The organism is Nocardiopsis sp. EMB25, from assembly GCF_026797795.1.
Lineage (GTDB): Bacteria > Actinomycetota > Actinomycetes > Streptosporangiales > Streptosporangiaceae > Nocardiopsis > Nocardiopsis lucentensis.
On the sequence record NZ_JAMTDN010000001.1, the window covers coordinates 4,425,842 to 4,537,728 of the forward strand.

The 111,887-nt window shown below is 71.9% G+C and carries 108 protein-coding genes, 1 tRNA gene and 1 riboswitch (2 of these 110 running past the window's edge); of the genes, 45 read left to right on the forward strand and 64 right to left on the reverse strand.

The genetic code is table 11. The annotated features are described in order from the left end of the window. On the reverse strand, positions 1-2,366 hold the 5' portion of the coding sequence (locus tag KIK06_RS19265) for a sacsin N-terminal ATP-binding-like domain-containing protein (protein WP_268644580.1). It extends 757 nt beyond the left edge of the window; 2,366 of the gene's 3,123 nt are visible here — the first part of the coding sequence; its start codon is at positions 2,364-2,366; its stop codon lies off the left edge, out of view. A gap of 276 nt (positions 2,367-2,642) precedes the next feature. Between KIK06_RS19265 and KIK06_RS19270 the strand changes: the two genes are divergently transcribed. Then, positions 2,643-3,038 carry a hypothetical protein gene (locus KIK06_RS19270; protein ID WP_268644581.1) on the forward strand — a complete coding sequence of 132 codons (396 nt, stop codon included), beginning with the start codon at positions 2,643-2,645 and terminating at the stop codon, positions 3,036-3,038. A gap of 82 nt (positions 3,039-3,120) precedes the next feature. Here KIK06_RS19270 and KIK06_RS19275 read toward each other — a convergent pair whose 3' ends face one another. From KIK06_RS19275 to KIK06_RS19285, 3 genes are all read right to left on the reverse strand, one after another. Then, positions 3,121-3,876 carry a DUF3027 domain-containing protein gene (locus tag KIK06_RS19275; RefSeq protein WP_017599333.1) on the reverse strand — a complete coding sequence of 252 codons (756 nt, stop codon included), beginning with the start codon at positions 3,874-3,876 and terminating at the stop codon, positions 3,121-3,123. 190 nt (positions 3,877-4,066) lie between these two features. Beyond that, positions 4,067-4,450: a cold-shock protein gene (locus KIK06_RS19280; protein ID WP_017599332.1), complete on the reverse strand. Its 384-nt coding sequence runs from the start codon at positions 4,448-4,450 to the stop codon at positions 4,067-4,069. A gap of 562 nt (positions 4,451-5,012) precedes the next feature. Further along, entirely contained in the window at positions 5,013-5,783 is a 771-nt protein-coding gene (locus KIK06_RS19285; protein ID WP_026127743.1) for an HAAS signaling domain-containing protein, read from the reverse strand. Positions 5,784-5,935: 152 nt separating this feature from the next. Between KIK06_RS19285 and KIK06_RS19290 the strand changes: the two genes are divergently transcribed. From KIK06_RS19290 to KIK06_RS19310, 5 genes are all read left to right on the forward strand, one after another. Continuing rightward, positions 5,936-8,401, forward strand: coding sequence for a helicase-associated domain-containing protein (locus KIK06_RS19290; protein WP_268644582.1), 2,466 nt, complete (start codon positions 5,936-5,938; stop codon positions 8,399-8,401). A gap of 104 nt (positions 8,402-8,505) precedes the next feature. Further along, positions 8,506-8,940 carry a hypothetical protein gene (locus KIK06_RS19295; RefSeq protein ID WP_268644583.1) on the forward strand — a complete coding sequence of 145 codons (435 nt, stop codon included), beginning with the start codon at positions 8,506-8,508 and terminating at the stop codon, positions 8,938-8,940. 256 nt (positions 8,941-9,196) lie between these two features. Then, positions 9,197-9,469 carry a hypothetical protein gene (locus tag KIK06_RS19300; RefSeq protein WP_017599329.1) on the forward strand — a complete coding sequence of 91 codons (273 nt, stop codon included), beginning with the start codon at positions 9,197-9,199 and terminating at the stop codon, positions 9,467-9,469. A 47-nt stretch (positions 9,470-9,516) separates the two neighbouring features. Continuing rightward, complete coding sequence (locus KIK06_RS19305; RefSeq protein ID WP_268644584.1) at positions 9,517-10,017, forward strand: hypothetical protein; 501 nt, start codon at positions 9,517-9,519, stop codon at positions 10,015-10,017. A 171-nt stretch (positions 10,018-10,188) separates the two neighbouring features. After that, the gene (locus KIK06_RS19310; protein ID WP_268646077.1) at positions 10,189-11,835 is read left to right on the forward strand and encodes a DNA repair helicase XPB; all 1,647 of its coding nucleotides are present in this window, start codon (positions 10,189-10,191) and stop codon (positions 11,833-11,835) included. A 79-nt stretch (positions 11,836-11,914) separates the two neighbouring features. On the opposite strand, the gene KIK06_RS19315 is transcribed toward KIK06_RS19310, so the two are convergent. Continuing rightward, the gene (locus tag KIK06_RS19315; protein ID WP_017599326.1) at positions 11,915-12,151 is read right to left on the reverse strand and encodes a hypothetical protein; all 237 of its coding nucleotides are present in this window, start codon (positions 12,149-12,151) and stop codon (positions 11,915-11,917) included. 226 nt (positions 12,152-12,377) lie between these two features. Between KIK06_RS19315 and KIK06_RS19320 the strand changes: the two genes are divergently transcribed. Together KIK06_RS19320 and KIK06_RS19325 are read left to right on the forward strand one after the other, a co-directional pair. Then, complete coding sequence (locus KIK06_RS19320) at positions 12,378-13,370, forward strand: R2-like ligand-binding oxidase (RefSeq protein WP_268644585.1); 993 nt, start codon at positions 12,378-12,380, stop codon at positions 13,368-13,370. A gap of 113 nt (positions 13,371-13,483) precedes the next feature. Next, on the forward strand, positions 13,484-13,765 hold the full coding sequence (locus KIK06_RS19325; RefSeq protein WP_268644586.1) for a peptidylprolyl isomerase: 282 nt from the start codon (positions 13,484-13,486) through the stop codon (positions 13,763-13,765). Positions 13,766-13,822: 57 nt separating this feature from the next. Here the strand turns inward: KIK06_RS19325 and KIK06_RS19330 are convergent, their stop codons facing one another. Together KIK06_RS19330 and KIK06_RS19335 are read right to left on the reverse strand one after the other, a co-directional pair. Beyond that, positions 13,823-14,374: a CAP family protein gene (locus tag KIK06_RS19330; RefSeq protein WP_268644587.1), complete on the reverse strand. Its 552-nt coding sequence runs from the start codon at positions 14,372-14,374 to the stop codon at positions 13,823-13,825. 113 nt (positions 14,375-14,487) lie between these two features. After that, positions 14,488-15,555, reverse strand: coding sequence for a zeta toxin family protein (locus KIK06_RS19335; protein ID WP_268644588.1), 1,068 nt, complete (start codon positions 15,553-15,555; stop codon positions 14,488-14,490). 135 nt (positions 15,556-15,690) lie between these two features. Here KIK06_RS19335 and KIK06_RS19340 point away from each other — a divergent pair, with 135 nt between their 5' ends. Beyond that, on the forward strand, positions 15,691-16,122 hold the full coding sequence (locus tag KIK06_RS19340; RefSeq protein WP_268644589.1) for an NUDIX hydrolase: 432 nt from the start codon (positions 15,691-15,693) through the stop codon (positions 16,120-16,122). Between the two features lie 35 nt (positions 16,123-16,157). Here KIK06_RS19340 and KIK06_RS19345 read toward each other — a convergent pair whose 3' ends face one another. Continuing rightward, positions 16,158-17,045, reverse strand: a complete 888-nt coding sequence (locus tag KIK06_RS19345; protein ID WP_268644590.1) for a CPBP family intramembrane glutamic endopeptidase — start codon at positions 17,043-17,045, stop codon at positions 16,158-16,160. 174 nt (positions 17,046-17,219) lie between these two features. Here KIK06_RS19345 and KIK06_RS19350 point away from each other — a divergent pair, with 174 nt between their 5' ends. The 3 genes from KIK06_RS19350 to KIK06_RS19360 are packed head-to-tail and all read left to right on the forward strand — an operon-like array spanning position 17,220 to position 21,569. Then, complete coding sequence (locus KIK06_RS19350) at positions 17,220-18,956, forward strand: ABC transporter ATP-binding protein (RefSeq protein WP_017599319.1); 1,737 nt, start codon at positions 17,220-17,222, stop codon at positions 18,954-18,956. Beyond that, a complete protein-coding gene (locus KIK06_RS19355; RefSeq protein ID WP_268644591.1) occupies positions 18,953-20,758 on the forward strand; it encodes an ABC transporter ATP-binding protein in 1,806 nt (601 codons plus the stop codon). Before KIK06_RS19350 ends, KIK06_RS19355 begins: the two co-directional genes overlap by 4 nt. 52 nt (positions 20,759-20,810) lie before the next feature. Next, the gene (locus tag KIK06_RS19360; RefSeq protein WP_268644592.1) at positions 20,811-21,569 is read left to right on the forward strand and encodes an SAM-dependent methyltransferase; all 759 of its coding nucleotides are present in this window, start codon (positions 20,811-20,813) and stop codon (positions 21,567-21,569) included. A gap of 18 nt (positions 21,570-21,587) precedes the next feature. On the opposite strand, the gene KIK06_RS19365 is transcribed toward KIK06_RS19360, so the two are convergent. From KIK06_RS19365 to thrC, 7 genes are all read right to left on the reverse strand, one after another. Then, a complete protein-coding gene (locus KIK06_RS19365) occupies positions 21,588-22,118 on the reverse strand; it encodes a Uma2 family endonuclease (RefSeq protein WP_327084653.1) in 531 nt (176 codons plus the stop codon). Positions 22,119-22,364: 246 nt separating this feature from the next. Further along, complete coding sequence (groL, locus tag KIK06_RS19370; protein WP_017599315.1) at positions 22,365-23,996, reverse strand: chaperonin GroEL; 1,632 nt, start codon at positions 23,994-23,996, stop codon at positions 22,365-22,367. 325 nt (positions 23,997-24,321) lie between these two features. After that, the gene (locus KIK06_RS19375) at positions 24,322-25,122 is read right to left on the reverse strand and encodes an ABC transporter permease (RefSeq protein WP_268644594.1); all 801 of its coding nucleotides are present in this window, start codon (positions 25,120-25,122) and stop codon (positions 24,322-24,324) included. Beyond that, the gene (locus KIK06_RS19380; protein WP_268644595.1) at positions 25,119-26,090 is read right to left on the reverse strand and encodes an ATP-binding cassette domain-containing protein; all 972 of its coding nucleotides are present in this window, start codon (positions 26,088-26,090) and stop codon (positions 25,119-25,121) included. The genes KIK06_RS19375 and KIK06_RS19380 overlap by 4 nt, the downstream gene beginning before the upstream one ends. A gap of 153 nt (positions 26,091-26,243) precedes the next feature. Next, positions 26,244-26,828, reverse strand: coding sequence for a PadR family transcriptional regulator (locus KIK06_RS19385; RefSeq protein WP_017599312.1), 585 nt, complete (start codon positions 26,826-26,828; stop codon positions 26,244-26,246). Positions 26,829-26,977: 149 nt separating this feature from the next. Continuing rightward, positions 26,978-27,256, reverse strand: coding sequence for a ubiquitin-like small modifier protein 1 (locus tag KIK06_RS19390; protein WP_017599311.1), 279 nt, complete (start codon positions 27,254-27,256; stop codon positions 26,978-26,980). Between the two features lie 88 nt (positions 27,257-27,344). Next, a complete protein-coding gene (thrC, locus tag KIK06_RS19395) occupies positions 27,345-28,604 on the reverse strand; it encodes a threonine synthase (protein WP_017599310.1) in 1,260 nt (419 codons plus the stop codon). Positions 28,605-28,617: 13 nt separating this feature from the next. Continuing rightward, positions 28,618-28,760, reverse strand: a riboswitch (SAM riboswitch). A gap of 296 nt (positions 28,761-29,056) precedes the next feature. Between thrC and KIK06_RS19400 the strand changes: the two genes are divergently transcribed. After that, positions 29,057-30,493: an alpha,alpha-trehalose-phosphate synthase (UDP-forming) gene (locus KIK06_RS19400; protein ID WP_017599309.1), complete on the forward strand. Its 1,437-nt coding sequence runs from the start codon at positions 29,057-29,059 to the stop codon at positions 30,491-30,493. Between the two features lie 47 nt (positions 30,494-30,540). On the opposite strand, the gene KIK06_RS19405 is transcribed toward KIK06_RS19400, so the two are convergent. The 3 genes from KIK06_RS19405 to KIK06_RS19415 form a co-directional block, all read right to left on the reverse strand. Beyond that, on the reverse strand, positions 30,541-30,780 hold the full coding sequence (locus tag KIK06_RS19405; RefSeq protein ID WP_268644596.1) for an SDR family oxidoreductase: 240 nt from the start codon (positions 30,778-30,780) through the stop codon (positions 30,541-30,543). A gap of 77 nt (positions 30,781-30,857) precedes the next feature. Continuing rightward, positions 30,858-31,493 carry a GrpB family protein gene (locus KIK06_RS19410; RefSeq protein WP_051059183.1) on the reverse strand — a complete coding sequence of 212 codons (636 nt, stop codon included), beginning with the start codon at positions 31,491-31,493 and terminating at the stop codon, positions 30,858-30,860. A 392-nt stretch (positions 31,494-31,885) separates the two neighbouring features. Beyond that, complete coding sequence (locus KIK06_RS19415; RefSeq protein WP_268644597.1) at positions 31,886-33,166, reverse strand: S8 family serine peptidase; 1,281 nt, start codon at positions 33,164-33,166, stop codon at positions 31,886-31,888. 229 nt (positions 33,167-33,395) lie between these two features. Between KIK06_RS19415 and KIK06_RS19420 the strand changes: the two genes are divergently transcribed. Both KIK06_RS19420 and otsB read left to right on the forward strand, forming a co-directional pair. After that, complete coding sequence (locus KIK06_RS19420; protein ID WP_017599306.1) at positions 33,396-33,680, forward strand: DUF3263 domain-containing protein; 285 nt, start codon at positions 33,396-33,398, stop codon at positions 33,678-33,680. Between the two features lie 211 nt (positions 33,681-33,891). Continuing rightward, positions 33,892-34,719, forward strand: coding sequence for a trehalose-phosphatase (gene otsB, locus KIK06_RS19425; protein ID WP_268644598.1), 828 nt, complete (start codon positions 33,892-33,894; stop codon positions 34,717-34,719). Here the strand turns inward: otsB and KIK06_RS19430 are convergent. Then, entirely contained in the window at positions 34,688-35,722 is a 1,035-nt protein-coding gene (locus KIK06_RS19430) for a serine hydrolase domain-containing protein (protein ID WP_017599304.1), read from the reverse strand. The genes otsB and KIK06_RS19430 overlap by 32 nt on opposite strands. 168 nt (positions 35,723-35,890) lie before the next feature. Here KIK06_RS19430 and argJ point away from each other — a divergent pair, with 168 nt between their 5' ends. The 4 genes from argJ to KIK06_RS19450 all read left to right on the forward strand — a co-directional run bounded on the left by argJ (position 35,891) and on the right by KIK06_RS19450 (position 38,881). Further along, positions 35,891-37,048: a bifunctional glutamate N-acetyltransferase/amino-acid acetyltransferase ArgJ gene (gene argJ, locus KIK06_RS19435; protein ID WP_268644599.1), complete on the forward strand. Its 1,158-nt coding sequence runs from the start codon at positions 35,891-35,893 to the stop codon at positions 37,046-37,048. Positions 37,049-37,107: 59 nt separating this feature from the next. Next, positions 37,108-38,094: an RNA polymerase subunit sigma-70 gene (locus KIK06_RS19440; protein ID WP_268644600.1), complete on the forward strand. Its 987-nt coding sequence runs from the start codon at positions 37,108-37,110 to the stop codon at positions 38,092-38,094. A 136-nt stretch (positions 38,095-38,230) separates the two neighbouring features. Then, positions 38,231-38,668, forward strand: a complete 438-nt coding sequence (locus KIK06_RS19445; protein ID WP_268644601.1) for a hypothetical protein — start codon at positions 38,231-38,233, stop codon at positions 38,666-38,668. Between the two features lie 60 nt (positions 38,669-38,728). After that, positions 38,729-38,881 (forward strand): hypothetical protein, encoded by a 153-nt coding sequence (locus KIK06_RS19450; RefSeq protein WP_017599300.1) that lies wholly within the window; start codon positions 38,729-38,731, stop codon positions 38,879-38,881. Between the two features lie 57 nt (positions 38,882-38,938). On the opposite strand, the gene KIK06_RS19455 is transcribed toward KIK06_RS19450, so the two are convergent. From KIK06_RS19455 to KIK06_RS19470, 4 genes are all read right to left on the reverse strand, one after another. After that, positions 38,939-39,421: a nitroreductase family deazaflavin-dependent oxidoreductase gene (locus KIK06_RS19455; protein WP_268644602.1), complete on the reverse strand. Its 483-nt coding sequence runs from the start codon at positions 39,419-39,421 to the stop codon at positions 38,939-38,941. 11 nt (positions 39,422-39,432) lie between these two features. Beyond that, a complete protein-coding gene (locus KIK06_RS19460) occupies positions 39,433-40,596 on the reverse strand; it encodes an FAD-dependent monooxygenase (protein WP_268644603.1) in 1,164 nt (387 codons plus the stop codon). Beyond that, a complete protein-coding gene (locus KIK06_RS19465) occupies positions 40,593-41,186 on the reverse strand; it encodes a TetR/AcrR family transcriptional regulator (RefSeq protein WP_268644604.1) in 594 nt (197 codons plus the stop codon). The genes KIK06_RS19460 and KIK06_RS19465 overlap by 4 nt, the downstream gene beginning before the upstream one ends. Before the next feature lie 119 nt (positions 41,187-41,305). Next, complete coding sequence (locus KIK06_RS19470; protein ID WP_268644605.1) at positions 41,306-42,898, reverse strand: DHA2 family efflux MFS transporter permease subunit; 1,593 nt, start codon at positions 42,896-42,898, stop codon at positions 41,306-41,308. 128 nt (positions 42,899-43,026) lie between these two features. Here KIK06_RS19470 and KIK06_RS19475 point away from each other — a divergent pair, with 128 nt between their 5' ends. Continuing rightward, positions 43,027-43,683, forward strand: coding sequence for a TetR/AcrR family transcriptional regulator (locus KIK06_RS19475; protein WP_268644606.1), 657 nt, complete (start codon positions 43,027-43,029; stop codon positions 43,681-43,683). Positions 43,684-43,749: 66 nt separating this feature from the next. Here the strand turns inward: KIK06_RS19475 and ptsP are convergent, their stop codons facing one another. The 6 genes from ptsP to KIK06_RS19505 all read right to left on the reverse strand — a co-directional run bounded on the left by ptsP (position 43,750) and on the right by KIK06_RS19505 (position 49,536). Beyond that, a complete protein-coding gene (ptsP, locus tag KIK06_RS19480) occupies positions 43,750-45,546 on the reverse strand; it encodes a phosphoenolpyruvate--protein phosphotransferase (protein WP_268644607.1) in 1,797 nt (598 codons plus the stop codon). 148 nt (positions 45,547-45,694) lie between these two features. After that, positions 45,695-46,735: a zinc-dependent dehydrogenase gene (locus KIK06_RS19485; protein WP_017599293.1), complete on the reverse strand. Its 1,041-nt coding sequence runs from the start codon at positions 46,733-46,735 to the stop codon at positions 45,695-45,697. 107 nt (positions 46,736-46,842) lie between these two features. Then, complete coding sequence (locus KIK06_RS19490; RefSeq protein WP_268644608.1) at positions 46,843-47,286, reverse strand: PTS sugar transporter subunit IIA; 444 nt, start codon at positions 47,284-47,286, stop codon at positions 46,843-46,845. Then, a complete protein-coding gene (locus tag KIK06_RS19495; RefSeq protein WP_017599291.1) occupies positions 47,276-47,584 on the reverse strand; it encodes a PTS lactose transporter subunit IIB in 309 nt (102 codons plus the stop codon). Before KIK06_RS19495 ends, KIK06_RS19490 begins: the two co-directional genes overlap by 11 nt. A gap of 26 nt (positions 47,585-47,610) precedes the next feature. Beyond that, positions 47,611-48,708, reverse strand: a complete 1,098-nt coding sequence (gene mtlA, locus KIK06_RS19500; RefSeq protein WP_017599290.1) for a PTS mannitol transporter subunit IICB — start codon at positions 48,706-48,708, stop codon at positions 47,611-47,613. Positions 48,709-48,774: 66 nt separating this feature from the next. After that, complete coding sequence (locus KIK06_RS19505) at positions 48,775-49,536, reverse strand: DeoR/GlpR family DNA-binding transcription regulator (protein WP_017599289.1); 762 nt, start codon at positions 49,534-49,536, stop codon at positions 48,775-48,777. A gap of 318 nt (positions 49,537-49,854) precedes the next feature. On the opposite strand from KIK06_RS19505, the gene KIK06_RS19510 reads away from it, so the two are divergent. Both KIK06_RS19510 and KIK06_RS19515 read left to right on the forward strand, forming a co-directional pair. Continuing rightward, positions 49,855-50,796 (forward strand): 1-phosphofructokinase family hexose kinase, encoded by a 942-nt coding sequence (locus tag KIK06_RS19510; RefSeq protein WP_017599288.1) that lies wholly within the window; start codon positions 49,855-49,857, stop codon positions 50,794-50,796. A gap of 35 nt (positions 50,797-50,831) precedes the next feature. Beyond that, positions 50,832-51,116 carry an HPr family phosphocarrier protein gene (locus KIK06_RS19515; protein ID WP_017599287.1) on the forward strand — a complete coding sequence of 95 codons (285 nt, stop codon included), beginning with the start codon at positions 50,832-50,834 and terminating at the stop codon, positions 51,114-51,116. A gap of 133 nt (positions 51,117-51,249) precedes the next feature. Here KIK06_RS19515 and KIK06_RS19520 read toward each other — a convergent pair whose 3' ends face one another. The 4 genes from KIK06_RS19520 to KIK06_RS19535 all read right to left on the reverse strand — a co-directional run bounded on the left by KIK06_RS19520 (position 51,250) and on the right by KIK06_RS19535 (position 55,208). Next, entirely contained in the window at positions 51,250-52,878 is a 1,629-nt protein-coding gene (locus tag KIK06_RS19520) for an AMP-binding protein (RefSeq protein WP_268644609.1), read from the reverse strand. Positions 52,879-53,029: 151 nt separating this feature from the next. Beyond that, positions 53,030-53,788, reverse strand: a complete 759-nt coding sequence (locus tag KIK06_RS19525; RefSeq protein ID WP_268644610.1) for a MerR family transcriptional regulator — start codon at positions 53,786-53,788, stop codon at positions 53,030-53,032. A gap of 92 nt (positions 53,789-53,880) precedes the next feature. Beyond that, complete coding sequence (locus tag KIK06_RS19530; protein WP_268644611.1) at positions 53,881-54,351, reverse strand: VOC family protein; 471 nt, start codon at positions 54,349-54,351, stop codon at positions 53,881-53,883. A gap of 101 nt (positions 54,352-54,452) precedes the next feature. Then, a complete protein-coding gene (locus KIK06_RS19535; protein WP_017599283.1) occupies positions 54,453-55,208 on the reverse strand; it encodes an SDR family NAD(P)-dependent oxidoreductase in 756 nt (251 codons plus the stop codon). A 249-nt stretch (positions 55,209-55,457) separates the two neighbouring features. On the opposite strand from KIK06_RS19535, the gene KIK06_RS19540 reads away from it, so the two are divergent. The 6 genes from KIK06_RS19540 (at position 55,458) to KIK06_RS19565 (ending at position 62,510) form a co-directional block, all read left to right on the forward strand. Then, complete coding sequence (locus KIK06_RS19540) at positions 55,458-56,951, forward strand: MFS transporter (protein WP_268644612.1); 1,494 nt, start codon at positions 55,458-55,460, stop codon at positions 56,949-56,951. Further along, complete coding sequence (locus KIK06_RS19545; RefSeq protein ID WP_268644613.1) at positions 56,948-59,491, forward strand: PEP/pyruvate-binding domain-containing protein; 2,544 nt, start codon at positions 56,948-56,950, stop codon at positions 59,489-59,491. Before KIK06_RS19540 ends, KIK06_RS19545 begins: the two co-directional genes overlap by 4 nt. A gap of 10 nt (positions 59,492-59,501) precedes the next feature. Further along, the gene (locus KIK06_RS19550; RefSeq protein WP_017599279.1) at positions 59,502-60,116 is read left to right on the forward strand and encodes a TetR/AcrR family transcriptional regulator; all 615 of its coding nucleotides are present in this window, start codon (positions 59,502-59,504) and stop codon (positions 60,114-60,116) included. Positions 60,117-60,195: 79 nt separating this feature from the next. Next, the gene (locus tag KIK06_RS19555) at positions 60,196-61,233 is read left to right on the forward strand and encodes a nitronate monooxygenase (RefSeq protein WP_268644614.1); all 1,038 of its coding nucleotides are present in this window, start codon (positions 60,196-60,198) and stop codon (positions 61,231-61,233) included. A 44-nt stretch (positions 61,234-61,277) separates the two neighbouring features. After that, positions 61,278-61,442, forward strand: a complete 165-nt coding sequence (locus KIK06_RS19560; protein ID WP_017599277.1) for a hypothetical protein — start codon at positions 61,278-61,280, stop codon at positions 61,440-61,442. A gap of 60 nt (positions 61,443-61,502) precedes the next feature. Continuing rightward, positions 61,503-62,510 (forward strand): hypothetical protein, encoded by a 1,008-nt coding sequence (locus tag KIK06_RS19565; RefSeq protein WP_040689712.1) that lies wholly within the window; start codon positions 61,503-61,505, stop codon positions 62,508-62,510. Positions 62,511-62,538: 28 nt separating this feature from the next. Here the strand turns inward: KIK06_RS19565 and KIK06_RS19570 are convergent, their stop codons facing one another. Continuing rightward, on the reverse strand, positions 62,539-63,009 hold the full coding sequence (locus tag KIK06_RS19570; RefSeq protein ID WP_268644615.1) for an NUDIX domain-containing protein: 471 nt from the start codon (positions 63,007-63,009) through the stop codon (positions 62,539-62,541). A 23-nt stretch (positions 63,010-63,032) separates the two neighbouring features. After that, a complete protein-coding gene (locus KIK06_RS19575; RefSeq protein ID WP_268644616.1) occupies positions 63,033-63,182 on the reverse strand; it encodes a hypothetical protein in 150 nt (49 codons plus the stop codon). A gap of 123 nt (positions 63,183-63,305) precedes the next feature. On the opposite strand from KIK06_RS19575, the gene KIK06_RS19580 reads away from it, so the two are divergent. After that, on the forward strand, positions 63,306-63,848 hold the full coding sequence (locus KIK06_RS19580; RefSeq protein ID WP_268644617.1) for a class IV adenylate cyclase: 543 nt from the start codon (positions 63,306-63,308) through the stop codon (positions 63,846-63,848). 78 nt (positions 63,849-63,926) lie between these two features. Here KIK06_RS19580 and KIK06_RS19585 read toward each other — a convergent pair whose 3' ends face one another. Both KIK06_RS19585 and KIK06_RS19590 read right to left on the reverse strand, forming a co-directional pair. Further along, entirely contained in the window at positions 63,927-64,115 is a 189-nt protein-coding gene (locus KIK06_RS19585; protein ID WP_268644618.1) for a DUF397 domain-containing protein, read from the reverse strand. Next, positions 64,102-64,923, reverse strand: coding sequence for a helix-turn-helix domain-containing protein (locus KIK06_RS19590; protein WP_268644619.1), 822 nt, complete (start codon positions 64,921-64,923; stop codon positions 64,102-64,104). Before KIK06_RS19590 ends, KIK06_RS19585 begins: the two co-directional genes overlap by 14 nt. Positions 64,924-65,172: 249 nt before the next feature. On the opposite strand from KIK06_RS19590, the gene KIK06_RS19595 reads away from it, so the two are divergent. Both KIK06_RS19595 and KIK06_RS19600 read left to right on the forward strand, forming a co-directional pair. Next, positions 65,173-65,688 carry an ATP-binding protein gene (locus tag KIK06_RS19595; protein WP_268644620.1) on the forward strand — a complete coding sequence of 172 codons (516 nt, stop codon included), beginning with the start codon at positions 65,173-65,175 and terminating at the stop codon, positions 65,686-65,688. A 134-nt stretch (positions 65,689-65,822) separates the two neighbouring features. After that, positions 65,823-66,242 (forward strand): hypothetical protein, encoded by a 420-nt coding sequence (locus KIK06_RS19600; RefSeq protein WP_268644621.1) that lies wholly within the window; start codon positions 65,823-65,825, stop codon positions 66,240-66,242. A gap of 68 nt (positions 66,243-66,310) precedes the next feature. Here the strand turns inward: KIK06_RS19600 and KIK06_RS19605 are convergent, their stop codons facing one another. The 3 genes from KIK06_RS19605 to KIK06_RS19615 all read right to left on the reverse strand — a co-directional run bounded on the left by KIK06_RS19605 (position 66,311) and on the right by KIK06_RS19615 (position 67,928). Continuing rightward, positions 66,311-66,706 carry a RidA family protein gene (locus KIK06_RS19605; RefSeq protein ID WP_268644622.1) on the reverse strand — a complete coding sequence of 132 codons (396 nt, stop codon included), beginning with the start codon at positions 66,704-66,706 and terminating at the stop codon, positions 66,311-66,313. Position 66,707: 1 nt separating this feature from the next. Continuing rightward, a complete protein-coding gene (locus KIK06_RS19610) occupies positions 66,708-66,866 on the reverse strand; it encodes a hypothetical protein (protein WP_268644623.1) in 159 nt (52 codons plus the stop codon). Between the two features lie 258 nt (positions 66,867-67,124). Continuing rightward, positions 67,125-67,928, reverse strand: a complete 804-nt coding sequence (locus KIK06_RS19615) for an SAM-dependent methyltransferase (RefSeq protein ID WP_268644624.1) — start codon at positions 67,926-67,928, stop codon at positions 67,125-67,127. 331 nt (positions 67,929-68,259) lie between these two features. On the opposite strand from KIK06_RS19615, the gene KIK06_RS19620 reads away from it, so the two are divergent. Next, the gene (locus tag KIK06_RS19620) at positions 68,260-70,911 is read left to right on the forward strand and encodes a penicillin acylase family protein (protein ID WP_268644625.1); all 2,652 of its coding nucleotides are present in this window, start codon (positions 68,260-68,262) and stop codon (positions 70,909-70,911) included. 103 nt (positions 70,912-71,014) lie between these two features. Here the strand turns inward: KIK06_RS19620 and KIK06_RS19625 are convergent, their stop codons facing one another. Next, a complete protein-coding gene (locus KIK06_RS19625; RefSeq protein ID WP_268644626.1) occupies positions 71,015-71,905 on the reverse strand; it encodes an oxidoreductase in 891 nt (296 codons plus the stop codon). An 81-nt stretch (positions 71,906-71,986) separates the two neighbouring features. On the opposite strand from KIK06_RS19625, the gene KIK06_RS19630 reads away from it, so the two are divergent. Together KIK06_RS19630 and KIK06_RS19635 are read left to right on the forward strand one after the other, a co-directional pair. Further along, entirely contained in the window at positions 71,987-72,577 is a 591-nt protein-coding gene (locus KIK06_RS19630; RefSeq protein WP_017599265.1) for a TetR/AcrR family transcriptional regulator, read from the forward strand. An 88-nt stretch (positions 72,578-72,665) separates the two neighbouring features. After that, positions 72,666-74,309 (forward strand): nucleotidyl transferase AbiEii/AbiGii toxin family protein, encoded by a 1,644-nt coding sequence (locus KIK06_RS19635; protein ID WP_268644627.1) that lies wholly within the window; start codon positions 72,666-72,668, stop codon positions 74,307-74,309. Here KIK06_RS19635 and KIK06_RS19640 read toward each other — a convergent pair. Then, on the reverse strand, positions 74,296-77,769 hold the full coding sequence (locus KIK06_RS19640; RefSeq protein ID WP_268644628.1) for a BTAD domain-containing putative transcriptional regulator: 3,474 nt from the start codon (positions 77,767-77,769) through the stop codon (positions 74,296-74,298). The genes KIK06_RS19635 and KIK06_RS19640 overlap by 14 nt on opposite strands. Positions 77,770-77,963: 194 nt before the next feature. Between KIK06_RS19640 and KIK06_RS19645 the strand changes: the two genes are divergently transcribed. Together KIK06_RS19645 and KIK06_RS19650 are read left to right on the forward strand one after the other, a co-directional pair. Further along, positions 77,964-78,842, forward strand: coding sequence for an alpha/beta fold hydrolase (locus tag KIK06_RS19645; RefSeq protein ID WP_268646080.1), 879 nt, complete (start codon positions 77,964-77,966; stop codon positions 78,840-78,842). Positions 78,843-78,990: 148 nt separating this feature from the next. Beyond that, entirely contained in the window at positions 78,991-79,185 is a 195-nt protein-coding gene (locus tag KIK06_RS19650; protein ID WP_017599259.1) for a DUF1918 domain-containing protein, read from the forward strand. An 86-nt stretch (positions 79,186-79,271) separates the two neighbouring features. Here KIK06_RS19650 and KIK06_RS19655 read toward each other — a convergent pair whose 3' ends face one another. After that, positions 79,272-79,766 (reverse strand): FBP domain-containing protein, encoded by a 495-nt coding sequence (locus tag KIK06_RS19655; protein WP_026127727.1) that lies wholly within the window; start codon positions 79,764-79,766, stop codon positions 79,272-79,274. A 217-nt stretch (positions 79,767-79,983) separates the two neighbouring features. Between KIK06_RS19655 and fusA the strand changes: the two genes are divergently transcribed. Together fusA and KIK06_RS19665 are read left to right on the forward strand one after the other, a co-directional pair. Further along, complete coding sequence (fusA, locus tag KIK06_RS19660) at positions 79,984-82,074, forward strand: elongation factor G (protein ID WP_268644629.1); 2,091 nt, start codon at positions 79,984-79,986, stop codon at positions 82,072-82,074. A 199-nt stretch (positions 82,075-82,273) separates the two neighbouring features. Continuing rightward, positions 82,274-83,131 (forward strand): haloalkane dehalogenase, encoded by an 858-nt coding sequence (locus KIK06_RS19665; RefSeq protein WP_268644630.1) that lies wholly within the window; start codon positions 82,274-82,276, stop codon positions 83,129-83,131. A 3-nt stretch (positions 83,132-83,134) separates the two neighbouring features. On the opposite strand, the gene KIK06_RS19670 is transcribed toward KIK06_RS19665, so the two are convergent. The 5 genes from KIK06_RS19670 to KIK06_RS19690 form a co-directional block, all read right to left on the reverse strand. After that, entirely contained in the window at positions 83,135-83,809 is a 675-nt protein-coding gene (locus KIK06_RS19670) for a hypothetical protein (protein WP_268644631.1), read from the reverse strand. Between the two features lie 275 nt (positions 83,810-84,084). Continuing rightward, the gene (locus KIK06_RS19675; protein ID WP_268644632.1) at positions 84,085-85,206 is read right to left on the reverse strand and encodes a PQQ-dependent sugar dehydrogenase; all 1,122 of its coding nucleotides are present in this window, start codon (positions 85,204-85,206) and stop codon (positions 84,085-84,087) included. A gap of 229 nt (positions 85,207-85,435) precedes the next feature. Beyond that, the gene (locus tag KIK06_RS19680; RefSeq protein ID WP_268644633.1) at positions 85,436-85,750 is read right to left on the reverse strand and encodes a hypothetical protein; all 315 of its coding nucleotides are present in this window, start codon (positions 85,748-85,750) and stop codon (positions 85,436-85,438) included. After that, positions 85,750-86,619 (reverse strand): 4-hydroxy-tetrahydrodipicolinate synthase, encoded by an 870-nt coding sequence (gene dapA, locus KIK06_RS19685; RefSeq protein WP_268644634.1) that lies wholly within the window; start codon positions 86,617-86,619, stop codon positions 85,750-85,752. Before dapA ends, KIK06_RS19680 begins: the two co-directional genes overlap by 1 nt. Before the next feature lie 61 nt (positions 86,620-86,680). Then, positions 86,681-87,685 carry a zinc-binding dehydrogenase gene (locus tag KIK06_RS19690; protein ID WP_017599252.1) on the reverse strand — a complete coding sequence of 335 codons (1,005 nt, stop codon included), beginning with the start codon at positions 87,683-87,685 and terminating at the stop codon, positions 86,681-86,683. A 422-nt stretch (positions 87,686-88,107) separates the two neighbouring features. Here KIK06_RS19690 and KIK06_RS19695 point away from each other — a divergent pair, with 422 nt between their 5' ends. After that, positions 88,108-89,031, forward strand: coding sequence for a LysR family transcriptional regulator (locus KIK06_RS19695; RefSeq protein WP_268644635.1), 924 nt, complete (start codon positions 88,108-88,110; stop codon positions 89,029-89,031). Positions 89,032-89,083: 52 nt separating this feature from the next. Here KIK06_RS19695 and KIK06_RS19700 read toward each other — a convergent pair whose 3' ends face one another. The 9 genes from KIK06_RS19700 to cysS form a co-directional block, all read right to left on the reverse strand. After that, complete coding sequence (locus KIK06_RS19700; protein WP_268644636.1) at positions 89,084-89,473, reverse strand: hypothetical protein; 390 nt, start codon at positions 89,471-89,473, stop codon at positions 89,084-89,086. 35 nt (positions 89,474-89,508) lie between these two features. Next, a complete protein-coding gene (gene lysA, locus KIK06_RS19705; RefSeq protein WP_268644637.1) occupies positions 89,509-90,933 on the reverse strand; it encodes a diaminopimelate decarboxylase in 1,425 nt (474 codons plus the stop codon). A 55-nt stretch (positions 90,934-90,988) separates the two neighbouring features. Further along, a complete protein-coding gene (locus tag KIK06_RS19710) occupies positions 90,989-91,837 on the reverse strand; it encodes a transporter substrate-binding domain-containing protein (protein ID WP_268644638.1) in 849 nt (282 codons plus the stop codon). A 121-nt stretch (positions 91,838-91,958) separates the two neighbouring features. Next, entirely contained in the window at positions 91,959-93,008 is a 1,050-nt protein-coding gene (locus KIK06_RS19715) for an iron-containing redox enzyme family protein (protein ID WP_268644639.1), read from the reverse strand. A 53-nt stretch (positions 93,009-93,061) separates the two neighbouring features. Beyond that, entirely contained in the window at positions 93,062-94,408 is a 1,347-nt protein-coding gene (locus tag KIK06_RS19720) for a lysine N(6)-hydroxylase/L-ornithine N(5)-oxygenase family protein (protein ID WP_017599246.1), read from the reverse strand. Between the two features lie 91 nt (positions 94,409-94,499). Continuing rightward, positions 94,500-95,276 carry a 2OG-Fe dioxygenase family protein gene (locus tag KIK06_RS19725; RefSeq protein WP_017599245.1) on the reverse strand — a complete coding sequence of 259 codons (777 nt, stop codon included), beginning with the start codon at positions 95,274-95,276 and terminating at the stop codon, positions 94,500-94,502. 586 nt (positions 95,277-95,862) lie between these two features. Continuing rightward, positions 95,863-95,935 (reverse strand) — tRNA-Thr (locus KIK06_RS19730). 66 nt (positions 95,936-96,001) lie between these two features. Further along, on the reverse strand, positions 96,002-96,961 hold the full coding sequence (gene rlmB / locus KIK06_RS19735) for a 23S rRNA (guanosine(2251)-2'-O)-methyltransferase RlmB (RefSeq protein WP_268644640.1): 960 nt from the start codon (positions 96,959-96,961) through the stop codon (positions 96,002-96,004). A 114-nt stretch (positions 96,962-97,075) separates the two neighbouring features. Further along, entirely contained in the window at positions 97,076-98,470 is a 1,395-nt protein-coding gene (cysS, locus tag KIK06_RS19740) for a cysteine--tRNA ligase (RefSeq protein ID WP_017599243.1), read from the reverse strand. 271 nt (positions 98,471-98,741) lie between these two features. Between cysS and KIK06_RS19745 the strand changes: the two genes are divergently transcribed. Then, entirely contained in the window at positions 98,742-100,487 is a 1,746-nt protein-coding gene (locus tag KIK06_RS19745; protein WP_268644641.1) for a DUF2637 domain-containing protein, read from the forward strand. 34 nt (positions 100,488-100,521) lie between these two features. Here the strand turns inward: KIK06_RS19745 and KIK06_RS19750 are convergent, their stop codons facing one another. From KIK06_RS19750 to phoU, 4 genes are all read right to left on the reverse strand, one after another. Continuing rightward, positions 100,522-101,544, reverse strand: a complete 1,023-nt coding sequence (locus KIK06_RS19750; protein ID WP_268644642.1) for an endonuclease/exonuclease/phosphatase family protein — start codon at positions 101,542-101,544, stop codon at positions 100,522-100,524. A 191-nt stretch (positions 101,545-101,735) separates the two neighbouring features. After that, positions 101,736-102,206: a 2-C-methyl-D-erythritol 2,4-cyclodiphosphate synthase gene (gene ispF / locus KIK06_RS19755; RefSeq protein ID WP_193789767.1), complete on the reverse strand. Its 471-nt coding sequence runs from the start codon at positions 102,204-102,206 to the stop codon at positions 101,736-101,738. A 34-nt stretch (positions 102,207-102,240) separates the two neighbouring features. Further along, a complete protein-coding gene (locus KIK06_RS19760) occupies positions 102,241-102,723 on the reverse strand; it encodes a CarD family transcriptional regulator (RefSeq protein ID WP_026122741.1) in 483 nt (160 codons plus the stop codon). Between the two features lie 313 nt (positions 102,724-103,036). After that, entirely contained in the window at positions 103,037-103,699 is a 663-nt protein-coding gene (gene phoU, locus KIK06_RS19765; protein WP_017599240.1) for a phosphate signaling complex protein PhoU, read from the reverse strand. 124 nt (positions 103,700-103,823) lie between these two features. Here phoU and KIK06_RS19770 point away from each other — a divergent pair, with 124 nt between their 5' ends. Together KIK06_RS19770 and KIK06_RS19775 are read left to right on the forward strand one after the other, a co-directional pair. Further along, entirely contained in the window at positions 103,824-105,017 is a 1,194-nt protein-coding gene (locus tag KIK06_RS19770; RefSeq protein ID WP_268644643.1) for a sensor histidine kinase, read from the forward strand. Further along, positions 105,014-105,718, forward strand: a complete 705-nt coding sequence (locus KIK06_RS19775; protein ID WP_017599238.1) for a response regulator transcription factor — start codon at positions 105,014-105,016, stop codon at positions 105,716-105,718. The genes KIK06_RS19770 and KIK06_RS19775 overlap by 4 nt, the downstream gene beginning before the upstream one ends. A gap of 227 nt (positions 105,719-105,945) precedes the next feature. Here the strand turns inward: KIK06_RS19775 and KIK06_RS19780 are convergent, their stop codons facing one another. From KIK06_RS19780 to KIK06_RS19790, 3 genes are all read right to left on the reverse strand, one after another. After that, positions 105,946-106,569, reverse strand: a complete 624-nt coding sequence (locus KIK06_RS19780; protein ID WP_268644644.1) for a VanZ family protein — start codon at positions 106,567-106,569, stop codon at positions 105,946-105,948. A 463-nt stretch (positions 106,570-107,032) separates the two neighbouring features. Beyond that, a complete protein-coding gene (dtd, locus tag KIK06_RS19785) occupies positions 107,033-107,458 on the reverse strand; it encodes a D-aminoacyl-tRNA deacylase (protein ID WP_268644645.1) in 426 nt (141 codons plus the stop codon). A gap of 110 nt (positions 107,459-107,568) precedes the next feature. Continuing rightward, entirely contained in the window at positions 107,569-109,419 is a 1,851-nt protein-coding gene (locus KIK06_RS19790; protein ID WP_268644646.1) for a DUF2207 domain-containing protein, read from the reverse strand. A 90-nt stretch (positions 109,420-109,509) separates the two neighbouring features. On the opposite strand from KIK06_RS19790, the gene KIK06_RS19795 reads away from it, so the two are divergent. The 3 genes in view from KIK06_RS19795 to KIK06_RS19805 are tightly spaced (at most 38 nt apart) and all read left to right on the forward strand, a layout consistent with a single transcriptional unit that may run on beyond the window. Next, on the forward strand, positions 109,510-110,460 hold the full coding sequence (locus KIK06_RS19795; RefSeq protein ID WP_442789782.1) for a neutral zinc metallopeptidase: 951 nt from the start codon (positions 109,510-109,512) through the stop codon (positions 110,458-110,460). Continuing rightward, positions 110,457-111,431: a neutral zinc metallopeptidase gene (locus KIK06_RS19800; RefSeq protein WP_268644647.1), complete on the forward strand. Its 975-nt coding sequence runs from the start codon at positions 110,457-110,459 to the stop codon at positions 111,429-111,431. The genes KIK06_RS19795 and KIK06_RS19800 overlap by 4 nt, the downstream gene beginning before the upstream one ends. Before the next feature lie 38 nt (positions 111,432-111,469). Then, on the forward strand, positions 111,470-111,887 hold the beginning of the coding sequence (locus KIK06_RS19805) for a hypothetical protein (RefSeq protein ID WP_268644648.1). It continues 1,925 nt past the right edge of the window; only the first 418 of its 2,343 coding nucleotides appear in the window; the start codon lies at positions 111,470-111,472; its stop codon lies off the right edge, out of view.

The following is a 111,887-nucleotide window of genomic DNA, read 5'->3' on the forward strand; positions in this document are numbered from 1 at the left end:
GTGCGCAGCCACCACGCGGTGTAGGACGGCACGTCGGCCACGCGCCCGTCCGGCAGCAGCACCCGTGTCGGTGACGTGACCGCCTCGCGGAGCGAACCGCCCGCGAGCATCGCCAGCGCCGTCGGCCACTGGTCGTCGGCCACGTAGTCGAGGTCGGCCACGCACACGAGTTCCGGCACGACCGGCGGCAGGTCCGGGTCGCCGACCCGCTCCAGCACCTCGTCCGCCCAGTCCTCCAGCCCGTCCGGCCCGCCGTCGCCGGCCGCCCCGTCGAAGGCCGACACCAGCTCCTCGCCGAGCGCGACCTCCTCGGCCCGGACCACGGTCAGCTCCCAGAGGGCGCCGACGGCGCGCAGGGCCTCGGTGCCGTGCCGTTCGACGACGTCCTCGTGCACCGTCCCGAAGGGCGCGTCCGCCACGAGGAGTCCGGCCAGGGGCGCGCCCGGCACGAGCAGTTCGGCGGCCACCGAGTACCCGTCCTCATCGTCGCGCAGCGCCAGGTCGGCCAGCCAGGGGGCGTCGGCGACGGTCATCCCGGAGGCGGCCACCAGGTCGAGGACGGCCTCGGCCACGGGTTCGGGGTCCTCGGCCTCCAACGAGTCGCGGACCGCGGCCTCGGTGCGCGGGTCGGACAGGACGGTGGCGGGGTTGGCGTCCACCGCGCCCAGGCGGCGCAGCAGCGGCCGCACGGCGTCCGGGTGGACCACCCGCACGCCCAGCGCGGACAGGGCGGCTGGGTCGAGCCGCTCACCGTGCGCGTCGGCGACCTCCGCCCAGTCCTCCGTGGGCAGCAGCAGTGAGCGCGGTCCGTGGACGAGCCTGCCGTCGGCGAGCGGGACCGGCAGGGCGCCCAGTTCGTCGAGGTCGGCTCCTCCGCTGCCCGCGATCTCCAGCGCGCCGTACAGCTCCGCCCACCAGTCGGGCGACCGTTCGATGTCACCGAGCAGGTCCGCGAGGTCGGCGAGCCCGACACGGCGCAGCCGCAGGGCGGTCAGTGCGGGGTGGCGCGGGTTCCACGTGCCGGGGAGCAGGGTCGGAACGAGTTCGGCCACGACCCCGACCAGCTCACCCGCGCCGCCGGAGCCGCCGGTGTCGAGGAGCACGGCGTCGCGTGGTGCCACGGGGGCCCCGGCCGCGGTGGCGAGGAACGGAGTGTTCTGGAGCGGTTCGGTGACGCGCGCGCGGAAGGCGGCGTCGACCGCTCCGCCGCCCACGCGCGTACCCGGCACCAGGTCGAGCGCGGCACGGGCGTCGAAGCGGCGCAGGAGCGCGCAGTAGGCGTCGCAGGCCTCGGAGAGCAGCAGGTCGGTGGCCGCGCCGGGCTGGACGGTGCGGCGGTCGGTGCTGAGGGGGAAGGTGCCGATGAGGACGGCGGGCAGGTCGAGTTCGGTGTCGGTGGGCGTGGGCGCGTGCACGACCGGTTCGACGTCGGTGGGCAGGGTCGCCACGACACCGTCCGCGTCCACCGGCACCGCCCAGGTCAGTTCCCACTCCGTTCGGCCCCTCTCCTCGACCGGGCGGTCGGCCAGCAGGGAGGGGTCGAAGGCGCCCGAGCGGGTCAGCACCCGCCAGTGCGTGAGCCGGGTGCCGTCGGCGTCGCGCAGAGTGGTGACCGGTCCCGCCGGGTCGGTGTCGTCGCGGGTGAGGAGGCGTTCGGCGCCGTCGACGGACACGCTGACCTCCGTGAGGCCGGGCAGGGCCAGCAGCAGGGCCTCGCCGGTGGCGTCCAGGAGGTCGCGCACGCGTTCGCGGGCGGTCGCGTCGCGCAGGGCCAGTGTGACGACGGTGTCGTAGCCCCGCGCATCGACCGGGGTCGTGGGGAAGGGCAGGCGCAGCATCGGCACGTGTCCGGAGCGACGCTCCACCTCCTCGGCCAGGTCCTCGTGCGCCGTGCCCCCGGTGAGCAGTTCGGCGACGGCCTTCCCGGCCCGTCCGGCGCTGAAGGACACGGCGGAGCCGCCGGAGGAGACGGTGACCTCGTCGCTGATCGCGGCGACCGCGGAGAACCCGACGCCGAAGCGGCCCGCGGAGCCGTGCTCACCGCGCTTGGTGGAGGCGCGCAGGGTGGACAGGGACTCCACGCCCTCGGCGGTCAGGCGGGCGCCGGTGTTGGCGGCGGTGAACCGGTCGTCCTCCAGGGTGAGGGCCAGCCTCCCGGGGACGTCGGCGCGTCGGGCGGCGTCGGCGGCGTTCTGGGCCAGCTCGACCACGACGCGGTCGCGGTAGCCGCCGAGCGCGAAGTCCTCCTCGGCGTTGGCGTCCTCACGGAACCGGGCGGGCGCGTCGGCCCACGCGGCGAGCACGCGTCGGCGCAGCTCGGCGGTGTTGAAGGGGTCGACCGCCCCAGCGGTCACCGACTCGGCCATCGTGGATTCCTCCTGCGGTGCGAACCAGCCCGGCGCGGTGCCGCCCCGGATCGCACACGGACGGCAGAACGACCTTAGGCCATGCCCGGGAGAGTCACACTCCGGTACGCGCCGAACGGGGTGAGCGCGGACACGACCGCCGAGGAAACTACCAAGACGTCGGTTACGTCGGACTCTCGACAACCGTCCGCGGTCCGACGCCGACGGCGACCGCCGTCGCGCCCGGACCGCCCGAGTCGAACGGGAACGGTGACGCGCGTGCTTCCGGACGCCCCCATGACCTACTACTGGACCGCCGCGACGGGCTCGGCCGTCCTGTTCTGGGCGATCATCGTGCCGTGGATGCCGACGAAGCGATCACGGTGGCGGATGGCGGCTCTTCCCCTCGTGGTTGTCATCGCGGCCGGCAGCGTGTACCTCGAGACCGCCTCGGCCCGTGTGGCGCTGGCGTCCTACGTCCTGCTCCTCGCGGGGGTGGTGATCAACGTCCGCCCGTTCCACCGGTGGCTGCCCCGGACGATCATGACGGACGAGAGGGAGGGAAGGGACCCGAGCCACGCGCGGCTGCGCGACCTCCCCCTCGCGTTCACGTTGTGGTCGTTCCTGGTGTGGACGGCCACGGCCACGCTGATCGTCGCGTTCATGATCATGGACTCGCGGTCCTCCTGGTGACCCGCGCGGTGGTGCGCACGGGCCGCACGCGGCCGGGGCGGAGCCGCCGGCGCGCGTGCGGAGGGGACCGGGGGAGCCGGACTCAGGAGTCGGCGGAGACGAGCTCCAGCTCGGCGGTGTCCTCGAAGGTGATGTGGTCGTAGCCCAGCTCGTCGACGACCGGCGCGACCGGCTCGTTGCGCTCGGCCGGGTGGCGGACCTCGGAGTGGGCGCCGCAGCCATGGTCGAGCGAGACGACCTTGCCGTCGTCGGGAGCGAACTCGTTCGTGCACACGCCGAACATCTGGCGCAGCTCACCGGCGAGCGGGGTGAGGAATCCGCAGGTGGCGCAGCGGGCGGGCGCGGCGGTGGCGATCGGGCTGCGCGGACCGGCCTCGCCGTTGTACCACCGCTCGGCGGCCTGCTCGCGACCGGCCTCGGAGAGGACATGGCGTCGGCCCAGGCCGAGCTCCCACAACATCTGCTGGTCGGCGCCCTCCTCGTCCAGTTCGCCCTCGGGCACCTGCGCGAAGCCGGGGACGAGGCGCTCGTCGTCCTCGTCCGTGGGCAGGAGGTCGCCAGCGCCGAGGTCACCGGGGCGCAGCCGCTCCTTCCAGGGAACCCATTCGGGCGCGACGAGGGCACCCTCGCCGGGGAGCAGAACGACCTCGTTGACCGTGACCGACTTGGCGCGCGACGCGCGGACCACGGTGACGGCGTAGTTCCACCCCGGGTAGGAGGGGTCCAGGCAGGTGAAGTAGTGGGTGACCAGGCGGGTGCCCTCGACCTGGGGAGCGCGCTGCTCTCCCACCCACTCGGGCCGCCCGACCTCGGCGGCCGCCGAGCGGGCCAGGTCCACCGCCTCGATACAGGCCTTGTCCGGTACAGGAGAACGTCGAGAAGGGCTCACGTTCCCCATTCTCACTGATCGCGCACACCGATTTGACCATGCCGCGGGTCAAGGTTCACCCGATTCCTCCCCCTGGCCGGGTCTCGCCGCGCGGACGGGGGCCGCGCCCGGGGCCGTCGGCCACCGGGCGGGCACGGGCTCAGACGTCGAGGTCGTCGGCGACCACACGCAGGACGGACGCGATCCTGGACGCCTCACGGCGCTCGGGATGACGCCCCCGCCGGTAGCCCTCCGACAGGCCCTCCAGGAGCTTGATCAGGTCCTCGGTGATGACGACCATCTCATCCGGTTTCTTGCGCCGGGCCTTGGCGACCGAGTGCTGGCCCTCCAGGAGCTTGACCTGGAGCGCCTGCACGCCCTTGCGCCCGTCGGCCACGCCGAACTCGACCCTCTGGCCGGGCCTGAGCGCCGTCGTGCCCGCGGGCAGGGAGGAGGAGTGCACGAACACCTCACCGCCGTCGTCACGGGTGAGAAAACCGAAACCCTTGTCGCCGTCGTACCACTTGACCTTGCCGGTGGGCACGTAGTGACCTCACGCTTTCGCTGTCAGGCACCGGGGATCCGGACACCGGGGAGCGTCCTGACCGCCCTCCCACCCGTTCCCGTGGCGCCCCTGGATTGCCGGGGACGATGACCAAGGTACTGGGAGAGACCCTTCGGACGCGAGGGCATATCTCACCCCCCGTGGCCGAGCGGACGCGCGCCGACAGCGGCCCACCGGTGGGTCTGGGACGCCCCCGGCTGGTCGGCGCGGGGACGGGGAACCCCGTGACAACGCGACGAGGCCCGGAGGACTTTCCGTCTCCGGGCCTCGTGCGTCGGCGGTGGCCCACGCACCGCTGAGCGCGGAGTGTGGGACGGGACTCGGCGGGGGCGCGGGCCACGCGACCTGTGGTGCCCGGGCTGGAGAACCGGGTCACCTCCGGGGACGCGACCGCCGCCCGTGCGGACGCGTCGGCGTAGGGACAGGTCTACACGAAGTCGCGGATTCGGACGCGCCGTCACCTGCGGGGCGGAGAAGGCTATTCCGAGCGTTTGCCAAGCGATGACCCGGGCGGAGTCCGGAGCGCGCGACCGGGGCTCCCTCAGCCCTCCACGACCCCCTCCCGGGCCCGGTCACCGACCAGGGCGGACCGCAGCGCCCTCGGGTACAGGTAGAACACGCACACCAGGCACGCCAGTCCGAGCCCGATCACGCCCGTGGCGGGCAGCGACTCCTGGATGTACCGGTCGATGAACTTGGCCTCGCCGTCCCACAGGAGCATCGCGACCGCGCAGGACACCACCGGCAGCCCCACACCGACCCACTTGTCGCGGGTGCTCCACACCCGGCTGAGCACGATCAACGCGGCCGCGAGCACCCACACGAACGCCAGGTCCCACCGCCACGGCACCGTCAGCAGCATCAATCCCAGGGCGGCAGCCTCCCCCGGGCACGCGCGCACCACGAGCGCCACACCGCGCACGGGCCCCGTCCGGCTCGCTCCGGACGTGTCGGCCTCCGGCCTTCCGGTCCCGTCGAGGAGTGCCATGAGGCCGCGGTTGGGCCCGCCACGCCACGGCGGCGGCTCCCGGTTGGCCTGCGCGGGCTGGGGCGGGATGAGCTCGTCGTCCTGGATGTCCAGGTCGCGGCCCTCGCACTCCCTGCGGACGAGGTCCTTCGGGGTGCCGAAGGACCTCAGAACCTCGCGGGCCGCGTCGGGACCGGGGTCGCCCCCCGCCGCGCGGCGGGCGTCGATCCGCGAGCGGAGGTCGGCGAGGTACGCCGTGCGCTCCCTGGCGGTCATCCGACCGTGCAGGATCAGGCCGACCTCGGACAGATAGTCGAGTACCAGTTGTTCCGAGCGCTGGGACATGACCCCATATTGGCCCACAATGACCTGGCTTTTAACCCTTATCCTTGATTCCGGGCATCGAATTCTGTTCGAATTCGGCCTTGTGCCCGGTGACGAATGGTAGCGGGGGCACACGCGCGACGCGCGGGACGACATCGCTTAGCGTGGACACGATGAGCGACAACGCACAGCCCGACCGGCGCCGCCCGGGGGCGGACCGGGACCATCCAGGGTCGGAGGGTCACGACACGGCCTCCCGCCCCCCGACGTTCACGTCCTGGCTGCGCGGCCGCTCGGACGACGAACTCGCCGCGCTGCTGGCCGCCCGGCCCGACCTCACCCAGCCGGTGCCCGCCGATATCGGCGCCCTGGCCGCCCGCGCGACCAGCCGCAACGCGGTCCTGCGCGTGCTGGAACGACTCGACCGCTTCACCCTCCAGGTCCTGGAGTCGGTCGTGGCGCTCGGCGACGACCGGCTCTGCGAACCCGTCGGCGTCCCTCCCGCCGACCTGGCCGCCGCCCTCGAGCTGAGCCCCGTCCCCACCGACGATCCCCTGACCCGTGCCCTCGACACCCTGCACCGCCTCGCCCTGGTCTGGCCCGACCGGGGACGGCTGCGCCCGGTGCAGGTCCTGCGCGACCTCCTCCCCCACCCCGCGCGGCTCGGCCCGCCTGCCCGCGCCCTGTTCAGCGCCCTGCCGCACGGGGCGGTCAAGCGGCTCGCCGACGACCTGGCGCCCGACAGCACCGCCGCAACCCCCGTCGAGACGGTCGCCACCCTCCTGTCCGACCCGGCACGGGTGAACGGACTGGTCGACCAGGTCGGGGAGCCGGCGCGCAGGCTTCTGGACAGCATGGCGTGGGGACCGCCGAACGGCACCGTGTCGGACGCGCGGCGCGAGGTCAGCCTGGCCACGGCGGCGTCCCCGGTCGAGACGCTCCTCGCCCGCGCCCTGCTCGTCCCCACCGGCGAGGACACACTGACCCTGCCGCGCGAGGTCGGCCTGGCGCTGCGCTCGGGACCGCTGTTCCGGGAGGTCACCACCGAACCGCCGCCGTTCCAAGGCACGGAGAACCCCGGGGACGCGGTCACCCGGGCCGCGGCGGGGCAGGCCTTCACGGTGCTGCGGGCGATCGAGGAACTCCTGGAGCGCTGGTCCCAGGACCCCGCCGCCGTGCTCCGCAACGGCGGAATGGGAGTGAGGGACCTGCGCCGCGCCGCCCAGACGATGGACACCGACGAGACCACCGCCGCCCTGTTCGTGGAGACCGCCCACGCCGCCGGACTGGTCGGCGCCGACGACCGGGTCGCGGGTGAGTGGCTGCCCACCCGCGAGTACGACCTGTGGCGGGAGAGCCCGGCCGAACAGCGGTGGCTGCGGTTGGCGTCGGCCTGGCTGGAATCGGACCGCGTCGCCGCGCTCACCGGGTCCACCGACTCCGGTGGTCGGGCGCGCAACGTGCTGGGCCCCGGTCTGACGCGACCGGCCGCGCCCCAGGCGCGCCGGGACGTGCTCGGTGAGCTGGCGACCGCGGCGCCGGGGTTCGCGCCGCTCCCGGACTCGCTGGCCGTGCGTCTGGCCTGGCGGCGCCCCCGTCGACAGTCCCCGGTGTACACGGAGCTCGTGCGGGCGGCCGTGGATGAGGCCGCGGCGCTCGGCCTGACCGGGCGCGGGGCCCTGGCCGACCACACGCGGCCGCTGCTGGACGGTGACGAGGACGCGGCCGCTCGGGTGCTGGCCGGCGAACTTCCCCGCCCGCTCGACCACGTCCTCCTCCAGGGGGACATGACCGCGATCGCCCCGGGGCCGCTGGTGACCGAGCTGGCCCGGGAACTCGCGCTGGTCGCGGACGTGGAGTCGACCGGCGGCGCCACGGTCTTCCGCTTCACCGAGGACTCCGTGCGGCGCGCGCTCGACGCGGGGCGGGGCGTCGCCGACATCACCTCCCTGCTCGAACGTCACTCGCGCACACCGGTGCCCCAGGCGTTGCGCTACCTGGTGTCAGACGTGGGCCGTCGCCACGGGCGCCTGCGCGCGGGTTCGGCCTCCAGTTACCTGAGGTGCGACGAACCGGCGGCGCTGGAGGAGCTGCTCGCCGACCGCCGCGCCGAGGACCTCGGACTGATCCGCCTGGCGCCGACGGTGGTCGCGAGCCGGGTCAGCCGGTCGGCGCTGATCGATCGGCTGCGGCAGCTGGGGTACCACCCGGTTCCCGAGAGCGGCGACGGGAGCATGCGCCTGAGCCGCCCGGAGGTGCGGCGGGCCGAACCGGCGGACGTGCCGCCCCCGGTCGAGACGGGGTCGCCCGCCACGCTGGTGCGGGCGGCGGTCCGGGCGGTGCGCGCCGGGGACGAGGCGGCCACGGCGGCGCGTCGGCCGATACCGCTCCCGGAGGACGGGCCGCCCGGTTCGCGGGCCAACGCGGTCATGGAGGCGCTCACGCACGCGGCGGGGGAGGAGCGGCGGGTGTGGATCGGCTACACCGACACCGACGGCCGCCAGGTGAGCCGGATCGTCGAACCGTCGGGGGTCGACGGTGGTTTCCTGACCGCCTACGACACGACGCGCGCGGCCGTGCACCGGTTCGCGATTCACCGGATCACCGCCGTCGCCGAACTGGAGCGGGCGGTGGACTGACGGCGCGATCACCGCGCGTGTGTGCCACGCGTGTGGGCCACATCCGCGGCACGCGGGCTACTGTGGTGCCGTTGGTCGACCCGCCGACGGTGAGAGACAACCTCATGAGCAACGCATCGCTGCCCCCCGGGGCATCGTCCCCCCGCGACCACGGACGTGACGGTGAGCACCGCCGCGAGGCGACGCGCGGGCCCGAGTCCGCCGACCGCCACGACACCGGCCGCGAGGTCCGGGACGGCCGGCCGGCCCCGGGAACGGGTGGCGCCAACAGCTCCACGATGGCCCTGATCCTGCACGCGGTCACGTTCCTGTGCTGCGCGAACTGGCTCTTCGGGATCGCCGGGATCGTGTTCGCGGTGCGGGCCGGGCAGGCCCGCGACCGGGGGCGCCCGGATCAGGCGGAGACCCTCACGCGTTACTCCTGGTACTGCTTGGGAGCGGCGGGCGTGATGTTCTTCGTCATGATGGTGTTGACCTTCGTGGCGCTCACGCAGGCCGGGTCGTGGATCGGGGGTATCGTCCCGATCTCGAACTACTGATCGCGGACGGGTGAACCACGGGTCCGCGGGCGGCGTCTGACCGGGAGGGACGGAACATGCGGTGTAGGGGGACGACCGGGGAGCGCGACGGCCTGTGATCGGCGGAGGTGGCCCCAGGGCCTTCTGGGAGAGGGAGCAGCGCTCCGCTCTCGGACGCCCCGTACCCGCGAACGGCGCCGCCGGCGGCCCTCCCCCGGCCCAGCCTCCCACCGCCCGCCCCGTGACGGCCCCCCGGCCCGTCGGGCCGCCCCCGCGCGTGGGCGGCGCCGTCGCCGCCCTGGTGGTCGCGGTCCTCACCCTGGCGATCCCCGCGCTGGGCGCGTCCCTGGGGCTGTGGTTCTTCCTCCTGCTGACCAACCTCCCCGGGATCGGGCTGGGCGTCACCGCCCTGGCGAAGATCCCCGACACGGCCGAGGTCGAGCGGTTCCTCCGCTACACGTGGGCCTGCAACCTCGCCTACGTGGCGATGTTCGTCGTCTTCCTCGTCCCCGTCCTGGTCCTCCTGGCCGTGACGGCCTACTACTCCTGACCCGCCCCTCCACGCACACGTCCCCCGAGACAACGGAGAACCCGTCGATGAAGGACGACTGGCAGCACGAACAGCCCCCCGGTTCGGAAGGCTACGACTACGACGCCGGCACGGGCGGCTACAGCCCACCGCCGGGTTACGGTTCCGCGCCCGGCCACGGCGAGCCCTCCGGCTACGGTCACCCTCCCCCGCCCCCGGCCTTCTCCCCCGCGCCCGGATACGGGCCGCCCACTCCCGGATACGGGCCGCCCCCTCCCGGATACGGCACCCCGCCCACGTACGGCGCTCCGCCGGCCCACGGGGCGCAGCACGGAGGACAGCCCGGCACGGTCAGTATGGTCCTCTCCCTGGTCGTGGCCATCGGCATGGTGTCCACCTGCTGCAACGTCTTCGCCATCCCCGGGATCGTCTTCTCCGCGATCGCCCTCAGCGATCAGCGCGACCACGAGCGGGCCACGCGCTTCACGCGCTACGCCTGGATCTCCAACGGGGTCAATGTGGCCTTGGTCGTCCTGTTCGTCGTCGTCATGCTCCTCACCGAGACGTGACCCCGGTGACCGGGGGTTTCACCCCGGCCGGGCATGATCGGGGGGTCGGGCGCGTTGCACCTGACGCCGCCCTCCCACCACCACCCTCGGGAGGACACTCCGTGCGGGATCCTCCCTCCACGGAGAGCCGTCGGCTCCAGTCCCGTCATGCCCACGAGTGAGAAGGTTCGTGTGTCCTGCCTGATCGTCCAGTCCGACAAGACGCTCCTCCTCGAAGTCGACCACGAGTCCGCTGAGGAGTGCCGCCGCTCCATCGCCCCCTTCGCCGAGCTCGAACGCGCCCCCGAGCACGTGCACACCTACCGGATCACCCCGCTGGCGCTGTGGAACGCGCGGGCGGCCGGGCACGACGCCGAGCAGGTCGTCGACGCCCTGATCCGGTTCTCCCGGTTCCCCGTTCCCCATTCCCTGCTGGTGGACATCGCCGAGACGATGGACCGCTACGGGCGGCTGCGGCTCGTCGGCGACCCCGCACACGGTCTGGTCCTGGAGTCCTCCGACCGGGCGGTGCTGGAGGAGGTCGTGCGCGCCCGCAAGCTCAAGGGCATGCTCGGCGAGCGGCTGAGCGAGGACTCGGTGGCCGTGCACCCGAGCGAGCGCGGCAACCTCAAGCAGGCGCTGCTCAAGATCGGCTGGCCCGCCGAGGACCTGGCCGGATACGTGGACGGCGAGGCGCACCGGATCGACCTCGACCAAAACGGGTGGGAGCTGCGCGGGTACCAGAAGGAGGCCGCGGAGAGCTTCCACGCGGGCGGGTCCGGGGTGGTCGTGCTTCCCTGCGGCGCGGGCAAGACCGTGGTCGGCGCCGCGGCGATGGCGATGACCGGCGCGACGACGCTGATCCTCGTCACGAACACGGTGTCGGTGCACCAATGGCGGTCGGAGCTGCTGCGGCGCACGTCGCTGACCGAGGACGAGATCGGTGAGTACTCGGGCACGCGCAAGGAGATCCGGCCGGTCACCATCGCGACCTACCAGGTGATGGCCGCGCGCCGGAAGGGCGTGTACACCCACCTGGAGCTGTTCGACGCCCGCGACTGGGGCCTGGTGGTCTACGACGAGGTGCACCTGTTGCCCGCGCCGATCTTCCGGATGACCGCCGATCTCCAGGCGCGGCGCCGTCTCGGCCTGACGGCCACGCTCGTGCGCGAGGACGGCCGCGAGGGGGACGTGTTCTCCCTGATCGGACCGAAGCGCTACGACGCGCCGTGGAAGGACATGGAGAACCAGGGCTGGATCGCCCCGGCGGACTGTGTGGAGGTGCGCGTGGACCTGTCGGAGTCCGAGCGCCTCGCGTACGCGACCGCCGAGCCGGAGGACCGCTACCGGTTCTGCGCCTCGTCGGATTCCAAGACGACGGTGGTGCGGGAGATCGTACGGCGCCACGCGGAGGACCAGGTCCTGGTGATCGGGTCCTACATCGACCAGTTGGACGAGTTGGGCGATTCGCTGGACGCCCCCGTGATCAAGGGCGAGACCCGCAACAAGGAACGGGAGCGGTTGTTCGACGCCTTCCGCTCGGGTGAGCTGCGGACGCTGGTGGTGTCCAAGGTCGCCAACTTCTCGATCGACCTGCCGGAGGCGGGTGTGGCCGTCCAGGTGTCGGGGTCGTTCGGGTCCCGGCAGGAGGAGGCGCAGCGGCTCGGCCGGGTGCTGCGGCCCAAGACCGACGGCCGGGCGGCGCGCTTCTACGCCGTGGTCGCGCGGGACACCCTCGACCAGGACTACGCGGCGCACCGGCAGCGCTTCCTCGCCGAGCAGGGGTATGCCTACCGGATCGCGGACGCGGGCGACCTGCTCGCGGGGGACGAGATCTGAGGAGCCCGGTGGACACGGCGGAACCGCGCGGCGGATCGTCCGGGCGGTCCGGACCGTCCGGACCCACCGGGCCGACGGGTCACAGCGACGGCAGGCCGCCCATGACGTAGGTGCCCACGGCGATCCCCCAGGCGATGAGGGAGTAGGTGAGGGCGCGGGTCCGCAGGAGGCGGTCGCCCCGAACGGACGGCGCGGCGAAGGCGGCGACGAACAGAGCCAACCCGAGGAGCGCGGGGACGGCGGAGGCCAACGCGAACAGCTGTGTCTGGGTCGCGCAGGTCGTGTAACCCTCGCTGCCGGGATCACCACAGAACACGTCGTCCCCCGATCGATGCGGTCGGTCTGAGCGGTACTCCCCGACCGTACCGTTTCGGCAAGGGCCTGATCGCCGCCGAGGTTGACCGTATCCCCCTGGAGGGACGGCTTCCCACCAGCCCTACCGAACCAGATTCTGTTTTTTCGTGACCCACGGCACGTTTTCTCTTTACACGAGAGTCATCTGTGTCCAATCATGAGGTCAGTCCGCCCCTGGAGGTCATCCCATGCCCGACACCCCAGCCACGTCGACGGCCGCCAACGAACACAGGACCGGTTTCCACTCGCTCCGCGGCGGGGGCCTGAACTGGGACTCCCTTCCGCTGCGCCTGTTCACCAAGGGCAACGCCCGCTTCTGGGACCCCGCCGACATCGACCTGAGCCAGGACGCCGAGGACTGGAAGCGGCTCGACGACGCGGCGCGCACGCGCGTCCTGCGGCTGTGCGCGTTCTTCGTGGCGGGTGAGGAGGCGGTCACCGAGGACCTCCAGCCGTTCATCCGCGCGATGGCGGCCGAGGGCCGGCTCGGCGACGAGATGTACCTGACCCAGTTCGCCTTCGAGGAGGCCAAGCACGTCCAGGCGTTCCGGCTGTGGCTGGACGCGCTGGGGGTGTACGAGGACCTGCACGAGTACGTCGACGCCAACCCGGGGTACCGCGCGCTGTTCTACGAGGAGCTGCCCGGGTCGCTGGACGCGCTCCTGCACGACCCGAGCCCGCGCAACCAGGTGCGGGCGTCGGTCACCTACAACCACGTCATCGAGGGGTCGCTCGCGCTCACCGGCTACTACGCCTGGAACCACCTGTGCACCGTGCGCGACATCTTCCCCGGCATGCGGGAGATCGTGCGCAGGATCGGAGACGACGAGCGCCGCCACATGGCGTGGGGCACCTTCACCTGCCGCAGACACGTCGCCGCCGACGACGCCAACTGGGAGGTGGTCCGCGAACGGCTCGACGAACTGCTGCCGCACGTGATGACCACGGTCAAGCGGGGTGACACGCCCTCCGACGATCCCGCCGACCAGCGCTACGAGCTGCCGCCGGGCGAGCTGGTCGAGTACGCCGGCAACCGGGCACTGCGGCGTCTGGGCGCGATCGAGTCCGCACGCGGGGTGCCGCTCGCCCAGATCGACCTCGACGCCTCCCCCGAGCAGTTGGAGGAGCGGTTCGGCGAGGAGGACCGGGAGACGATGCGCTCGGTCGGGTCGAAGAACTGATCCCGCGGCGGCGGGCGGCCCCGGGTACCGCCGACCGGCCCTACACCGGTGACCACCTGCGCGGTTCTAGGATGTCGAAGACGGCATCGGCACGAACCCGAAAGGACACACACATGGCTACGGCTACCGCACGTCACATCCTGGTCAGCACCGAGGCGGAGGCGCTGGAGCTGAAGGGGCAGATCGAGAACGGAGCGGACTTCGCCGAGGTCGCCAGGCAGCGCTCCTCCTGCCCCTCCTCCAGGGACGGAGGCAACCTCGGATCGTTCGGCCCGGGACAGATGGTCCCCGAGTTCGACAAGGTCGTCTTCTCCGCCCCCGTCGGCGTGCTCCAGGGGCCGGTGAAGACCCAGTTCGGCATGCACCTGCTGGAGGTCACCAGCCGCCAGGACTGAGGCGACGCGCTCCGGGCCGCGCCGTCACGGCGCGGCCCGGGGCGGCCCGGGGCGGCGCTATGAGTTCGGCGGCAGCACGTTCTCCTCGAACCGGCCGACGTAGTTTCCCGGTGGATCGAATCGGCCCACCACCATGCATCCGTGCCAGCCGTTCTCCTCACGCGTGGCCGCGATTCCGACACCGACGCGCTCAGTGGATTTCCACACGAGTTGGGTGAAATTGCCCGCTTTCGCCGAAAAGCCCGGCGTGTTGTAATCGTAGTTCCTGACCTCCGAGTACCAGGTGTCCACCGCCTGGCGCAGGACGCGCTCGTCACAACGCAGCGGATCCGGGGACATCCGCTTGTACAGGGTCTCCCCGGCCTGGCCCCGCTCCTCGAAGGAACTGTGTTCGAACACCCCGCGGTCCGCCCACTCCTGCGCCCCCTGGGCGAGCCGGGCGTCCGCGACGAGCGGGGGCGCGGAGTGGTGGGCACGGTGGCCGTTGGTCTGGTCGAGGACAGCGGCCGTCGGGTCCGCCACGTCGGGCTCCGCCTGCGCGGAGGGGGCGAGTGCGGCCAGAAGGGCGGAGGACACCAGGGTCACGAAACCCAAACGAATGACATTCACCCGACGATCATATCTTCGCGGGAATCGGATTTCGACACGGAAAAATTCCGCAGAAATTCTATTTCACCCTCATCCTGTGAAATTCGCCGAAATGGCGTCCGGGCGTGCCGGGGTCAGCCCGCCCCCTCCACGTGCCACAGCTCGCGGCGCCCCCGCTCGGCCTCCAGGGCGATCCTCCCGAACGGCTCCGCCCGCCACTCCCCCTCCTCGGTGAGGTGGTTGGCGTAGAGCACCTCACCGAGCCGTGAGAGCACGAACAGCGAGTCCACGAGCCGGTGCGTCTCCAGGAACTCGATGCTGTTGGGCACCCCCAGGTAGAACCGGTCGTGGTCCTCCGGAGTGATCCACCGGCCGAAACCCTGGTCGCGGCGGGAGCGCTCGTGCCGGTCGACGATCCCGAACGCGCTGTTGCTGCTGTGCGTCGCCACGAACGCGACCTCCACTCGGTACCCCGCCGAACGGAAGCCCTCCACCCATGCCGCCGCCCAGTCCGCGCGCCCCAGCGGATGGCTGCACACCACGTCCACCCGCCGCTCGCGCACGTGCTCCATGGCGAGCTGGTGCAGGCCCGCGATCTGCCGGGAGAGGGTGCGCGAGGCGACCCGGTCGTCGGCGGTCATCGCCCACTCGTAGTCGGGCGCCAGGCGCAGCAGGTCGTCCCCGTCGTAGCTGACCGTCCCCTCCGGAAGGACCGGTAGGAGGAGGCGTTGGAGCGTCGACTTGCCCGAACCCGGCTGACCGCCGATGAGCAGCGCACGGGGCCGTTCCCGGGCGGTCCCGGTGAGGCGGGAACGCAGCGCGAGGTCGAACAGGACCTCGAGCTCGTCCCAGTCCGGACCGGGGCCCGGATCCTCGGGGGTGGCGCCCTCCGGCACGCACACGGGGTGGCGGCGCAGCTCCTCGATGACCGGCGGCAGCTCGGCGCCGACCCGGTCGAGCTGGTCGGGCGTGAGGAACGGAAGCCGGGCCTCCTCGATGAGCAGTGCCCCGGCCCGCGCCGCGTCGCCCCGGGACAGGCACGCCCCGATCGCGGCGCTGTACAGGTTGTAGGCGCGTTCCCTCGCTTGGCGGTGGGTGTCGGTCTGCGGTGGGACGCCACCGCTGGACGTGTCCGCCAGGAGTGGCCGCACCGGCCCCGTCTCGTCGGGCGCGGTCGCGTCCCCTCCGCCGAAGGTGGTCATCTGGCCCGTCCTTCCCTGGCCCCGGAGGCTGGAGCCGATCAGTCGGTCGCCGCTGTCGGCACCCGGGATGCTAGTGCCTCAGGTCACGCGGAGTGGGGGGTTTCATCGGACGGGGACCGGCCTACAGTGGCCACCATGACAGCGACTGCCTCCACACCCTCCGGGGTACCCGCCGTGATCGACGCCCTGGCCTGGGTCCACGTCCGCGACGGCCGGCTGCTGTGCGTCCGGTCCAAGGGCAAGGATCTGCTCTACGTCCCGGGTGGGAAGCGGGAACCGGGTGAGAGCGACGAGGCCGCGGTGGCCCGGGAGGCCCGGGAGGAGGTCAGCGTCGAGCTGCGTCCGGGAACCTTCCGCCGGGTGGCGGTGATCGACGAGGTCGCGCACGCCCAGGCCCCCGGCACCCGTGTGCGGATGACCTGCTATGCCGCCGACCACGACGGAGAGATCGTGGCGGACAACGAGATCTCCGGTCTGGAGTGGATCGGGTTCGGCGAGCGCGAGCGCTGTGCCCCGGCCGTGCGCAGGCTCGTGGAGCTCCTGCACGAGGAGGGCACCGTTCGCTGAGCGGGTGGACCGCCCGTTCGGAGTGGACGGTCCGGTCAGCTCGGACAGCCCTCGCGGGCGATCGGGTCCGGCACGCGGCGCCCCCAGTCGCCGGTGGTGAGCGACAGCAGCATCACGGTCGGCACACCGAACACGAACGGGGCGAGGAAGCCGGTCGACATGATGGCGTCGACCCCCCGGACCTCCACGTAGCCGCTGCTCAGCATGGTCTGCGCGACCGTCTGGAACACCAGGTGGAAGCCCACGCACGCCCACAGGTTCCCCGTGACCAAGCGGATCCCGCCCAGCACGATCCCCATGCCGAGGAAGAGCGGCAGCCGCTCCGCGAGCACGCCCCACCCGTTCAGGATGACCCACAGCCCGGTGCCGAACAGCGCGAACAGCGCGGCCTGCGCCAGGACCGCGAGCCAGGCGGGCATGGCCGCGTTGAGGTTCCGGTACAGGTAGCCGCGGAAGATCAGCTCCTCCGGCACCGCCTCGAACACCAGGACCAGCGCCGCCAGCGACAGGACCCCGGGCAGCAGCTCGGTCCAGGGCACGGCGGCCGTGACGGACGCCCACCCCATCGCGACGCACAGCGCGATCCCGGCCGCCCCGGGCAGCGCCCAGGCGGCGGCCCCGACCAGGAACGGCCGCCGGCCCTCCCGGACCCCGGTCAGCCCGAGCCCGCCCCAGGGCCGCCGGTCGAGGAAGCGGCGCGCCGCCCACACCAGGGGCACCGCCAGCACGAAGACGAGCAGCGCGTTCACCACGTGGCTGGCCGTCGTCACCTCCTCGGCGGGGAAGAGGGTGTCGTCCACCCAACCCATCAACAGCCAGACCAGCAGGGCGCCCACCGTCACCAGGATGACCCGGACCAACACAGGCGGACGCTCCGGCCGGACACCCGCCGTCGCGCGCTCGGATCCGTGAATTGCGTTCATGTCCCCCACGATCCCAAGCCGCGGTGACCATCGACATCCGGAATCACCCTGGCTCACCCCCGACCTCTCGTACGGGCGGCTCCGTGGCCCGCGCTCCGACCGTCGCCGGGGCCGGGGCGGGGGCGGGAAAAACCAGTGGCCGACGCGGGAGAAGCCTGGCTAGGGTCCGAAACCGTGCGCGTGTTTCCCGAACCCCCGGGGGTCCCCGACCACCGGTCCGCCGACCGTTTCCTCCTCTGGCTCGCCCGACGCCAGTGGAGCACCCTGACGTGGGCCTCCCTGGTCATGGGCGCGTTCACCACCTGCGGCGTCCTCCTCTCGGCGGCGATCGGCGCGGCGATCGACTCCGGTCTCACCGACGGGGACACGACGGCGCTCCTGTTCTGGTCCGGGGTCCTCACCGCCCTCATCCTGACCTCCGTCGCCCTCCTCCACTTCCTCCACCGCGCCCAGGCGTTCAACTGGTACGCGTCGGCCTACCGCACCGTGCAGTCGGTGACCGGCCGTTCGGTCGACCTGGGCCCCACGCTCACCCGGCGGCTGCCCTCCGGTGAGGTGGTGGCGGTCGGCACGGACGACATCGACCGGATCGGCGACTTCTACGAGATGAGCGCCCTGCTGCCGGGAGCGGTCGTCTCCATCGGGGTGGCCAGCACCCTGATGCTGACCTCACACGTCACGTTCGGACTGGTCGTCCTGGTGGCGGTGCCGTTGATCATGCTCTCGACGGTGCCGCTGCTGGGTATGCTCTCGCGGCGTGAGCAGCACCAGCGCGACCGCCAGGCCGAGCTGACCACGATCGCCGGCGACCTGGTGGCGGGCCTGCGCGTCCTGCGCGGTGTGGGCGGGGAGCGCACCCTCGACCACCGGTACCGGGACGAGTCCCAGCGGGTCCGCGCGGCCGGGGTGCGGGTCGGGTGGACCGACGCGACCCTCCAGGCCGTCCGCGAGCTGCTGCCGGGGCTGCTGCTGGCGGGGATCGTCTGGTACGGGGCCCGGTTGGCCCTCACGGGTGAACTCACCGTCGGCCAACTGGTCGCCTTCTACGGCTACACCACCGTCCTGAGCACGGCCGTGCGCCATCTGACCTTCACCGCGTCCTTCTACGTCTCCGCGCGAGTGGCCGCCCGCCGGGTCGTCGGCGTTCTGTCCCTGGAACACGACCACCCCGACCCGGTGGCCCCGGCCCGGGCACCGGAGGCACCGTGCGACCTGCGCGACCCGGTCAGCGGGGTGACGGTCACGGCGGAGCGGACGACCGGTGTCGTGTGCGCCGACCCCTCCGACGCGACGGTGATCGCCGAACGCCTCGGCCGCTACCGCGAGGAGGAGGGCGCGGAGCTGGTCGAGCGCTCCACCGGCCGCGCGGTACGCCTGCGGGACCTGCCCCGTCGCACGGTGCGCGACCGCGTGCTGGTCGCGACCAACGACGCCCACCTGCTCTCCGGGAGGCTTCGGGACGAGCTGTCCCCGGACGGCGGGCTGTCCGACGAGCGGCTGGCACGGGTGGTCGACGCCGCGCACGCCGACGACGTCGTGCACCAGTCGTCTCGGGGGCTGGACACCGTGCTCACCGAGCGCGGACGCGAGTACTCCGGCGGCCAGCAGCAGCGGCTCCGGCTCGCGCGGGCGCTGGGGCTGGACCCGGAGATCCTCGTCCTCGTCGAACCGGCCTCGGCCGTGGACGCCCACTCGGAGGCCGCCATCGCGGAGAAGCTCCCCGCGGAACGGACCGGCCGGACGACCGCCCTGTTCACCACCAGCCCCCTGCTGCTGGCCCACACCGACCACGTGCTCTTCGTCCGGGAGGGACGGACGTTCGCCCAGGGGACGCACGCGGAACTGCTCGCGAACGTACCCGAGTACGCCGCCACCGTACTGCGTGAGGTCGCCACGGAGGAGATCCCATGACCCGGACCGCGCAACACCCCGCGCCGCACCTGCCGGAGGCCGCCGCGTGGCAGCCGGTCGACGGACTGCCGGTCGCCCCGGCCGCCATGGTGTGGCGGCGGTTGCGGCGCGCGGGGCGCGAGCACGGCCGGACGCTCACGGGTGTCATCGGTCTGTACGGCGTGGCGGCGCTGAGCGCGCTGGTCGCCCCGTGGGCGCTCGGCCGGGTCATCGACACGGTGCGGGCCGGCGGCCCGATGGGGAGCGTCGACCTGCTGGCGGCGGCGATCGTCGGCTCGCTCCTGGTCAACGCCGTGTTCGTCCTGGTGTCGGTGGCGCTGTCGATCCGGTTCGGCGAGGGTGTGCTGGCGGAGTTGCGCGAGGAGTTCGTACGCGACGTCCTGCGCCTGCCGCTGGGCACCGTGGAGCGCGCCGGGACCGGTGACCTGGTGGCGCGCACCGGACGCGACATCGGCCACCTGAGCCACGCCGTGCGCCACTCGGTCCCGCTCATGGTGGTGAGCGCGGTGACGGTGGTGGTCGTGGTCACCGCGATCGGTGTGGTGCATCCGGTGCTGCTGCTGGCCATGGCGCCCTCCGCCCTGGTGCTGTGGGTGTCCACGCGCTGGTACGTCCGGCGGGCGCCGGACGGATACGTGCGTGAGCTGGCGACCTACTCCGACCTGACCCAGGGTGTGTCGGACACCGTGGAGGGCGCGCGCACGATCGAGGCCCTGGGGCGGCAGGCGCGCCAGGTCGCGCTGAACGACCAGCGCGTGCACCGGGCCTACCTGGCCGAGCGGTACACGCTCTGGCTGCGGACCGTGTGGTATCCGCCGCTGGAGTTCTCCTACCAGTTCCCCGTGGCCATGACGCTCCTGGCCGCGGGGGTGCTCCACGTGAACGGCGCGATCAGCGTGGGCCAGATCGCGACGGCGGTCTTCCTCAGCTCGCAGCTGGCGCGGCCGGTGGAGAAGCTGATCGACGAGGTCGACAGCGTGATGATGGGGTTCACCAGCCTCCGACGGCTGCTCGGCGTCGGGTTGACCGGGGAGGAGGCCCCTCTTCCCGCAGGGGACGCGGACGCGGCCCCGGGCGCGGTCGAGGTCGAGGACGTGCGGTTCGCGTACACGGACACCGAGGTGCTGCACGGGGTGGACCTGGTCGTCCGGCCCGGCGAACGGTTGGCCGTGGTCGGGCCGAGCGGCGCGGGCAAGTCGACGCTCGGGAAGTTGATCGCGGGGATCCACCCGCCGACATCGGGCAGCGTGCGGGTGGGCGGCGCTGAGCTGTCGGCACTGCCGCCGGGGGAGCGTAGGCGCCGGGCGATCCTGCTGAGCCAGGAGAGCCACGTGTTCCGGGGGACGGTCGCGGAGAACCTGTCACTCGCGCAGGAGGGGGAGGGCGTCGACGAGGACGCGCTGTGGAAGGCGCTGGCCGCCGTGGACGCCGACACGTGGGTACGCGCGCTGCCGGACGGTCTGGCCACGCGGGTCGGCTCGGGGAACATCACGCTGGACCCGTCCCACGTGCAGCAGCTGGCACTGGCCCGTCTGGTGTTGGCCGACCCGGAGGTCCTGGTGCTCGACGAGGCGACGTCGCTGATCGATCCGCGCTCGGCCCGCCACCTGGAGCGATCGCTCGGCGGCGTGCTCGCGGGGCGCACGGTGGTGGCGATCGCGCACCGCCTGCACACCGCACACGACGCCGACCGGATCGCGGTGGTGGAGGAGGGCCGGATCAGCGAACTGGGCACGCACGAGGAGCTGCTCGCGCACGGAGGCTCCTACGCGAGGCTGTGGCGCGCCTGGCACGGCGGCTGAGTCCGCGCCGGACGCGCACCGACGACCCCGTGACCCGACACCAGGAGAGACCTTGACCACCCCGGAGATCCCGCCGCTGTACCGAGACGCGGACTTCAACGGCCCGCTCTCCGACGAACACGCCGCCAAGCTGATCCGCACGCTCGGGCCGCTCACCGACCGCCGCGTGGTGGACCTCGGCTGCGGATGGGCCGAGTTCCTGCTGCGCGCGCTGGCGACCGACCCCGCCGCCACCGGCCTCGGCGTCGACCTCGACGAGGGCGTCCTCGAACACGGCCGGGCCAACGCCAGGGCACGCGGCCTGGCGGACCGGGTCGATCTGGTCGCGGCCGACGTCGGCGTGTGGGAGGGGGAACCGGCGGACGTGGTGGTCAACAGCGGGTCCACCCACGTGTGGGGCGGCGACCCCCTGGATCACACCGCGAACGCGCTCGCGGCCCTGGGCGACCTGGTGCGCCCCGGTGGCAGGCTGCTGTTCGGCGAGTGCTTCTGGAGGCGGCCGCCGACCGACGCCGAGGCGGCGGCGGCCATGCCCTTCATCCCCCCGGCCCAGTACCGCCCGCTGCCCGGGCTCGTGGACCTCGCCCTGGCGCACGGGTTCCGGCTGCTCGCGCTGTCCGAGGCCTCGCCGCAGGAGTGGGACGACTTCGAGAACCGCCACGCGCTGGGCTGGGAGGAGTGGTTGGCGGGGAACCCGGACTCGCCGCGCGCCGACGAGGTCCGCGTGCGGGCGGACCGGCACCGGCACGCCCGTGTCCACGGCATGCGGGAGACCCTCGGGTTCGCGTACCTGACGCTCGTCCGCGCCTGACCGGTCCGGTGGGAGAGGTCAGGAAGCCCACTTGTCGGGACCGGGGAACCTGGAGGTGTCGAGTTCCAGGTCGAAGGGCTCCGGCAGGCGGATCTTCTCTCCGAACTCCACGATGCTGGTGTGCTTGTACCGGCCGTTGCTCGGCTGCTCGTGGAGACTGACCGAGGGGCCCATCCCGTCCCAGGCGTCGATGAGCAGGTAGAGCGGGACCTCGGCGCACGCGTAGCCCCCGAGCTTCTTCCTGCGGTCGGTGTCCATACTGCTCCTGGACACGATCTCCACCGCGAGGAACGCGGCCTCTGCCGGACTCGGGGACTGGGATCGATCGAGGACGACATCCTCGGGCATGACGACCAGGTCCGGCACGTAAAGACGCCCGACCAGCGGCAATCGAATGCTGAGAGCCTGGTAGACACCCCAGTCATCGGAGATGGCCTGGTGCAACTCCGAGCACACCCGAGAGGCGATGAAACAGTGGGCGTCCTCGAGCGGCGCGCCAAGCATGATGGCGTCGTCAGTGACGATCTCGGCCCTCCAGCCTTCAGGCACGTCCAGTTCCCGCCAAGTGCTCAGCAGGTAGTCCCATCTGGACGACTCCGTCACAGGGGCCGGTTCAGCCACGGCAGGACCCATCTATCATCACACCTCCGAGCGGAACACTAACGCTCCGTGTCTGTGACTGCCCGGCACTTGGCGAAAAGACCCGGAGAACAGCGAAACCGGGCGGCCCCGGAAGGGGCCACCCGGTCGTCGCGGGCGAGGTCGCGTATCCGGACCTCGGACTCCAGGCTGGACCTAGAAGTCCATGCCGCCCATGCCACCGGTCGGGTCGGCGGCGGGAGCCGCGGCCTTCTCCGGCTTCTCGGCGATGACGGCCTCGGTGGTCAGGAACAGACCAGCGATGGAGGCGGCGTTCTGCAGAGCCGAACGGGTCACCTTGGTCGGGTCGATGACGCCTTCCTTGAACAGGTCGGCGTACTCACCGGTGGCGGCGTTGAGGCCGAACCCGGGCTCCAGGTTCTTGACCTTGTCCGCCACGACGCCGCCCTCGAGGCCGGCGTTCACCGCGATCTGCTTCAGCGGCTCGGCGATGGCGCGGCGGACGATGTCGGCGCCGATGGCCTCGTCGCCGTCCACGTCGAGCTTCTCGAAGGCCGGGACGCTGGCCTGGAGCAGCGCGACACCACCGCCGGGCAGGATGCCCTCCTCGACCGCGGCCTTGGCGTTGCGGACGGCGTCCTCGATGCGGTGCTTGCGCTCCTTGAGCTCCACCTCGGTGGCGGCACCGGCCTTGATGACGGCCACGCCGCCGGCCAGGCGGGCGAGACGCTCCTGGAGCTTCTCGCGGTCGTAGTCGGAGTCGGTGCGCTCGATCTCGTTGCGGATCTCGTTGACGCGACCGGCGATCGCGGTGGCGTCACCGGCGCCGTCCACGATGGTGGTCTCGTCCTTGGTGACGACGACCTTGCGGGCGCGGCCGAGCATGTCGAGCTCGGTGTTCTCCAGCTTGAGGCCGACCTCCTCGGTGATGACCTGGCCGCCGGTCAGCACGGCGATGTCGCCGAGCTGGGCCTTGCGGCGGTCACCGAAGCCCGGAGCCTTGACGGCGACGGACTTGAAGGTGCCGCGGATCTTGTTGACGACCAGGGTCTGGAGCGCGCCCTGCTCGACGTCCTCGGCGATGACCATCAGCGGACGGCCGGCCTGCAGGACCTTCTCGACAACGGGCAGGAACTCGTTGTTGTTCGAGATCTTGGAGTTGACGATGAGGATGTAGGGGTCCTCGAGGACCGTCTCCATGCGCTCGAGGTCGGTGGCGAAGTAGGGCGAGATGTAGCCCTTGTCGAAGCGCATGCCCTCGGCGAGCTCGAGCTCGAGCCCGAAGGTCTGCCCCTCCTCGACGGTGATGACGCCTTCCTTGCCGACCTTGTCCATCGCCTCGGCGATGGTCTCGCCGATCTGGGTGTCGCCGGCGGAGATCGAGGCGGTGGAGGCGATCTGCTCCTTGGTCTCGACGTCCTTGGAGAGGTTGCCGAGCTCCTCGTTGATGCGAGCGACGGCGGCCTCGATGCCGCGCTTCAGACCGACCGGGTTGGCGCCGGCGGCGACGTTGCGCAGACCCTCGCGGACGAGAGCCTGGGCGAGCACGGTGGCGGTGGTGGTGCCGTCACCCGCGACGTCGTCGGTCTTCTTGGCGACCTCCTTGACCAGCTCGGCCCCGATCTTCTCCCACGGGTCCTCGAGCTCGATCTCCTTGGCGATGGAGACACCGTCGTTGGTGATCGTGGGGGCGCCCCACTTCTTCTCCAGGACGACGTTGCGGCCCTTGGGGCCGAGCGTGACCTTGACGGCGTCAGCGAGCTGGTTCATACCGCGCTCGAGGCCGCGACGGGCCTCCTCGTCGAACGCGATCAGTTTGGCTGCCATTGAGTTCTTGTCCTCCCGTGACCGGGCTGATACGCGATGGGACGAGGCGTGCGCCCGCGACGGACGACCGCGGTCGCACCGACAACCCCGCTGTCGGGAACCGCGATCTCGCAGCCTCGATCCGGCTTAGCACTCAGGAAAGTCGAGTGCTAACCAGGTCCCTTTTTAGCACTCGGCCATGGAGAGTGCAAACGATGTGGTCACGATTTCCACAGCCCTCTCACCAGGGTTTACCTGCGATGATCCGACGCGACGTGCGGATTTCGCCCTGGGTGGACACGGCCGCGCGGGCCGACCCGCCCGGTGAACGCGGGTCGGCCCGGGTTCACTTCGCCGACCCCCGCACGGCGCGGCCCCCGACGGCGAGCGCCACGACCGCCAGGCCGAGCGCGACCGCCCACCCCACGCCCACCGCCGGACCCCACTCCCCGGCGAACAGGGCGCGCTCGGCGTCCACCACGTACGAGACGGGGTTCAGCCTCGACAGCGCGTACAGCCAGCCCGGCGCCAGGTCCATCGGCAGCAGCACCCCCGACAGCAGCATGAGCGGCATCAGCGCCCCCTGGACGATCGGCGCGAAGACGTAGGTCTGCCTGACCGCCAGAGCCACCAGGTACGACAGGGTGGACAGTCCCACTCCGAGCACGACCAGGAGCGCCAGGCCCACGACCGCGCCCAGCGGCGGGATCCGGAGCCCGAACGCGACCACGAGCGCGAGGATGAGCAGCATCTGCGTGAACATCATCGCCGCGTCCGCCAACACCCGTCCGAGCAGCAGCGCCACCCGGCTCACCGGTGAGACCAGTAGCCGTTCGTGCGCGCCCGACGCCAGCTCGGGCAGGAGGCCGAACCCCGCGAATCCGCTGGCGAACAGCGCGAGCATGACCAGGAGCCCCGGCACGAACCACCGCCAGGAACCCTCGCCCGTGGGTCCGCCGAGCCCCTCCAGGAGGGGGGAGAACAGGGCCAGGTAGAGCACCGGCTGCAACATCCCGAACAGGATCAGCGCCGGACGACGCAGCACCAGCCGCCCCTGCCGCTGGAAGACGATCCAGACGTCGCGCGCCGTCGTCCCCCTCGTCCTGGCCGCCGCCGGCGGCGGTTGCGTCCTCATCGTCGCGGTCATCGCTCTCCCTCTCTCAGGCTGCGTCCGGTCAGGGTCAGGAAGACGTCGTCCAGCGTCGGCCTGCTCACCGCCACGGAGAGCGGCGCGACACCGGCCCCGTCGAGCGAGCGCAGCAGCCCCGGCAGGGCGGCGTCGCCGTGCTCCACGCGGATCCGGACCCGCGGGTCGCGACCGGGCTCCGCGACGACCTCGGCCGTGCCCGCGGACGGCAGCGCCTCGGCGACCTTCGCCCCCAGGTCGGCGGCGGCCCCGTCCTCCGTGGTGAACACGACCAGGTCACCGGACACCCGGCTCTTGAGCTCGTCGGCGCCGCCGTCGGCGATGACCCGGCCGTGGTCGATGACCAGGACACGCTCGGCCGCGCCGTCCGCCTCCTCCAGGTAGTGGGTGGTCACCACGACGGTGGTGCCGAACTCGCCGCGCAGGCGGGCCACGTGCTCCCACAGGTTGGCGCGGCTCTGGGGGTCGAGCCCGGTGGAGGGTTCGTCGAGGAACAGCAGTCCGGGGCGGTGGATCAGCCCCATCGCGATGTCGAGGCGGCGGCGCTGGCCGCCGGAGAGCGCGGTGACCACGCGGTCGGCCGCCTCGTCGAGTTCCAGCAGGTCGAGCAGTTCGCCGGTGCGGCTGCGGGCGGTCCGCCGGTCGAGCCCGTACAGCAGCCCCTGGGTGTGGAGCTCGTCGCGGACGCGCTGGTCGTCCCCCGCCCCGTGGCCCTGGCCGACGAACCCGATCCGGCGCCGGACCTCGGTGGGCTCGGCGCGCACGTCGTGCCCGGCGACGCTCGCGGTGCCCGAGGTGGGTTCGAGCAGCGTGGTCAGCATGCGCAGGGTGGTGGACTTGCCCGCCCCGTTGGGGCCGAGGAGGGCGACGAACTCGCCCTCCCCGACGTCGATGTCGACGCCCCGGACGGCCTCGACCGTCCGCTTGCCGACCCGGAAGGTCCGGGTCAGCTCGCGTGTGTGGATCATCCTCGCTCCTTATTAAAACTTGAATGCGAGGATGAGTGTGCACCATCGGTCGCCAGCATTCAAGTTTTAATAAGTTCCACCGGGCCGCCCCGCGCGAACGAGGCGGCCGGGACCGACACGCGTCCGTTCAGGGCCGTGCGCGGGAAGCGGTGGTCACTTCCCCGCCTTCGGCAGGCCGAAGGCCCCGGGGCCGTCGTCGGCCATGGTGTAGCGGCCCTCGCGCAGCGAGGCGATGAGCTGGCGGGTCCACCCGGTCTCGGCCTCGACCGTCGTCCGCCAGAGCCCGAACAGCTCCGCCACGTGCGGCGGCCTGCCGTGTTCCTGGTCCAGTCCCGCGCGCACCTCGGCGCCGACCCCCTCCAGCCCGGCCAGGCGCCGCTCCAGCATCGTCACCGCCTCGTCCCGCGGCAGCGCGGTCATCAGGGTGACCCCGGCGCAGAGCAGCGCGTGGTCGTGACCGGAGTGGCTCAACGCCGCGCGCAACAACCGGTGGAACTCGGCCTCGCCGTCGTCGGTCAGCGCGTAGGAGGTGCGGTCGACCACCTCGTCGCCCTCGGCGACGAACTCGCGCAGCTTCCCCTCCCGGCTGAGCTTGCGCAGCGCGTGGTAGATCGACCCCCACTTGACATTGGCCCACTCCCCGGCGTTCCAGGAGAGCAGTTCCCGACCCACCCGATACCCGTGCGCCCGACCGTGGATTCGCACCACGCCCAGGACCAACAACCGCGTCGCCGACATCGCCACCCTCGTCCGAACTCGATGGGCCCCAGCCTACGAGGGGCGGCCGCGGGGACGGTCCGGTCCAGACACGACGAACGGGGCGGCGCCGTCCCCTCCGGGGGGAAGGGGACGGTCCGCCCCGTTCGGGGTCGCGGATCGGAGGCGGCTCAGCAGCCCCCGGCGACCGCCGGGATGATCGAGACCTGGGCGCCGTCGGCCACCTCGGTCTGGAGGCCCTTCTCGAACCGCACGTCCTCGTCGCCCACGTACACGTTGACGAAGCGGCGGACCTTGCCCGCGTCGTCGAGGATCCGGGCGCGGATGCCCGGGTAGTTGGCCTCCAGGTCGTCGATGACCTCGGCGAGGGTCGCGCCCTCGGCGGTCACCTCGGAGGCGTCGTCGGTGTAGGTGCGCAGGATGGTGGGCACGCGGACGCTGGCGCTCATGTGGGTGTTCTTCCTTCGTCGGATGGGTGCGGGATCCGAAAGCACGTCACCGGATCCCGCGAGGTCGTCGGGGAGGCCGCGGCGGCCCCTACAGCAGGCCCGCCTCGGCGAACGCGGACAGGGAGGGGGCGATCGTGGCGGTCACGCCCGCGTCCACGGCGTTGAGGGTCTTGAGCCCGTCACCGGTGTTGAGCACGACGGTCTCGGCCTTCGGGTCGAGCCTGCCCTCGCGCACGAGCTTGCGCAGGACGCCGGTGGTGACGCCGCCCGCCGTCTCGGCGAAGATCCCCTCGGTACGGGCGAGGAGGTTGATGGAGTCGACCACCTCGGCGTCGCTCACGTGCTCCACGGACCCGCCGGTGCGCTGGGCGATGTCCAGGACGTAGGGCCCGTCGGCCGGATTGCCGATGGCCAGCGACTTGGCGATGGTGTCGGGCTTGACGGGCTGGATGACGTCGTGGCCCGCCTCCCACGCCTTCGCGACCGGGGAGCAGCCGGTGGCCTGGGCGCCGAAGATCCTGTACGGGCGGTCCTGGACCAGGCCGAGCTTGATCAGCTCCTGGAAGCCCTTGTCGATCTTGGTCAGCTGGGAGCCGGAGGCGATCGGGATGACGATCTGCTCGGGCAGGCGCCAGCCGAGCTGTTCGGCGATCTCGTAGGCCAGCGTCTTGGAGCCCTCGCCGTAGTAGGGGCGCAGGTTCACGTTGACGAAGCCCCAGCCCTCGCCGGCGGGGTCGCCGATGAGCTCGGAGCAGAAGCGGTTGACGTCGTCGTAGTTGCCGTCGATGGCCACGACCTTGCCGCCGTAGACGGCCGCCATGACGACCTTGCCCTCCTCCAGGCCCGCGGGGATGAACACGCAGGACTCGAAACCGGCGCGGGCGGCGGCGGCGCCCACGGCGCCGGCGAGGTTGCCGGTGGAGGAGCAGGACAGGGTGGTGAACCCGAAGGTGCGGGCGGCCTCGACGGCGATGGCGACCACGCGGTCCTTGAAGGAGTGCGTCGGGTTGCCGGAGTCGTCCTTGACGTGGAGGGAGTCCAGGCCGAGCTCGGCGGCGAGGCGGTCGGCGCGGACCAGCGGGGTCAGGCCGGGGTTCATGTTCGGGAGTTCGGCGACGTTGGTCGGCACCGGAAGGAGGGAGCGGTAGCGCCAGATGTTGTTCGGGCCGCTCTCGATGTCGGCGCGGGTGACGGCCCCGAAGTCGTAGGCGACCTCGAGGGGACCGAAACAGAACTCGCAGGCGAACCTGGGGGTGAGGTCGTAGCGCTCACCGCACTCGCGACAGGACAGCGCGGTCGCGGGGCCGAAGGAGCGGACGGAGGTGGGTTCTGTGGCGGCAATCGCCATGGCGAGGCGTCTCCCCTCATCTTTCCTGGTGGCCACCTTGACCCCAGGCCGGAGTTGGCACCTGCCTCAGCCGCCTCGCGAGGAGCGCGAGTATCGCATGCTGAGATGGTTGCCGGGGCTTCGCAGGGCCGGTCCCTCCACCCCTCTGGATGAGCAATATGAAATTGTGCGCCGATCCCGTCGGATCCGCACGGTCACTGTAACGGACACGTTGACCGGCTTTCCACATGTGGTGACCTGGATTACACGAAACCGCTCACATGGTGAGATGCTCCCTGGTCAGAGCCGTCAGAGTGCACGTGCTCGGTTTCCGGGGTGTGACGCGCGCCCGCGTTGCCCCCGCGCGGGTTTGGGGCCCCGGTCCGCAGGCGAGACTCCAGGGAACACCCCGCCCCGCACCACCCCCCGCTCACGGGCGGCAGACCCTTCCGCGCCACCGAGAGGACGAGCACGTGGACAAGGCACAGATCCTCATCGCCTCCAACCGGGGACCCGTGTCCTTCTCGACCGCCGACGACGGCTCCCTGGAGTACCGCAGGGGCGGCGGCGGACTCGTGTCGGGGATGATCTCGGTGGCCTCCGAGATCGACGGCCTCTGGGTGTGCGCCGCCCTGTCGCCCTCCGACCGCCGCGCCGCCGCCGAGGCCCCGGGGGCCCGCCTGGACCGCACGCACGACCTGGATGGCATGCGCGTCCACATGCTGGACATCCCGGAGGAGACCTTCGCGGGCGCCTACACCGGGATCGCCAACTCGACCCTGTGGTTCACGCAGCACATGCTGTACGACACCCCGAACAAGCCGTCCTTCGGCTCCGCGTTCCGTCGGCGGTGGGAGGACTACACCGCCTACAACAACGCGTTCGCCGAGGCCCTGGTGGCCGGGGCCGCCGACAACGCGCGCGTGGCCGTGCAGGACTACCACCTGGCGCTGGTGCCGCGCATCCTGCGCGCCCGGCGCCCCGACCTGCGGATCGCGCACTTCTCGCACACCCCGTGGGCCCCGCCGGAGTACTTCCGGATGCTGCCCGACCAGGTCGCCCGCGAACTGCTGGAGGGCATGCTCGGCGCCGACCGCCTGGGCTTCCACAGCCCGCGCTGGGCCGACGCGTTCCTGCGGTGCTGCGCGGAGATCCTGCGCGCCGACGTGGACCTCGCCAAGCGCACGGTCGAGCACGGCGGACGGGTGGTCGAGGTGGGCGTGCACGCCCTGGGCGCGGACGAGGAGGGGCTGCGCGCGAGCGCGGCGGACCCCCGCGTCGCGGAGCGCCGGGAGACTCTGGAGGAGGTCGTCGGCGACACCCGGCTGATCGTGCGGGTGGATCGGACCGAGCTGTCCAAGAACATCGTGCGCGGCCTGGAGGCGTACCGGGAGCTGCTGACCGCGCACCCGGAGTGGCGCGGTCGGGTCACACACCTGGCGTTCGCCTACCCGAGCCGGGGAGACGTTCCCGAGTACCAGGAGTACACCGACGCGGTGCTGCGCGTGGCCAAGGAGATCAATGAGGAGTTCGGCACGGCCGAGTGGGCTCCGCTGGTCCTGGAGGTCAACGACGACTACCCGCGTTCGCTGGCGTCCTTCCAGATGGCCGACGTGCTTCTGGTCAACCCGATCCGGGACGGTATGAACCTGGTGGCCAAGGAGGGACCGGTGCTGTCGGAGCGGGACTCGGTGCTGGTGCTGTCGCGTGAGGCGGGCGCGGCGGACGAGCTGGGCGGGGACGCGCTGCTGGTCAACCCGTACGACACCGTGGAGACGGGCGAGGCCCTGCACCGGGCGCTGTCGATGGGAGCGGACGAGCGTCGGGCACGGCGCGGACGGCTGCGGGAGGCCGCCGTGGCGCTGCCGCCGCGGCGGTGGTTCCAGGACCAGCTGCGCTCACTGGGCTGAGGGGCGGCCGGGACCGCGGGGTGGCGGAGTCGGCTCCGCCACCGGTCTCAGCCCGCGACCCGGGCCGCGAAGGCCCGGCCGTCCTCGGGCAGCACCTGGCCGCCGTCGACCACCAGGGCCTGGCCGGTGATGAAGGACGTCCCGGGACCGGCCAGGAACAGGCAGGCCGAGGCGATGTCGTCGACCTCCCCGATCCGGCCGAGCGGGATCGCCGAGCGCATGCGCTCCAGATAGTCCTGGCCCAGCTCGTCCAGGCCCTCACGTACGCGCGGTGACCAGAGAACCACGCCTGGAGTGGCCGTGGGGCGGTTTCACGCGCGTTCTCGCGCGGGGAAGCGGGGTCCGGGAGCGGCGACCGCCGGGGTCAGGACTCGGCCGGATCCGCGTGCTCGCCCCCTCCGCCGTGGTCGGCGTCGGGGCCCGGCGCGCCGGCGGCGGCGAGGATCTCCTCGATGACCTCGGACTTGGCCTGCGCGTAGTCCTGGATCCGGTCCCACGTCCGTTCAGCCAGTTCGCGCTTGTGCGCCTCGTAGCGCTCACGGGCGTCGGCGTCGGCGATCAGCCGGTCGCGGAGGGCGCGCATCCGCTCGACCTCGACGCAGCCGTCGGTGAGCACGTGCAGGTTGAGGTTGACGTTGGGGCCCTTGAGGAGCCGGTGCTCGTACCAGTGGGGTTCGCGGATGACGAGGCTGTACCCGGCGGCCTCCAGGTCGGGGAGGTAGGCGGGTTCGTCCGCGGAGTCGGCGACCACGAGCAGGAGGTCGAGACAGGGCTTGGCCGCGAGCCCCGGTACCGCGGTGGAGCCGACGTGTTCGAAGAGCAGGACGCGGTCGCCGAGCGCGGCGTGGGCCCGGTCGGACTCACGCCTGAACAGATAGGGCCATTTGGGGTCGTACTCGGACAGGTGCACACGCCCGTTGACGAGGTTGCGGTGTTCGGGACGGATCCCGGTCACCGACCCGCCTCGCGAGGGCAACGGTGACGCTTCAAGGGGTGACATTCCACAAAGCCTTCTCTCCTGGCGCGCCCACGTCAAGACGGCCGGGCGTGCTTACATATGCACGCGCACAAATGACCACCCAAGGTGGATGACCAGTCACGACAGGCGACGACCCTGAGGTTGGCGCGGTTCCGCGCCGGGGTGGGTCCGGCGCCGAGGACGCCGGGGACCGCCCTCCGTCGCCGGCGGGCGGGCCCGTGCGGAGGCCGCCGCGGCGGTGTGCGGGCAGCACGAGGCGGTCGGTGGTTCGGCACCCCTGTATCGAGTGGGCCCGGTGAGGGGCGGGCGGCGCCAGGGCGGATCGTCGGGCCGTGGACGACGGGCGCGGGCGGTTCGACGCCCCGGAGCGGCCGCCGACGCCGGACGCCGACACCCCTCGCACGGTCCGCCGGCTACCTCCCGCGCGGTTTGCGGCGCCGACCGCCCTTCCGACGCGACGGCGGCTCCTGCTCCCCGGCCTCCCTGCCGCGTTCGGCGGCGATCCCCTCTTCCTCCTCGCGGCGCTCCTCACGCACGCCGTAGGGATCGGCGGTCGAGCGCCGCACCCACACCACGGCCAGGAGGACGCCCAGGACCAGCACCGCGCCGATGCTGGCGAACCAGGCCCACAGGGGGACGCGCGGTCCCTGGTCCGCGCGGTCGGCCAGGTCCTCGAGCGGAACGCCCCCGGCGCTCTCGGCGGCCTGGGCCTGGGCCGAGGGCAGGTGGAGCGTGGGCAGCCCGTCCGGGCCCTCCTGGGATCCCTCCACGAGCGACTGACGGATCTGCTCGACGCTCAGTCGCGGGTACTCCGCGCGCAGCAGTGCCGCGGCCCCGGCCGCCATGGCGGCGGCGTAGGGGGTCCCGGTCACCTGGTCCTGTCCGCCGTCCGCGTCCGCGACGGCCAGGTCGGCGCCGGGGGCGGTGAGTTCGATGGTCTGCGTCGCGGGGCTGTCGGGGATCAGGGCGCCGTTCTCGTCGACCCCGGCGACGGAGAGGACGCTGGGGTCGTCGCCCCCCGCCGGACCCACGACCAGGACGCCGGACTCGGTCGCCTCCCGGGTCGCGGCGCGCAGGTCGTCATCGGGGGCGTCCACCGCGCTGATCTCCCCGGCGCCGTCGGCGCCGACCGTTCCGCCGGCGGTTCCGGTACCGGCCGCGCCGGTGGTCCCCGTGGGGCCGGCGGCCCCGTCCGTCGCTCCGGTGCCGGCCGCCTCGGGCAGCAGGATGACGTGGGCGCCCTCGTCGGCCGCGTAGCGGACCGCGTCCGGGAGCGCGTCGTCGGTGGGCAGGACCAGCAGGCCGGCCTCCGGGGCCACACCGAGCACACCGCCCTCGGCGTCGCGTCCGTGCCCGTGGCTGGCGACCAGGACCGCCAGCGCGGTGCCCTCGTCGAGGTCGCCCTCGTTGGCGCCGAACTCGGTGTCGACGCGGACGTTGTCCACGAGGTCGGGGTGTTCCTCCGGGACCGGGACTCCGGGCAGGGCGACGACGGCGCCCTGGCCCTGGGTGACCGCCCACTCCTCCTGGGCGCCGATCGACACCAGGCCCCACTGCTCGGGACGGAGGTCGGGGAGACCGTCGCCGTCGGCCGCCGCCGGGGCGGCCGTGAGACCGATCACGGTGGCGACCGCGCATCCCGCGGCTCCGAAGCGACGCTTGCGTGTCCTGTTACGGTTGTTGCCCCCGAGCACGACGGGCTCCCTCGAACGTTGCGGCCAGCGTTTCACGGCCCTCCCCCGGACCACCGCAATTCTGTCACGAGCACAGGATTCCGGCGTGTACAAGTGGCCGGACGGTGAGGAAACGCAACTGTATCCCCCGTGCCAGTCCTCACGTCCGCGCTCCTCATCCGGCATGTCGAGTCGCTAGCATGAGTCGCGCCGATCCGGACCATCCAATTTCCCGTCCAGGGGGTGTCCCATGCCGAATATCGGTCCAACCGAGGACGGTCAGTCGGCCCTCGCCGAACGCGAACAACGCATCCTCGCCTTCGAACGCCAGTGGTGGAAGTTCGAGGGCTCCAAGGAACAGGCGATCCGTGACGAGTTCGGGTTCTCCGCGACCCGCTACTACCAACTGCTCAACGGGCTGGTGGAGCGGCCCGAGGCACTCGCCTTCGACCCCATGACCGTCAAACGTCTGCGTCGGCTGCGTGCCGACAGACGGCGCCAACGCAACGCACGCCAACTCGGAATACGGCTCTGACCCCGCCCGAACGCACCGGTCGCCCCGGCCCACCCTCCGCCGCGGATGACCCCTCCTCGACCGAGTAGGAGCCCCGGGCGGGTCGCACGGGCCACCCCCTTGCGGCACCGCCCCCCGGAAGGGGACACCGCGCCGGAGGCGCCGATCGAGGGCGGACCGGTACCCTGACCGCCCGGACGGCTCCGACCGCCGCGACCCGAAAGGCACGCGCATGTCCCTGCCCCGACCGAGTACGGACGCCGGACGCGCCGCGCTCGACTCCCTCCTGGCCGAGCCCGCCAAGGCCCTGGCCGCCTTCGACTTCGACGGAACCCTGGCTCCCATCGTCGACGACCCGCGCACATCCGCGCCCTTCCCCGGTGTCGTGGACCGCCTCGCCGAACTGGCCGGACTCATCGGCTCCGTCGCCGTGGTCACCGGCCGCCCCGCCGCCACCGCCGTGCGCCTGGGTGGGCTCGACCGGGTTCCCGGCATCACCGTCCTCGGCCACTACGGGGCCGAGCGCTGGGCCGACGGGCGCGTTCTGGCCGCCGACCCTCCGCCCGGCGTGGACCTGGTTCGACGTGAGCTCCCCGGCCTGATCGACCGCGTCGGCGCGCCGGAGGGCACGTGGATCGAGGACAAGGGCCGTTCTCTGGCCGTGCACACCCGCCGCACCGCCGACCCCGACGGCGCGCTCGCCCTGCTGACCCCGTCCCTGAAGGCGCTGGCCGAGCGGGCCGAGCTGCGGGTGGAGCCCGGGCGGATGGTGGTCGAACTCCGTCCACAGGGTGTGGACAAGGGTGCGGCACTGACCGAGCTGGTGCGGACGTCGGACGCGCGCACGGTCCTCTACGCGGGCGACGACCTCGGCGACCTGCCCGCCTTCGACGCCGTGGCCGACCTGCGCGCGCACGGCGTCGCCGGGCTGACCGTGTGCTCCTCCTCCGAGGAGGTCACCGCCGTGGCCGAAGCCGCCGACCTCGTCGTTCCCGGCCCCGCCGGGCTGAGCGACCTCATCGCCGACCTCACGGCGTCGATCCGTGGGCCTGGGGCGTGAGCGCGGCCCGCGCCGCCGAACGCAACTCCCCCAGCCCCGTCCGCTCCCGGCCGTAGTGCACGGCGTTGGTGAGCACGCCGACGTAGCGGCCGCTGGCGGGGTGCATGAACAGGCTGGTCCCGGTGTACCCGTTGTGGTAGACGACCCCTTCCGGGGTGACCAGCCATCCCAGTCCCCGCCCGAGGCGGTGGCCCGCGTCCACGTGCGGCTGCCAGCTCTCCCGCGCGAACGGCGACGGGACCGGACCGCCGCAGCCCTCACCGATCCGGAGCAGCTCGCGGGCGAAGGCGCCCAGGTCGATGGCGGTGGTGAACACCCCGGCGTGCCCCGCCACGCCGCCCATGAGCGCCGCCGCCTCGTCGTGGACCACCCCCCACCCGGGAGCGGCGCCGGCCAGACGGCGCTCGGTCGGTGCCACGGAGGGAGAACGCGCCAGCGGGCCGAAGGTCGTGGAGCGCATCCCCAGTTCGTCCCACAGGTCGTCGGCCAGTCGGTCCAGGCGGGCCCCGTACCGGCGTTCCAGGAGCAGCCCGAGCAGGATGAAGCCGCGGTCGACGTACCGGTGGTGGCCGCGGTCCTCCAAGGGGTCGGCCAGGATCGCCTCGGCCAGGTCCTGGTCGGTGCCCACGTAGCGCTCCAGCCAGGTCACCGGGTTGAGTCCGCTCGTGTGGGTGAGGATCTCGCGGATGGTCACGCCGGCGCCCGGGAGGCCGTCGGCGGACAGGTATTCGGACATCGGGGCGTCCAGGTCGAGAACCCCCTCGCCGACGGCCCGGCCCACGAGCGGCCAGGTGGCCATGACCTTGGTCAGGCTCGCGACGTCGTAGAACACGTCCGGGGCGGTCTCCGCCTCCCCGTCCACTCTCCCGACCGCGACGAACTCCCACATCCCGCCGGTCCCGATGACCGCGGCGCCGCCGGGCATCCACCCGGCGTCCACCATCACCTTCAGGACTCCGCGGATCCGCCCCCCGGTCTCCGTGAGCCAGTCACCGTCACGCACGACACGCCTCCCCCGTGGTGGTCACCCTCTCGGCGGATACCCCGTTAATCACTCGTTGTCACACCCGCGCTGGTCACGCACGGTACGAAACCCTCATCGGCCACGCCCGTAATGCCTGCTGGTCAGAGCAGGAAGTAAGGTGTCGCCCATCGAGCTCGGAGGAGGACGATGAGCAGCCAGACCCCCGTACCCGCCGGATTCCGCGGCGTCGCGGGCAACATCGGGATCAAGGACCCCAAGGACGACTTCTTCGCCGTGGTGTCCGAGGTTCCCGCGCACGTGTCGGCCGTGTTCACCAAGTCCCGGTTCGCCGGGTCGAGCGTGGTGATCAGCCGTCAGGCGGCGGCGGACGGCCGCGCGCGCGGTGTCACGGTCATCGCGCGCAACGCCAATGTGGCCACCATGACGGGCGAGGCCAACGCCCGCGAGGTGCGAGAGCGCGTGGCGCGCGCGGCGGGGGTGGAGCCCGAGGAGATCCTCGTCGCCTCCACGGGAGTGATCGGCAAGCCGTACCCGATGGACAAGGTCCGGGCGCACCTGGACGCGCTGCCCGCCGAGTTCCCCCCGGCCGATCTGGACCGTGCGGCGGCGGCGATGATGACCACCGACACCCACCCCAAGACGGCCTCGGCCCGGGCGGGGTCGGCCACGGTGACCGGCATCGCCAAGGGCGTCGGCATGATCGAGCCCAACATGGCGACCATGCTGGCCTGGTTCTTCACCGACGCCGACCTCGACCAGCCGGTGCTGGACGCGGTGTTCCGCCGGGTCGTGGACCGCACGTTCAACGCCCTGAGCATCGACACGGACACCTCCACCAGCGACTCGGCGGCGATCTTCGCCAACGGGCTCGCCGGTCCGGTGGACACGGCGGAGTTCGAGGAGGCGCTGTACGGGGTGGCGCTCGAGCTGGTGCGGATGATCGCCTCCGACGGCGAGGGCGCCAGCAAGCTGGTCGAGGTGCGGGTGACCGGTGCGCGCGACGACGCCCAGGCCAAGCGGATCGGCAAGACGGTCGTGAACTCGCCGCTGGTGAAGACGGCCGTGCACGGCGCGGACCCGAACTGGGGCCGGGTGGCGATGGCGATCGGCAAGTGCGAGGACGAGACCGACGTCGAGCCGGACCGCGTGCGGATCCTCTTCGGGGACGTGGAGACGTTCCCGGCCGAGGCCACCGACGAGGTCCTGGCCCGCGCCGCCGAGCACATGAAGGGCGACGAGGTGGTGATCTCCGTGGACCTGGGGATCGCCGACGGCGCCTTCACCGTGTACGGCTGCGACCTGACCGAGGGCTACATCCGGATCAACGCCGACTACACCACCTGATCCGACGACGAACGCGTGGGAGCCCTCCGTGGGGGGCTCCCAGGGGAGGGCGGCCGAACGTGCCGGAGACCGGTGTGATCGACGACGCCACCTTCACCGAGCACGCCGAACGCCACCGCCACGAGCTGCGCGTGCACTGCTACCGCATGACGGGCTCCTTCACCGAGGCCGAGGACATGGTGCAGGAGGCCCTGCTGCGGGCCTGGCGCAACCGCGCCAGCTTCGAGGGGCGCTCCACGTTCCGCGCCTGGCTGTACCGGATCGCGACCAACGTCTGCCTGGACGCCCTGGCCCGGCGCGGCCCGCGTCGGGCTCCGAACGCCACGGCGCCCAGCGCCTCACCGTTCACCGGGGTCACCTGGCTCCAGCCCTACCCGGACGAACTCCTGGACCGTGCCGCGCCGGAGGAGGAGGGGCCGGAGGCGCGGGCGGTCGCGCGCGAGACCGTCGAACTCGCCTTCCTCGCCACCCTCCAGCACCTGCCGCCGCGCCAGCGCGCCGTGCTCATCCTGCGTGACGTCGTCGGGTGGACCGCCGACCACACCGCGAGCGCGCTGGAGATGACCGTTCCCTCCGTCAAGAGCGCGCTCCAGCGGGCCCGGGCCACCCTGCGGGACGTCCTACCGCCGCGCCGGGCGGAGTGGGGTCCGGCCACGGCGCCCAGCGAGGAGGAACGCGCCGTCCTTCGCCGCTTCGTGGCGGCGTCCCAGAACGCCGATCTGGAGGGGTTGGCCGCCCTGCTGCGCGAGGACGCGCGCCAGACCATGCCGCCCGCGTCGCTGGTCTACGACGGCCGCGCGGCGATCCTCGACATGTGGCGTCCGGTCCTCACCGGTGACGGGGCATGGGGTTCGTGGATCTCGGTGCCGGTGGCCGCCAACCGCCGACCGGCCGCCGTCAACTACGTGCGCGCCCCGGGAGAGGACGCGTACACGGCGGTCAATCTGGACGTCCTGCGGATCGAGGACGGCCGCATCGCGGAGATCACCACGTTCGGCCCCGAGATCCTGCCCGCGTTCGGGCTGCCGTTGACCCGTGAGCCCTAGGACGTGTTCCGCGAGACACGCCCCGGTCCGAGGATTTCCCACGCGGGACCGATTCCTTTTCCGGAGCGCGGCGGTCATACGGGTGACAGGGCGGCGGCAGCGAACCGCCGCCGGGAACCCAGGAAAGGCGACCGCCATGACCGAGTACACGAGGACCGCGACCCCCGACCCCGCCCTGAGCGCCCTGGACCGCCTGGCGGGCACCTGGAAGGTCGGCGGAGGCGCGGAGGGGACCGTCACCTTCCGGTGGATGCCGGGCCGGCACTTCCTCGTCCAGGACGTCAGGCTGGTCCAGGGCGGGCAGGCGATCATCGGGATGGAGGTCATCGGCCGTGAGAGGCCGTTCGGCGCCGAGGAGCCGAGCGCCGACATCCGGTCGCGGTTCTACGACGCCCAGGGCAACACCTTCGACTACGTCTACGAACTGGAGGGGGACACGCTCACCATCTGGGGCGGGGAGAAGGGCTCGCCCGCGTTCTACGAGGGGACGTTCTCTCCGGACGGTGACACCGTGAGCGGTCCGTGGACCTACCCGGGCGGCGGTTACGAGTCCTCCATGACACGGATCGGCTGAGGCCGTTCCCTCGGGGAGGGGCGGTTGCCCCGGGGCGCGGATCCGCGTTGGCTGGGTCCCATGACCGAACCGCGCACCGACCGCCTCACCCTTCGTCCGTGGCGGGAGTCCGACCTCGACCCCTGGGCGGCGATGAACGCCGACCCCGCCGCGCCCGAGGGTCCCCTGCGGCCGAACGTGCTCTACCGCATCGCCCGCGACGCCCGGGGCTGACGGCGGCAGGCGGGACCGCGCCCCCGGACGCGGGTGTGGCAGTCATACGGCGAACCCTCATGAGGGGCGGGGGCGGAGACGGACGAAGGGCAGATGCTGCCCGACCGCGCGGTAGTCCTCCTGGGAACCGTCGACGGAGAAGCCCATGAAGCGCACGAGTCTGCGTGCCGCCTTGGGGTGACGGGGCGCGTAGCGGGCCATGAAGTCGCCGCCCTCCTCGGTGCCGAGGGGGTGGGCGGTGACGGGGACGGTGCGCAGCCCGACCCGGATGCTGCTCTCGGGTGTGGCCAGGAGGTTCTGGTACCAGGCGGCCTTCGGGCCGAACCCGGAGCAGACCACGTAGCTGCCGTCCGTCCGATCGTGTTCGACGACCTCGATGACGACCTGGCGCCGCTTGCCCGACACGCGGCCGGTGTGGTTCAGCAGGAGGAACCGGCCGCCGAAGAGCCAGCCCAGGCGCATGCGGTAGAGGTGGATGGGGGCCCGGAACAGCAGGCGGCGGATGCCGGTCGGCGGTGCTGGGCGCTGGGTGATCTCCATGGCGGTGCCTTTCAGTCGTGGGTGAGGACGCTGGTGGTATCGCCGTAACCGCGGCGCAGCAGGCCGGTGAAGGCGTCGCGCAGGATGAGCCGGGTGACGGCGCTCTGGGCGACGAGGCCGATACCGGTCGCCGGGACGAGGGAACGGGCGAGGGCGCGGGCGCGCCGCTGGCGCTGCCGCACGACGGGGTGCAACCGCGCTTCGTACGTGTGGAAGGCGGCCCGGTGGTCGTCGTGCCGGTGCAGTGCCCGGGCCAGCAGGTAGCCGCCGGCCATGGCCATGGACGCGCCCTGCGCGGAGGTCAGGGTCATCGCTCCGCAGGCGTCGCCGACCAGGGCGATGCGGCCGGTGTGCCAGGACGGCATGGCGATCTGGGTGAGGCCGTCCATGAACAGGTCGTCTCGCGGTGCCTCGGCGAGCAGCCGGGGTGTGAGCCAGCCCGTGTCGGAGAAGGCGCCGCGCAGTGCGTCGCGCCGCTCGGTTCGCGGCGGGACGGACCGGTCGGCCGTGCGGTAGAGGAAGAGCGCGATCAGCTCGCCGGGCCTTCCGGTGGGGTACAGGACCGTCTGGCGGCCGGGCTCGTTGTGGTGGACGCGCCGGGGACCGAGCCCGTAGGTGTCCGGCACGGGATAGCAGGCCATCGCGTAGCCCAGGTGCCGCGCGAACCGTTCTTCCGGCCCGAAGGCGAGCTCACGGGTCGCCGAGTGCACCCCGTCCGCGCCGACGAGCAGGTCGAAGCTCTCGTGACCGCCGTCGGCGAAGGTGACGTCGACGCCGTCGGCCCGCTGCTCGGCGGCGGCGACGCGGTGTCCGTACCGGATCTCGACCCTGTCCCGTACGGCCCCGCCCAACGCCTCTTCCAGCGTGGTGTGCATCAGGGCGAGGTACGGTCCGCGGATCACCTTCTCCAGCAGTCGCCGCTCGAGCCGGACCGTGACCCGTCCCACCCCGTCCACGTGGCAGATGCTCTCGGCCGGGAGCTGGCGCTCCGCGAGCCGATCGGCGATGCCCATGCGCGCGGCCACGTCGTAACCGGTGCCGAAGAAGTCGATGCCGTAACCGCCGAGCCGTCCGTGCGGCGCACGCTCGACCACGACGGGGGTATGGCCCCAGTGGTGCAGCCAGTAGGCGAGGGTGAGACCGGCGATCCCGCCGCCGGAGATCAAGACCCTCATGAGTCGGCCCCGATCAGCTCGCCCAGCGCCGCCAGCGCGGACTCGACGGACAGCTCCGCGTCCAGCAGGTGGTGCAGCACCATCCCGTCCAGCAACGCCGTCACCAGCGTCGCCGTCCCCGTCCTTCGCTCGGCGGACCAGTGGGGGTTCAGCGTCCCGAGCCAGTCGGCGATCTGGCCGCGCGCCTCCCGCAGCCCCGCCCGCAGCGCGTCGCCGAGCTCCGGCTGGCGTATCGCCCCCACGATGAGCTCCACCGACAGCCGCACGACCTTCTCGTCGCCCCCGACCCGGGGCACCACGTCCCGCATCGCGTCGAGCGCGGACCCCGCGTCCGGTGCGGCCAGCAGCGCCTCGACGACGGGCATCATCACCGCGTCGCCCGCCCGCCGCGCGATCTCCAGACGCAGGGCGGGCAGGCCGCCGAAGTGGTAGTGGATGAGCCCCTGGTTGGCGCCGCCGCGCTCGGCCACGGCGCGGGTGGTGACGGCGGGCCAGCCGCCCTCGGCGAGCAGGGCGAGCCCGGCTTCGACGAGTTCCTCGCGTCGGCGCCGCCCACGAGTGGAATTTGGTCGCTCGACTAAATTGGTCATGTGACCAATCAACCATGCCGCGCGACGGTCCCGCAAGTCACACCGCGCCGGGACGACGACGAGGGCCCACCGGCCGCCGACCTCGCGGTCGCGCACCCGGTGGGCCCGGAACGGATCTCCTACACGTGGACGGCCGGCGCGGCCTCCTCGGCCTCGCCCTCACCGGCCGGGTGGCCCGCGCGCATGAACAGCGACAGCACGGCCGACGCCAGCATGAGCGCCGCGGCGATCCCGAACGCCAGGTGCAGCCCGTCCAGGAAGGCCAGGTTGCTGGCCTCGGCGACCGCTCGCACGGTCTCGGCGGAGGCTCCCTCCGGCACGACGGACCCGCCCTGGGCGACGGCGCTCTGTATGTCCGTCAGCTCACCCGCGGCCGGTTCGGCCAGCCCGGCCGCGGCGAAGTGGCCGGGCAGGGTCGCCATGATGCTCAGCGACATCACCGCGCCCAGCGCCGCCGTGCCCAGCGAGCCGCCCAGCTGCATGGCCGCCTGCTGCACGGCCGAGGCCACCCCCGCGAAGCGCAGCGGCGCGTTGCCGAGGATCGCGGCCGTGGCGCCGGTCATGACCAGGCTCAGCCCCATGCCGACCAGGACGAACGCGACGGAGATGTAGGGGACCCCGGTCTCCCCGTCCAGGCGGGACAGCATGAACATCCCGAGCGCCGACATCAGCAGGCCGGCCGTCGTCGGAGCGCGGGCGCCCACCCGGTCCAGCACCCGGCCGGCGATCGGCGAGGTCAGGCCCATGGTCGCGGTCATCGGCAACAGCTGGAGCCCGGTCTCGGCCGGGGACATCCCGCGCACGCCCTGGAGGTAGAAGGTCACGAAGAACAGCCCGCCCATGAGGCTGACCGCCATGCACGCCGTGAGCACCGCGCCGATGGCGATCGACGGGTTCGCGAAGAGTCCCAGGGGGATGAGCGGGTCCCGGGGCCGCTGCTCCCAGAGCACGAAGGCCGCGCCCACGACGAGGGCGACGGCGAGCGATCCCAGGGTGACCGGGGCGGTCCACCCGGCGGTCGGCGCCTCCACCAGAGCCCAGACCAGCGCGAACATCGCCACGCTGAGCAGCGCGATGCCCGGGAGGTCCATGCGGGCGCCCGGGTCGGTGGCCTGGTTCGGGCCGAGCAGCCACAGCGCCAGGACGACGGTCACCACGCCGACCGGGAGGTTGATGAAGAACACCGCCTGCCAGCCGAAGGCGCCCACCAGGATCCCGCCGACGATGGGGCCGCCGGCGGTCGCGGCGCCGATGAGGCTGCCGAAGACGCCGAACGCCCGGCCGAGCTTGTCCGGCGGGAAGGTGGCGCGCAGCAGTCCCATGGTGGCGGGCAGCAGCAGCGCCCCGAAGATCCCCTGGAGCATGCGGAAGGCGATGAGCATGACCACCCCGACGGACAGCCCGATCGCCACCGAGGACAGCACGAAGCCGATCACGCCGACCAGGTAGGTGCGCCGGTACCCGAAGCGGTCGCCGAGCTTGCCCGCGGTGATGAGGAAGACCGCCAGGCCGAGCAGGTACCCGTGGGTCACCCACTGGAGTTCGGCGAGGGAGGCCCCCAGGCTCTCCCCGATCGCCGGGTTGGCCACGGCCACGATCGTTCCGTCCAGCGCCACCATCATCACGCCGAAGGCGATGGCGACCAGTGTCGACCACGGACTTCGCCGCAGCCGCTCCGCCCTGGACATGGGCAGGGCATCCCCGAGTGTCATGACTTCCCCCAGTCTCGAATCCGCTGGGCTAGACTATGTCAGCGGCTGACAGTTTGCAGCAAGTGATTTTTGACTGTGACTGACGTAATATTCCGTCGGCAGAACGTCCAGGAGAGGAGGGGTGACCGATGGCGGGAGGACCGGTGACGGACACGGCCGGGGCCGAAGGCGTGGGACTGCGCGAGCGCAAGAAGGCGCGACTGCGCCAGAACCTGATCGATTCGGGACTCCGTCTGTTCCTCGAACAGGGGTACCACGGAACGACGACAGAACAGATCGCCGCCAGCGTCGGCGTCTCCCAGCGGACCCTCTTCCGCTACTTCGCCACCAAGGAGGAACTCCTCCTGGAGGCCCTGGCGGGCATCGACGAACTCTTCCTTTCGGCCCTGCGCGCCCGCCCGGCCGACGAACCCCCGCTGACCGCGCTGCGCAACGCCATCCAGGACCACTGGAACGGCGTCGACCCCCAGACGCGCGACTTCCTGAGCCGCGCCGCCACCGTCCTGAAGGACGACCCCGCGGTGGTCGCCGCGATGACGGGCTCCTGCCGACGCCACCAGGAGCGGATCTCGGAGGTCGTCGCCGAGCGCGCCGGGGTCGACCGCGCCACCGACCCGCGCCCCGACGTCCTGACCGCCGTCTTCCTCTCCGTGGTCGGCACGGCCCGCGAGTCCTGGACCGCGTCCGGCTCCACCGACGCCGACGACCTGCTCAGGGCCGCGCGGGAACGGCTCGACCTCGTGCCCGGGGCCGTCGGCGGCGACTGGGGGACGGCGGGTGCCTGACACACACCGCGCCCGCTCCCGGAGCCTGAGGACCGGGGGCGGGCGCGGCGGGTCAGGGGGAAGCGGTCACCAGAGGTCGACCTCCGGGTTCGCGGCGGCCCGTACCTCCTCCCGGGCGTGCCCGGCGCTCGACGCGGCCAGGGCCAGGTCGGCCAGGCGGCGGCACTCCTCGCGCGTGTGGTGGGCGAGCGCGTGGCGGACGGCGGGCAGCGCGGGGGCCGACATGGACAGACTGCTCACCCCCGACCCCACCAGCACCAGGGCCAGCAGCGGGTCGGCGGCGGCCTCACCGCACACCCCGACCGACCGGTCCAGCCGCTCCCCCGACCGGCCCACGGCCGCCACCAGGGACACCAGGGCGGGCTGCCAGGGGTCGAGCAGGTCGGGCAGCGAGCCCAGGGTGCGGTCGGTGGCCATCGTGTACTGGGCGAGGTCGTTGGTGCCGATCGACACGAAGTCGACGTGCGCCAGGATCCGGTCGGCCAGCAGCGCGGCGGCGGGGACCTCGACCATGACGCCCACCTCCGCCAGCCCCGCCCCCCTGGCCAGCGCCGCGAACTCCGCTGCCTCGTCGGGGGTGGACACCATGGGCGCCATGACGCGCGTGCGCGTGCCGGTCGCCCGCACGGCGGCGGCGATCGCCGTCAGCTGGTCGGTCAGCAGACCCGGCTGGTCGCGCGCGGTCCGGTAGCCGCGCACGCCCAGGGCGGGGTTGTCCTCGGGGCCGGTCCCGACGAACGGCAGCGGCTTGTCGGACCCCGCGTCCAGGGTGCGGACGGTGACCGCGCGGCCGGAGAAGGCCTTGAGCAAACGTGTGTACACGGCGGTCTGCTCGTCCACCGTCGGCGGCTCGGAGCGGTCCAGGAACAGGAACTCGGTCCGCAGCAGCCCCACACCCTCGCTGTCGTGCGCGGCCGCGTCCTCCGGGTCGCCCTCGCCCACGTTGAGCAGCAGGGCCACGGAGGAGCCGTCACGGGTGCGACCGGGTCCGGAGGACTCGGCGAGCAGGGCGCGGCGCCGCTCGTCCCGGCCGCGGATCCGCTCGACGGACTCCGCGTCGGGCTCGACGTCGACGGTGCCCGCGTCCCCGTCCACGGCCACCGCGGTCCCGTCCCGGAGGGTGTCGGCGTCCGCGCACCCCACGACGGCGGGGATGCCGAGCGCGCGGGCCAGGATCACCGTGTGGCTGGTGGGGCCGCCCTGCCGGGTGACGATCGCCAGCACACGGTCGGTGTCGAGCTGCACGGTGTCGGCCGGCGCGAGGTCGTCGGCGACCAGGACGTGGTCGTGGCCCGGGTCGGGAAGGCCCGGCATCGGCTCGTCGAGCAGGAGCGCGACGGCGCGGTCACGGATGTCGGCGAGGTCGGCGGCGCGCTCGGCCAGATAGCCCCCGGCCGCGAGCAGCAGTTCCTGGTAGGCGCCGACCGCCGAGTGGACCGCCCACGCGGCGGCCTCCCCCGCCTCCGCGCGCTCCCCGATCCGGCGGGCGAGCTCGGGGTCGCGGGCCATGAGGGCCTGCGCGGTGAGTACGGCCGCCCCGTCACCGGTCAGTCCGGCGGCGCGGGCGTCGAGCCACCGGGCCACGCCCTCCAGCGCGGCGCGCGCCCGGTCCGCCTCGGCGGCGGGGTCCTCGGCGGCGGGGGCGCGGTCAGGCAGGGTCGGGCGGGCGGCCATGCGCGCCACGGGACCGACGGCCGCGCCGGGGCTGGCGGGGACGCCCGCCAGGCGGGGGGTGTGCGCGGGAACGGCGTCCACCACGGTGGCGGTCTCCTCCACCGTGTCCTCCCCCGCGTCGGCCCCCGCACGGACCGCTTCCTCAGGGGTCGGTGTGTCTGGGCTCGGGTGGCCGGTCTTCGGCATCATCGCTCCTGGATCGGGTCCTTGCTCGTACTCGGCTCACCCCGGCCCCCTCTCGGAACCGACGGGTGTGTGCGAATGCCTCGTACACAGCCAATCGTGAAAGGCGGCGGAACACCAGTGGTCTGGACCAGGGATCGTGTCCTCCTCGGGGTCAAGGCTCGATGGTCACCTTGACCGCGGTGCCCGACGCCACCGTCTCGATGGCCTTGTGCACGTCGGACAGGCCCATCCGCTCGGTGATGAGGTCGCTGACCGGCACGGCTCCGGTCGAGATCAGCTCCAGGGCGCGACGGTTGTGGTCGGGGCTGGAGCCGTTCGCGCCGAAGATCGAGATCTCCCGGTAGTGCACGAGGTTGGAGTCCAGCCGGATGATCGGATCGTCCTTGGGCAGCCCGCCGAAGAAGCTGATCCGACCGCCGCGCGCGACCATGCGCAGGCCGTCCTCCTGGGCGCGACCGGAGGCGGCGGCGGTGATGACGACGTCGGCGCCCCGGCCCTCGGTCAGGCGGAGGACCTCGGCGACGGCGTCGGTCTCCTCCCCGCAGATGGCGGCGTCCGGCCGGACGATGTCCGCGGACATGTCGAGGCGTCCCCGGTTGATGTCCACCAGGAAGACCTTGGCGGCGCCCCTGGCCCGGGCCAGGCGGACGTGCAGGCAGCCGATCGGACCGGCGCCCATGACGACGACCGTGTCCCCCTCGCCGACCCCCGCGATCTCCTGCCCGTTGAGCACACAGGCCAGCGGCTCGGCCACGGACGCCTCAGCCATGCTCACGTTGTCCGGAACGCGGTTGACGCCGTCGACGGCCAGCACGGCCTCGGGGATGATCATGTACTCGGCGAAACCGCCGTCGTAGTGGTAGCCCATCGACTGCTGGCGGGAGCACACGGGCATCCGACCGGAGGAGCACTCGTGGCACTCACCGCAGGGGATGGCCGCGATGACCTGGACCCGGTCCTGCTCGGACCAGCCGGTGACGCCTTCACCGACCTCGGTGATCCGGCCGCTGATCTCATGGCCGATCACGCGGGGCGGGTCGATGTGGTGGTGGCCGTGGCGCGAGATCTTCACGTCCGTGCCGCAGGTGGAGCAGTTGGCGACGGCGATCTTGAGCTGGCCGGGCCCGGCGGTCGGTTCGGGGGCCTGCTCCAGGCGGATGTCACCGGGGGCGTAGAAGCGGGCGACGAGCATGTGGGGACCTTTCTGATGGTTCTCGGCCGCGCGCCGAGGACGGCGGCGCGCGGTGTCGGGGCGGACCGGCTTCGGCGGTCCGCCCCGGTCGGGTCGGGCTCCCGGCCTCAGCCGTCCCGCCGCGGGCCCAACAGCGCGAGCACGTCGGACGGGTCGGCGGCCGAACGGAGCCGGGCGGCTCGTTCCGGATCGGTGAGGACCGACGCCAGGGAGGAGAGCACGCCCAGGTGCTCGTCCCCGGAGGCGGCGATGCCGATGGCGACGTAGGCGGTGGGCCCACCCCAGTCGACCCCGTCGGGGAACTGGAGGAAGGCCAGCCTGGTCTCCTTGACCAGGGCCCGGGAGGCGTCGGTGCCGTGCGGGATGGCGATGCCCTCACCCACGAAGGTGGAGATCGAGGCCTCGCGCTCGTGCATGGCGGACACGTAGCCCGGTTCGACCGCGCCCAGCTCGACCAGCAGGGCCCCGCACTGGTCGACGGCGTCGGCCCGGTCGGAGGCGGTGCGGCCCAGCCGTACCGCGTCGGTGGTCAGGGTCAGTTCAGTCGGCAAGGGTCCCACCGTCCCGAATCGCCTGCTCGACGCGGGCGAACACCGGGTCCCCCAGGTACATCTGGAAGGCGATGACGACCTTGTCGGGCACCCGGGCGCGGGCGCGGTCGGCCAGTCCGGTGTGGCACAGGACCAGGTCGGCGTCAGCGGGGACCCGGTCCACCGGCGAGTGCGCGACGGTCACGCCGTAGGCCTTGAGCGTGCGCTGGAGCTGGGACGTGAGCAGCACGCTGCTCCCCATCCCGGCGTCGCAGGCGACGATGACCTTCTTGATGTCCGAGCCTTCGATGCTGCTCATGATGTCCTCTCCTTGTTCTGTTTCCCCTAGGCCGCCGACGACTCCGCGTTCTCCGCCTCCCGCGCCCTCTCCGCCTTGCGCTCGGCCCGGCCGAAGCCGAGCAGGGCGGAGGCGATGGCGAAGGAGACGACGGTGGCGACCGCGACCCCCGCCAGGACGGCGGGGTGGTCACCGCGGGGCGTGACGGCCATGAGCGCGATGATGCTGCCGGGCGAGGGAGTGGCGAGCAGTCCCGCGTCCAGGACCATGAAGGTCGCCAGGCCGGACATGCCGCCGCCGATCACGGCGAGGATGAGCTTGGGCTGGGCGAGGATGTACGGGAAGTAGATCTCGTGGATCCCGCCGAAGAAGTGGATGAGGATGGCGCCGGGGGCGGTGGCGCGGCTGATCTTCGGGCCGAAGAACATGCAGGCCAGGAGGATACCGAGGCCCGGACCGGGGTTGGTCTCGATGAGGAACTCGATGGCCTTGCCCTGCTCGGCCACGCGGGCGACGCCCAGCGGCGCCAGGACGCCGTGGTTGAGGGCGTTGTTGAGGAAGAGGACCTTGGCGGGCTCGACGATGATCGACACCAGCGGGAGCAGGCTCATGTCGATCAGGAACTGCACCCCCGCCCCGAGCGCCCGGGTGACGGCGCCGATCACGGGCCCGACCGCGTAGATCCCCGCGCCCGCGAGCAGCCCCGCCAGGATTCCGGCGCTGAAGTTGTTGACGAGCATCTCGAAGCCCGTGGGAATGCGGGGCTGGACGAGGCCGTCGAACTTCTTCATCAGGTAGGCCGCGAGCGGCCCCATGACCATGGCTCCGAGGAACATCGGCATGTCCACGGCCACGATGACACCCGTGGCGGCGACCGCTCCGACCACGCCTCCCCGCCTGTCGTACACCAGGTGTCCGCCGGTGTAGGCGATCAGCAGGGGGAGGAGATACGTGATCATCGGCCCGACGAGCTCGGCGAGGCTCTCGTTGGGCAACCAGCCGGTTTCGATGAACATGGCCGTGAGCAGGCCCCAGGCGATGAAGGCGCCGATGTTGGGCATCACCATGCTCGACAGGAATCCGCCGAACCGCTGGACGCCGGAGCGCACTGACGCCATGCTCGTCGTGGTCTGCTGGTCTGACATGGGGGAACCTCCTGGGAGGTGGCCGGCGCGATACGCGTGCCGGGTCGAATCTGTGGATGGTCGGGTTCAGACCGTGAGGACCGGGGGACCGGCGGCTTCCAGCTCCTCCGCCAGACCCTCGACGAGACCGGTGTCGGTGATGATCCGGTCGAGGTCCTCGACGCCCGCGAACCGGGCGAAGTGGTCGTTGCCGACCTTGGTGTGGTCCGCGAGGAGGACGGCGCGCCGTGACGACGCGATCATGCTCCTCTTGACCTCCGCCTCCGCCGTGTCGGGCGTGGTGAGCCCGCGTTCGACGGAGATTCCGTTGGTGGCCATGAACGCCACGTCGACGAAGGACTCGGCCAGCGAGCGCAGGGCCCAGGAGTCGACGGTGGCCTGCGTGCGGGCCCTCAGGCGGCCGCCGAGCAGCATCAGGTTGATGTTGGTCCGCGGCGTGAGCGTGAGGGCGATGGAGAGGGAGTTGGTGACCACGGTGAACTCACGGTCGCGTGGCAGCTGTTCGGCCATGCGCCCGGTGGTGGACCCGGCGTCGAGCAGGATGGCGCCCTCGGCCGGAAGCTCGGCCAGTGCGGCCTTGGCGATCCGTTCCTTCTCCTCGGTGAGCACGGAATCACGCATGTTGAGCGTGGGCTCGAAGCCCAGACGCTCGACGGGGATCGCGCCGCCGTGGACCCTGCGCAGGACCCCGTGGCGTTCGAGCGCCGTGAGGTCGCGACGGACGGTCTCGTACGTGACGTCGAACTCCGAGGCGAGCCCCGTCACGTCGACCCGGCCGTCCCGCCGGGCGCGTTCGAGGATCACCCTCTGGCGCTCTTCCGCGTACATGTTGGATCACCTGTGTTTCGGCGTGGTTTTCTGTGAGTTTAGCTGTGTTGCCCAGGACACACAAGAGGCATCACGACCCAATACCCCAACAGTCCCCATCGGCCGGCACCCTGTGCGCCACAATCCCCCACACCACCGAACACACGCCTCCCACCAGGCACGATCCAGGGCATCGAACCGCCCACGTCCGGGAAATCCCGCCCACCGCGACGATGAACCCCGCGTGACAACACCCTTGACACACGCAACCAAACACACATAATCAAAGCCATACCCACAAGCCGCACCGGGACGGGCGCAGACACGTCGGAGAGAGCCATGATCCTGACCCTCACGCCCAACCCGAGCGTGGACCACACCCTGGAGGTGGACGGCCTCGTTCGCGGCGAGGTCCTGCGGGTGAGCGCCACCCACGCGCAGCCGGGAGGCAAGGGCGTCAACGTCGCGCGGGCGCTGCTCGGTGCGGGTGTCCCGGCCCGGGCCGTCCTCCCCGTCGGCGGAGGCGGCGGCGCCGAGCTCACCGCCCTCCTCGACGACCTCCCGCAGGTCGCCGTGCCCATCGGGGGCGAGACACGCGCCAACATCGCGGTCACCGAGGCCGACGGCACCACCACCAAGCTCAACGCCCCCGGCCCGGTCCTGTCGGCCGCCGAGACCGACGCCCTCCTCGACGTCCTGGAGCAGGAACTGGCTCTGGACCCGGACTGGATCGTGGCGTGCGGCAGTCTCCCCTCGGGGGTACCCAGCGACCTGTACGTCCGCGTCGCGGAACTCGCCTCGGCCTACGGGGTCCCGCTCGCCCTGGACACCTCGGGGGAACCGCTCGCCAAGGCGGCCCACGCGGGCAGGGTGACCCTGCTCAAGCCCAACCGCGAGGAGCTCGCCGAGCTGACCGGACAAGACCTGCCCACCGTCGAGGCGGTCGTGGGAGCCGCCCGCGAGGTCCTCTCCTGGGGCAACGAGCTGGCCCTCGTGACATTGGGCGGCCATGGGGCCATACTCGTGGACGCCGAGCGAACCTGGTGGGCGCGCGGTCCCCGGGTACGCACCCGCAGCACTGTGGGTGCGGGCGACTGCGCCCTCGCGGGCTACCTCAGCGAGGACGGCCTCCCCGACAAGGGGCTGGGCCGCGCCGTGTCCTGGGGGACGGCCGCCGTCTCCCTGCCCGGTACGACCATCCCCACGCCGAACGACGTGGCCGCGCACGAGGCCACGGTCGTGGCCGACCCCGACCCGCGGTGGCGGATCGACGACCTGTGATCCGCCCCGCCGCCCTCGAGCAGAGAAGGACTGACATGCCCCAGCGCACCGTGACCGTCGGATCCCACCTCGGACTGCACGCCCGGCCCGCGGCCCTCTTCGTGCAGGCCGTCAACGAGACGGGCCTGCCCGTCACCATCGCCCGCGAAGGGCACGACCCGGTGGACGCGCGCAGCGTCCTGGCGGTCATGTCCATGGGCGCGGGGCACAACGAGACCGTGACCCTGGCCTGCGACGACGCCGACACCGCCGACCAGGCCCTGGACGGACTGGCGGAGCTGCTGGCCTCCGACATGGACACGGCTCCGTCCGGGGCCTGAGTCCGCGTCGCGTCCGGGGCCCGGACCCCGCCCCGGACCCCGTGCGGGAACCCGGGGCCCGCCCTCCGAACGGCGTGTCACCGCGGAGGGCGGGCCCCGTCCCGTGCGTTTCGGCACGTGGCCGGGAACGGTCTCAGCCCAGCAGCCGGATCGCCCGCTCGCGCATCTCCACCTTGCGGACCTTGCCGGTGACCGTCATCGGGAACTCGTCGACGACGTGGACGTAGCGCGGGATCTTGAAGTGGGCGATCCGCCCCTCGCAGAAGGCGCGGAGCCCGTCGACGCCGATGGGCTCGGCGCCCTCGCGCATGCGCACCCACGCCATGAGCTCCTCCCCGTACTTCTCGTCCGGGACGCCGATGACCTGCGCGTCCAGGATGTCGGGGTGGGTGTACAGCAGCTCCTCGACCTCACGCGGATAGACGTTCTCCCCGCCGCGGATCACCATGTCCTTGATCCGGCCGGTGATGCTGACGTAGCCCTCGTCGTCCATGACCGCGAGGTCGCCGGTGCGCATCCAGCGGCCCGCGTCGATCGCCTCCGCCGTGCGGTCGGGCATGTCCCAGTAGCCGAGCATGACCGAGTAGCCCCGGGTACACAGCTCGCCGGGGGTCCCGCGCGGGACGGTGGTCCCGGTGTCCGGGTCGATCACCTTGACCTCCAGGTGCGGACCCACCCGGCCCACCGTGGAGACACGGCGCTCCACCGTGTCGTCGCGGCGGGTCTGGGTGGACACGGGGGACGTCTCGGTCATTCCGTAGCAGATGGACACCTCGCGCATGCCCATTCTGCCCATGACCTGGCGCATCACCTCGACGGGACAAGGTGAGCCCGCCATGATCCCGGTGCGCAGCGTGGAGAGGTCGTAGTCGTCGAAGTCCGGCAGGGCCAGTTCGGCGATGAACATCGCGGGCACCCCGTACAGGGAGGTGCAGTGTTCGGCCTGGACGGCGTCGAGGGTCGCCGCGGGGTCGAACCCGGGACCGGGGAGGACCACGCACGCGCCGTGGCTGGTGGCGGCCAGATTCCCCATCACCATGCCGAAGCAGTGGTAGAAGGGAACCGGAACGCAGATCCGGTCGACGTGCGTGTATCCGCACAACTCCCCCACGAAGAATCCGTTGTTGAGGATGTTGTGGTGGGAGAGCGTGGCGCCCTTGGGGAATCCGGTGGTGCCCGAGGTGTACTGGATGTTGATGGGGTCGTCCGGCGACAGCCCCGCCTCGATCTCCGCCAGCCGCGACCGGTCCCCCGCCTCGCCCGCCGCGAGCAGGGCCGACCAGGCCGGGGTGTCGAACAGCACGACCTCGCGCAGGTCGGGGCAGCGCCCCCGGACCTCGTCGATCATCGCCGCGTAGTCGGAGGTCTTGAACGACGGCGCCGCCACCAGGACGGAGATGCCCGCCTGGCCCAGTACGTACTCCAGTTCGTGGGTCCGGTAGGCGGGGTTGACGTTGACCATGACCGCGCCGATCCGGGCGGTCGCGTACTGCGTGTAGACCCACTCGGCGCGGTTGGGGGACCACACGCCGACCCGGTCGCCCTTGGCGACGCCGAGGTCGAGCAGCCCGAGGGCGACCCGGTCGACGACCGCGTCGAACTCGCGGTAGGTGAGCCGCACCCCGCCCGCGCGGTCGACCAGGGCCTCGCGGTCCGGGTGGGCGGCGACGGCGCGGGCGAGGTTCGCGCCGATGGTGTCGCCGAGGAGCGGGGTGTCGGAGGTGCCTGAGGAGTAGCTGCTCTGGGGAACGCGAGAACTCAATCCGGGCTCCTTGCCGTGCCGGGACACGGGCGGGGGCCGGGACGCGGGATCCGCGCGGAATCCGCCCGTGTGGAACCCATCACACGTATCACGGCCCTCGCGGAGTGGAAAGGCGTACGGCGGGCGGCGCCGCGGCACGGGAGGCGGCGGGTCACACGGAGCGCTCGGCGTGGGCGCGGAGGGCGTCGCGCACGAACGCGGCGCCGCCCGGACCGCCGTAGGTGTCGGCGAAGCCGGGGTCCTCGGCGTACATGTCGCCCAGGCAGCGCAGGAGTTCGACGGAGCGCTCGCGGTCGCCCTCGGCCACCGGGGTCCCGGGGATGCGCCGGAGCCACTCCACGTGCCGGACCACCAGCTCCCGCGCACGGTCCGAGGCCGGGTCCGCGCCGTCCCGCCAGGCCGCCGTCCACGCGGCGACGAGGACGTCGGTCTCGCGCTTCCACTCGATCCGCTGCTTGGTGGTCTTCCCGCGCCACCAGGCGTTGCTCTTCCGGAAGGCCTCCTCTCCCCACCGGGCGACGACCTCGTCCTCGTAGGGGTCGTTGAAGCCCTCCAACATCATCCCCATCGAGGGGTCCCGCCCCGAGCGACGCGCGTCGAGCGTGTACCGGACGGCACTGATCCGCCGGTCGAGACGGTCGCGCTCGGCTTCCAGGAGCGCGATGTGCTCGGCCAGGGCCCCCTCCTCGTCCTCCTCGCGGTCCAGGACGTCCGCGATGACGGAAAGGCTCAGGCCGAGGTCGCGCAGCAGGAGGACGCGTTGGAGGCGGGCGACGGCGTCAGCGTCGTAGTACCGGTAACCGTTGTCGCCGACCCGGGAGGGGCGCAGGAGCCCGATCGCGTCGTAGTGGCGCAGGGTCCGGCTGGTGACTCCCGCGCTCACCGCGACCTGGTGGATGGTCCACTCCATGGGGCCAAGGGTAGGTCGGCTCCGGCCGGGACGGTGCTCGGAGGAGGGATCGGCCCCCACCGGCGGCGGTGGGGGCCGGCCGTCGTCGGAGGCTACCCCTCCACGACGTAGTCGCCCTCGAAGGTCCTCGCCCACTCCTTGGCGCGCTCCATCTCCGCCTCGCGGGGCGCGGTGAGGATCAGCCGGTTGCCGTCGGGGTCGTCGACGGTCAGGTCGGTGGTGAACCAGGCGGTGTCCTCGGGCCCCTCGACCCGTGCGCCCTCCGGGGCCGCGGCGCGGATCTCCTCGGCCAGCTCCGCGAGGTCCTGCCCGGCGGCGTTGAAGCTCACGGTGGTGCTGCCGCGCTCCGGTTCGCCGGGGACGATCAGGAGGTCCTGGTACCGACTCCGGCGCAGGTGCACCACCGCGGGGGTCCCGTCCGGACCCGGGACGGTGGCCAGGGAGACGAAGCCGACGGCGTGGTAGAACGCCTCGGCCGTCGCCAGATCCGCCACCTGGAGGGTGGCGAACATCGGCATGGGGTAGATGGTGCGGTCGATCTCGGGAGTGGTGTTCTCGCTCATGCCGCCGACGCTAGGAGTTGACGTGGCGTCAAGGTCAAGCCGAGTTCCGCCGCCCCGCCCCGCGCCAGTCGGTCCCGGCCGCCCGTCCCGGTCCGGTCCGGTTACTCCTTGACCCGGTGGACGCGGTGCTGGGCGGCCTGCGCGCGGGGGCGCACCACCAGCAGGTCGATGTTGACGTGCGGCGGCCGGGTGACCGCCCAGACGATGGTGTCCGCGACGTCCTCGGCCGACAGCGGGTCGGGCACCCCGGCGTAGACCGCCTCGGCCGCCTCGGCGTTCCCGCGCAGGCGGTTGAGGGTGAACTCCTCGGTCTTGACCATGCCCGGGGCGACCTCCAGGACGCGCACGGGCTGGCCGACGAGTTCGAGCCGCAGCGTGGCCGCGAGCGTGTGCGCGCCGTGCTTGGCCGCCACGTAACCGCCGCCGCCCTCGTAGACCACGTGCCCGGCGACGGAGGAGACCACCAGGACGGTCCCGTCCCCGCCGGCCACGAGCTTGGGCAGCAGGGCCTGGGTCATGTTGAGCACGCCGAGGACGTTCACCTCGTACATGGTGCGCCAGTCCGCGGGGTCGGCGGTGGCGACGGTCTCGGTCCCGATCGCGCCGCCCGCGTTGTTGACCAGGACCGAGCAGGCGGGCAGGGCTTCGGCGAAGGCGTCGACGGCGGCGCGGTCGGTGACGTCCAGGACCTGGGCGCGGGCGCTGTGCCCGGCCTTGGTCAGTTCCTCGGCCAGGGCCTCGATCCGGTCGGCGCGACGGGCGACGAGGACCACGTCGTAGCCCTCGGCGGCGAGCCCGCGTGCGGTGGCCGCGCCGATCCCGCTGCTTGCTCCGGTGACGACGGCGGTCGCGGTCATGGTGGGTTCCTCCTGGACTGATGCGGTGTCGGGCCGAGCGTACACGCGAGTCGGCGGCGTGGCCGGAACGGCCCCGGCGGGGCGTGCGCGGGGGGCGCCGCTCTCCCACGGGAGCGGCGCCGTGCGCGTTCCCGTCACCGTTCCTCCCGATGCAACCACAAGAAACGTTGCGTTTACTAAAGGCGAAGGCTAGCCTCGTTAGAGAACGAAACGTTTTCTAACGATGACGATGACAGGGAGGCGAGGACCGTGCCACGACGCCCGACCTCCGTGGCCCTGGCGCTCCCCGGGCTGCTGATGGCGATGCTGCTCGCGGCGCTGGACCAGACCTCCATGGCCCCCGCGCTCCCCGAGATCGCGGGCGACCTCGGCGGTCTCGACCAGATGCCCGCCATCGTGACCGCCTACCTGGTCGCGGCCACCGCCGTGATGCCGGTCTTCGGCCGCCTGGGCGACCGCTACGGCCGGGCGCCGCTCATCCGGGCGGCCGTCGTCCTGTTCTCGGCCGGGGCCCTGCTCGCGGCCACGGCCGACACCCTCGGCGTGTTCCTCACCGCCCGGGTGGTGCAGGGCCTGGGCGGCGGCGGTCTGATGATCGGGGCGCAGGCGATCGTCGGGGAGATCGTCAGCCCGCGCGAACGCGGCCGCTACCTGGGCCTGTTCGGCGCGGTGTACGTCCTGGCGGCGGTCGGCGGCCCGCTGGTCGGCGGCCTGCTGGTCGACCACCTGTCGTGGCGCTGGATCTTCGCGATCCACCCGCCGCTCGGCCTCGCCGCGCTGGTCGTCCTCAGTCTCACCCTGCGACTCCCCCGCCCCACGGAGCGGCCCCCGGTCGACTACGCGGGCGCCGCCGCCCTGAGCGCCACCGTGGTCGGAGCCGTCCTCCTCTGCGACGCCCTCGCCCGGCCCGGCGGCTACCCCGCCTGGGCCCTCCCCGCCCTGGTCGCGGGCACCGCCACCGCGTTCACCCTGTGGGCGGTCACCGCGCGCGTGGTCCGCGACCCCGTCCTCCCGCCGCGCCTCCTGCGCGACCGGGCGTTCGCCCTACCCGTGGCGGTCGGCTTCCTGGTGGGGTTCAGCCTCTTCGGCGTGCTCACCTACGTGCCCGCGTTCGCGCAGATCGCCCTGGGTATGAGCGCCACACGGGCGGGCCTGCTGGTGACCGCGCTCATGGCCGGGACGCTCGTCACGACGGTGGTGTCGGGTCGGCTGATCACCCGCACCGGCCGCTACCGGGGCTACCCGATCGCGGGGACCGCCGTCGCGACGGCCGGGCTCACGCTGATCGGGGTGTTCGGACCGGAGCTGGACACGGCGGCGCTCGCGGGGCTCCTCGTCCTCCTCGGGCTCGGGATCGGGATGGTGATGCAGGTGGTCATGCTCGCCGCCCAGAACGCCGTCGGCCACGCCGACCTCGGCACCGCCACCTCGTCGGTCCTCTTCCTGCGCCAGGTGGGCGCCAGCGCGGGCGTCGCTGCGGTGGGCGCCCTGGTCACGCGGGCGTTCGGCGACCGCGTCCCCTCCGGTGTCGGCGACCCCCGGTCGCTCACCCCCGAGGCCATCGCCGCGCTCCCCGAACCGGTCCGGACACTCGTGGAGGACGCGTTCGGCGCCGCCGTGCCGTCGGCCCTCCTGGCCATGGCACCGCTCATGGGCCTGGCGTTCCTCCTCACCCTCGCCTTTCCCCACCTCCCCCTGCGCACCACGGCGCACGCGGATCCAGACAGGGAGACTCCCAGATGACCCACACACGCTCCGTCGCTCCCCTGGACGCCTTCGGCGCCGACGACCTCGCGGCCGTCGGCGGGAAGAGCGCCAACCTCGGTGAACTCCTGCGGGCCGGGCTGCCGGTGCCGCCCGGGTTCGTGGTCACCACCGACGCCTACGCGGAGGTCGCCGCCGGGATCGGACTGGAGGAGCGGCTCACCCCCCGGGGCTCGAACGGCGTCCCCGACCCCGCCGCGCTCCGCGCCGACCTGGAGTCCGCGCCCGTCCCCGAGGGCCTGCGCGCGGCGATCACCGACGCCTACGCCGCCCTCGGCGAGGACGTCCCGGTCGCGGTCCGCTCCAGTGCCACCGCCGAGGACCTGCCCGGCGCCACGTTCGCCGGGCAGCAGGACACCTACCTCAACGTGGTCGGCGCCGACGCCGTGGTCGACGCGGTCCGCCGGTGCTGGGCGTCGCTGTGGACCGACCGGGCGGTGTCCTACCGCGCGGAGCGGTCGGTGGCCGCCTCGGAGGTGCGGATCGCGGTGGTCGTGCAGCGGATGGTCGACTCCGACGTCGCCGGGGTCATGTTCACCGCCGACCCGGTGAGCGGGAAGCGCGACCGCGTCATCGTCGACGCCGGCGCCGGGCTCGGGGAGGCCGTGGTGTCCGGACTGGTCACACCCGACCACTACGTGCTCGACCACGGGGGCCGTCTCCTGGAGTGGACCCCGGGCCGGGGCGAGGTGGTGATCCGCTCCGAGGCCGGGGGCGGGGTCGTGCGGGAGGAGCACGACGGCGAGGACCGGCGGGACACCGGGAACAGGGACGGCCCGGAGGGCGCCGGGGGTGGAGGAGCCGGACGGCTGCTGACCGACGACCAGCTCTCCGTCCTGGTGGCGCACGCGCGGACGATCGCCGGGCACTTCGGCCGCCCCCAGGACATCGAGTGGAGCCTGTCCGGTGGACGCGCGTACATCGTCCAGTCCCGGCCGATGACCGCCCTGCCTCCGGAGACCGGACCGCTCAACCGGCGTCAGCGGCTGCTCGGCTCGATCCTGACCGAGTACCTCCCCGTGCGGCCCTACCCGATGGACGTGAGCACCTGGCTCGGCCGCGGACCCGCGCACATGATGCAGGAGATCATCGAGGCGTACGGGATCACCGGGGGCTTCGAGGACGTGTTCGTCGAGGAGGACGGGGTGGTCACCCAGCTCACCCCGCGGGCGCCCCGTCCGACGCTCCGCGCCCTGGCCACGCCCTTCCGGCTGGCGCGCAAGGCCCGGACGATGGACATCCACGCCTGGCGGGAGGATCCGCGGCTGGCCGAGTTCCTGCGCCGCGCCGACGAGCTGGACGCGCTCGACCCGGCGACGCCGCCGTGGACGGAGCTGGTCCGGGTGCCCGACCGCGTGCTCGCGCTCATGGACTACTGCCGCGACCTGCGCCTGGACTACCTGCCGAGCGCGGGGGCGTCGGTGGCGCGGCTGGCCGCGGCCACGACCCTGCTCGGTCGGCGTTCCCTGCTCGGCGACCTGCTGGGCGGGGCCCGGACGCGGACCGAGGACGCCAACCGGGCGCTCCAGGACCTGGCGGACACGGTCCGCGCCACACCCGAGCTGCGCGCGCTCTTCGAGTCCGCCGACCCGGAACACGTGGTTCGGGAGCTGCGGTCGGGACAGGGGTCGCTCAGGGCGTTCGCGAAGGACCTCGACGCCTTCCAGCGCGAGTTCGGCCGCCGCGAGACCACCACGCCGCTGCTGGTCAGCCCGCCCACCCTCGCCGAGTCGCCGGAGAACGTGGTCGGCCTGGTCCGGGTGCTGGTCGGCGAGGAGCGCGGGGACGACCCCGGGTCCCGGTCCGAGGGGACGCTGGCCGCTCTGCTGGAGCACCCGCTGCTGCGGGGTGAGCGGTCCCGGGCGCGGGTGACCCGGTGGGTGCGGGCCGCGCAGAACGGCCTGGCGTTCCGGGAGGACTCGCACTTCTACTTCACCGCGGGGCTCCCGGCCCTGCGGCGGGCGCTGTTGGAGATCGGCGCGCGGCTGCGGACGGCGGGGGTCGTGGACGAGCCCTTCGACGTGTTCCACCTGCGCATGGAGGAGGTCCTGGAGGTCGGCGACGTCGAGGACATCCCCGACGACCAGGCCGACCGGCTGCGCTCCCTGGTCCGTGTCCGGGCCGCCAAACGCGCCGAACTGACCGGGGTCCGGATGATCGACCCGGCGCGGGTGTTCCCCGCCAAGGAACGGGGCGACGCGCTGGTGTCGGGGACCCCGGCCAGCGCGGGGACGGCCACGGGCCCGGTCCGGGTGGTGCGCGGTCCCGACGACTTCCACCGGTTGGAGAGCGGCGACGTGCTGGTGTGCCCCTACACCAACCCGTCGTGGACCCCGCTGTTCCAGCGGGCGGTCGCGGTGGTGGTCGACACGGGCGCGGCCGCGTCGCACGCCGCGATCGTCGCCCGCGAGTACGGCATCCCGGCGGTGATGGGGTCGGGCACGGGCACGACCGTCCTCACCGAGGGTGAACGGGTCACCGTCGACGGGACGACCGGCCGGGTCGTCCGGGCTTCGTAGGATGCGGAACATGGCCGCCGATCCCGAGACCACCGACCACCGCAAACGCCCCCGCCGCCGGGGCGAGGCGCTCGTGTCCGCGATCCTCGCGGCGACCGTCGAGGAGCTGGAGGAACACGGCTACGCGGCGTTGACGATGGAGGGGGTCGCCGAGCGCGCGCGGGCGAGCAAGGCGTCGCTGTACCGGCGGTGGCCGACGCGGGCCGAGCTGGTGATGGACGCGGTGTACGCGATCGTCCCGACGCCCGGCGAGCTGCCGGACACCGGTGGGCTGCGCGGGGACCTGCTGGCCGTGTTGCGGCGGACCGCGCGCACCCTGGCGGGCCCGGCGGGCAAGGGGCTGCGGGGGCTGATGACCGAGATCCTGCCCGATCCGGAGCGCGCGGCGCGGCTGCGGTCGCACTCGCAGGGGATGGGCCGCCGGATGATGGCGGAGGCGACCCGGCGGGCGGTGGAGCGCGGGGAGATCGACGCGCGCGCCGTCACGCCGATGCGGCTGGACGTGGGGCAGGCGCTGGTGCGCAACCACTTCATCTTCCACCACGAGCCGATCGGCGACGCGATGATCGAGGAGATCGTGGACACGGTGCTGCTGCCGCTGTTCGGGACGGTGCCCGACGCGTGACGCCGGGTCGGTGACCCGCCGCCGCGACCGCTCCTGTTAGCGTCCGTTCCGTTCGACGCGAGGGGAAGGCGGGGGACTCATGCGGTTGGCGGAGCTGCTGCGGGAACGGTGGATCGTCCAGGCGCCGATGGCGGGCGGGGCGTCCACCCCCGACCTGGTCGCGGCGGTGTCCGGGGCGGGCGGGCTCGGGTCGCTGGCCGCGGGGTACCTGTCGGCGGACGCCCTGGCGGAGCGGATCGCGGCCGTGCGGGCGTCGGGGACGACGGCGTTCGGGGTCAACGTGTTCGTGCCCTCGGGAGCGCCCGCCGCCCCGGAGGTCCTGGCGGCCTACCGGGAGGAGCTGGGCCCGGAGGCCGGGCGGCACGGCGCGACGGTGGGCGAGCCGGTCCGGGACGACGACGCGTGGGCGGCCAAGATCGACCTCCTGGCGGCCGACCCGGTCCCGGTCGTGAGCTTCACCTTCGGATGCCCGTCGGCCGAGGTCCTCGACCGGCTGCGGGCGGTGGGTTCGGCGACCGTGGTGACGGTGACGACCGTCGAGGAGGCGCGGATCGCGGTGGAGCGCGGCGCCGACGGGGTGTGCGCGCAGGGTTCGGAGGCCGGAGGGCACCGCGCGGTGTTCGACCCGGCCGGAGGGGGCGGGTCGCCGCTGTTCGCGCTGCTGCCCGAGGTGGCGGCGGCGGTGGACGCGCCGGTGATCGCGGCGGGAGGGCTGATGAACGGCCGGGACGCCGCCCGCGCGCTGGAGCTGGGGGCGACGGCCGTGCAGTTGGGGACGGCGTTCCTGCGGTGCCCGGAGAGCGGGGCGAACCCCGTGCACAAGGCGGCACTGGTGGACCCGGCGTTCACGGAGACCGCGCTGACCAGGGCGTTCACCGGGCGACCGGCACGGGGGCTGGCCAACCGGTTCATGTGGGAGCACGCGCAGGCGCCGACCGCCTACCCGGAGGTCCACCACATGACCAGGCCGCTGCGCGCGGCGGCGGCGAGCGCGGGCGACACCGGCGGGATGGCGCTGTGGGCGGGCGACGGCTTCCGGTCCGCGAGCGACGCCCCGGCGGCGGAGGTCGTGGCGCGGGTGCGGAGGGAGGCCGCGGAGGCGGGGGTGCGGCGGTGACCGGTGGTCTGGAAGCACGTGTCCGCCCTGGCCACCAACGTGGAGTGGCCTTCGACTCGCCTGTCTGGCACCGCCTGATCGACGACCACCACGCCGCCCACCACGAGCGCCCTGCCCAAGTTCTGAGGGCACTCGGCCAGTGCCCCGCCTGGTCCCTCGGCGGTCCCGGCAACCTGACACCCGAGGCCCTGCCCGCCGCGTTCCGCTGAACCGAACCCCAGGACCTTTCTCACCGGCCGACCGATACCACAAAGCTGTACATTAACCGCATGGTCGACGATCCCATCAAACCTGGACACATCACGACACGTAGCGAAATGCAGGACGTCTTCGGTGGCGGCCAAGGGATGGGGATTCACCCATGTACCAAGGTGCTAGAAGAAACAGGCCGCGCCAACGTGCTCCTCTACAGCAACCCAGAGAGAGGCGAACTGTCGGGGTACTACGACGGCTGGCTCCCGACCGAAGATCACATCGGCCCAGTCTTCGAGTACACCGGAGATGGCGAAGGTGACCAGGTGTTTGTCGGCCGTCATGGTCAGCGCAACGGTGCCGTCTTGATGCATGTTGACGACAACCGTGACCTGCGTGTCTTCAAAGCCGATGGCAAGGTGCCCGGATCAAAAGCCAAACGCCAGCGATACATCGGGAAGTTCGAACTGGACGCCGATCAGCCCTACGTCGTGCGCCAGGCTCCCAACCTGAAGGGCGACCTGCGGCGCGTCATCGTGTTCCGCCTCCGCCCGGTGGAAGATGTGACGCAGCTTCCTCAGGACATCATCACCCCCTCGGACAAGACTGAATGTGCCCAGGTACCGGCTGACATCACGACGAGTGTCATGGTGGAACCCGAGTCTCACAGTGGAAAGCCGATCTCACGGTCAGCCATCCCCCGCACCAAGGTCAGCAGACGCGAAGCCTCCCTGTGTGAAGACTTCAGGAAGCTACTTGAAGAGCACGAACACGAGGTCAGCCGGTTCCAGATCAGGGCTGCTGGACTCTCCTCGACCCTCCTGACCGACCTCTACGACACCCACGCCCACGTGCTCTACGAGGCGAAGGGAAATAGCTCCCGCGAAGCCGTGCGTATGGCGATCGGCCAGCTCATGGACTACCGGAGACATGTCACGCCCGCCGACCCCACACTCGCCATTCTCCTTCCCACGAAGCCCCACGAGGATCTCGTCGACCTTCTGGAGTCGGTCAACGTCAAAGTGGTGTACCGGCACAGGGATTCCTTCGTGGGATGGCCAGTTAAGGCCCACGCACCGGGCTAATCGTCGGGGGGCATGGGGAGTTGCCGACCTACGAGACGTCCTGTCCGTTCTCCAGGTAGGCCGTTGTCCCCTCCGCACGGGCCCGAACAGCGTGGGTGATTCGGCGTGCGAGTCGGGGGATGGTGGCCTCTCCGATCGTGTCCACGTCGTGGAACTCGTACCTGGTTAGCTCGGCTGGGTCAAGGACGATCTGGTTCAGCCAGCCTTGGTCGAGCACTCCCCCGTCGAAGACGAACAGCTGCTTGTCGCCCTCGGAGGCATTGGGTGCCCAGTCGACGACCAGGAGCCGTCCGATCGGCGGCGTGATCCCCAGTTCCTCCTTCACCTCCCGGGCGGCGGCCTGGGTCGGGGTCTCCCCGTGCTCGATGTAGCCGCCGGGGATGTCCAGGTAGTCCTTGTAGGAGGGAACCACCATCATCACCCGACCGAGGTGATCGAAGAACAGGACGCCAGCAGCAACCCGGGGGCGGGCGAAAGATTCTGCGGGATCAGAGGCCATACCCGGATACTAATAGCCCTGTGTCAGAGGATTCCCATCCGGTGGGCCAGATCGGCCAGCCTCCGTTTCCTGCGGCCGGACTTAGAGCGCATCATCCGCGCCATGATCTGATAACTCATCACGTGGCGGTGGACGTGGAAGGCGGGCAGACCCTCCTCCAGATAGGCATTCACGACGGCATGGTCACCGCTGCGCGCTACAGCCTCGGGAACCGGGGAGTGCCGTACACAGGAAGCCGCCTACCGCATCCCTCTGGTTTTTTGGGAACACACCTCGTGAAGAAGGGGAACGACTCCATGAGCACGATCGAGTACGAGGCCAAGGTCCTCGGCATCGACCCCGACCAGGTGGCCCGGATCATCCTCGACAAGGGTGGGACCGACTTGGGCGACGTGCTCCAACGCCGCTACGTCTACGACATCGACCCCGCCGACACCTCACGCTGGGTGCGCCTGCGCGACACCGGTGACCGGGTCACGCTCACGGTCAAGGAGATCGAGTCCGACGCCATCGGTGGCACCCGCGAGACCGAGACCGAGATCGGTGACTTCGAGACCGCCAACACCTTGCTGGGAAAGCTCGGCTACCGCCCCAGGGCCTACCAGGAGAACCACCGGCGCAGCTTCACCTTGGACGGCGCTCAGTTGGAGATCGACACCTGGCCGCGCATCCCCGCCTACCTGGAGATCGAGGCCGACAGCCGGGCCGAGGTGGTCCGCGTCGCGGCTTTGCTCGGCTACGCCGAATCCGACCTGACCGGGGAGAACACCACCAAGGTCTACGCCCGCTACGGCATCGACCTGACCACCATCACTGATCTGCGCTTCGACACGAAGTGAGCGTCGCTGCGGTGTGCCTGTGTGCAGCGCGGACGGGGGCACACCGCAGGCTGGTTCTTGGCAACCACAGGCTGCGGCTCAGTGATTCCCCGAGGACTCCTTCAGGGTGGCTAGGAGACCTGTCCACTCGGCGCTGGGGTAGGTGAGGTGGCCGAGGCCCCTGTTCTGGGTGTCACGCACCAGCACAGCCCGCCCTTCGGAGACCTCCACGCAGTTGTTGTTCACACCGCTGCTGTAGCTGCTCTTGTGCCACTCACGACTGCTCATCGAGCTCTCCCTGTACCCGCCGCACCAGCTCATAGCTGTCGCTTGTCGACAGCGCTTCCGACTGGATCGCCCCGAAGAGATTCGCACAGTAGCGCACCTGCTCAGTGTCATCGATGACGAGGTCATCGACCACGTACTCCGCCGTCACGACCATCGGACGATCGGGGAAGGTGTAGATCTTGAAGGGCCCTGAGATACCTGGGGGAAGTTTGCAACGCCGAGGAACGATCTGAAGCCGGAGTGTTCGCGACTCCGTCATCTCAAGCAGATGTTCCAACTGCTCCTTCATCGTGGCCTGGCTACCGAGAACCCGTCGGATCACTCCCTCGTCCAGCACCATCCACAGTAGCGGCCGATCGACTCCCCGCAGGATCTCGTGGCGCTTCACACGGGATGCGACCAGGCGGTCCAAGGTCTCCTCCGTGGCGAACGGCTGCATCGCACGGTATGTGGCCCGGGCATACCCGGGAGTCTGCGCCAAGCCAGGAACCAGGATCGTGTGGTACTCGCGAATGTCCGCAGCTGACCGCTCAAAATCGACGGCGGTCTGCGTACCTACCGGGTAGATACTCTCACTGTTGACCCTGCCCCAGGCACGTTCGAAGAAGCCGGACGTACCGAATATCTGGTCGAGCGACTGGCACTCCTTCAACTGCGGCACATAGATGGCCAGTTCCCAGTAGGAGATGAGGGACGTGGAGCAACTCAACTGCTCAGCGAGCCTCCCCTGGGTCCAGCCCTTGGATTTCCGGAGTTTCCGCAGCTCAGTCGCGATCTTTCGATAGGAGGGGTTGGGCTTCCTGGGCATAGAACTCCAGCGGAATCAAGCAGATTCGACTCTCTGCCAACAGTGTGACACACCCGGACAGCAACGGCGAGAGTTATCGAGAAGTCAATGGCACTTCTGGAAATCCGAGCGCTGTCGCGAGCACAGTTAATGCAGGCCGAAGAGTTGAGCGCTTGAGTCACTTCACCTCAATTGCCAATCATTCGGACATTTAAACCAAATCTAACGACCGCTACCGCTGATCTGAGAATCGCGGAAAAGGAGAGCAAGATGTCCGGATTCGAGGTGCCGAGGCCGCGATGCGGCCACAGCCAGGACCGGCGGGTGGTGGGTGGGTTGCCGGTCCGCGTCAAGAGCCGTCGTGCTGGGGTGGCCGCCGCGTACTTCGACGGAGCACCTGCGCAGGTCGGCCGGATCCGAACCTGGTGCGCGGGGGCCACCGGGCTGGACGAGGAAGCGAACGCCCTGGTCAAGCTGGTCGTCAGCGAACTGGTGACGAACACCGTCATCCACACGGCCTCGGGCGGCCGGTGCGGACGGGTCAGGGTCACCGTGGAGGTGCTGCCCGGTCGGGTCGTCCTGGTCTCCGTGACCGACGACGGTCCTCGGGCCCTGCGCCCGGTCACGGTTCCCGTCCTGACCGACCGCATCGACGGAACACAGCCCTCCGGGCGCGGCCTCCGCCTGGTCGCCGCGTTGGCGGAGAAGTGGTGGTGGACCGGTTGCCCGGGCGGCCCGCTGACCGTGTGGGCGCTGATCGACACCGACCGCGACCTGGACACCTGAGGCCACGGCGGGAAGCGCAGTCCCACGGGGCCAATGACACCCGCCCAGAACACAGAAACACAGATGCCCCAGCCGGTGACTGCAACACCGGTCCGGGGCGTGATCAACCACCTGAACACAGCAGGAGGATGACCGTGCAACACACTACCGGCCGCCACCGCAGGCAACACCGAACCCTCGCGGGCCAGCTCTGTGCCCTCGCCACCACGGCGCTGGCGACCGCCCTGGCCTTCGTGTTCGTGCCCGGCACACCGACTCGAACCGCGATCGGCCCCGCTCCGGACCGACGCGAACTCCCGACCGGTTCCCCTGGCGAGCCCGAGCCGCTCGCCGCGAACCCGGAACCTCGGCCCTCGGACCCCGACGAGACCGGCGGCGCGCTCGTCCGCCCGTACATGTACCCGCGCCCCCAGCGTCGGGCGACCATCCCCCAGCCGCGCATCCCCGTGGGCGACCTCCTGGCGGCGGAGCCGCCACCGCAGCGGGGCGAGTTCGACGAACTCGCCAGCCTGGTCCGCGTCTACCTCGCCACCGACGGTTCCCCCGCCACCTGAGCCGAACGCCCCGCCGCTCGGGCGGCGACCGTCACGGCCACCGCCCGAGCGGGACAGCGAACATCAGGTCAATCCCGAACGGCCAACGCGTCGACCTCGAACAGCATCCCCGGCAGCGCCAGCGTCGCCACCCCCAGCAGGGTCTGCGCGGGCGGCTTCCCGCCCCAGATCGCGTGCACGCGCTCCCCGAGGACCTCCAGCCTGCCCAGGTCGTGATCGACGACGTAGGTCCCCAACCGGACGACGTGCCGGTACCCCAGCCCCGCGGCCTCCAGCGCCGTGCCCAGGTGGGCGAAGGCCAGCTCCACCTGCCCGGCGAAGTCCTCCACCGCCACCCCGCCCTTGGCGTCGGACGCGTACTGCCCCGCGACGACCACCAGCTCTCCGGAGGTCTCGGCCAGGTGGGAGTACCCGAACGGCACCGGGTCGTGCAGGCCCTCGGGGTTGCTCAGCGTGTGTGCCATGTCAGTTCCTCCGTGAATCCGATGTCCTGAACCCGTCGGCCACCCGGCCGTCCAGCAGCGCGCCCAACGCGATGGCCGGGTTGAACGCGCGGGCCGGCAGCGCCGTCGCGGTCTCGGGAACCTCCGACGCGTGCCGCGGCGTCCAGGTCTGTGAACCCACCGACACCCCGCCGTATGCCAGCCCCCGCACGACGAGCGCCGCGACGGCGGCGACGGGAATAGAACCGGGAACGCGAACGTTTCCCGCGCCGCTGCCGACACCGCGAACCACGCGCGACGGCCACGGGGGGGCGTCCGTCCGGACGTCGTCTCCGCCTGAGGCGTCCGCGCTCCGACCTCGCGCCGCCAGGCGAGTTCGGCCCGGCGCGTCACCAGGTCGATCCGGCGGGAGCCGACTGGGGACTCGTCCAGCGCGGCCCTACCCCTTGCGGGCGACCCCGCCGAAGTCGTCCAGGAGCCGGACCGTGCCCACCTCGGCCGGTTCCGGGCGCCACTCGGTCACCGAGACCACACCCGGCTCCAGCAGCTCCAAGCCGTCGAAGAACCCGGCGATCCGCTCGGGCGTGCGGTTGACCCGGGGGTTCTCCCCGGCCTCGTTCCACTGCCGGATCATCTCGTCCATCTCGGCGGGGGCGATGACGTTGGTGTCGTCGCACAGCACCAGGTGGCTGCCGCTGGGCAGGGCGTCCACGAGTCGGCGGACGACGGCGTAGGCCTCCTCGTCCTCGACCACGTGCGCGGTGACGCCCAGGAGCAACAGCGCGGTCGGCCGGGACAGGTCCAGCGTCTTCGCGGCCTCCCGCAGAATTCGCTCGGGCTCGTGCAGGTCGGCGTCGACGTAGTCGGTCGCGCCCTCGGGACTGCCCGTGAGCAGGGCGCGGGCGTGCGTGAGCACGAGCGGGTCGTGGTCGACGTAGACGATCCGCGCCGCCGGGTCGTGCGCCTGGGCGACCTCGTGGGTGTTGTTGGCGGTGGGCAGCCCGGTGCCCACGTCGAGGAACTGGTCGACCCCGGCCTCGGTGACCAGGTGGCGGACCGTGCGCACGAGGAACGCCCGCTGGGCGACGGCGATCTCGGCGATCATCGGGTTGGCGTCACGGATCTGGTCGCCCACGGCCCGGTCGGCCGGGTAGTTGTCCTTACCGCCCAGCCAGTAGTTCCACACGCGCGCGGAGTGCGGAACCGACGTGTCCAGGGGGTGGGGCGAGGAGGGGGTGGTCATGGAGTCCTTCGTTCGTCGGCCGTCGTTCGCGGCCAACCTAGACCACCCCGATCCCCTACACCACAGGGCTTTCAGGCGCCGCGGGCGAAGAGCCCGGCGGCGTGATCCGGGACGCCGCGGGGAAGGTGGCCGCTCTCCGCGGGGACGCCCCAACCGGGCCCCGATCACGCGACGGAGTCTGGCACGGCGCGACGACAGGCCGGGGCGGGCGGGCCGAACGACTCCGGAACGTGGGAAACCTCCACCACTCCGTGTTTACCCGTAGGTAACAATTGGATCGACCGCCCCAGAGGCCTGGATCACGTGACGCCGCGCACCCTAGTGTTCCCGCATGAGTGTCTTGCGCAGCCGTGTCCTCGTTCGCGTACTTCTGGGCTCCCTCGCAGCCGTGGTGGCGCTGGCCCTGATAGCCACACTCCTGGGGATATGGGCCGTGCGCCGCTCATTCCCGGAGACCTCCGGCGAGCTCACCCTCCCCGGACTCGACTCCTCCGTCACCGTCCTGCGCGACGAGTACGGCGTCGCCCACGTCTACGCCGAGACCTCGCACGACCTCTTCATGGCCCAAGGGTTCACCCACGCCCAGGAGCGCTTCTGGGAGATGGACTTCCGCCGCCACGTCACCGCCGGCCGGACCGCCGAACTGTTCGGCCCCGACCAGGTCGAGACCGACGCCTACCTGCGCACCATGGGCTGGCGCCGCGTCGCCGAGCAAGAGTACGACCTGCTCGACGAACAGACCCGGGGCCACCTGGACGCCTACGCCGAGGGCGTCAACGCCTGGATCGAGGAGCACGAGGGCACCGCCGCCAGCCTGGAGCACGGTCTGCTCGCCGTGACCGCCGACGACTACGCCATCGAGCCCTGGACCCCCGCCGACAGCCTCGCCTGGCTCAAGGCCATGGCCTGGGACCTCGGCGGCAACCTCCGCGAGGAGACCGAGCGCGCCGTCCTCCTCGCCTCCGGCCTCACCCGCGACCAGATCGACGAGCTCTACCCCGCCTACCCCGTCGATCAGCACACGCCGATCACCGCGACCGACGAGCTCAACGGCGCCGAGGCCGACTCCGGGACCGACGCCCCGATGGCGGACGAGCGCCGCGCCCCCGGCGCCGCCCCGACCGACACCGCCGCCGCACCCGACGCGACGCCGGACACCACTCCCCCGGACCTGCCCGAGGACGCCCTCTCCGCCGTCGACGGCCTCGACCGGATCTCCGAGGCGATCCCCGGCCTGCTCGGCCCCTCCACCAGCCCCGACCTGGGCTCCAACTCCTGGGTGGTCTCCGGCGAGCACACCGAGTCCGGCCTGCCGCTCCTGGCCAACGACCCCCACCTGGGCGCGTCGATGCCCTCCACCTGGTTCCAGATCGGACTGCACTGCGACGAGATCACCGACGCCTGCCCCTACGACGTCACCGGGTTCAGCTTCTCCGGTCTGCCCGGCGTGGTCATCGGCCAGAACGAGTCCATCGCCTGGGGCCTGACCAACCTCAACCCCGACGTCATGGACCTCTACGTGGAGCGGATCGACGGCGACCACTACGTCGTGGACGGTGAGCGCGTGCCCCTGGAGGTCATCGAGGAGACGATCGCCGTCGCCGGCGGCGAGGACGTCGACATCACCGTCCGCCTGACCGGGCACGGACCGCTGATCTCCGACGCCGAGGCCGGATCGCACCTCGCCCCCGTCACCGAGAATCCGCAGGTCGCCGAACCCGTGGAGTCGGACGATGAGGCGCCGGACTCCCCCGACGGCGCGGACGGCTCCGAGTACGGCGTAGCCCTCCGGTGGACCGCCCTGGAGCCCGGCACCACCGTCGAGTCCATCTTCGCCATCAACCGCGCCCGCGACTGGGACGACTTCCGTGACGCCGCCAGCCGCTTCGACGTCCCCGCGCAGAACCTCGTCTACGCCGACGCCGAGGGCAACATCGGCTACCAGGCTCCGGGCCGCGTCCCCGTGCGCGGCGAGGGCGACGGCCGCTGGCCCGTCCCCGGCTGGGACTCCGCCTACGACTGGGGCGACTACCTGCCCTTCGACGCGCTGCCCAGCGTGTACAACCCCGACTCGGGGGTGATCGTGACCGCCAACCAGTCCCTGGTGGACGCCGAGTACCCCCACCACCTGACCGACGACTGGGACTACGGATACCGGAGCCAGCGGATCAACGACCTGATCGACCAGGCGATCACCGAGGGCCCGGTGACCTCGGAGGACATGTCCGCGATCCACATGGACTCCTACCACCTGGCCGCCGCCGGGACCCTCCCCCACCTGCTGGAGGTCGAGGTCGACGGTGTCACGGCCCAGGCTCAGGACCTGCTGCGGAACTGGGACGGCCACACCGGCCCCGACTCGGCGGGCGCCGCCTTCTACCAGGCGTTCTGGCGCCACCTGCTGCCGCTGCTCTTCGACGAGCTGGGCGACGGCGTCACCATGAGCGGCAGTTCGCGCGGCATGTACGTGGTCAACGAGCTCCTCGCCGACCCCGAGTCCGCCTGGTGGGACGGTGAGACCGCCGACGGCCGCGACGAGGTCCTGGCCGCCGCGATGGACGCCGCGGCCGAGGAGCTGACCGAGCGCCTGGGCGAGGACCCCGCCGACTGGCGCTGGGGCGACCTGCACACCCTGACCGCGACCAACCAGTCCTTCGGCACCTCTGGGATCGGCCCGGTCGAGTGGCTGCTCAACCGCGGCCCGGTGGAGAGTTCGGGCGGGTCCAGCATCGTCAACGCCACCGGATGGAACGCGACCGAGGGCTATGAGATCGTCGCCGTGCCGTCCATGCGCATGGTCGTGGACCTCGCCGACCGGGACGCCTCCACCTGGATCCACCTGACCGGCAACTCCGGGCACGCCTTCCACCCCAACTACGACGACCAGATGGAGGCGTGGGCGGCGGGCGAGACCCTGCCGTTCACCGTCTCCCGGGAGGGGGTGGAGGAGGCCGCGGTGGACGAGCTGACCCTCGTCCCGTGACCGACCCGGAGCACCACCGCCTCGCCCCCGTCCGGCGCTCTCCGGCCGGACGGGGGCGAGGCGGTTCGGCGGACCGGTTCAGCGACCGGTTCAGCGCATCGGTTCAGTCAGTCCGCGCCAGGTCGGGGAACTCCACCCCGGTGAGCTCCTCGGAGACCGTCCACAGCCGCCGCGCGGCGATCGAGTCCCACGCCGCCTCGCTCCGGCTGCACAGGCCGGGGACGCCGCGTGTTCCCCCCATCTTCGTGGGTCCGGCGAACGCGGCCCCCGGCACGTCCTGGGTGGCGGCGTAGATCGTGGGCAGCGCTCCGACGGCCCCGCTCTGGGCGATCAGCCTGTTCCCCACGGCCATCAGTGCCCGGGCGAGGGGGTTGGCGGCGTGACTCTGGAGGTTGGTGGCCGCGTACCCGGGGTGGGCGGCGGTCGCGAGCACCGGCGACCCCGCCGCCTCCAGTCGTCGCTGCAGCTCCAGCGTGAACAGCAGGTTGGCGAGCTTGGACTGGGCGTAGGCGCGGCCCGGCGTGTAACCGGAGTCCAGGTTCAGGTCGTCGAAGTCGATGCCGCGCATCGCCCGGTGCAGGCCGGAGGAGACCGTCACCACCCGACCGGTGACGTGGGTCAACAACAGGTTGGTGAGGGCGAAGTGGCCGAGGTGGTTGACGCCGAACTGCGTCTCGAACCCGTCCGCCGTGTACGAGCGGGGCAGGGCCATCACGCCCGCGTTGTTGACGAGCAGGTGGATCGGCCCGTCCCACCCCTCCGCGAACGCGCGCACCGACGCCAGGTCGGCGAGGTCGAGGGGACGCACCTCGGTGGCGCCGTCGACCGACTTCGCGGCGGCCTGACCCTTCTCCTCGTCGCGCACCGCCATCACCACCCGCATACCCTTGCGGGCGAGGACGCGCGTGGTCTCCAGGCCCAGGCCGCTGTTGGCTCCGGTGACGACCGCCGTACGGCCGCTCAGGTCGGGGATCGTGACCGCTTTCGTGTCCATCGCGCCACCGTAGGCGAGCCATCTTAAAGTTGTCAATGACAACAATGCTGGCGGCGGAAACACCCGACCTATGCTGGAGCCATGCCTGACCGCCCCTATCACCACGGTGACCTGCGCGCCGTTCTCCTCGCCAACGCCGAACGCGCCCTCGCCGAGCGCGGACCGGCCGCGCTGTCCCTGCGCGAGCTCGCCCGTGAGGCGGGGGTGAGCCACGCCGCGCCCAGCCGCCACTTCAGGGACAAGCAGGCCCTGATCGACGCCCTGGCGCTCACCGGGTTCGAGCGGCTCACCGAGCGCATGGAGGGCACGGCCAAGGTCGAGGACGGGGACGACACCCTCGCGAACCTCATCAGGCTGGCCCGGACCTACGTGGACTTCGCCGTCGAGCACCCCGCCCTGCTCGACCTCATGTACACGCGCAAGCACGACCCCGACGTCTCCGAACAGCTCGCCGCGGCGGTCGAGCGCATGCTCGACTCGGTGGTGAGTCCGATCAGGGAGGGCCAGGCCGCCGGGGAGATCGCCGAGGGGGACCCCCTCACCATCGCGATGACCGTGTCCGCCACCCTGCACGGCTTCGTCATGTTCAAGGCGGACGCCGACCCCGCCGACGTCGAGGTGTACCTCGCCGACGTGATGGGGGTCCTCTACAACGGGATCGCCCCGCGCTGAGGTGAACCGGTCCGCCGGAACCACACCGCGACCGGACACGTCCCAGGGTGGCGAACCCATCACCGGCAGAACCGGAGAAGAAGGCCCCATGGAGTTTCCCGGCGACTTCGAGACCCACCTGACGCTCGACGCGCCCACACCGGCGCGTGTCGACGAGGCGGCAGCGTGGGCGCGGGAGAACGGACTGAAGTTCACCCACATCGAGCTCGACCGGGGCGCCTCCGCCTCCCAGCCCATGGTCACCTACCACGGCCACGGCACGCTCAGTGGGGAGATCGCGGTGGCCGAGAAGTGGACCGACCGCCTGGCCGAGGGCGGATTCGGAGTGACCCGCGCCAAGATCGAGGTCTCCCAGTCCAACGTCGGCGTCCCCAGGAACCGCGAGGAGGCACTGGCCCTCCCGGCCCACTGCTACTTCGAGCACCACATCAAGCTGCTGCTCGCCCCGGACACGGATCTCGACGCGCTCTCGCGGCTCGTCGAACCGCACCTCGCCCGGTTCTCCCGAAACGCCCGACGGGTCCGCGAGGACGGCTACCAGGAGCGGTTCGTCACGCAGCGCTGTTCACGGGTGGGGCTGTCCACAGCCAGGGCCCTCCTGGACCAGCTCCAGACGGCGCTGAGGGAGGAGGGCCTGGCCTGGGCGTGGCGGCCCCAGGACGCCGATCCGGAGACCAGGGTCCTCGGCATCGAGCGGGAATTCGTCGTGTACGACAGCGCGCTCGGCCTGGACGCCGGGTGGATGGACGCCGCCCCGGTGTCGGCCGGGGCCGGGTCCTCCGTCCGGTCGTCTCCCCGGGCCTGGTCGCAGGATCGCTACCCCGACACCTACCTGCCGAACACCGCCGGACCGCACGCCAGCCAGGAAAAGGTGTTCGACCCGGCGCTCAAGCAGTACCAGCACGCCTACCGGCCCGGCGAGCCGGTGTTCGACGACCCGGGGCTCGCCGCCCGTTGGTGGAACACCCACCGATGCGCCATGGAGGAGGCGCTGGCCGTGATCGCGGGCACGCGGTGGCGCGACCACCTGGTCCTGCGCGGCAGCATGCTCATGCCCATGTGGGTCGGCGACGCCGCCCGGCGCGCCCGCGACCTGGACTTCGTCGTCGTCCCGGCGGACATGGAACCGGTCGGTGAGGACGCCTCCCGGATGCTCGACGACCTGGTGGGCGCGTTCGACGGCGCCGTCACGAACCTGCCCGGCCTCCGGTTCCACCCCGACGAGGCGCGGACGGAGAGCATCTGGACCTATGAGCGCGCCGAGGGACGCCGGATCGTCCTCCCGTGGTCGTGGGAGCACCTGCCCAAGGGCACGGTGCAGGTCGACATCGTGTTCCACGAACCGATGCCGGAGCCGCCCGTCCACGCACGGGTCGGGTCGGCGGAGGTCCTCGCGGCCAGCCCGGAACTCTCCCTGGCGTGGAAGGTCCTGTGGCTGTACACGGACGGCTACCCCCAGGGCAAGGACCTGTACGACGCCGTGCTCCTGGCCGAGAACTCGTCCCTGTCCCGCGACCTGTTGATGAGGGTCCTGGGACCGGTGATGGAGGAGGAGATGGGCGTGAACGCCGAGGAGGTGGACGAGCGGTTCCTGCGGGAGTCCGGCGAGCTCTTCGCCGTCGAAGGGGAGTGGGCGCACTTCGTGCGCGAGTGCCCGTGGGTCGAGGGCGGCGCCGAGACCTGGCTGACCCGGTTCGAGACCGCCGTGGCCCCGTCGTTCAGGAAGGACTGAGCCCGAGCGCCCGGCGCGCGGCGGCCGCCCAGTGCGGGGCGCCCGCGCGCTCGGCGACCGCCAGCGCCCGCCGCCGGTGCCGCTCCGCCTCGTCCGGCCTGCCCAGAGCCTCGGCCAACGCGCCCAGATACCCGGCCACGGGACCGAGCGTGAGCAGTCCGGTCTGCGCACCCGCGAGTTCCCCGGCGGCGGGGAGCAACGATGCGTGAGCCCGTTCCATCGCCGCGCGGTCACCCGTCCGGAGCGCGACCAGCGCGGCGAGGACCGTGCGGGCCTCCCGCAGCAGGTCCGGTGGCGAGTCCGCCGGAAGCGTCTCGGCCGCCGCGGTGAGCTCACCCCTGCACGCCAGGTCGAGCGCCCGGACCCAGGGCGTCAAGGGCCCGGTGCCGACGGCGACCGCCTCCCCGGCGGCGAGCGCGACCCCGGCGCCCTCGCCGCTCTGGATCCGCAGGCAGAGGAGGGCGAACGGCGACAGCCCGCGTTCCATCCCCCGCATGCCGCTCCGTCGCAGCCCCCCGGACGCGGACCGGTACGCCGCCTCCGCCTCACGGACACGCCCGGCCACGGCGAGGCGCAGGGCGGCGTACCACTCGGTGAACACGCCCACGAGCGGGATCCCGTACTCCTCGGCCAGCCGGTCCGCCGCGGCGGCGTGCTCGTCGGCGGTGTCCAGATCCGCGAGCGCCGCGTGCGCCTGGAGCAGGATCAGACGGCCCAGCACCTCGAAACCGACCAGGGAGTGCCGCCGGGCGAGGCCGACCAGTTCCGTTCCCAGGTCGGCGCGCTCCCCGGCCGACCCCGGCCGCTCGAAGGCGTGCATGAACCGCGCGTTGAGCGCGAACGCGAGCAGCTCCGGATCGTCCAGTTCACGGGCGATCGCCTCGGCCGCGTGGGCCGCCGACCGGCCCCGCCCGCCCGGGACGCCCCGCAGCTCCATCGCGACGGTGGCGAGCAGTCGGCAGCGCTGTGCCGGGAACCGCTCCGGGAGGGCGGCGAGCGTGCGCTCGGCCGCGGCCGCCACCCGCTGGGACAGGGCCTCGTCGTCGTTGGCGGTCCAGATCGCGGGGACGTCGAACGCCCCGAGGACCGCGGCGGTCTGGAGGGGGTCGCCGAGTTCCTCCGCCATGGCGACCGCCTCGCCCCGGTGGCGGCGGGCGCTCTCCAGGTCGCCGGTGAAGGCGAGCGCGCGGACCAGCCCCATGACCAGGTCGAGCCGTTCCCGGACGGCGTTTCCGGCCGCGGCGCCCGTGCCCTCCGTGTCGCCCCCGCCCTCCGCGGCGCCCGCACCGGCCTCCCGGTCGTGGGCGGTCAACGCCTCCCGCCACAGACGGGCCGCCTCGTGCGGGGCGAAGGCCCGTTCGGCTCGCCCGGCGGCCTCGCGCGCGTACCGCACGGCCTTCCCCCGCGCGGCGTTGTTCCCGGCGCGCACGTAGTGGTGGGCGAGGGCATCCGCGTCGTGGGGACGCAGCCGTTCGACCACCTCGGCGATCCGCGCGTGCGAACGGGCCCGGCGGACGCTGGCGACCTCCTCGCGGAGCGCGTCCCGCACCAGATCGTGCGTGAACCGCGCCCGCTCCGGCCCGGCGTCGACCATCACACCCTCACGCTGGGCGGACTCCACCGCCCGCAGCGCCTCCTCCTCCCCGACGAGGGCGGACAGGACATCCATGTCGACCTCGCGGCCGACCACCGCCGCCTGGCCGAGGACACCCCGGCTGGCCTCCGGGAGCCGGGCCACACGGCGGCGGACCACGTCCCGCACCCCGGCGGGGACCGAGTCCAGCGCGGCGGGCCCCTCGTCGCGGAGCAGGCGGGCGAGTTCCCCCGTGTAGAACGGGTTGCCTCCGGTCCGCCGGTGAACGGCGCGCACGGTGGCGGCGTCCACCGGACCGTCCAGTGCGGCCCGGAGTATCTCCCCGACCGCCGTCGCGTCGAGCCCGCCCAGGTGGACGCGGGCCGGTTCGACCCTGGCCAGCCGCCCCAGCGCCTCGGCCAGGGACGGACCGATCTCGGTGGCCCGGTAGGTGCCCACGACCGCGACGGGCGCGGCGATCCCCTCGCCCGCCAGGAACGCCAGAAGGGAGAGCGTCTCCTCCCCCGACCACTGGAGGTCGTCGAGAACGAGCAGCAGCGGCGCTGTGCCCGCGACCCGGGCCAGGTGGTCGGCGACGGCGCGGTGTGAGCGGAACCGGGTGGCCGCCATCTCCCCGGGCGTCAGCCGGTCCGGATCCCCGACGGTCCGGGAGACCTCCGGCGGCGTCGGGTGCCCGGCCCGGTCGAGCGAGGTGAGCACCTGGGTCCACGGCCAGAGACCGGGCGCCCCCTCCTGCTCGGGGCCGCGCCCCCAGGCGGCGGTCCACCCCCGTTCCTCCAGCCGCCCGGTGAGCGCCTCGGCCAGCGTGGTCTTGCCCTCCCCGGCGTCACCGGAGACCAGGGCGACGCCGAGCGCCCGGCGTGACACGGCCCCGTCGGCGACCTCCTCCAGGCGTTCCAGTTCCTCAGCCCTGCCGACGAACGGCCGCCTCCGCCCGGCGCGCGGAACGGGCCGTCCTCCCCGCGCTCCCGAAGGCTCCCCGGGGCCGTCCGGTCGGGAGCCGGCCGCTCCGGGCCTCCTGGCCCGGGGCGTGACCGAGCGGTCCGCGCCCGCCTGACGGGCGACCGGTCGCGGTCCGGCGCGCCGGGTGCTCTCCAGGCCCGGGGACTGGGTGAGGATGTCGGTCTCCACGCGCCGGAGTTCGGGGCCGGGATCCACGCCCAACTCCTCGGCCAACGCCGCACGCGCCCGGCGCAGGGCGGCCAGGGCGTCCCCCTGCCGGCCGGACCGGTACAGTGCGAGCGCCAACAGCCGCCAGGACTCCTCGCGCCAGGGATGGCCGGTGGTCTGCGCCTCCAGGTCGGGCACGGCCTCGGCCGCCCGTCCGAGCGCCAGCAGCGCCCGCGTCCTCAGGTCCACGGCCAGTGTCCGCAGTTCACCGAGGCGGGCGGCGTCGGCGCGCGCCCAGTCGGTGTCGGCGAACTCCGCGTAGGCGGGACCGCGCCACAGGCTCAGGCCCACGTCGACCTCGGCCACGGCGGCCTCCCCGTCCCCGTGCTCCAGCAGACGTCCCGCAGCCTCCAGAGCGGTCTCGAAGCGCCGGGCGTCGACCGACCCCGGCGGGGTGCGCAGCGCGTATCCCGGGCCGACCGTGACCAGCAGTCGCGCGGGTGACCGGGGCGGCCGGTCGGGTTCCAGCGCCCGGCGCAGCTCCCCGACGAACGTGCGGATCGCGCCGACCGCGCCGCGCGGGGGGTCGTCCCACAGATCGTCGGCGAGCCGTTCCACGGGCGCCACCCGTCCCCGGGCCACCAGGAGCCGGGCCAGGACCGCCCGGTGACGCGCCCCCTTGAGTCTGATCGGCCCGCGCTCGTCGGCCGCCTCGATCGGCCCGAGCACCCCGAACGTCACCGACGACACGACCACCCCCGTACCAGCCCCGTGTTCCGGTCCGCGCCGCGCGCACCGTACGGACCACGGCCCCCAACCTATCCACGCGTGACCTGGGGACCCGCGCCCCGGCGGCGCGCTGATCCGCCGCTGACCGGGTGCTGACCCGCCCGGAGCATGCTCGTGGCACGCCGCCGGACCGAGCGGCGCCGACACCACGAGGAGCCATGATGGAACCGACGATCAGCGGATTCGACTACCAGCGCGTACCCGTGGCGGACGGGGTCGCCCTGAACGCCGCCGTCGGCGGGTCGGGCGGCCCGGTCGTCCTGCTGCACGGGTTCCCCCAGACCCACCTGATGTGGCGGCACGTCGCCGCCGACCTGGCCGCCGACCACACCGTGATCTGCCCCGACCTGCGCGGGTACGGAGACAGCGACAAACCCGAGGACACCGACGGGAACACCTACGCCAAGCGCACGATGGCGGCGGACGTCGTCTCGCTCGCCCGCGCCCTCGGCCACGACCGGTTCGCCCTGGCGGGCCACGACCGGGGCGCCCTCGTGGCGGTCCGCGCCGGGCTCGACCATCCGGGGGCGGTCACCCACCTGGCGTCGCTGGACGTCCTGCCGACCCTGGACATGTGGGACGTCATGCACGGCGTGTCGGCCGCCGTGGGGTTCCACCTCTACCTGATGGCGCAGCCGCCCGGCCTGCCGGAGGAGATGATCTCGGCGGCCCCGGACGCGTTCTTCGGCTCCTTCCTGGACGCCTGGTCGAACGCCCCGGAGGCGATCCCCGACGATGTCCGCGCCGCCTACCTGCGGGCGTGCCGCGCGGCGGTGCCGTCGATCGTCGCCGACTACCGCGCCTCGGCCGGCGTCGACGTCGAGCACGACGAGCACGACCGCGCGGCGGGGAACCGTTTGGCCATGCCGGTGACGGTGCTCCAGCAGGACTGGGGCGCGGCGCTGGGGTTCGACGCCGCCGCCCGGTGGCGCGCCTGGGCCGCCGACCTCCACCACGCCACGGTCTCGTGCGGCCACTTCATGGCGGAGGAGGCCCCGGCGGAGGTCGTCGGGGAGCTGCGGGCCCTCCTGGCGCGCTGAGCGGGACCGGCGCCTCATCACTTCGCGCGCCCGCGACGGTCGGGCCACGGCACGGTTCAGCGGTTCACCGGACCGGGTAGGTCCTGGTTACGGCCGGTGACCGGGGCCAGCGGCGGCGCCGGGGCGGCCGACGTCGAACGGGGGCGGCATGAAGGCGAAGATCGGCGACTACGTGCACACGCACGGCGTCGCCAGCAGCGACGGACAGCACAGCGGCAGGATCGTGGACGTGCGCGGCGCCAACGACGGGCCGCCGTACGTCGTGCGGTTCCCAGACGGTGAGGAGCGGCTGATCTTCCCGGGGCCGAACACCATCGTGGAGCCCCGCTTCCCGAGCGACTGACTCCCGGTCCCGGGACTCCGGACACACGGAGGGCCGGTGGGCACGACGCCCACCGGCCCTCCGCGAGGTTCATGTGGGGTCGCCCCTCAGGCCCTGAGCCTCTCCAGGAACCCTCCGAGGTTCTCCCTGGCCCGCGCGGCCTGCTCCTCGACCGTGAGCGACTCCACGATCCGCCCTCCCCCGGGACCGGGCTCCCTCAGCCCCCGGATGTAGAGCGAGCAGGCGAAGTCCGCGCACATGCGCAGCCCGACCGTGTTCCCCTCGCGGCCGGCCTTGCCCGCCTTGGGCGCCGACATGAGGGTCACGCCCCCGCCCCGGTGGGTGGTCAGGCACAGCGAGCACAGGGTCGGGCGGAACCCGTCGCGCGCGGGGACGATGCGCAGCGCCACCCCCACCGGCCCCTCCTCCCCTTCGACGACCAGGTAGGCGCGCTCGTGCGCCGTGTGGTCTCGCCAGCCGAGGAAGTCCAGGTGCTCCCAGGGACGCTCCGCGAGATCCCGAGGCGGGGACAGGCGCTGGGCCTCCCCCTTCGAGCAGTTGATGAATGATCCGCGGATGTCCCGCTCGGTCAGAGCCTTCATGACCACCGACGCTAACAACCTGGCCAAACGCCGGGCAAAGGGTTTTCGGCGCGTCGGCGCCGTCACATGCGCGGATCACCCCGGAACAGCACAAAACCATTGGAACCACGCACAGTCCGCCGCCTACGCTCCCGCCAGGCGGTGGACCGTACGGACGGTCCCCATGCTTGCGCGCGCTCGCCGCCACACCCCGAACCCAGAAAGGACGGAACAGCCCATGGCCATCCAGCACACGGAACTGGCCACGGTCCGCAACATCGGGATCATGGCGCACATCGACGCGGGCAAGACGACCACCACCGAGCGCGTTCTGTACCTCACCGGTGTCTCCCACCGGGTCGGTGAGGTCCACGACGGGAACACCGCCATGGACTTCATGCCCGAGGAGCGGGAGCACGGCATCACCATCACCTCCGCCGCCACGACCTGCCACTGGCCGGTGGAGGGGGTCACCCACACCGTGAACGTCATCGACACCCCGGGCCACATCGACTTCACCGTCGAGGTGGAACGGTGCCTTCGGGTGCTCGACGGCGCGGTCGCGGTGTTCGACGGCGTGGCCGGTGTCGAGCCGCAGTCGGAGACGGTGTGGCGCCAGGCCGACCGCTACGGAGTGCCGCGCGTGTGCTTCGTCAACAAGCTCGACCGCGTCGGCGCCGACTTCGCGCGCTGCGTCGACACGATCTCCGCGCTGCTCGGCGCCGCTCCGCTGGTTCTGCAGATCCCGATCGGCACGGAACGGGACCTGCACGGTGTGGTCGACCTCGTCCGGATGCGGGCGCTCGTGTGGTCGACCGAGGCCGAGCACGGCGAACGGTTCGACGTCGTCGACCTCCCGGACGAGCTGGCCGCCGAGGCCGGTCAGTGGCGAGCCCGCCTGGTGGAGGCGGTCGCCGAGCACGACGAGGAGGTGATGGAGCTGTACGTCGGGGGCGTGGAACCCACGGAGGAGCAACTGCACGCGGCGATCCGCCGCGCCACCCTCGGCTCCGTCGACGGCGGCACCACGGTCACCCCGGTGCTGTGCGGCAGCGCCTACCGGAACATCGGTGTCCAGCCCCTGCTCGACGCCGTGGTCCGCTACCTGCCCTCCCCGGTCGACTCCGGTGTCGTGCACGGTCACCTTCCGGGCGATCCCGGCACGGTGGTCGGGCGGGAGCCGTCGGAGGACGCGCCGCTGGCCGCCCTGGCGTTCAAGATCAGCGGCGACCCGCACCTGGGCAGACTCACGTTCGTCCGCGTGTACTCGGGACGGCTCGACACGGGCGCCCGGGTGCACAACTCCGCGCGGGGAAGGAGGGAACGCGTCGGCAAGGTCTACCGCGTGCACGCCGACGAACGCGAGGAGATCGCGTCGGCGGGTGCCGGGGACATCGTCGCCGTCATGGGGTTGAAGCGGACCGCCACCGGGCAGACGCTGTGCGATCCGGAGCATCCGGTCGTGCTGGAGTCCATGGACTTCCCGGACCCGGTCATCGAGGTCTCGGTCGAACCCGAGTCCCGTGCCGACCAGGACCGGCTCTCCGGCGCCATCGCGCGCCTGGCGGAGGAGGACCCCTCCTTCCGGGTGCGCGCCGACGCCGAGAGCGGCCAGACCATCATCGGCGGAATGGGCGAGCTGCACCTGGAGATCCAGCTCGACCGGATGCTCCGGGAGTACCGGGTGGCGGCCCGGATCGGCCGGCCCCGGGTCGCCTACCGCGAGACGATCCGGAGGTCCGTGTCCGGGGTCGAGTACACCCACCGGAAGCAGTCCGGCGGCAAGGGGCAGTACGCGCGCGTGCGGATCGCCCTGGAGCCGTTGGAGTCCGGGTACGAGTTCGTGAACGCGGTGACGGGGGGCCGGGTGCCCAGGGAGTTCGTCCCCTCCGTGGAGGAGGGGTGCCGCCAGGCGATGCTGGCCGGTGTGTTCTCGGAGCATGAGATGACCGGTGTCCGGGTGACGCTGCTCGACGGGGCCTTCCACACGGAGGACTCCTCCGAGCTGGCGTTCCGGATCGCCGGGACGGCGGCCTTCCGGGAGGCGGCCGCCCGGGCGGAGCCGGTCCTCCTCGAACCGGTGATGGCCGTGGAGGTCACCACCCCGGAGGAGTACATGGGCGATGTGATCGGCGACCTCAACTCCCGTCGGGGGCGGGTGCGGGCGTTGTCGGACCGGTATGGCGCGAAGGTGGTGTCGGCACTGGTGCCGATGGCGGAGACGTTCGGCTACGTGGGTGACCTGCGCGGCCGGACCTCCGGCAGGGCGAGCTTCACGATGGGGTTCGACTCCTACGCCGAGGCGCGCACGGCGGCCCCCGGGGTCTGACACCCGGGGTGTGGCTCCGAGGCCGGGCCGCCCGGAGCGTGGCGCTCCGGGCGGCCCGGCCCGTCGCGGCCCCGGTCGGCCGCGCCGGAGGGCGTGTCGGGGCGGTCATGCGTCGAATCCGGGCACTTGCGTTGGTCTCCCCGACGATCTATTTTCGTTAGTGATTCGAACATTAGAGAAGCTAACGATTGGAGTCCACATGCCCGTCGTCGACGTTCTCGACTCGACCATGTACTACGAGGAGACCGGGGAGGGGACACCCGTCGTGTTCCTCCACGGCAACCCCGCCTCATCCCGCCTGTGGCGGAAGGTCCTGCCCGCCTTCGGCGCCCCCGGGCGCCTGTTGGCCCCCGACCTGATCGGCATGGGGCGATCCGGGAAACCCGACGGCGCCCACCGGTTCGCCGACCACGCGCGCTACCTCGATGCCTGGTTCGACGCACTGGACCTGGACCGGGTGGTGCTGGTCGGGCACGACTGGGGAGGGGCCCTCGCCTTCGACCTGGCCGCGCGCCACCCCGGGCGGGTGCGCGGCATCGCCTTCATGGAGGCCGTCATCCGGCCGATGTCCTGGGCGGAGCTGAGCGTCCCGGCCCGCGAGCGCTTCGAGACCCTGCGCTCCCCGGAGGGAGGGGAGAGGGCGCTCAGCGGCAACGGACTCGTGGACGCCGCCTTCACCCGTGGCGTCCTCAACCCGCTGGACGAGGAGGAGATCGCACCCTACCGGGCTCCCTATCCGACCCCGGAGAGCCGGCGTCCGCTGCTCACGTGGGCCCGCTCCATCCCCCTGGACGGCGGGCCGGCCGACGTGGTGGAGCGGCTCGACGGCTACCGCGGCTGGCTCACCGCCAGCGACGACGTGCCGAAGCTACTGCTGACCTTCGACTCCTCGCCGACGCTGCTCGTCACCGAGGACATGGCCGCCTGGTGCGCGACCCACATGGCGGCCCTGGAGAGGGAGCACTGCGGCCCGGCGGGGCACCACTCGCCGGAGGACCGGCCCGAGGCCATCGGCGCGGCGACCGCCGCGTGGGCGGACCGCCACGGCCTCCGGTAGCGGCTACAAAAGATCAACCAGCGGGAACTCCTGCGCGAAGACCGAGTTCGGGTCGATCCACCGCACCAGGTCCCGGAAGTCGGACTCGGCCTCGTCCGCCTCCGGGTGGTCCCATCCGCCGTGGACGTCCTCCTCGGCGAGGATCCGGGCCACCCAGTACCAGCGCCAGGCCATCTCCACCAACGCGACCGAGGAGGAGGCCGCCCAGGCCGCGGACGCGGGGTCCGACCAGGGCAGCGCCGCCCGGCCGGTCCCGCGCTCCACCCAGAACTCCCCGTCACCGGACGGGTGCGTGTACACCAGGCGGCCCACGTCCCCGAGATCCCCGTCACGACCTTCCTGCCCGAGACGGTGGGCGAACAGGCCTCCGGGGAGCCCGAAACGGTCCAGGGCCCGCCGCCCGATCTCGGGGACGGCCACCTCGTCCAGCCCGCCGACCTCCGCGCGCTCCCCCGCGGCGACCAGGTCCGGCAGCGGTGCGCTCACCGCCCACAGGTAGCGTGCGTGCCCATCGTCCATCCGGTATCCGTGCAGGTCCAGCACGGTGCGGTCGTACGCGTGGACGTCCCACCGCTCGATCCGCTCCGGTCGGGTGCGGTCCGCGACCGCCAACAGCTCGGGGTCGGCCGCCGCGATCTCCCACAGGAACGGGAGCCCCTCGTCGTCCTCGTCGAGCACACCGCCCCCGTCCGTCGCCCGCCGTCGCCCGCCGTCGCCCGCCGTCGCCCGCCGTCGCCCGCCGTCGCCCGCGAACGCTACCGCGCGGCCGTGACACTTCCCGGAAGGCGCCCTGGGGCGTGTGTGGTGGATGCCGCCCGTCGCGAGCGGCGTATCCAGTGCGGCTGTCGCAAGGCCGAAGAAGGAGTCAGGGTGGGGTCCTGTCGACTGATGAGAACACAGCGACAGTTGTGCTGGGGCGACGCACAGCGGGGTGAGTGTCCGCCATACATGCCCTAACCGACCTCGAAGCGGATGATCCGGTCGTCGCCCTCGCGCACGTTCCCCCGGCCGTCGGTGTTGGAGGTGGTGATCCAGAGCGTCCCGTCCGGGGCCTCTCCGACCGTGCGCAGCCGACCGAACCGGCCCTCCAACCGCGGGGACGGCTCACCGAGCGCGCCGTCCTCCAGGGGAACGGCCCACAGCCGCTCCCCCCGCAGCGCCGCGACGTACAGGGTGTCGCCGACGACGGCGGCGCCGGACGGCGAGGCCTCGTCGGGGGTCCAGGTGATCAGGGGGTTGGTGAAGCGCCCCCCGTCGGTGTCACCGGTCCCCTCCACCTCCGGCCAGCCGTAGTTGTGGCCCGGTTCGATCAGGTTGACTTCGTCGAAGGCGTCCTGACCGAACTCGGTGGCGAACATCCGCCCCTCGTCGTCCCAGGCCAGGCCCTGCACGTTGCGGTGTCCGAGACTGTGCACGGGGGATCCGGGGTCCGGGTTGCCGGGTGCGGGGTCCCCCTCCGGGGTCAGCCGCAGGATCTTGCCGTTGGGGCTGTCCGGGTCCTGGGCCAGGGCGGGCCGACCCGCGTCACCGGTGGCGACGTACAGCATCCCGTCCGGGCCGAAGGCGATCCGGCCGCCGTCGTGGTACCTGTTCCTGGCGATGCCGTCGAAGACGACCTCCGGGTCCTTCCCGTCAAGCCGGAACCGAACGACGCGGTTGTCGTCCTCGGTCGTGAGGTAGGCGTGGACGTAGCCGTCCTCCGCGTGGTCCGGTGACAACGCCAGGCCCATCAGTCCGCCCTCCCATCCGGACTCCGCCCCCTCGGGCCCCGCGACGCCGGGCACCTCGTACACCTCCTCCGGCTCGGCCCCGCCGGGTGACACCCGCAGGATCCGCCCGGTGTGCCGCTCCGCCACCAGGGCGTCGCCGGACGGCAGGAAGGCCAGGCCCCACGGGATGTCGAGCCCGCTGGCCACCTCGACGCCGTCGCCGAGGTCCGGTGCGCGGATGGGTGCGCCACCCGTCCCACCGCCGTCGATCCCCTCGCTCGCGGTGCAGGCGGCGAGGGCGGTGACCGCGACCGCGAGCAGAACCGCCGCGCGACGACGGGCGACCGCCGTCCGGTCTGCCGCCATGACTCGCCTCCCTGGGGTCCGCGTCCGTTTCGGGCCCCTCACCGCCGTCCGGCGAGCGGCTCCGGTCCCCATGGGGATACCCACTGGCGCGGAGGTCACCGGAGCGGTGCCGCCGGTCACTGTCCCCGTACCGAACGGGACCGGCCGGGAACGGGGGTTCGGGGGAGGGACCGCGGACGATGGAGGGCGCCCCGCCGCCGAGCAGCGGCGGGGCGCCCTCCCGGCGCCGTCAACGCGCGTCGAGCAACGACGCGGCGTCGGCGACGGCGTCCCGCTCGGCGGCGGCGCCGGAGTCGGTCCCGACCGGCTCCGAACCGTCCTCCGCCCGGTCCGCGACGCGGTCCGACCCGGGCTCGCCGGTGGCGCCCCGCGCGGCCGTGTCGCGCTCGTCCGCCCGTTTGCCGGTGACGAGGGTGACCCGGTGCCCGTCGTAACAGAGCAGTTCCACCGTGATGACACCCGGTTCGGTGTTGTGCATGGCCAGGACCCTGCGCGGGCCGAGAAGGGTCGTCATTCCACAGTCGGGGCAGTACACGTCGAACATCAGGGCAGCTCCTTGAACACGGCGACCGCGTCGGACACCAGCTGGGGGTCCGCCTGGCACAGGGGGGCGCGAACGGTCGGCTCGTCGATCAGGCCGATCTCGCTCAGGGCCGCCTTGACCACGGTCGGGTTGGGTTCGGCGAACACGGTGGAGACCAGGGGCAGCAGGGCGTTGTGCAGCTCGAGGGCGGCCGCCGTGTCCTGGCCTCGGACGAGGTCGTGAAGGCGCCGGTAGTGGCCCGGGGCGATGTTGGCGGTCGTGGAGATGGCTCCCGCGGCCCCCAGACCCAGCATCGGGTGGATGAGTGCGTCGTCACCGGTCAACACGTCGGCGTCCACGTCCAGGGCGAGGAGTTCGAGGGTCCCCTGGTCGATCGCTCCGGCGCAGTGCTTGACCGCTCCGACGCCCTCCATCGACAGCAGCGTCGCCAACGTCCCGGTGGTGAGCGCCTTCCCCGTCCGGTGAGGGACGTTGTAGACGATGACGGGTGCCCGGACCGCGTCGACGACCGCCTCGAAGTGGGTCATCACGCCCTCGTCGGTGGGCCTGAGGTAGTAGGGGACGACGACCATGAGCCGGTCGGCCCACCGGTCGTGTTCGCGGGCCTGCTCGACGGTGGTGGCCGTGCCCATGCCGCTCACTCCGACGGTGAGCGGGGTGCCGTGGTCGTCGCTGACCCGGCGGCACACCTCCAGCACGGCTTCGCGCTCCCGCGCGGTGAGCATGGCCGACTCCCCGGTCGTGCCGAGCGCGACCAGCCCGGCCGCGCCCTCCTCCAGGCAGTGGCGGGCGAGCCGTTCCAGTGAGGCCGCGTCGACCTCGCCGTTCGCGGCGAAGGGGGTGACCAGTGGGACGTGGATTCCGTTCATGACGCTCCCTTGCTCAACGCTTCGGGCCCGCCCGGCGGGCGCGGCTCCGGTATTCGGCACATCACGAGTCGGGCGCACTCAGCACGACCTTTCCGAAGCGCCCCGGGTCGTTGAGCGCCCGGTACGCCTCCACCGGCTCGCTCATGGGGATGACGCGGTCCACCACGGGACGCCAGTCGTGCTTGGCGACGTGGGAGAGGAGGTCGGCGAACTCCCGGGGGCCGCCCATGGAGCTGCCCAGGATGGAGACCTGCGACCAGAAGACGCCGTGAACGTCGAGGGTGGCGCCGTGGTCGGCGGTCCGCCCGAGGACGACCATGCGGCCGCCGGGGCGCAGCAGCCCCACCAGCGCGTCCCACGAGGCGCCCGCCGAGTCGACGACGAGGTCGAAGGGCCCGCCGGTGGACGCGGCCAGCTCTCCGGGCCAGTCGCCCGAGCGGACGACCCCTCCCACGGCTCCGAGCTTGACGGCCGTGCGGATCGCGTCCTCACGGCCCGACGTCACCCACACCTGGGCGCCCAGGGCCGCGGCGATCTGGACGAGGTAGCTCGCCACGCCGCCCGCGGCGCCCGTGACCAGGACGCGTTCCCCCTCCTTGAGGCCGCCCCGGGTGATCAGGGCGCGCCACGCGGTCAATCCGGCCAGCGGCAGGGCGGCCGCCTCGTCCCACTCGAGCTCCGGGGGCTTGACGAACACGTTCTCCTCGGGGACGAGGATGTACTCGGCGTGGGTTCCGGCGGTCGGGTATCCGAGGATCTCGAAATCCGGCCCCTGAGCGTCCTCGCGGGGCCCCCACCGCAGCGAGGGAAGGATGACGACGTCGTCGCCGGGGGCCGCCTCCAGGACCCCGGAACCGACCTCGACGACGGTGCCGGCCCCGTCGGAACCGAGCACTCGGGGACCGCCGAGGTCCGCGCGCCGGTCGACCAGCATCGCGTCGTTCCGGTTCAGCGCGGCGCGGCGAACGCGGACGAGGACGTGACCGGCGTTGATCCGCGGATCCGACCATTTCTGGAACCGGACCGGAACACCGCTGTCCTGCGGCTGGGTGACAATAGCCTGCATATACTCTCCCGGAATTTTAGGCAAGACTCTGTCCGATTCCGGCCAACCTCATCACGGAGAGCACGGATTAGTTGACAGATTTTCGCCGTCGATGGACACTGGACAACGGTTTTTTAAGACCGAGGCACAGCTACTTCAGGCGTGGCCGCCTGATTTCAGAAATACGGCCAACAGTTCAGCAAGTGAGAAATCCAGACAGATGAACCGCCTCCATACGATCCCCGACGGAGCCTTGCGAGGAGAGCGCCACCGGCGAGCAGCCCGACAAGCCTCCGTGGTGTCGGGTGCACGGTTCAGGGACGCACCGCACAGAGCCCCGGCAGGGCCTCTCCCCGCCTCTGAGGGGAACTGCTCCAAGTCTGCAGCACCTCTCACGAATGCGGAAGTCACCGCTGGTTTCCACAGCAAAAAGGAGAACTTTAATGCTGGACGAGCGACGCCTTCGGACATTTGCCAAAGTCGTCGAGACCGGATCAATCGTCCGGGCGGCCGAGGCTCTCTCCTTCACGCCTCCAGCCGTTTCCCAGCAGATCGCCGCGCTTGAACGCCAGGTAGGGCAGAGTCTGTTCAGCCGGGGGCCCCGGGGAATGGAACTGCTGCGGGCGGGGGAGATTCTCCTGGAGTTGTCCGGGGAAGCCCTGGACCGACTCGATATCGCCGAGGCCACGATGCGTTCCCTGGCCAACACCATGCTGGGGCCCATCCGCGTCTCGTCCTTCGGCAGCGCCGGGTGGTCGCTCGTCCCGCGGGCCTTCTCCGCCCATCGGGAGAACTATCCGCACACGGCTCTCAGCTACGCCGAGGCCGAACCGGAGGACGCGATCGAACACGTCAAGAAGGATCTGGCGGACGTGGCCCTGACCTACACCTACGACAACGTCCCGCTCGCCCAGACCCCCACGTTGATCAGCGAACTCGTCCTCCGCGAGCCGATCGGCGTGGTGCTGCCCGAGGGGCATCCGCTCGCCGGGAACGAGCGGATCTCCCTGGAGGACCTGGCGGAGGAGAGCTGGATTCTGGGCCGGGACGAGACCCCGTGCACGCGGGCCACCAGGAACTGGGCCGCCGCGTCGGGGTTCGAACCGCAGGCGCACTTCCGCAGCAACGACTACGCGACCGTGTTCGGGTTCGTCGGCGCGGGCCTGGGCATCGCCCTGGTGCCGGCCCTCTCCCTGGTCCACCGCCCCTCCGGGGTGGAGTACAGACCGATCAAGGACGGCGACCTGGCGCGCAACGTGTGGGCCGTGATCCGGCCGCCCGTCGACGGAAAGCAGCCCGCCCCTCTGGGCGACCTGCTGAAGAACATCCAACGGCTGGCCTGGGACCTGGTCCGCGACCAGACCTGAACCAGGCCGATCCGCCGGGCCGGACGGGCCGCGGCGAACCGGCCGCCGCCGTTCACCCTCCCGGCTGGGATTCCAGCCGGGCCGACTCGGCCAACATCTCGGCGAACTTGCGCCGGCTCTTGCCGATCTCCGCCAGGATGAGCGCGCCGACGCCGCTCGAACCGCCGCGCCGGCCCTTGAGGTCCAGGCACCAGTCCGTCCACCAGGTCTGCCCCGACTCCCGCGGGCCCCGGTACACCGCCGTGAAGTAGAGGCGCGAGACGGTACCGCCCTCGCCCGGTCTGATGCGGACGCAGAAGTCGCCCTCGGTGACGTCCACCTGGATGGTGTTCTTGACGCACGAGACGCTCAGGAGACCCGGAACGGTGGTGCTGTTCAGCAGCGTGGCGATCCCGGGGGCCAGTCCCTCGACGTGGGTCCGGTCGCGCGTGATGGTCGACATGGCTTCCTCTCTCCGTTCTGTGGCGGCCGCTGGTCTCACGGACCCGTGGGCTCGGGGTGGGCGTGGGTCGGGACGGCCGGCCCCTCCTCGTCGCCGACCCCGGTGTCGGTCCGCAGGAGGTCCTGGACCGTCTCCCTACGGACGATGGCCCTGGCCCGGCCCTCACGGACCGCGACGACGCCGGGGCGTAGGGCGTGGTTGTAGTTGTTGGCCATGGAGCGGCAGTACGCGCCGGTGGCCGCGACGGCGAGCAGGTCCCCGGGGGCCAGGTCGCCGGGCAGGCGCGCCTCCGGCACCAGGACGTCGCCGCTCTCGCAGTGGCTGCCCACCACCCTGCTGGGAACGGGGGCGGCGGCCGAGTCCCGCGACACCAGGTCGCACGTGTACGGCGCGCCGTAGAGGGCCGGGCGGATGTTGTCGCTCATCCCCCCGTCCACGGAGACGAACCGGCGCACACCGGTGACGTCCTTGACCGTGCCGACCTCGTAGAGGGTGACGGTGCCGGGGCCGACGACGGCCCGCCCCGGTTCGACGGCCAGGCGCGGCACCGCGATCCCGTGCTCACGGCACGCCCCCCGAACGGCCCGCCGGAGCCCCTCGGCGAAGCTCGCCACGGGGGTGGGGAACTCGCCCGGCACGTACGTGATGCCGCGGCCGCCCCCGAGGTTCAGTTCGGCCAGTTCGACTCCGTGCTCGTCCTTGACCGCCCCCAGCAGGGCGACCAGTCGTGCCGCCGCCACCTCGAACGGTTCGAGGGAGAGCACCTGGGATCCGATGTGGGAGTGCAGGCCGGCCAGGTCCAGCCCCGGGGCGGCCAGCACGCGGCGGACCGCCTCGGCCGCCATGCCGGTGCTCAGCGCGAACCCGAACTTCTGGTCGTCGTGAGCGGTCGCGATGTACTCGTGCGTGTGCGCCTCGACACCGGTCGTCACCCTGACCAGGACCCGCTGCCGCCTGCCCCGGCTCTCGGCCAGGGCGGAGAGCCGGTCGATCTCGGTGAAGGAGTCGACGACGACGCGGCCCACGCCCACCTCGATCGCCTGCTCCAGCTCCGCCAGGGACTTGTTGTTCCCGTGCATGGAGATCCTGTGCGGGGGCACCTGGGCGTGCAGCGCGACGGCCAGCTCACCCTCGGAGCAGACGTCGAGGTTGAGCCCCTCCTCGACCACCCACCGGGCCACCGCGGTGCACAGGAAGGACTTCCCGGCGTAGTAGACGTCGCCGCCGTGGAAGGCCCGGACGTACTCCCGGCACCGGGAGCGGAAGTCCTCCTCGTCCAGGACGAAGAGCGGGGTGCCGAACTCGCGCGCGAGCTCGGTCACCGTGTGGCCCGCGATCTCCATGACCCCGTTCGAGCGGTGCGCGTTACGCGGCCACACGCCCGGGGCGCGCTCCTCCTGAGGCGTCGGGGCGAGGAGCTCCTCGCTCTGGGTCTCGGCGGGGTGGATCGGTCGGTTCATGGTGCAGACCCCTGTCGGATCCGGTCGGTCGGTGGGTGCGGCGGTCGGGTCCGTCTCAGACACAGGTCTCGGCCTCCGGGAGGGGCCGGTCGAGGGAGAGGTTGGTCGAGCCGAACCACTCCTCCAGCAGCCGGAGCGCGGTGCCGTCCGCGTACATCTCCTCGATCGCCTCGTTCACCAGCTGGCAGGTCTCCACGTCGCCCTTGGGGAGGGCCACGCTGTACCGCTCCTCGGTGAAGGGGTCGTTGACGAACCGGTAGGCGTCGCTCTCCCCGTCCGGGATGATCCCGGCCAGCACCAGGTCGTCGGTGGAGACCACGTCGAGCTCCCCCTCGACGAGCATGTCCAGGCACTCGGGGTAGTCGGCCGCGTCCACCAGCTCGACGTCGATGCCCTCGTCGTCGGTGATCCTCCGCCAGGAGTTGGAACCCTCCACCTTGCACACCCGGGTTCCGGCCAGGTCCTCCCGGGCGTCGATCGAGGTGTCCTCGGCGCGGACCACCGTGTCCTGGCTCGCCGTGACGTAGGGGCCGCCGAAGGTCACGAACTCGCCGCGCTCGGGCAGCGCGGAGTAGGTGGCGAAGAGCATGTCGACCTCGCCGTCGCGAACCACGGTGTCCCGTTCCGGCGGGAGCACGCCCCGGAACTCGATCCGCGCGTCGGGGCCGGCGACCCGCTCGGCGACGTAGCGCGCCACGTCGACCTCGAATCCCCGCGGCCCCGACCCCTCGGCGTAGCCGAGGCTGGGCAGGCCGCTGTGCACGCCGACGACCACGGTGGCCGGCTCTTCGGCGGTGTCGGACGCGTCGGGGGCGTCGGAGGCGTTGGAGGGGGCGCAGGCGCTCAGCACGGCCAGCGCGAGCCCGGCCGAGGCCGTACGTAGGGCGGGTGTGGGGGTCAGCATCAGGTCTTCTCCGAATTCCGCTCGTGGGCGGGGCGCGGCGGTCCGGAGCGGACCGCCGCGGCTCCGAGGGGGTGGTGGGGGTTTCCGAGGGGCGGGGGAGGTCGTGAGGGGGCGGCCGCCCTCAGCCGCACGCCCCGCGGGACGCCCGGCAGTGGTCGACGATGGCGTCGAGGTAGCGGGCGGAGGTGTTCAGCCGCAGGACCGCGCCGAGGGCGATCTCCCGGCCCAGCCGGGGGTCCCGCTCGACGACCGGGCCGATCACCTCGTTGAACCAGCTCTCGCCGTGCTCGACGTCGATCTCCATGTGCAGCAGGTGGTACTCCACGCCCTCCGGGGGGAGGCCGAGCTCCTTCCAGGCCCGGGTCAGGTACTCGAACCGCCGGGGAACCAGGTACTCGGTCGCGCCGAAGTACCCGGCGGCCTTGTAGTAGTGGCGGCGGGACAGGGCGAGCGCCGAGGACAGGTTCCCGCAGACCTTGGCCTCCAGCAGGGTGTTGTCCGCGATGAAGCCGGAGTCGATGCCCAGGGCGGTGTGGGACTTGGCGAAGATGGTGGTGTGCACGCCGGCGTGCTCGCCGTTGCCCATCTCGTCCCAGTAGTTCTTGGCGATCTCCATCTTCTCCACGCCGGTGGTGCCGACCTGGACGAGCGCGAGGATGTCGTCGAAGCGGGGGTCCAGGGTCCCCTCCTGAACCATGAAGAAGCGGATGTCCTCCTTCGTCGCCTCCGCCTCCACGAAGGAGGTGTAGAACTCGTGGCGGCTCGCCACGTGCGCGTTGACGAGGTCCTCCAACCACCGCACGTACTCCTTGGCGGTGTGCGGGTACCCGGTCAGCGCCGACTCCGGGACGAGGGCGGCCTCGTGGGTGAGGAAGGCGTTCTCCAGTCGGGCGGCGACGTCGCGCAGGATCGGCTGGGAGTCGTGGTCCAGGCGCTCGGCCGGCGGGATGCTGAAGTCCTGCTCGTAGATGGCGCCGAGGAGGTCCTGGACACGGTTCTGCGCGTCCGGGTCGCCGTCTCCGTAGGCCCGCGCCGTCAGGGCGTCGGCCTCCTCGGCCAGGCGCCCGCGCGTCCCGTAGTCGGCGGCGGCCAGGTTCCAGTCCTGGGCGGTCAGCTCGGCTCCGTGGGTGACGAACCGGTCGAGGAGGGTGTGGTCGGTCTGGATGCTCATGCGCTCGTGCTTCCTTGCTCGAGTGGTCGGGATGGTGGGGGCGGGTGCGGGACTCACTGGTGGAGGGCGACGGCTTCCCGGTCGCGGACGGGCAGGGGGCTCTGCCGCTCCGCCCCCTCCCAGGCGACGGTGGTGCCCGAGGCGCTCAGGTCGTAGACCTCCCGCCCCGCCAGGGCGTTCGTCATCACCGCGCTGCGCCAGGCCATCGCCGCGAAGTTCGGGTCGGTCCACCCGTGGGAGTGGACGGCGGCGTTGTGGGCGAAGATCCGGCCGCCGCCCAGCCCCTCGGTCCGGACGGAGAAGTCCTCGTTCATCTGGAACCGGCCCCGCTCGTCGAGCCGCAGGTGCTCGCGGACCGGTTCGAGGAAGCGGGGCACCTCGAACGTGTAGCCGGTGGCCATGATCACCGTGTCGGCGAGGAAGACCTCGGTTCCGTGCGGCCCCTGTACCTCGACGCTCCAACCGTCCGGGGTCGGCGTGAGGAAGGTGAACTCGCGGTCCACCAGCAGACGGGTCGCCATGGGCGCGCCCTCGAAGTGGTCCATCTCGTAGACGCGGCGGTAGATGTTCTGCAGCAGCGGTTGCAGGATCGCGTCGCTGGAGGCCTTCTGGACGCCCAGGAGCCGCTCGCGCTCGTCGGCGGGCTCCCGGTAGAAGAAGCGGGTGTAGCCCGGGGTGTACAGCTCGTTGGCGAACGGGGACTCGTCGAAGGGAACGAAGTTGTGCCTGCGGGTCGCCCAGATGACCTCCGCGGGCAACTGCGACTTGTCGCTGAGCAGGTCGTTGACGAGTTCGGCCCCCGTCTGGCCGCCGCCGATGACCGCGACCCGCTTCCCCTTCCGGGGGAACGAACGCAACAGGTACTCCGACCCGTGGAAGAGCGTCTCCCCCAGGAAGGGTCGCGCCGCCTCGGGCACGTAGGGTGCCCGGCCGACGCCGAGGACCAGGTCCCGGGCGTGCTGGGTCCCGTTCGACGTCCGCACCGCGAACCGGGTCCCGTCGTGGGTGACCTCGTCCACACTGGCGCCGAAACGGAGATGGTCGAGTTGCCCGCAGATCCACTGAAGGTACTGGTTGAACTCGCGCCGCAGGACCGTCGGATATTCGGCAATGACAAAACGGTGCAGCCGGTGATTACGGGCGAGGAAGTTGAGGAAAGAGTACTCGCTGGTCGGGTCGACCATCGTGACGCAGTCCTTGTACAAGGGGGACTGCAGGCAGGCGTCGTCGAAGAGAAGGCCGGGGTGCCATTCGAACGACTGCTTCCGCTCCAGGAATCCGGTCTTCAGTTCGGGCGCCTTCTCCAGCAGCGCCGCGAGACTGACATTGAAGGGACCGATCCCCACGCCCAGGACGTCGAGCTCGTTCCCCCGGGCCCGGGATCCGCTTTCCGGTTTCATCTTTTTCCTTTTCCTTTTCGACTGGTGGTGGACCGTGACGGGCCGCAGGCGGGTACCTCCCGCGGCCCGGGGGCGGGTGTGGTGCGGGCCCTCAGATCCGGGGCGCCATCGGAGTGAAGTCGACGAGCAGGATGGCGCGGCCGCCCGGCCTGGGGTCGCCCCCGCGGCGGATCGGTGCGACGTAGTGGCTGACCTTGTCGTCGCGGACCCCGTAGGACTCCAGAGGTTTGGTCAGTTCGAACTCGGCCATCACCAGGTCCTCGGAGATCTCCCCCGGCGTCATCCCGGCGCAGCGGGGCGGCGCGATGGTGTTCCCGCCCCCGACCACGTTGTCCCGGTACATCAGGTGCGCGAAGGTGTAGGGCTCGCCGTCCTGGTGCAGGCAGTTCGGGGAGGCCACCGCCTCCTGACCAGCCTCGTCGACAACGAGGTTGATCATGTGGACGCCCACGTGGATCGGCGCCATCAGGTCGACCGGGCTCCACTCGGTCTGGCCGAAGTCGAACAGGATCAGGTCCCGCAGCAGCGGGTTGTCCGTCGCGCTCTCGCGCAGCGCGGGGAACTGGCGGCGCGCCCCGGTGAACTCCGGGTTGTGGTCGCCCTGGTAGTACTCGGTGACCCACTGCTCGTCGTCGCTCAGGACCGGGGGGATCCAGCTGAACCCGTTGTCCCAAGGGGTGATGACGCCGCGGGAGTAGCGCCTGAACCGGCCCGCCGACCGTGCGTAGGGGTCGGTGGGCAGCTCCGAGAACTCCGCCACCAGGCTCGACAGACGGGGGTCCGCGTCCGCGACTCCGAGCTGGTCCGCGAGATCATATCTCGCGTACCCCTTGGTCATGACTTCCGAACGTTCCTCGACGATGTGCATTTCCTGACTCCCCATAGATCTCGATACCACAATTTCGGAACAATGCCCCGAACGGCGGCGTCATTACACCGAGAGAAAATCACGCGAATTCTTGCGTGTACCGAATCCGCGCTTCTGCGAAGTGGTGCGACCTTGCGCTAAGACATTCCTACGCCACCCGGACACCTGAGAGCAATGAAGCGCTTCTTACCCCTGCCGGTGGCGAGTTCTTAGCCCATTCTGACCTGCACATCTCCAGGGAAGAGCACACGGATTTACACACACGCACCGATCCGTGGCCACGCATACAGGCGAAGTTCACCTGAGAAAATCCGCGACTGTCGGAGATTGATTTATCACGCACAGTCATACCGCGGGGCGCGGCGGAACCCGGGCCGTCTCCACGGCCGCGGGCGGTTCGTCGGTGGCGGATGCGCGCCCCGCGGGGCGGGGAAGGCAGGGCCGACGCGGGGCTTCAGAGGGCCGGCGGCCATGTCGCGCGGTCCCCGGCACGGGCGCGCGGCGCCCACAGGCGATCGCCCTCCAGGCGGTGAGGCGGTCAGCGGAGTGGTTCCGCCTGAAGATGCCCCAGGTCAGACATAGAAAGAGCCAGCGAGGGGACTTGAACCCCTAACCTATCGCTTACAAGGCGATTGCTCTGCCAATTGAGCTACGCTGGCGGGCGTCCGGGGCCGTCAGGCCTCGGAGCGTCCATCCGAATGGTACCGGTTCCTGAGCCGCGTGGCCTACTCGGATTCGAGCCCGCGCCTGCGAGCGACCTCGTACAGCGACACCCCCGCCGCCACCGACGCGTTGAGCGACTCCGCACCGCCGATCGGGATGCTCGCCACCACGTCGCACGACTCGCGCACGAGCCGCGACAGGCCCTTGCCCTCAGAACCCACGACGACCACCAGCGGCCCCGTCGCCAGCTCCAGGTCCGGAAGCTTCGTGTCGCCCTCGGCGTCCAGTCCGACGACGAACAGCCCCGCCTTCTTGAAGCCCTCCAGCGCACGCGTCAGGTTCGTGGCCTGCGCGACCGGGAGCCGGGCGAGGGTTCCCGCGGAGGTCTTCCACGCGGTCATGTTCACGCTCGCCGACCGGCGCTCCGGAATCATCAGGCCGTGCGCGTCGAACGCGGCCGCCGAGCGCGCCACCGCCCCGAGGTTGTGCGGGTCGGTCACCCCGTCCAGCGCGACGATCAGCGGCGCGGTGTCCGACTCCAGCGCCCTCTCCAGCAGGTCCTCGGGAACCCAGTAGCGGTACGGGCGCACCTGCAGCGCCATGCCCTGGTGGGCGGCGCCGGGCTGGCCGTTGCTCTCACACCGCCGGTCCAGCTCGGCGCGGGTCACCTCGACGATCTCGACGCCCCGGTCGCCCGCGGCGCGCGCCGCCTCGGTCACCCGCTCGTCCGGGTCCAGGCTGTTGGCCAGGAACAGACGGGTGGCGGGCATGCCCGCGCGCAGCGCCTCCACGACCGGGTTGCGCCCCACCAGCAGGTCGGAGTCGGCCGAGCGGCGCTGCTGCCGGGCCGCTCCCTGCTGGTCACCGGCCGGTCGGGGCCGTTTGGCCGCGCGGGCCCGCTGCTTGCCCTCGTACCAGTGCCGCTGCTCGGCGGGCAGGGTGCCGCTCTTGCCCTCGAGTGAGCGCCGCCCCTTGCCCCCGCTGCCCTTGGTCGGGCCCTTCTTGCTCTTCTTCGCCGGCATGTCCGCCGCCTCCCCGTACGTCTCGCGAGCATGCCGGAAGCGCGTCGGCGTCCGGCGGATTCGCCACCAGTGGTGGCAAACCTCCAGCCTAGTCCCGACGCGCCACCGCCCGCGTCATCCGCGCCTGAGGTCCCAGCGGGGCCCCTGCGGCGTGTCCTCGACCACGACGCCCGCCTCGGCGAGCTGGTCGCGGATCGCGTCGGCCGCGGCGTAGTCCTTCCGGCCCCGCGCCGCCTGCCGCTGCTCCAGGGCCACCGCCACCAGGGCGTCGACGACCTCGCGCAGCCCGGCGTCCCCACCGGCCCACTGCTCGCTGAGCGGGTCCACTCCGAGGATCCCCAGCATCGCGCGCAGCTCGGCGGCGAGCTCGGCCACCCTGTCCTTGTCCCCGGCGGCCAGCGCGGTGTTGCCCTCGCGCACGTGGCCGTGCACCACGGCCAGCGCCTGGGGCACCCCGAGGTCGTCGTCGAGCGCGGCGGCGAACCCGGCGGGGACGCCCTCGGCGGGCGCGACCTCGCCGGTCACCTCGACCGCGCGCGTCAGGAAGCCCTCGATCCGCTGGTAGGCGGCGGCGGCCTCCCGCAGCGCCTCCTCGGAGTAGTCGATCGCGGAGCGGTAGTGCGCCTGGCCGAGGTAGTAGCGCAGCTCCACCGGACGGACCTTCTGGACCATCTGCGGGATGAGCAGCGAGTTGCCGAGCGACTTGCTCATCTTCTCACCGCCGACCCGCAGCATCCCGTTGTGCAGCCAGAAACGCGCGAACCCGTCGCCCGCGGCACGGGACTGGGCGACCTCGTTCTCGTGGTGCGGGAAGATGAGGTCCAGGCCGCCGCCGTGGATGTCGAAGCTCGGGCCGAGGTACTTGGTGGCCATCGCCGAGCACTCCAGGTGCCAGCCCGGCCGGCCCCGGCCCCACGGGGTCTCCCAGCTGGGCTCGCCCGGCTTGGCGCCCTTCCACAGCGCGAAGTCGCGGGGGTCGCGCTTGCCGCGGCCCTCCTCCGCGGAGTCCTCCATCTGGTCCGGCCGCTGGTTGGACAGCTCGCCGTAGGCGCCGTAGGAGGCCACGTCGAAGTAGACGTCGCCGGAGCCGTCGTCGGCCGCGTAGGCGTGGCCGGCGTCGATGAGGCGGCGGATGAGCTCGATCATCTCCGGCACGTGCCCGGTCGCCCGGGGCTCGACGGTGGGCGGCAGGCAGCCGAGGATGTCGTAGGCCTCGGTGAAGGCCCGCTGGTTGCGCTCACTGACCTTCCACCAGGGCACTCCCTCGGCGGCGGCGACGTTGATGATCTTGTCGTCGATGTCGGTGACGTTGCGGCAGAACGTGACGTCGTAGCCGAGGTGGGTCAGCCAGCGGCGCAGGATGTCGAAGTTGAGGCCGGAGCGGATGTGGCCGATGTGCGGTGGTGCCTGCACCGTGGCACCACACAGGTACAGCGAGGCACACCCCTCGCGGAGGGGGACGAAGTCTCGGACCTGTCGGGCACTGGTGTCATAGAAGCGCAGACTCACGTTGTCAAGCCTAACCGCTTTCCCTTCACCCGCGGATCACAAACCACCAACCACGCTCCGGGCCGATCGTCTCCCGGACAGGCTCCAGGGCACATATGTGATGAGCCGTATTACAGCCGACCCGGTGTGAGATTTCCGGGCACGGAAGCCCGTCCCACACGGCCATCAGGGCGCCCGGGCGACGCGTCCCCCGCGCCGCGCCTCTGGAGGAGGGCCGTGATCGGCCGGAATCTCGTGTTCGCGCGGCTTCCTCGACTACGCTGCGGTTGCGATGGCCCCTTACGACAAAGCCCCCGAGACAGGGACACGGAACGCTCGACCCGCGAGCCGCGGCGCGGGAGCCGGTGCTCTCGTCGGTGGCGCGCTGTTCGTCGGCCTCATCGCCGCCTGCGCCCTCGTCATCTCCTACAACGGCGTCTTCCGCTTCGCGGAGTACGGCGGGCACGAGGGCAGCCCCCTCGCCCACGTGTTCCCGGTGACCTACACCCTCCTGCTGCTCATGGCGTTCTGGGTGAGCTACGTCCTGCGCGAGGCGCACCCCCGCGACCGCGTGTGGGTCGACCTCGTGCTCATCCCCGTGCTCATCCTCGTGGCGGCGGCCGCCATGGTGCTGGGCAACCTCGGGCTGGTCGAGACCGTCCACCAGGGGGTCGCCAACGTCATCGTCGCGGTCGCCCCGTTGGCGGCGCTGCTCGTCGCGTTCCTGCTGTGGATGACCGTCCGAGCGCACATCCGCCGACGGCGCCGAGCGACGCCCCCGCGCCCCAAGCCCTCGGCCGACCGGGCCACGGTGCTGCACGGCCGCGCGGTGTCACCGTCCGAACTCGACGACACCGTGCCGGACGACGACCACCACCTGACGACGCGACTGCTCGACTTCGGGCCCGCCCCCGCGCGGCACGACCACGGCGGGACCGCGGACGAGGCGGTCGACGACCCGCGCCCGCGCGATCGGACCCCTCCTCCGCCGGAGCCGGACGAAGCCGGGGAGGGGGCGGACTCCGAGTTCTCCGAGGTCGTCTCCGTGTCCCCCGCCCCTCCCGGGCCGGAGCCCGAGCCGGCGGAGGACTCCGCCGACGACCGCCCCGAGTCCGTCACCGCTCCGTTGCCCAGGCGCACCCGGACCGGGGCCAATCCCATCAAACGGGCGAGCGTGGAGGTCCCGGTCGTTCCGGGTGCCGCGTCACCGGTCGACCTCCGGGGATCCGACTCCCCGCGCGCTGACCGGACCGACGACGGGTTCGAGGACGACGCCCTCCCCGGAGACCCCGCCAACGACGAGGCCGAGACCCCGCCCGCTCGGGTGCCCGGGCCAGGCGCCCGAGACGACGCCTGGGACGGGGAACCGGACGCCGGGCAGGCGGTGGACGCCGAGCCGGACGCCTGGGACGAGGAGCCGACGGCGCCGGAGCCGGCTCCCGACGCCGCCGAGACCCTCGGCGCGCGACCGGAACCCCTCCGAGCGGGCCCCGGGGCCGGACATCGCGAGCCCGAGGACTCCCCGATCCCGGACACCGCCCTGTGGGAACCGCCCGCCGACGACCTCGGGGGCGACGCGCTCACGGACTACGTCCCTCCGGAGTGGACTCCTCCGGAGGACGACGGGCCGTCCCCCTTCGCCGAGGAGGCCGCGGACACGGCCCCGGAGCCCACCCCCGTACTCGACCACGACACCGGACCGGAGGTCCGCGCGGCCTTCGGGGTCGGCTCCGTGCCCCAGGGCGCCGCCGCCCCCGAGCCCGACCCCGAGTTCGCGCCCGCGGCGGATCCGGAGTTCGAGCCGGCTCCCGACCCGGAGTTCGTGTCGGAGGCCACGGAGGACTCCGCGTCGGACCCCGAACCCGAGCCCGGCGCCGTGGACCCGCCGACCGCACCGGACCGTGCCGACGCCGGGCGCCGACCGCCCCTGGAGAAGCGCCCGATGGTCCTCAAACCGCGCCGTTCGCCGATGCCCGACCTCACCCCCGGGCCGCCGTCCGGGCGGGTGCGCAGCGAGCCGCTGCCCCCGGGGGACTGACGCGCCGCGAGGACGTGTTCCGTCCAGGAGCGCCTCACACCCTCAGGCGCGCCGCGATCGGCAGGTGGTCGCTGTCCGTCCTGGGCAGCGACCACGTCTCGGTCGGCGTCACCCCGCGGACCAGGATGTGGTCGATCCGCACCAACGGGAACCCGGCGGGCCAGGTCAGACCCAGCCCGTCGCCCCCCGTACCGCGCACGGCGGCCAACCGCGAGGTGAGCGGCGCCATGGCCCGGTCGTCGGTGCTGCCGTTGAGGTCGCCCATCACCACGACCCGCTCCAGCGGCTCCTCCGCGACCGCGTCCGCGAGTGCCGCGATCCCCCGGTCCCGCAGCGCCGTGTCGAACCCGGTGCCGTGCACCCGGACCGACGCCAGGTGCACGACGTACACGGCGATCCCCCCGTCGGGTCCGGCCACCTCGGCGCGCATCGCCCGGTTCCATCCCAACCCGAGGTCGAGCGACCGCGAGTCCGTGATCGGATACCTGCTCCACAGCCCGACGGTGCCCCACCGTCCGGAGTGCTCCAGTTCGGCGCCGAGGACCCGGTCGTAGGACGCGTTCGCCTCCCAGGTGACCTCCTGGAGGGCGACCAGGTCGGGGGCGGCCTCGAGCACCTCACGAACCGTGGCCTCCGGATCGCCGTTGGCCGCGCCGACGTTGTGCGTGACCACCGTCAGGTTCGGTTCGACGTCCGGACCCGACGGCAGGTACAGACGCCCGAACGACCCCGCCCACGCGGCCGCGAGGAGCAGGACGGCCAGTCCGACCGACGCCGAGCGCCGGAGCCCGGCGGCCGCGGCGCTCACCGGGACCGCCAGGCCGACCCACGGCAGGACGGTCTCGAACAGGCTGCCCGCACGGCCGAGGCCGTTGGGCACCAGGACGGGGACGGCCAGGAGCAGGGCGAGCAGCGCGGTGACTCCGGCGAGGACCCGACCGCGCCGCCAGACCTCGGGGGTTCCCCACGGCCCTCGGAGCCGCCGGGGACCGCCCGGCTCCCCGACGGACCGCTCCGTCGGCGGTTCGATCGGCGCCCGGTCATCGACGTCCGTCATGGCCCTCCCCCGGTCATGCGGCGTTCCGGGCCGCGCGGTACGTGGTCAGGGGGATGGGCCGCCGTGGCGGCGAATGTGCCGGAGACTACCCGAGCGGCGGACGTGTTCCGCACCGTCGGTTCCGTCCGTCCACGCACGCCGACGGCCCGCGTCCCTGATCAGGGAGGCGGGCCGTCGGCGTGTGCGTGTGTTCAGTCCCGGGGCGCGCAGAGGGCCGTGGCCACCGCGGCGATGCCCTCGCCGCGCCCGGTCAGGCCCAGGCCGTCGGTCGTGGTGGCCGAGATGCTGACCGGCGCCCCGACGACCTCGGACAGCGTCTTCTCCGCCTCCTCGCGCCGCGGCGCGAACTTGGGGCGGTTGCTGATGATCTGGACGGACACGTTGCCGATCTCGAACCCGGCCGCGCGCACCCGCGCCACGGTCTCGGTCAGCAGAGCCGCGCCGGAGGCGCCGCGCCACCGTGGGTCGGACGTGCCGAAGTTGGATCCGAGATCCCCCAGGCCACAGGCCGACAACAGGGCGTCGCACGCCGCGTGGGCGGCGACGTCACCGTCCGAATGGCCGCTGACCCCGTCTTCTCCCGGCCATTCCAAACCGGCGAGAAAAAGTGTTCTTCCAGGAGAAAACGGGTGGACGTCCGTTCCGACGCCCACCCGAGGCATATTCGTCATGAATGAGGTGCTTCTTCGACCGGTGTCAGTTCGTCAGAACCTCGTCGAGGAGCGCTTCGGCCTTGTCCTCGTTGGTCTTTTCGGCAAGCGCGAGTTCACTGACGAGAATCTGCCGGGCCTTCGCGAGCATCCGCTTCTCACCGGCGGACAGTCCGCGCTCCTTGTCCCGACGCCACAGGTCCCGGACCACCTCGGCAACCTTGTTGACGTCGCCGGACGCCAACTTCTCGAGGTTCGCCTTGTAGCGCCTGGACCAGTTGGTGGGCTCCTCGGTGTGCGGCGCGCGCAACACCTCGAAGACCTTGTCCAGGCCCTCCTGTCCCACCACGTCACGAACGCCGACGTCCTCGGCGTTCTCAGCCGGCACGCGCACCGTCAGATCGCCCTTGTCGACCCTCAGAACGAGGTAGGTTCTGTCCTCGCCCTTAATGGTGCGAGTCTCGATCGCTTCAATACGAGCAGCCCCATGATGGGGGTAGACAACAGTGTCGCCGACCTTGAAAGCCATGTGACAGGTACCCCTTCCGCTACCACAAGGATACCACGAATCTGTGACTTAACGTACCTATTAGGTTTGCGAACACGCAGGTCAAGCCACCCTTTTCGGGGCTTGACAAAGTGTACCCGAGCCCTCTCGAGGACCTGGTCAGAGCGTTCACGGGAGGTCCTGAACCCCTACTGGCCAGGTGAACCGTCGATCACGCACGGGGGATCGGGGAGGGGCCCACGACCCCTCCCCGGGCCTCCTCGGCGACACCGGAGCGACGGATGTCACGTTCCCGACACCGGCCGGTGCCCCGGGTCACCGCCGTCACCCGGGGTCACGACTCGGGGTCGTAGTCCTCGCGCTTCTCACCCGTCACCATGTAGACGAGATTGTCGGCGACATGCACCGCGTGGTCACCGAACCGTTCATAGAACCGCCCCACCAAGGTGACGTCCATGGTGGCCTCCACGCCGTACTCCCACCCCGGCGCGAGAATGCGCTGGAGGAGCTTGCGGCGCAGCCGGTCCATCCGGTCGTCGTCCTTGTCCAGCTCGAGCGCGGTGTCCGGGTCGCGCTCACTGATGACCTCGCCCGCCTTGGTGACCAGCATCTCGGCCTGGTGGCCCATCTCCAGCACGATCGACCGGACCGGCTTGGGGATGGCCGAGTCCGGGTGTCGCCGCCTCGCGATCTTGGCCAGGTGGACGGCGTGGTCGCCCATCCGCTCCAGGTCCCCGCGCATGTACAGAGAGGTGATGATCGTCCGCAGATCCGAGGCGACCGGCTGCTGGCGCGCCATCAGGCTAAAGGCGGTGTCCTCGATCTCCTGGTCCAGTCGGTTGATCTCCTCGTCACCGGAGATCACCTCCTGCGCGGCCGCCAGGTCGCTGTCCAGAAGGGCCGTCGTGGCGCGCGCGACCGCGTGTCTGGCCAGGCGCGTCATCTCGACGAGGCGTTCGCCCAGGCTGTCGAGGTCCTCGTGGTAGGTATCCCGCATATCGTCAATGCTCCCAGTGGTTTGTTGAAGAATCGGCCAAGTTTTGGTGAACGGTGCGAGAAGCTCGGTTGTGTCGCCCACCCTGACCGGGTAAAGATCCGGTCCGCCCGTTTACGATCGAATCGTGCAAGGGGAACTTCTCACCGCCGTGACCGGCATCTTCGGACTCGTGACGGGCGTCGTCATCGGCGTCGTCGCCGGTCTCTACCTCCGTACCAGCTCATCAGAACGACGGGCCCCCGCGCCCGAGCGCCGTGACGGAAGCGCCCTTCCGGCCGGCATCGCGGAGGTCCTGGCGGCGCTCCCCTCGTCCGCGGTCATCCTGGACCCCGCCGACCGGGTCCTGCGCGCCTCGTCCGCCGCCCGGGCCTTCGGCATCGTCCGGGGCGAGGAGCTGGTGATAGGCGAACTCCTGGCCCTCGCCCGGCAGGTGCGAAGGGACGGGGTCATCCGCGAGACCGACATCGAGGTGGCCGTCCGCAAGTTCGGGCCCGACGCCACCTCCTTCGCCGTACGGGTGGCCCCCCTGGGCGGGACCGGCCTGGTCCTGGTCCTGGCCGAGGACCAGACCGAGCACCGCCGCGTCGAGGCGGTACGCCGAGACTTCGTCGCCAACATCTCGCACGAGCTGAAGACCCCGGTGGGCGCCTTGTCCCTGTTGGCGGAAACCGTACAGGACGCGAGTGACGACCCCGAGGCCGTCCGCCGCTTCACCGAGCGCATGCAGCAGGAGGCCGCCCGGTTGACGGCGGTCATCCAGGACCTGATCACGCTCTCCCGCATCCAGGGCGCCGAACCCATGGCCGAGCCCACGCGGGTGGACCTGGGCGACGTCGTGGACGAGGCGCTCGACGCGGTGCGCATGCCCGCCGACGCCAAGGGGATCGAACTGGTCGGCAGCGGCGCCGAGGGCGTCACCGTCCTGGGCGACGCGGGGCTGCTGGGCACCGCGCTGCGCAACCTGATCGCCAACGCCGTCGCCTACAGCCCGAAGAACACGCGGGTGGCGGTCTCGGTCGGGGTGTCCAGGTCGAGCGTGGACATCAGCGTCGCCGACCAGGGGATCGGCATTCCCCAGCAGGACCTGGAGAGGATCTTCGAGCGGTTCTACCGTGTGGACGCCGCTCGGAGCCGGGCCACCGGAGGTACCGGTCTGGGCCTGGCCATCGTCAAGCACATCATGACCCACCACCGTGGAGAAGTGACCGTGTGGAGCAAGGAGGGGTCGGGGTCGACGTTCACTCTGCGTCTGCCCAGACCCGAGAGCCGGGGGACCGAAGCCACCGGTAACACCGACCGTCAGGAGGCGGCACAGTGACGCGCGTACTCGTTGTCGAGGACGAGGAATCCTACAGCGACGCCCTCTCGTACATGCTGCGCAAGGAGGGTTTCGAGGTCGCGGTGGCCCCCACGGGCACCATCGCGCTGGAGACCTTCGACCGCACCGGAGCCGACCTGGTGCTGCTCGACCTGATGTTGCCCGGCCTGTCGGGCACCGAGGTCTGCCGGACCCTGCGGCAGAAGTCGAGCGTTCCCGTGATCATGCTGACCGCCAAGGACTCCGAGATCGACAAGGTCGTCGGTCTGGAGCTCGGCGCCGACGACTACGTGACCAAGCCCTTCTCCTCCCGTGAGCTGGTCGCGCGCATCCGGGCCGTCATACGGCGCCACGAGACGAGCGACGGCGCCGAGCCGCTGCCCGCCGCGCTGCAGGCCGGGCCGGTACGGATGGACGTCGAGCGCCACGTGGTGACCGTGCGCGGGGGGAACGTGCAGCTGCCGCTCAAGGAGTTCGAGCTGCTGGAGGTGCTCCTGCGGAACGCGGGACGGGTCCTCACCCGGATGCAGCTCATCGACCGGGTCTGGGGCGCTGACTACGTCGGCGACACCAAGACCCTCGACGTGCACGTCAAGCGGTTGCGCGCCAAGATCGAGGAGGACCCGAGCAGCCCCCAGTACATCGTGACCGTGCGCGGTCTCGGCTACAAGTTCGAGCCGGTGACCGCCAGCGTCGAGTAGGCCCCTCACCCGGAACGGTCAGCGGGGCGGCGGGCCCGGGGCGACCCCGGTCCGAAGCGAGGCGGAGGCCCACAGCACACACAGTTCGGGCGCCGGCGGGGTGCTGCAAGACGAGTCGAGCCGCGAGCGAGGAACGAGCGGCAGGCGAAGACGAGGATGAAGCATCCCCGCCTCCTTGGGAGCCCGAACACGGTCCGAAGCGAAGCGGAGGACCAAGGCACACACAGTCACCGGTCCCGGGCCGTGGTCACCCCACGGTCCGGGACCGACTCGTGCTCGGGGCGGTCCACCCGGCAGCCGAGCAGCACCGAGGCGCAGCCCATCATTCCCAGCCCCACCAGGTGGCCGACGGTGTTGGCGCACAGGTCGGTCAGGCTCGCGCCCTGGCCCGACGCGAGCGTGAACTGGAGGCCCTCCACGGTGACGGAGACGAGCGGCCCGAGGACGACACGGCCCCACGCCGAGGTGAGGGTCGGGAAGGCCACCAGCCCGAGCGGGACGAAGAGCACGGCCTGGGCGAGGAGCTCGTCGGTGAACGGGGTCGGCGGCCGCAGGGGGTTGGGATCGGTGACCGCCACGTTCGCCGCGATCCCGTTCGAGGGCAGCGAGACCTTGTGGACGTGATCCGCTGGCGCCCACTCCCCGCCCAGCCCCACGACGAGGACGGCGTAGGCGGACAGCACGGCGGCGATGCCGAGGACGCCCAGGGCCCGGGCGGCCCGGGGGCGCACCAGCCAGAGCCAGGCGAGCGGTAGGGCGGGTATGGCGAGCGTCCCGAGAAGGAGTGGCGCGGCGCCCGCGTCGATATGCAGAACGGCATGCCACACAGACGAGCCGTGCACTGTCCTCATCACCTTTCCGTGGCCTGGAGGCCCGCTTTCCATTGACTCTTCCACCGCCCCGGACGGCGACGTGGAACGTCCTTATGCGATACCGGCGAACACGCTGATCACCACATCTTTCACGTGCACTTTCCAGGTATTGTCGGCGAAAAAGGAGAAGGTGGCCACGACCGACCCTCCCCCAGGCCCGAACGGCCGTTCGCACTGCGGACAGCTACGCCTCGGAGACTCTTGGGACAGCCGGGAAAACCGCCCTGACCACGGCGGAAATCGTCAACCACGGCGCTATCAGAACAGGAAACCGGCAACCGGATAACAAATGACGACTCTCGCATCCAGGGGCGATTCACACCGCAACTGTACGGACACCCTCTGCGATCGTCAATGACTCTCGGAAGTACTTTTTCCGCTTTCCCGAAAAACGCCCGTGAGCTGCACGAAAAACGCGGGAGAGAATCTTCCGGGCGAACGCTCAGACCTCGACGATGACGGTGAAGGGCCCCTCGTTGGTCAGCCCCACCGACATCATGGCCCCGAACCGGCCCGTGGCCACCTCCGCGCCCAGGTCGCGCAGCTCCTTGACCACCGCCTCGACCAGAGGTTCGGCGACCGGACCGGGCGCGGCCGCCTGCCACGTGGGACGGCGGCCCTTGCGCGCGTCACCGTAGAGTGTGAACTGACTGACCACCAGGAGCGGGGCGCCGACGTCCGAACAGGACCGCTCGTCCGACAGGATCCGCAGCGTCCACAGCTTCTTCGCGAGCTTGCGCGCCTCCGCCTCGGTGTCGGTGTGGGTGACCCCCACCAGCGCCATCAGTCCGGGGCTCGTGATCTCTCCGACCACCTCGCCGTCCACCGTCACCGACGCGTGCGACACCCGCTGCACGACCGCGCGCATGTTCCCTCCTCGTGGCTCCTCGCCGCGGAACCGCTCCCCCGCGGACGGACAGCCCCGACGATACGGCAGACGCGGACCGGAACCGGCCCCGGGCGCGCTTCCCCGGAACCTCAGCGCCTGCGCTGGAACTGGTTGACCAGCCGCATCCGGCGGGCGTTGGTGATGATGCCGGTGAGGGTGACGGCGAACGTCCTGATGGAGTCGGAGAAGTCCTCGATCCGCCACTCGCGCGGTCCCGTGTACCAGGCCAGGCCGTCCCCGGTGAGCTCCTCGTCGGTCAGGTCGGTCAGCGCGGCCGAGGCCAGGATGTTGGCCCAGCGGTCGACGTCGTCGAAGATGACCGCGTACGGCAGGTAACGCGAGTAGATCTCCACCCGCTCCCCCGGTCGTTCCGTCGCCGAACGCTGGCTGAGCAGGTAGTCCCGGAAGCCGATGGTGTGCGCGAGCACCGAGCTGCCCAGGCGGGTCTTGGCGGGCATGTACTGGGCGGCGACGGTGACCGCGGCTCCGGCGATCACCACCGCCAGGCCGATGAACGCCGCCGTGGTGAACATGGCCAACAGCACGGTCAGCAGCACGCCGAGGGCGGTGGTCACCATCCCCATGGTGCTCCAGCGCCCGCGCACCTGGTTCGGCGAGCGCGCGAACCACCTCAGTCGCACCATGTCCCGGTACAGCTCCTCCCGTACCCGGTCCATGCGTGCGGGGAAGTCCGAGCACACGCGCGCCGTGCCCACCTGGGACAGGCGGACCGTCCGGCGCTCGGCGAAGAGGGCGTCCAGCAGGAGCCACTCGTAGGGGCGGAGGCTGTCGCCGGGCGGCCCGTCCAAGCGCACCAGCCGCCAGTCCACCGACGTGAAGTGCTCGTGCGGCAGCTCCTCCAGCCGGATGTAGCCGCGCACGGCCAGGTCGACGACCGCGCCCGTGAGGTCGGTGATGTCGACGGTCTCGTTGAAGAGGGTCCCGATCTGGCCGGGGTGGACGCCGTCCGGCGGCTCGAACCGCGCCCGTCCGTGCTCTCCGGTGGTCACCGGCGCCTGGTCGCCCCGAGAGGCCTCCTCGCGCAGCGCGCGCTCGTCCCGACCGCGCACGCGGATCAGCACCACCAGTCCGCCCACCAGGACCAGCAGGAGGAGTCCGAACACCCCGGCCGTCCACGGGGTGACCTCGAAGGCCGAGGCCAGCGACCAACGGCGTTCGAGAATCGGCTCTCCCGACGCCGTACCGGGCGGATAGGTGACGGCGATGTCCAGGCGGTCGCTGGGGCGCATGTCGGCCTGGAGGAAGTGCGCGAAGACCAGCTCGCTCCCCATGTCCGAGGCGGTGCAGTACAGCGCGCTGCGCGGCTCGCCCGCCAGGCACGACAACCCCTCCGGGGGCATCGGCGCGGTCACGGTCACGTCGGTGGACTGGACGGTGTGGCTGTAGGCGCCCACCGCCCGCCACTCCAGTTGGACCCCTTGGGCGACCTGGCTGACCGCACCGGTCACCCGGTAGCCGAGCACCACGGTCTCGGCTCCCCCCGTGTCGATGTGCGCGTAGAGGGTGCCGTTGACCTTCTCCGTCTCGACCGCCAGCTCCGCGCCCGCGCCGTCGACGGCGGTGATCCCGTGCACCTCGTAGACGCGGTCGTGGTCGGTGGTGTAGAGCATCGTCTCGGTGAGCGCCCGGGTGAAGGTCTCCGGTGCCCCGCCCTCGAAGGAGAGCGTCTCCTCACCGTGCAGGACCCCGTCCTCGTCCAGGTCGAGGCGGATGTCGTTGGTGATCACCGTCTCAGAGGCCGAACTCCGGGCTGCGACCGGGTCGGGGGGCCCTTGTACTGTTGGTGCCGGTGCCGCCGCCGTCACGGCATGGGCCGTCCCCACGGCCCCGACGCCGGTGACCACCGTGAACAGCGAGGAGAACACGAGAGCGGCCGCCGCGAAGGCGACGGCCGGGCACCTGGAGCCAACCCACCACATGACGCGAGAGCCTATCCGGTCCCCCCGTTCCCCCCGTGCACTGACGCCCCTCCCCAGGAGTGGTGTGTTCCGTCGCCGACGGGTGACTCCGTGGTGAGCCCGGCCCCGACCGCCGGTCCCGGGTTCTGGTCCGAGCGGCCGGGATTCCTCCAGCGGCTGAGCGTGGGCGTCTCCTTCACGCTGTGCGTCGGGCTGGCCGCGGTCGGCTTCACCGGCTTCCTCGCGATCTCGGAGATGCTCCCCTCCGCCGAGGCCGCCTGGTCGGGTTCGCGCCCGTTCGGCGCGCAGGGCCAGGCCCCCGGGCCGACGACGGCCGAGATGCCGCTGACCGACACCGGTACCGACCTCCTCCGTGACAACCCGCTCTACGAGGTCGGCGAGCTGGGCGAGGTGACATGCCACGCCCCCGAACTGGACCCGGACGACCCGGAGTCCATGGAGGCGTTCGTCCACGCGATCGCCGACTGCCTGGACGAGGCCTGGAGCGGCTACTTCGCGGCGGCCGGGATGGAGTTCACCTCCCCCAACCGCGTCTACTGGTACGCGGAGGGGCACAGCCCCTGCGGCCCCTTCCCGAAACGGGACACGGCGGCTTTCTACTGTCAGGCCAACCAGGGGCTGTACCTGGGGGTGGAGGACATCGTCGCGGCGTCGGCGGGCACCGACCGGCCGGAGGCCTACACCTTCCTGCTCAGCCACGAGTACGGTCACCACGTCCAGGGCCAGTCCCGCATGCTCGCCGAGTACCGGGCCGAGCGCGCGGGAACCGATCAGGAGACCGCCGAGGAGCTGACCCGCCGCAACGAACTCCAGGCCAACTGTCTCGGCGGGGTGTTCCTCGGCGCCTCGGGGTCCTCCCTGGACCTCGGGAGGGACGAGCGGGAGAACATCCTCGACGACGTCGCCCGGCGCAGCGACCACGGCGACGAGCGCACACACGGGCGGGAGTCCAACGGGCGCCTGTGGACCGAGCACGGCATGGACCGGAAGGATCCGGCCGCGTGCAACACGTGGAAGGCCGACGAGGACCTGGTGCGGTGAGCGGCGTGCCCGGTCCGGCCGAACGCCAGGCCGACCGCCGTGTGCTCGGCACGGTGGCCGCCCTGCTGTCCCTGCTCCTGGCACTGGCGGTGCTGTCCTGGTCAAGCGCCGAGGACGGATCCGTGGCCGGGCCCCCTCCGGGGGCCGGGGGCACCGACGCCGACGCGGCGGGGGTACCCGACCGCTCCACCTCCGACGGTTCCGCCGCCGGCGTGGTCTCGCGGAACGCGGAACAGCGGCAGCGGCCGTCCGGGCGCGCCGCCCTGGTCGCCAATCCCCTCTACGACACCGGCCGGCTCAGCCCGCTGCCGTGCCCGGTGCCCGAGCCGGACGTGGACCGCCCGGAATCGATGGAGGTCTTCCTCCACAAGGTCGCGGACTGCCTGGACGACGCGTGGAGCACCCAGTTCGCACGGGCCGGAATCCCCTTCGAACCGCCGCTGCGCGTGTTCTGGGAGCAGCCCGGGGTGAGCCCGTGCCGCTCCTATCCGTCTCCGGCGGGCGCCTTCTACTGCCGGGCCAGCCGGAGCATCTACATCGGCACGGCGGACGTGGTCGAGAAGTGGAACGGCGCGACGGAGAGCGTCGTGTACGCCTCCCTGCTCGCGCACGAGTACGCGCACCACGTCCAGGGTGAGTCCGGGCTGCTGGACTACTACCACGAGCAGCGCCGCCAGGAGGACGACGTCCTGGAGCGCAACTCCTGGACACGGCGGAGCGAACTCCAGGCCAACTGTCTGGCGGGCGCGTTCCTCGGCTCGGTCCGGGTGGGCTACCCGCTGGACGACGACGACCTCGACGCACTCCTGGACGACGCCGCGGCCACCGCCGACCGCGAGGACGGCGACGAGGCGCAACGCACCCACGGTTCGGCCGACAACGGTGTGTGGTGGACGCGGAGGGGTTGGGAGGAGCAGACTCCGGGCGCGTGCAACACCTGGGGAGCGGCGGACGAGTCACTCGTCCAGTAACGCTGTCACTCGAACACTCAGCGTGGCAGGATGCTGATATGTCGGACGCAGCCCCACCCCCCGTCCCCCACCCCACCTCTGACGGCGACCGCGTGGAGCTGCGCGTGCACGGGGTGGCCGGTGGACAGGCCGAGGAGCTCCTCGACGTCGAACCGGCCATGCGTGTGGCGGGCGACGGCCTGGCGGGCTTCTTCCGCTGGCGCGGTCGGCACGACACCGAGACCGTTCCGGGCGTACGCCGGGAGATCTTCGCGTGGGGGAACCTGACCTCGGGCAGCTCCTCACGGGCCCTGTGGCTGCTGTTGCTCCCGTTCATGCTGCTCAACCTGGCGTACTGGACCCGTCCGGGGCGCGTGGACCGGAACCCGGGCGGTGCGCGCCAGGCGGCCAACCACGTCTACGACGGCTCCGTCCGTCTGCTGGCGCTCTCCCTGACCGTGCTCATCACCCTGGCCG

Excerpts from the sequence above, each read along its gene's own strand:
- KIK06_RS19515 (WP_017599287.1), top strand. The coding sequence starts at position 50,832 with ATGCCCCAGCGCACCGTGACCGTCGGATCCCACCTCGGACTGCACGCC.
- KIK06_RS19345 (WP_268644590.1), bottom strand. The coding sequence starts at position 17,045 with ATGAACGCAATTCACGGATCCGAGCGCGCGACGGCGGGTGTCCGGCCG.
- dtd (WP_268644645.1), bottom strand. The coding sequence starts at position 107,458 with ATGCGCGCGGTCGTGCAGCGGGTGTCGCACGCGTCGGTGACGGTGGAC.
- KIK06_RS19335 (WP_268644588.1), bottom strand. The coding sequence starts at position 15,555 with ATGACCACCTTCGGCGGAGGGGACGCGACCGCGCCCGACGAGACGGGG.
- ispF (WP_193789767.1), bottom strand. The coding sequence starts at position 102,206 with ATGCCTCGGGTGGGCGTCGGAACGGACGTCCACCCGTTTTCTCCTGGA.
- KIK06_RS19715 (WP_268644639.1), bottom strand. The coding sequence starts at position 93,008 with ATGAGCATCCAGACCGACCACACCCTCCTCGACCGGTTCGTCACCCAC.
- KIK06_RS19285 (WP_026127743.1), bottom strand. The coding sequence starts at position 5,783 with ATGTCCCAGCGCTCGGAACAACTGGTACTCGACTATCTGTCCGAGGTC.
- KIK06_RS19565 (WP_040689712.1), top strand. The coding sequence starts at position 61,503 with ATGGTCGACGATCCCATCAAACCTGGACACATCACGACACGTAGCGAA.
- KIK06_RS19780 (WP_268644644.1), bottom strand. The coding sequence starts at position 106,569 with ATGAGGACAGTGCACGGCTCGTCTGTGTGGCATGCCGTTCTGCATATC.
- KIK06_RS19410 (WP_051059183.1), bottom strand. The coding sequence starts at position 31,493 with ATGTCACCCCTTGAAGCGTCACCGTTGCCCTCGCGAGGCGGGTCGGTG.
- KIK06_RS19615 (WP_268644624.1), bottom strand. The coding sequence starts at position 67,928 with ATGACCACCCCCTCCTCGCCCCACCCCCTGGACACGTCGGTTCCGCAC.
- KIK06_RS19455 (WP_268644602.1), bottom strand. The coding sequence starts at position 39,421 with ATGGAGATCACCCAGCGCCCAGCACCGCCGACCGGCATCCGCCGCCTG.
- KIK06_RS19760 (WP_026122741.1), bottom strand. The coding sequence starts at position 102,723 with ATGGCTTTCAAGGTCGGCGACACTGTTGTCTACCCCCATCATGGGGCT.
- otsB (WP_268644598.1), top strand. The coding sequence starts at position 33,892 with ATGTCCCTGCCCCGACCGAGTACGGACGCCGGACGCGCCGCGCTCGAC.
- KIK06_RS19505 (WP_017599289.1), bottom strand. The coding sequence starts at position 49,536 with ATGTACGCGGAAGAGCGCCAGAGGGTGATCCTCGAACGCGCCCGGCGG.
- KIK06_RS19680 (WP_268644633.1), bottom strand. The coding sequence starts at position 85,750 with ATGTTCGACGTGTACTGCCCCGACTGTGGAATGACGACCCTTCTCGGC.
- KIK06_RS19320 (WP_268644585.1), top strand. The coding sequence starts at position 12,378 with ATGCCCGACACCCCAGCCACGTCGACGGCCGCCAACGAACACAGGACC.
- KIK06_RS19550 (WP_017599279.1), top strand. The coding sequence starts at position 59,502 with ATGGCCGCCGATCCCGAGACCACCGACCACCGCAAACGCCCCCGCCGC.
- KIK06_RS19580 (WP_268644617.1), top strand. The coding sequence starts at position 63,306 with ATGAGCACGATCGAGTACGAGGCCAAGGTCCTCGGCATCGACCCCGAC.
- KIK06_RS19420 (WP_017599306.1), top strand. The coding sequence starts at position 33,396 with ATGCCGAATATCGGTCCAACCGAGGACGGTCAGTCGGCCCTCGCCGAA.
- KIK06_RS19655 (WP_026127727.1), bottom strand. The coding sequence starts at position 79,766 with ATGAAGGCTCTGACCGAGCGGGACATCCGCGGATCATTCATCAACTGC.
- KIK06_RS19305 (WP_268644584.1), top strand. The coding sequence starts at position 9,517 with ATGAAGGACGACTGGCAGCACGAACAGCCCCCCGGTTCGGAAGGCTAC.
- KIK06_RS19720 (WP_017599246.1), bottom strand. The coding sequence starts at position 94,408 with ATGAAACCGGAAAGCGGATCCCGGGCCCGGGGGAACGAGCTCGACGTC.
- KIK06_RS19725 (WP_017599245.1), bottom strand. The coding sequence starts at position 95,276 with ATGCACATCGTCGAGGAACGTTCGGAAGTCATGACCAAGGGGTACGCG.
- groL (WP_017599315.1), bottom strand. The coding sequence starts at position 23,996 with ATGGCAGCCAAACTGATCGCGTTCGACGAGGAGGCCCGTCGCGGCCTC.
- thrC (WP_017599310.1), bottom strand. The coding sequence starts at position 28,604 with ATGGCGATTGCCGCCACAGAACCCACCTCCGTCCGCTCCTTCGGCCCC.
- KIK06_RS19390 (WP_017599311.1), bottom strand. The coding sequence starts at position 27,256 with ATGAGCGCCAGCGTCCGCGTGCCCACCATCCTGCGCACCTACACCGAC.
- KIK06_RS19590 (WP_268644619.1), bottom strand. The coding sequence starts at position 64,923 with ATGCCCAGGAAGCCCAACCCCTCCTATCGAAAGATCGCGACTGAGCTG.
- KIK06_RS19510 (WP_017599288.1), top strand. The coding sequence starts at position 49,855 with ATGATCCTGACCCTCACGCCCAACCCGAGCGTGGACCACACCCTGGAG.
- KIK06_RS19495 (WP_017599291.1), bottom strand. The coding sequence starts at position 47,584 with ATGAGCAGCATCGAAGGCTCGGACATCAAGAAGGTCATCGTCGCCTGC.
- KIK06_RS19630 (WP_017599265.1), top strand. The coding sequence starts at position 71,987 with ATGCCTGACCGCCCCTATCACCACGGTGACCTGCGCGCCGTTCTCCTC.
- KIK06_RS19750 (WP_268644642.1), bottom strand. The coding sequence starts at position 101,544 with ATGACGGACGTCGATGACCGGGCGCCGATCGAACCGCCGACGGAGCGG.
- KIK06_RS19545 (WP_268644613.1), top strand. The coding sequence starts at position 56,948 with ATGACCCACACACGCTCCGTCGCTCCCCTGGACGCCTTCGGCGCCGAC.
- KIK06_RS19385 (WP_017599312.1), bottom strand. The coding sequence starts at position 26,828 with ATGTCGGCGACGCGGTTGTTGGTCCTGGGCGTGGTGCGAATCCACGGT.
- KIK06_RS19325 (WP_268644586.1), top strand. The coding sequence starts at position 13,484 with ATGGCTACGGCTACCGCACGTCACATCCTGGTCAGCACCGAGGCGGAG.
- KIK06_RS19465 (WP_268644604.1), bottom strand. The coding sequence starts at position 41,186 with ATGACCAATTTAGTCGAGCGACCAAATTCCACTCGTGGGCGGCGCCGA.
- KIK06_RS19790 (WP_268644646.1), bottom strand. The coding sequence starts at position 109,419 with ATGTGGTGGGTTGGCTCCAGGTGCCCGGCCGTCGCCTTCGCGGCGGCC.
- KIK06_RS19355 (WP_268644591.1), top strand. The coding sequence starts at position 18,953 with ATGACCCGGACCGCGCAACACCCCGCGCCGCACCTGCCGGAGGCCGCC.
- lysA (WP_268644637.1), bottom strand. The coding sequence starts at position 90,933 with ATGAACCGACCGATCCACCCCGCCGAGACCCAGAGCGAGGAGCTCCTC.
- rlmB (WP_268644640.1), bottom strand. The coding sequence starts at position 96,961 with ATGCCGGCGAAGAAGAGCAAGAAGGGCCCGACCAAGGGCAGCGGGGGC.
- KIK06_RS19470 (WP_268644605.1), bottom strand. The coding sequence starts at position 42,898 with ATGACACTCGGGGATGCCCTGCCCATGTCCAGGGCGGAGCGGCTGCGG.
- phoU (WP_017599240.1), bottom strand. The coding sequence starts at position 103,699 with ATGCGGGATACCTACCACGAGGACCTCGACAGCCTGGGCGAACGCCTC.
- KIK06_RS19270 (WP_268644581.1), top strand. The coding sequence starts at position 2,643 with ATGACCTACTACTGGACCGCCGCGACGGGCTCGGCCGTCCTGTTCTGG.
- argJ (WP_268644599.1), top strand. The coding sequence starts at position 35,891 with ATGAGCAGCCAGACCCCCGTACCCGCCGGATTCCGCGGCGTCGCGGGC.
- ptsP (WP_268644607.1), bottom strand. The coding sequence starts at position 45,546 with ATGATGCCGAAGACCGGCCACCCGAGCCCAGACACACCGACCCCTGAG.
- KIK06_RS19380 (WP_268644595.1), bottom strand. The coding sequence starts at position 26,090 with ATGATCCACACACGCGAGCTGACCCGGACCTTCCGGGTCGGCAAGCGG.
- KIK06_RS19290 (WP_268644582.1), top strand. The coding sequence starts at position 5,936 with ATGAGCGACAACGCACAGCCCGACCGGCGCCGCCCGGGGGCGGACCGG.
- KIK06_RS19695 (WP_268644635.1), top strand. The coding sequence starts at position 88,108 with ATGCTGGACGAGCGACGCCTTCGGACATTTGCCAAAGTCGTCGAGACC.
- KIK06_RS19665 (WP_268644630.1), top strand. The coding sequence starts at position 82,274 with ATGCCCGTCGTCGACGTTCTCGACTCGACCATGTACTACGAGGAGACC.
- KIK06_RS19620 (WP_268644625.1), top strand. The coding sequence starts at position 68,260 with ATGAGTGTCTTGCGCAGCCGTGTCCTCGTTCGCGTACTTCTGGGCTCC.
- KIK06_RS19700 (WP_268644636.1), bottom strand. The coding sequence starts at position 89,473 with ATGTCGACCATCACGCGCGACCGGACCCACGTCGAGGGACTGGCCCCC.
- KIK06_RS19375 (WP_268644594.1), bottom strand. The coding sequence starts at position 25,122 with ATGACCGCGACGATGAGGACGCAACCGCCGCCGGCGGCGGCCAGGACG.
- KIK06_RS19535 (WP_017599283.1), bottom strand. The coding sequence starts at position 55,208 with ATGACCGCGACCGCCGTCGTCACCGGAGCAAGCAGCGGGATCGGCGCG.
- KIK06_RS19460 (WP_268644603.1), bottom strand. The coding sequence starts at position 40,596 with ATGAGGGTCTTGATCTCCGGCGGCGGGATCGCCGGTCTCACCCTCGCC.
- KIK06_RS19445 (WP_268644601.1), top strand. The coding sequence starts at position 38,231 with ATGACCGAGTACACGAGGACCGCGACCCCCGACCCCGCCCTGAGCGCC.
- KIK06_RS19485 (WP_017599293.1), bottom strand. The coding sequence starts at position 46,735 with ATGCTCGTCGCCCGCTTCTACGCCCCCGGTGACATCCGCCTGGAGCAG.
- KIK06_RS19555 (WP_268644614.1), top strand. The coding sequence starts at position 60,196 with ATGCGGTTGGCGGAGCTGCTGCGGGAACGGTGGATCGTCCAGGCGCCG.
- KIK06_RS19585 (WP_268644618.1), bottom strand. The coding sequence starts at position 64,115 with ATGAGCAGTCGTGAGTGGCACAAGAGCAGCTACAGCAGCGGTGTGAAC.
- KIK06_RS19605 (WP_268644622.1), bottom strand. The coding sequence starts at position 66,706 with ATGGCACACACGCTGAGCAACCCCGAGGGCCTGCACGACCCGGTGCCG.
- KIK06_RS19595 (WP_268644620.1), top strand. The coding sequence starts at position 65,173 with ATGTCCGGATTCGAGGTGCCGAGGCCGCGATGCGGCCACAGCCAGGAC.
- KIK06_RS19340 (WP_268644589.1), top strand. The coding sequence starts at position 15,691 with ATGACAGCGACTGCCTCCACACCCTCCGGGGTACCCGCCGTGATCGAC.
- KIK06_RS19625 (WP_268644626.1), bottom strand. The coding sequence starts at position 71,905 with ATGGACACGAAAGCGGTCACGATCCCCGACCTGAGCGGCCGTACGGCG.
- KIK06_RS19295 (WP_268644583.1), top strand. The coding sequence starts at position 8,506 with ATGAGCAACGCATCGCTGCCCCCCGGGGCATCGTCCCCCCGCGACCAC.
- KIK06_RS19675 (WP_268644632.1), bottom strand. The coding sequence starts at position 85,206 with ATGGCGGCAGACCGGACGGCGGTCGCCCGTCGTCGCGCGGCGGTTCTG.
- KIK06_RS19635 (WP_268644627.1), top strand. The coding sequence starts at position 72,666 with ATGGAGTTTCCCGGCGACTTCGAGACCCACCTGACGCTCGACGCGCCC.
- KIK06_RS19570 (WP_268644615.1), bottom strand. The coding sequence starts at position 63,009 with ATGGCCTCTGATCCCGCAGAATCTTTCGCCCGCCCCCGGGTTGCTGCT.
- mtlA (WP_017599290.1), bottom strand. The coding sequence starts at position 48,708 with ATGTCAGACCAGCAGACCACGACGAGCATGGCGTCAGTGCGCTCCGGC.
- KIK06_RS19450 (WP_017599300.1), top strand. The coding sequence starts at position 38,729 with ATGACCGAACCGCGCACCGACCGCCTCACCCTTCGTCCGTGGCGGGAG.
- KIK06_RS19690 (WP_017599252.1), bottom strand. The coding sequence starts at position 87,685 with ATGCAGGCTATTGTCACCCAGCCGCAGGACAGCGGTGTTCCGGTCCGG.
- KIK06_RS19475 (WP_268644606.1), top strand. The coding sequence starts at position 43,027 with ATGGCGGGAGGACCGGTGACGGACACGGCCGGGGCCGAAGGCGTGGGA.
- KIK06_RS19650 (WP_017599259.1), top strand. The coding sequence starts at position 78,991 with ATGAAGGCGAAGATCGGCGACTACGTGCACACGCACGGCGTCGCCAGC.
- KIK06_RS19745 (WP_268644641.1), top strand. The coding sequence starts at position 98,742 with ATGGCCCCTTACGACAAAGCCCCCGAGACAGGGACACGGAACGCTCGA.
- KIK06_RS19525 (WP_268644610.1), bottom strand. The coding sequence starts at position 53,788 with ATGGAGTGGACCATCCACCAGGTCGCGGTGAGCGCGGGAGTCACCAGC.
- KIK06_RS19645 (WP_268646080.1), top strand. The coding sequence starts at position 77,964 with ATGGAACCGACGATCAGCGGATTCGACTACCAGCGCGTACCCGTGGCG.
- KIK06_RS19710 (WP_268644638.1), bottom strand. The coding sequence starts at position 91,837 with ATGCTGACCCCCACACCCGCCCTACGTACGGCCTCGGCCGGGCTCGCG.
- dapA (WP_268644634.1), bottom strand. The coding sequence starts at position 86,619 with ATGAACGGAATCCACGTCCCACTGGTCACCCCCTTCGCCGCGAACGGC.
- fusA (WP_268644629.1), top strand. The coding sequence starts at position 79,984 with ATGGCCATCCAGCACACGGAACTGGCCACGGTCCGCAACATCGGGATC.
- KIK06_RS19530 (WP_268644611.1), bottom strand. The coding sequence starts at position 54,351 with ATGAGCGAGAACACCACTCCCGAGATCGACCGCACCATCTACCCCATG.